Here is a 114,956-nt window from a genome sequence, read left to right as displayed (position 1 = left end):
TGCAGTCCAGCGCGTACGCCAGCCCGCCGGCGACGAACACCCCGCCACGGGCGATGCTCAGCACGATGTCGGGCTCGTAGCCGTCGTCGGCGATGGTCTGGGCGAGCTCGCGGATGGCGGAGCCGAACTTCTCGTAGGTCAGGTTCTCCCGTACATCACTCATTGCTCACACCTGCGTCCGATGGAAGTTCTGGAAGGACCGCGAGGCGGTCGGTCCCCGCTGTCCCTGGTACCGCGATCCGTACTTCTCAGACCCGTACGGGTACTCCGCCGGCGAGCTGAGCCGGAACATGCACAGCTGCCCGATCTTCATGCCCGGCCAGAGCTTGATCGGCAGCGTGGCGAGGTTCGACAGCTCGAGCGTCACATGCCCGGAGAAGCCCGGGTCGATGAACCCGGCGGTCGAGTGCGTCACCAGACCGAGCCGCCCGAGGGAGCTCTTGCCCTCCAGGCGCGAGGCGAGGTCGTCGGGGAGGCTGATCACCTCGTACGTCGAGGCCAGCACGAACTCGCCCGGGTGCAGGATGAACGCCTCGTCGCCCTCCGGCTCGACCAGCCGCGTCAGGTCCGCCTGCTCGACCGCGGGGTCGATGTGCGGGTGGCGGTGGTTCTCGAACACCCGGAAGTAGCGGTCCAGCCGCACGTCGATGCTCGAGGGCTGCACCATGGAGTCGTCGTACGGGTCGATGCGAACCCGTCCGGCGTCGATCTCGGCCCGGATGTCCTTGTCTGAGAGAAGCACGCCCCGAGGATACGCAGAGCGCGCGGGCCCGCCCCAATCGGACAGCCTCCGCGCGCCCTGCCACCACGTGCTACTGCCGCTGCAGCTCGGCGGGCACGGACACCGGCACGGCCTGCCGCAGCCGCGCACACCGCGGACACCGCAGCAGCCGTCCCGGCCCGATCCGGCCGGCCCCGAGCTGCTGCATCGGGAACGAAGCGGTACTGAACACGTGCCCCTCGGCACAGCGGACGACGGTGCGCTCCATGGAGTCCATCAAGTCCCTTCCCCAACACTGCGTGGACGAGAAAGCCACATTAGGGGATCAACGAGACACCACTCCAGGCGGCACTCCGCCTCCCCACCGTATGCCCCAACTCCCCGTCCCGTGCACCTCGGTAGGCCCCCCACACAGCACAAAGACCCCGCGGCGCGATACACCGGGGGCCTGCCGATAAGGTACAGTGAGCGACGTTACGACACCGGTCCTCCGGTCCGTAATCACGCGGGTGTAGTTTAATGGTAGAACATGAGCTTCCCAAGCTCAGAGCGCGGGTTCGATTCCCGTCACCCGCTCCACGCAGAGGGCCCGGGTCATCGACCCGGGCCTTGTTCGTTGTCCAGATCTCCCGGTCCTTCACGGCGATGTGCGGCGACAACGACGGCACGGTCGTCAGGCTCGGGTCGGCCTCACCGACGGACACCTGCCGGATCAGCCACTTCTCCGTCCGCCCGGGACGCGGCGCCCGAGCCGGGCCCGAATCCCCTGACGATCAGCCACCCGGCCAGTCCCAGCTCCCAGGCGAACACCGGGAGCGCGGCGACTGCCCCCGCCACGGAGAGCTGCGCGTAGGCCCCGAACACCACGGCGACGGCCGAGGCGCAGATCAGTGGTCCCCCGACCAGCCCGAGCACGGCGATGAAGCGCGGTACGAGCCGCGCGCGGTACGCCAGGTACGCGAGCAGGAGAGTGTTCAGGCCGAGGGCGATGTTGGGTCCGAGCAGGAACGTCCAGTCGTGCACGGCCACCAGCGCGGCATCGGCGCCGTCCGCCGTCCCCGCGTCCCGCCGCAGGGTGACGAGCGCCAGGACGGCGACGACCCCGAGGGCGATGACGGCCGCCTCCAGCAGCCGCCCGAAGGCGTACCCGAGCGCGAGCCCCTCGCCGTGGCGCCGCAGGACGGGGAACAGCGCCGCCCCGGTACCGGCCACCGCCACCACCAACACCATCTCGCAGAGCGCCCCGAGCAGTGCCTGCGTGTCGGCACCCTGCGCGAGCCGGCCGTCCGCGGCGCCCAACAAGGGGCGGTACAGGATCGCCCCGGCTATCGCGGCGGCCTCGGTCAACAGGAACAGCGACCCGGCGGCCACCGCGGTTCTCCGGTCCGGACTCATCTTCTCCAGCCCCCCTCAATGATGGTGTACGTCGTACACCTGGCAGTGACCATAGGTGTACGGCGTACACTCGTCAAGGACAAGGCTGTCGAGGAGGGAAGGGGCCGAACGGAAATGACCCCGCAGGAAGCCACGCGCACGCAACGGATCCCCCTGAACAGGGACCGCGTCCTGCGCGCCGCCGTCGCGCTCGCCGACGCCACCGGCATCGACGCGCTCAGCATGCGCAGGCTCGCGCAGGAGCTGGGCGTCGTACCGATGGCCCTCTACAAGCACGTGGCCAACAAAGAGGAGTTGCTCGACGGCATGGTCGACGCCGTCGTCGGCGAGATCGACCCGCCGGCCTCGGGCCCCGACTGGCAGCGCGTGGTCCGCGGGCGGATCCTCTCGGCCCGGCGGGTCCTGCTGCGCCACCCCTGGGCGGCCCGGGTCATCGAGTCGCGGACCGGCCCCACCCCGGCCGTGCTTGCCTACCTGGACTCGATGGCCGGGAGCTTCCGGGACGGCGGCCTCTCCGCCGACCTCACGCATCACGTCATGCACGCTATGGGCAGCCGCCTCCTCGGCTTCAGCCAGGAACTGTTCGACACCTCGGGCCCCTCCGGCCCACCGGACCCCGGCCTGGCAGCGCGCTACCCGTACATCGCGGAACTGGCCGCGACGGCCGCGCACGACGGGGGCTCCACGGTCGGTGGCGGCTGCGACGACCAGTTCGAGTTCGAATTCACCCTGGACCTCCTCCTGGACGGCTTCGAAAACCTCCGCCGCCAGGGCTGGACGTCCGCGCGGAAGGCGTAGCGGGTGCGGGGACTGATCGAGCAGCGGAAGGAGTCCTCGAAGCCGACTTTCCGATCGAGTCCGGGACGGAGATCCGGAGGCGCACCCGCGCTCGCTCCGACTTCCCCATCCCCGCAGGCACCTGCTCAATGTTTCTGGCACCGTGCCCCGGTCGTGCCTTCAGAGCGGTGAACAGCGGTGAACGGGGGTATCGCCAGGCCGTCCACCAGTGCCGCTGCGGAAGACGTTTTAGCAGGTCAGGACCTAGGTGGCCAAAATGGGTGGCGGTGATTCCCAAGCTCGGAGCGCGGGTTCGATTCCCGTCACCCGCTCCACGCGGAAGGCCCAGGTCGACGACCCGGGCCTTTCTTGTGGTCCGGCCACGCCGGGGGTCGCGCACCGGGGGGCCGGGCGCGGGTCCGGTGCGGGGACACGAAGACCTCCGTGTGTGGTGGAGCCTGGACGCCTCCACCACACCGGAGGTCTTCGCCGTGCTCAGGGCCCGGCACCGTCGACAACGGTCGTGATCAGCAGACCTGGCCGGCCGGTCCCGACTGCGCCGGTACGAGGCCGGCTTCCGGCCCGGGCGATGCTCCCCGTCCACGGGAACCGGTGCGCTCGACCGCGCGCCGCCAGAGCGGGCCCAGAGCGCGGTAGAAGCGGTCCGGCAGGAAGACCGCGTCGGCGACGATCATCGCGGCGGAGAAGAGCGGCAGGCCCATGAGCACCGCGATGCCCACGTGCATGGCCAACAGCGCCGAGAGAACCGGGTACTTGAGCCTGCCGAAGAGGACGAAGGGGAAGGCGACCTGCAGCAGTACCGTCAGGTAGCAGGCGACCGCGATCAGGATGACGTGGTCGTCGGCCATCCGGGAGAGCGCGGGCCAGGGCTGGAACAGATGGAGGTTCAGGGCGTAGTGCAGGGCGGTCCCGTTGCCCCAAGTGCCGCCCTGCACCTTGTACAGGCCGGCCGAACCGTAGAGGAAGCAGACCTGGGCGGCGATGACGAACATCCCGCAGTTGTGCAGCACGGTGATCACGCACAGGCGGGCGTCCCGGAGATGGCGCCGGACCCCTCCCCCGGCCGTCGGTGCACGGTGCGCCTCCGGGCCCTCGGTCGACCGGAGCCGGGCTCTGCGGGCATCGAGGGACCATCGCCGGCCGCAGGCGGTGGCCACGAGGTAGACGGCCATGAGGAGGATGAGATTGTCCCCGCCGTCCGTCATGAAGATCGCTCGGGCGTGGAACGACGCCACCACGATGGCGAACAGCACGGACACGGCCCTGGTCCGCCAGCCCAGCATGAGCAACGCGGACGTGACGACGGCCGCCGCGTAGCAGAGCTCGAAGTACGCGCGGCTGTCGGACAGGGTGAGCACGCTGGCCCAGCCCGTCTGGTCGAAGAGCTGCCTCGCCAGCGCGGGGGTCCACGGCGAGCCGGGGCCCCAGATCTCGTCGCGGTGCGGAAACTCCCGCAGCAGGAAGACGAGGTAGAGCAAGCCGTAGCCGATGCGCAGCACTGCCGCCGCGTACAGGGAAACCGGCCGCTCGATCAGGAGACGGAAGCACGCGGCGACACGGTCGGGCGTTCGCCGCATCACGGTACTCGCGCCCGCGCGTTCGGTGTCGCACGCCGACGGCGTGGGTGCCGCCGCCGGGACCGGGGTGGGGACCGGCTCAGTCGGTGCCATAGGGGGCCGCCTTCCACCAGGGCAGGTAACGGGTGTCCACGGGTCGGGGCGCGGCCGTGGCCGGACGGTTGCGCCCAGCCGGACCGGGGGCGCCGACGGGCAGCGTGACGACCCGCAGCTGGATGGAGTCGAAGGAGCCGCCGCGCCGGTCGGCGACGCGCTCCGCCGCGATGTTGCGGAGGTACTGCTGGATCATCTCGGCCCGCTCGGAACGCGGCTGGTCGTCGCCGCCGAGCGTTTCGAGGTACGAGCTCCAGGCCCGGCGCAGCATGTTCTGCGTCGTATGGCTCGGGAACGGATTGTGCTCGATCGCGGAATTGTCCACGCCGCTCAGGTCGAACCAGCCGCTCACCTGCGAAGTGCCGTCGGGGGCGATCCGCATGGTCCTCGCTGAAATCTGCCGGTTGACCGACTCCGGATCCGGGGCGAAAAGCCGCCAGTTCTGTTCGAACACGGGATAGACCCACGCGTTGATCCGGTCGCTGTACCGCTGCGAGATGGCATTCGCAGGCGCCACATGAAGAAAGACGAGGAACACGTGAGCGATCGTTGCCGCCAGGCACAGGACGACGGCCGCGCCTGTGGCCGCTTTGAGCGAGCGGTGCGGCGGCCCTGAATCACCATGGGAAGCCGGGGGATCACCGCCGCGGCCGCTCTCGGCCGAACCGATACCGGAGGAATTCGGTTCTCTCACTTCCGTCTGCTCGACACCGCTGAGCACGGCCCCACCCGGCCTTCCCGTCCCGCTGTTCATTTCCACTTCTTCCGGTTCCGCGCGTGGCGCGCGGTGTGGCCGGTCGGCCGTCCACCGCGCGCCACGCGTCTCACATACGGGCGAGCGGCTCAGCGCCGGCCCGCCCCGGCGAACTAGCGGTTCGTGTGACCGCCGTGCTCACCGGACTTGCCGTGCCCATGGCCGCCATGGCCGCCGGGCTTGCCATCGTGGCCGTGGCCGGGCTTACCGGGCTTGCCCGGCTTCCCGTGGCCGGGCTTACCGGGCTTGCCCGGCTTTTCGTGACCGGGCTTACCGGGCTTGCCCGGCTTCCCGTGCCCCGGCTTACCAGGCTTACCGGGCTTGCCGGGCTTGCCGGGCTTGCCGGGCGGCTTGGGGCCGCCTCCGCCCGTGGTGCCGCCGTGGACGCCGCCGATCGTCGCGCCCGTGGTGCCACCCGTGGTCCCCGCGATGAGGCCGCCCGTCGTGACTCCACCGAGCACTCCGCCGACGACGCCACCGGTGCCGCCGCCCGTCGTCACGCCGCCGAGCACTCCGCCGACGCCTCCAGTGGTACCGCCGGTCGCGGTCCCGCCGTTCGTCCCTCCGGTGGTGCCGGCGATCACACCGCCCGTCGCGGTCCCGCCGTTCGTCCCGCCGTTCGTCCCGCCGGTGGTCCCACCGGTGGTGCCCGCCTCGCACTCCGGCCGGACGATCGTGTTCGTGTCCAGCGTCACCGACCCGTTACGGGCCAGGGCGCGGCCGGCGATGTCCGCCCCTGTGGTGGCACTGATCGACGTCATGGCCATGATGGTGCCCACGAAGTCGGAGTCGGTGCCGAGGGTGGCGGAGCTGCCGATCTGCCAGAACACGTTGCACGGCGAGGCGCCGTTGATGAGGTTGACGCTGCTGTTGGAAGCCGTCGTCAGACCCGACCCGACCTGGAACACCCAGATGGCGTCGGGGTCGTTCTGGGCGTCCAGGGTGAGCGTGCCGGTGAGACCGAGGGTGGACGAGGCCGTGTACACGCCCGGGACCAGCGTGAGACCGCCGGCGTCAGGCGGAAGCGCGCCGTCCGAGGCCTGTCCGGCAGCGTTGTTGTACGCCGCGACCAGGTCGCTCTTGGCCCCGGCGGCCACCGCGTCCGCGGAGTGGATCGTCCCGTTCACGATGCCGGGCGGGAAGCCGGAGATGGCCGTCCCCGGATGCACACCGACATCTCCGGTGATGACCGTGGGCCCGGTGTTGGTGACCGACTGACCGGCCAGCACCGCGAAGCTCTCGGCGGTTCCCAGAGGTACGGGCTGGGCGATCGCGGTCGCCCGTGTGGGCGTCACCGCCACGACGGCTGCGGCGATCACCAGAGTGAGCACCGCTGCCAACCAGGCCGATGTTCTGCGCCATCGGGCCGCGTCAAAGAAATTCAGCGTCATCGAGAAGCCAGCTCCTGGGGTATTGGTGACCGTTCAGCGAACACCGGATGCCCGGAATCGCCCGATTATGTCGGCTGGCATATTACGCAGACACCTTCCCCCGGTTACGATTCATCAGGGTGATTTCAGCGGGTCTCACCATATGCATCATGGAAAATATGAAGAATCGACTCGGCGGTCACTCGGAGGGCAGGGCGCGTCACCTCGATGCGGTCCCGCCTCGACGGGGTCGGTTCAATGGCGCCGTTTCGGAGTCACTCGCACGAATTCCCTGGTGATCCCGCCGGAGGCCGGCGGGGCCACGGAGCCCCTGCCGGGGATCGGCCGGTCACGCGGGAGGAACCGGCGACCGGCAGGACCCGCCGGACCGCCCACCGCCGACGAGCGCGAACAAGGTGCCGGCGGCGTGCTGTGCGGAGTGGTTCCGCCGCCGGCCCGAAGTAACGATCCGGCGGTGCGGCAGGGGTCCCGTACGCGTCCCGTACGCCGTCCCCGTACGCCGTTCCCGCGGCGGAGACCTCAGAAGATCCTCAAGCGCATTGCGCGCTCGCCGGACGCGTTGTGAAGATCATCAGAGCGTGCGGACGTACGGCCTGACCAGCCGTGCGGACACGTGCGCACCGTCCGGTCCGACCAAGCCGGGCGCAGGATCAGAACGTTGGGGGAACAACTTGAAGATCGACAAGTTCAGGACCGTGACCGCCGCCGTCGTGACGGCCGCGATGTTCAGCACGGGCCTGTCCGGGTCCGCCATGGCGGCGGACCAGGGCGACCGGCCGGTTGCCGCCGCAGCCGCAGCCGTCGCCTCCGACGCCGCGGAGGCGCAGAAGCTCGCCGAGACGCTGAAGGTCCTCGACGCCATGCCGGACAGCGTGGCCGAGCAGGGCGACGCCGCCGTGCTGGCGTACCTGGCCGAGCGGCTGCCCCAGGAGGACCGCCGCGCGGCCTTCGGGTGGACGCAGAAGCTGAAGTGCGGTGCCGCAATCACCGCCGCGATCGCCGGCGGCGCGGTTCCGGTGGCCAAGCTGCTGAAGCTGAAGGCGTTCATCAAGAAGGTCGGCTCCGTGAAGGAGGCGGCGACGCTGCTCATCCGCGTGTCCAAGGGCGAGGAGAAGATCAGCGAGCTGGGTGCCACCCTCGGCGGCCTGGCGTCCGCCGTCCTCGGCATCGACGCGATCAAGAAGCACTGCCGCTGACCTCGAAGGGAGCCCCGATGACCACGAGCAAGGCACGCATCACGGCGCTGATCACCCCCGTCGGACGGGACGCCCAGGACGAAGCCGGGGCCCTGGCCCGGGAGGGGCGTACGTCGAAGGCGGTCTCACGCCTCCGCAAGGACTCGGGGCTCGGCCTGCACCCCGCCACGGCCGCCCTCGACCTGCTGCTCGAAGGCAGGGTCCTGCCGACGTCGTACGAGCAGGCGCTGGACGCGTTGCGGGACGAGTACCCGGAGCTGGTCGGTGAGTTGACGGTCCTGCTGCACCACGACGACCGCAACGGCGCGATCAGGCTGTTGCGGGAGCGGACCGACATGGACCTGGCGGGTGGCTACCACCTCGTGGAGACGCTCACGGCCCGGCTGGGCACGGCGTGATCGCACCCGGTGGCCGTCGCGGCACCGCCGCGGCGGCCACCGGCCGTCTGGTAGGAAGCGCCCATGGATGCTGCACTCGTGGGACTCGCGGGAACAACTGTGGGCGCGGTGACGGGATTTGCCGGCGCGTGGCTCGCCCAGCGCGGACAGCTGAGGATCCAGCAGGAACAGCGGACCCACGCCGAACGGGTGCGCTGGCTGGACGACAAGAAGGGCCTGTACCGGGACCTCCTGATCACGCTGTACGGCTGGCACGACTCCCTCGCCGCCATCGGGAAGGGCGTCGATGACGGCCGGCCGGCGGATCACCGGACGGCTGCCTACAGGTGGATCGTGGAGACGTCGCTCATAGCGGATGACCAGGTCCGTACGGCGGTGAGTGACGTCCACCGCGCCCTGCTGCGCGCCGAGGCCGCCCTGGTGGACGGCGCGGGCGGCGGCTCGGGTGCGGGCGGGGGCTCGGCGGTGGGGGGTGTGCCGGTCCTCGACGGGGTGGAGGACCGGCTCGCGGACCTGGAGGACGCCCTGCGGGCCGAGTTGGCCATGCCGGGGCGGGTGGGTACGCGGTCCTCGGCGGGGCCTCGTGGACTGCGGAGGGCCTCGCGGTCACCGGCGGTGCCCGGGCCTCCCGGGGCGTGAGGCCCCCGGAGGCCACGGGGCGCGGGTCCCCCGGCGCCGGGGCGCGGGTCCTGGGCGGCGGGGCGACCAGCCGGGTGCCGGCCGGCGTCGGGAGGGCGGGTGGGCGACGGGCCGAAGGGCTACGGGCGGGCTGCGGGCTCCAGGCCGGGGCGGGTCTCGCCCGGGGCGGGGCGCGTGTCGTCCGGGCCGGGCGGCGTGGGCTTCGCGGCTGTCGCGGGCGGCTCCGGCGTGACGGGGGTCGTGGTGGGAGCCGGGGGCTCCGTGCCGTCGGCCGCCGTGCGGCCCCACGCCGTACCCGCCAGGATCAGCAGCACGCCCAGCAACCCCGTCAGGCCGGGCCGGTCGCCGGCCAGGGCGATGCCGGTGACGGCCGCCCACACCGGTTCCGTACCGAGCAGCAGGCTGACCCGGGAGGGCGAGGTACGGCGTACCGCCCACATCTGGACGAAGAACGCGAACAGCGTGCAGAACACCGACAGGTAGAGCAGCCACGCCCAGTCGCCGGCCCCGAAGCCGGCCGCGGCGGCCCACGGGGCGGCGCCCGTCCCCGGCGCGGCGCACAGCACGGCGAAGACCAGCATCGACGCGCCCAGTTGCACCGTCGTCAGCGACATGGCGTCGGCGCCGTCCACCGACCGCATCCGCGACATCGCGAGCACGTGCACCGTACGGGTGACGGCCGCGCCCAGTATCAGCAGGTCGCCCAGGGACGGCGCGCTGAAGCCCGCCCCCTGCGTCAGGAGCACCACGCCGAGCACCGAGAGCCCCGCCGCCGCGAGGAACGAGGGCGACAGGCGCGTACCGCGGAGCCGGCTCTCCGCGAGGGGGGTGAGGATCATCGTGAGGCTGATGATGAGCCCCGCGTTGGTCGCCGAGGTGTGCACGACCCCGTACGTCTCGAGGACGAAGACGGCGGCGAGGATCAGGCCGAGGACGCCCGCCCCGCGTACCTGCGCGCCGCTCATCGCACGCAGCCTGCGCCACCCGGTCGCGACCAGTACGGGCAGGACGACGGCGAACCGCAGCACCAGGACGGCCAGCACGGTCCGGCTGGTGGTGACGCCCTTGGCGGCGAGGTAGCTGGAGCCCCAGACCACGGCGACGAGCAGGACGGGCAGATCGGTCAGCCAGGCACGGCGGGCCGCGGTGACGGTCATGGGGGCTCCTCGCGGGAAAGGCCGCCGACAGGCAGCGGACGCCGCCCGGGGCGTGGTGCGGGGGCCACCGGGCGGGGGAAACGGGCATGCGCCGACCGCGTGTCCACCGGGGCGTCCGGCTCACCGGGCGCCCGGGGCTGCCGGGTCACCGGGGGCGCCGGGGTACCCGAGTCGCCCGTCGGCCGGCGGAGCCGGTTCGCCGGGGGTGGGTTCGCCGGGGCACCGGTCCGCGGGCGGCGGGTGCGCGGGGCGGCGGTCGTACCCGGCACCGGCGGCGGGCTCGGACAGCGTAATGGCCGGCGGCGCCCCGTGGGAGGCACGAAGCCGTGGCGACAAGTGGCCGAAGTTCCGGGAGGCGGTGGCGGGAGCGGGCCGGGCTCCGCTAAGTTAGGCAAGCCTAACCTAAGGAGTGAGTGATGAGCAGTCGCACCGATGCCCGTCCACCCGGGCCGTCCGGCGCGGAGCGGGTCCGCTCCGTCCTGACCGCCGCGCGGTCCCTGACGGTGACGACGGACGGGTACCGCTGCGACCTCGTCGGCGCGCACGCGCTGGACGACCGGGGCCGGCTGACGCTGCGGCTGCCGGGCGACTGCCACCTGGCCGCCGCAGTGGCCTGCGCACCCCGGGGCGACCTCGCGGCCATGCTGCAGTTCACCGACGTGGCGCCGACCGCCGTACGGGACCGGGTACGGGCACGGGTGACGCTCTCCGGGTGGCTGACCGACGCGGGCGCGGACGACGCGGTCAGCGGCGGCGCTGTCGGGGTGCGGGGCACCAAGGGCACGCGAGCCAGAGGCATCGGGGGCGACCGGGCCCGGGGTGCCGGGGGAGCGGGGGACGCCGGGGATGCGGGGGACCACGTCGGCCTGCGCCTCGACACCGTGCGGGCCACCCTCGACACGGGGGCCGGCCCCGAGGGCGTAGGGCTGGACGAGCTGGTCCTCGCCGGGGCGGATCCGCTGGCGGGCCACGAGGCGGCGCTGCTGATCCACCTGACCGACGGCCACCCCGACGCGGTGGCCCGGCTGGCCCGCCTGGTCGAGCCGCGCCACCTGCACGGCGTCCGGCGCGTGGTGCCCGTGGCCCTCGACCGGTACGGGATCACTTTGCGACTAGAACGCGCCCGCGCCCACGACGACGTACGGCTCCCGTTCGCCGTCCCGCTGCGCGACGCCGCCGAGTTCGGCGACCGCGTCCAGGCGCTGCTGGCCGCCGCGCGCGCTTGTCCCCGCCGCCGCAGCCTGCACACCCGGCCGTGACCCGGCCGCCGGCGCCACCGCCCCCCGGCCCCGATCCGGGTACGAGGCCGGGTACGGGGCCGGGTGCGGGTACGAAGCCGGGGCGCGCCTCCGGGCCCGGCGCCGGCCGCCGGGACCAGGTCGCGGCGATCATCCGCGCGGCCCCGCCGGCCGCGGCCCTCTACACGGCGCCGCCACCGCCGCCCAGCCGCACCGGCAACGACCGGTGGCCGTTGGAGATGAACGACTCGACCGGCAGCAACTCCGCTGACCCGACCGCGAGTTCCATGTGCGGGAACCGGTCGAACAGTGCCGGCAACGCGATCCGCGCCTCCATCCGGCCCAGCGGAGCGCCCAGGCAGTAGTGCACGCCGTGACCGAAGGCCAGATGCTCCTTGTCGGCCCGCGTGACGTCGAAGCGGTCGGCGTCCTTCCCGTACCGCCCGGGATCGCGGCCGGCCGCGGCGTAGGCGGCCAGGATCGCGTCGCCCTTGCGGATGACCACGTCCTCGACCGCGATGTCCTCGACGGCGTACCGCAGCGGGAGGCTGGCGACCGGGGCGTCCGACCGCAGCGTCTCCTCGATCACGTCGTCCCACGAGGCGCGTCCGGCCCTGAGGTGCGCCAGCTGCTCGGGGTGGGTGAGCAGGGCGTGGATGGCGTTGTCGATGAGGTTGACCGTCGTCTCGTGACCCCCGCCGATCATGAGCACGAGGGTGCCGGTCAACTCCTCCTCGCTGAGCCGCGAGCCGCCCTCGTCGTCGTGCGCGGCGATGAGGCCGCTGGTCATGTCGTCGCCGGGTGACCGCCGCTTCTCCGCGACGAGCTCGCCCAGGACCGTGTGGAGACGGGTGTACGTGGTCGTGACCTCGTCGGGGCCGGCGGCGGTGTGGAAGAGGCTGTCGACGATGGACCGCAGCTCGTCCCGCTTCTCCTCGGGGAGGCCGAACAGCTCGCTGATCACCTGGATGGGCAGGGGGTACGCGTACATCTCCCGCAGGTCGACGGCGTCGCCGTGCCGCCCGGCCACGGCGATCCGGTCCAGCAGATCCTCGGTGATCGCCTCGACGCGCGGACGCAGGGCGGCGGTACGGCGCGCGGTGAACGCCTTCGCGACCAGGGTGCGCAGCCGCTTGTGCTCGCCTCCGTACGCGGTGAACATGTTCTGCACCGCGACCCAGGTGAACAGGGGCCACTCCGGGGAGATCTCCCCGTTGAACCAGGCGGGCCAGTGCTGTCGCGGGTCCTTGGAGACGCGGGGATCGGTGAGCAGCCGCTTCAGCTGCTCGGGACCGGTGACCGCCCACGCCGGTACACCGCCGGGCAGTTCGACGCGAGCGAGGGGCCCTCTCTCCCGTAAGCGGGCGGCCTCTTCGTGGATGTCGCGGCCGGTCGGGTCGATCACCAGGGGTTCGTGGTCATCGGACATCAGCGCCTCCTAAACTCGCGTCGCGTGAACGGCACTTCACGCTACGCGCGGGACGACTCCGGAACGAGACCGCATCCGTTCGGCCGAGAATGAGCGAAACCGGCCAGTAACAACATCACCATATGGTGTGCTTTCCCCGCCGTGGAACACACGGTTCACCTTGGGGAGGACTCTTGAAGGTTCGCTTCGCCGCGTCGGCTGCCGTCGTCGCCACCGCCGTCGCCGGAAGCCTGCTGACCGTCGCTCCGGCCGCCCAGGCCGCCGGGGGCGTCAGCATCCACCGCGTGTACTACAACTCGCCCGGCACGGACAACCGCTCCAATACCTCGCTGAACGCCGAGTGGGTGCAGCTCTACAACTCCAGCACCGCCGCCATCTCGCTCACCAACTGGAAGCTGAAGGACCGGGCCGGCTGGACGTACACCTTCAGCGGCACCATCGGCGCCAAGGGGTACGTGACGGTCCACACCGGCCGGGGCAGCAACACCGCCGGGCACCGCTACTGGGGCCGGGCGGCGTACGTGTGGAACAACGACGGTGACACCGCGTACCTGCGCAAGGCGTCGGGCACGCTCGTCGACTCGTGCGCGTGGGGTTCGACCGGCTCGTCGAAGTACTGCTGACGGCAGCCGCACGCTCCGTCTCCGTACCGGCGGGCGCCCCGCCGGTACGGTTCCCGCGTGGCGGACATCTACGAACTCACGATCGCGCTCGACCTGCGGGACCTCTCCGACGCGGAGGCGGCCGAACTCCGCTGGCACCTGGGGCTCGGCCCGCGGCCGGAGAGGCTGACCCTGGTGCGCTCCTTCCCCTTCGTGTACGAGGACGAGGCCGGCCGGCCCGTCACGGAGGAGCAGCCGTACGCGCTGCTGGGGCACCTCGGCGGGGCGCACAAGGTGGGCGGCGCCCTCACCTCCGCGCTGGTCCGGCGCCCCTCGGGGGGTTGGGCGCTCACCTCCCGGCAGGAGATCCACCCGGACGTGTCCGACGAACTCGGTCAGCTGCTCGGCCGGCTGGCGGACCGGGCGACCGACCGCCACCGGCGCCCCGGGGGCCACGTCCACGTCGGCTCGATCCGCTTCCACGAGGAGGACCGCCCCGACCCCCTGATGGTCCGGGACGGCACGGTGGCGTGGCCCTGGCCGTCCGGCTGGGACGCGGCCGGCGCCTGACGCCCAGCGGGCCCGGGTGACTCCGGGCCATGGCCGGCGCACGTCGCCGTCAGGTCGGGAACTCGCCCAGCCAGGCGCGGTTGAGCAGCTCGCTCGGCAGGTAGTCCGACTCGACGTCGATCGGGAACCCGGCGTCGTACGCCAGGCAGGCGATGGCGAGCGGGCCCAGCGCCAGGTACCCGGCGACACTGCGCTCCCGCTTCTCGGAAGCCGTCCAGTACAGCTTGTGCATCTCCAGCGCCTCGACCAGCGCCCGGTTGAACGCCGCGTGATCCTTGCGCAGAAAGCACTGGAAGAGGTTGACCGGCTGGTAGAGGATCCGCTCCACCAACTCCATGTCCGCCACCTCGATGGCGTTGGGGTACGACGCCTCGATCGCGGCCAGCAGCTTCTCACCCAGCCCCGGACGCTCCAGCCAGTACGCCTGGAGCGCGTCGATCCACAGATAGACGAACTCGTCGTACTCGGTGCCCGAAGCGCGCAGCACGTCGAGCGGGACCTCGCACAGGGCGGTCATCCTGGCCTGCTCGCGACAGACGACGGCCAGCCAGAACGCGGTGACCCAGTTGCCGGGGTTCGCGTGCAGCCCCGCACCCAGCGCCCGCAGGGTGCGCGTCTCGTCGGCGATGCGGGACTCCACAGTGCCCTCGGACCGGGTGGCGACGGCGAACAACGCCGAGCCGACCTGCATCGCCGCGACCGCCGCCTCCCATGTCGGGAGAGCCGACGCGTTTGGATCGACCGCCAGCCGCGCCTGGAGGTGGAGCATCGCGGTGTCCAGAGCGCCGTCGAGGGCCCCGGGGGACTGTTCGAAGGACGCGATGTCCTCCAGGAGGTCCTCCCCCAAGGAGTCCGCGTAACCCTGGTCGTCAGGCCCCGGCGAGCCGTGCCAGGTCACTTTCACTGTCATCTACGCCTTCGTCGGAGCAACACCGCCATGCGCCCGACCGGTTCTCTGGACTCGGCAGGCAAACAGTGTGCTCGCACGGCCGCTCGCCGGCAGGACCACTTCATGACCTGATTTCCGCCCCGCACGGCTTACGTCGGGTATTCGCCGACCCAGGTACGCCTGAGGAGATGCTTGGGGAGATACTCCGATTCGACCTCGATCGGCATGCCGGCATCGTGCGCCATGCAGGCGATGGCCAGCGGACCGAGGGCGACCAGGCCGTCACCGCTCACGGCGCGCGCCTCGTTCGCGGTCCAGTACTCCTTGTGCCAGGTGAGAGCTTCGACGAGGGCAGCATTGAACTGCTCAACCTCCTGACGCTGGTAACGGTGGAAGAGTTCGATGGGCGGGTAAAGAATCTTCAGCATCAGCTCTTCGCTCGCCACCCGTGCCTGCGCGGGGGCGGTACCGTTCACCGCGGCGACCAGGGAGTCCCACGTCTCTTGTCGGCCGAACCAACCGTTCTGCAGGGACTCGACCCAAGGGTAGATGTACTCGTCGAACTCGGCTCCGGACGCCCGAAGGAACGAGACGGGCACGTGCGCCAGTCGATCGGCCCGCTCATTCTCCCGGCAAATCACAGCCAAGTAGTACGACGTGAGCCAGTTGGCCGCGTGCAGATAGTCCTGGGGTCCGGTGGCCGGAAGGTGTTTGACCTCCCCCATGCTCCCGATGCGGCACGGGACAGGCTCCTCCTGCGCGGTTCCCGCCGCGAAGAGTGCCGAGCCTGTCTGCATGGCTGTAACCCATGCCTCCCAGGTCGGAAACTCGGCAGCTTCGGAATCGGTCAGGCATCGCCACTTTGCTGCGGCAAGCGTGTAATCAAGTGCGTCGAAACGGTCGAACTCCGACGTTTCGATTTCCTCAAGCACGTCTTCAGCACTTTTGATCACCGGTGCCATCGCCTCGGCTGCGTCGTCCGTGCGGAAGTCATGCCGCGGGATACGCGTCACCACGTTTTCTCCCTCAACTAGATCTTGAAGTATTCGAGCGTGGCACCAGCGTAGGAGGAACCATTGGGTTTGATGGCCTTGACCATGACGTACTGCAAGTTTCCCTCACGCAGCGCGGCACGAAGGTCAGCGGCGATCTCGGCATCCCGGCCACCGCGCCTCTGCATCTCACCCAGAATCGTGCGTATGTAAAGGCGCGTGCCCTGTTTGACACGCATACCCGCGGCTCCGCCGTGATCGGTCGGGTTCGCAGGATCCGGGTCGGCCTTGCCATGGCGCCAGTCGAGATCACCCGACGGCGCCTTGGCCTCGACGATGAGGTAGGTGTCGTCCTCGAGCTTGTACACCTGGTCGAACATGTCAGCGCCGTTGGGCGTCTTCGGCAAGGGTATGGGCTCGGCGTTCTCGAACTTGGCCGGCACCACGTGCAGTTCGGCCGCCTTCTCACCGAGAGCCTCGGAAATCTTACTGTTGACCGGCAGGTCGCCCAGTCGGGCCTTGTACGCCGCCTGTGCGGACTTCAGTGCCGCCTCCGTGGCAGCGGTCGGCGCCTCGTCGTGTGCCTTCATCGCGTTGGTGAGGTCCACGTACGCCTTACGATTCGCCGCCGCGTCGTTGAGCGCGGAACGATTGGCGTCAGGCACTGAGTCCAGGCCCAGAGGCTTGCCCCCGAACTTGGTCTCGGAAGGCCCGCTCGGCAGGTCGTGCGCAGCGACCAGCTTCCCGTCGGGAAGCTTGACGAGCTGAGGCAGCTCGACCCCGTCGACCAGTTTGTCGACCCTCTTACGGCGATTCATCGAGTCGTAGTGCTCGTTGTACCACGTACGGTCGGGGTCGTTGGCCTTGCGGACATGCTCTTCCTGAATGGCCTTGCGCTCTTCAGGAGTCAGCTCACGTTCGCCACCGTTGCCATCGGTGCCGTCGCCCTGGCCCTCACGGTTCGCGGCAGTCACTGGCTGGTCGCCCGCGCCCGCCGCGGCGTCGTCCACCGCGCCCGTGCCCGGGGTGTCGGGGAGGCCGGAGCCGGGGACGCCGTTGTCGGCGCCCGAGGTGCCGGGCACGCCGTTGTCGGCGCCCGAGGCGCCCGAGCCGCCGCCCGGGGTGGCGTTGTCCGCCGTCGAGGCGCCGGGCGGGACGTCGCGGGAGCCGCCGGTGGTGGGGGTGTCCGCGTGGGTGCCACCGGGTACGTCGCGGGTGCCTCCGGTGCCCGGGGTGTTGTCCAGGTTGTTGGTGGGCAGGTGGTCGCCCGCGCCTCCGCCCGGGAGGTTGTTGCCGGCCTGGCCCGTCGGGAGGTTGTCCGCGAGGCCGCCGGGGGTGTTGTCGGCGAGGCCGCCCGGGCTGTCCGGGACGCGCACCGGGGCGTCGTCGCCGACGCGGCCCACATCACCGAGGTTGGTGTCCAGGCTGTTGCCGAGGTTGATGGCGGTGTTGTCGCCCGCGTGGACGGCCGCGCCCGCCATGGCCGGGACCTTGGCCGGGGTGTCCACACGCGGGTTGTCCGCGCCCGCGGCGGGGTTCGCGTCGGGGTTCGCACCCCGGTCCACGGTGTCCGTGGGGGCGTCCTCGATGTCGCTGACGACCTTGCCGTTCTCGTCCAGGACGTTGCCGGCGCCGTCCAGGTAGCGGGGCGGCGCACCCTCCTTGACGGGCAGGGGCATCGCGTCGGCGGGGACGGTCGGGGTGTCCTTGGGGACGGCGACCGTGCCCTCCTGGAGCGGCGTCGAGCCCGCCGGGGCCGGGGTGTCGTCCGGCAGCCTGACCACGCCGTCGCCGAGGTCGACCGCGCCGGGCGGGACCGCCGTGCCCTCGGGGAGGCGGACCGTGTTCGGGGGTACCTCGACCGCGCCGGGGGGCACGGGGGTGCCGTCGGGCAGGTGGATCGTGCCGTCGGGGCGCATCAGCGAGCCCTCCGGCAGGACGAACGTCCCCTCGGGGATGGGCGGCACATTGAGGTTGCCCATGCCCTTGAGGCCGGCCATCACGTCACCGATCTTCGTGATGCCCGCGCCCGCGCCCTTGAAGAGGTACGTCGTCGGGTCGATGGCCCGGCCGGCCTTGCCCGCGAACGAGATGGCCCGGGCCGCCGCGCCCGCCTTGCCCGCGCCGGACACCGCGCCGCCCGCGCCACCGGTGAACACGGTGGTCAGGACGTTGAAGGTGACCGCGCCCGCCGCCCGGGCCGGGTTGGAGCCCCACTGGTCCCAGGCGACCAGCGCCTTGCCGGTCTCCTTCATCGCCGTACGGGAGTCCCTGATCCAGCCGGGCAGGTCCTTGTCGTCGGCCATCCAGTACGCCCCGGCCAGCGGCGTGGCGGTGATGACCAGGCCGGTGGCCAGCAGGCCCAGGCCCTTCCACGCCTGCCCGGCCGCGTCCCAGCCCTGGAAGCCGACCAGGGTGCCGAGGCCCTTGATCGTGCCCCAGACGCCGTCGACGATGACGCCCTTGCCGAAGTCGTAGGCGTGCTCCCACACCTGCCACCACGGCGTCGACTCCTCGACCGCGTCGCCCCAGGGCAGGCTCTTGGCCTGCTTGAGGGCCTCGGCGTCGTAGCCGTACATTCCCTCGCCGTTGGAGCCGTCGTTGACCTTCAGCGCCTTGCCGCCGACCAGGGCGACGATCTTCGCGTGGGCGGAGCGCTCGGCGGCCTGGAACTGCGTCCAGACCTCGGCGATCTCGTTGCGGCGGTTGTTGTTCTCCTCGACCAGGTCGCCGTCCTCACGCCACTTGTCGTCCTCGGCGATCTTCTGCCGGAAGGTGACGGCGTCGCGGCGCAGGTCGTCCAGCTTCTGCTTCAGGGGGCGGATGTCACTGGCGTAGGTCCCGAGCGCGCCGGCGATGGTGCACATGTCGCCGCTGATGTCGAGCGCCTTGTCCTTCACCGGCTGGGTGGTGGCGAACAGCTGCTCGGCCTCGGGGGCCTTGTAGAAGGCGCTGAGACCGCCGAAGGAGCTGTGGACGTCGCCGGCGGCGGTGGCGATCCTGCCGCCGGCGCCGGACAGCGCCTTGACCTTCTCGTCGAGCAGTTCGAGGTTGCCGGTGAACACCGGGACCTCGGCCGGGTTGACCGGCTGGTTCTCGCTCACTTCTTCCCCCCGAGCTCCTTCAGCAGGTCGAGCCGCACCTGCCGTGCCGCGTCCTGGGCCTCCTTGGCCTGGGTCAGGTCGCCCTCGACGTACTCGTTGGTCGCCGTGGCCGCGCCGATGACCGCCGCCTGGATGCGCTTGGCCATGGGTTCGAAGTGCGTCTTCTGCCGGCCGGTCATGTACTCGGCCAGCGCCGCGCCCACCGGGCCCGTCGCCTTCTGCGTCAGCGGCGCGCCGGAGGCCGTCGGCCCCTGCAACGGAATGTTCGCGGCCGAACCCGGTACCGCCGTACCCGCCGCCTGGGCGGCCTGCTGCATGTCGGTGACCAGGGCGTTCAGTGCCTTCTCCAGCTCACCGGCGTGTGTGCCGACGACCTTGAGCTGACCCTGCACCCCCTGGGGCTGGATGTCCCACGCCGTCATGAAAACGCTCCCCCGTACCCGCGTCAGCCGATGTTGTCGACCGCGGCCTTCGCGCGCTGCAGCGTCGCTTGCGCCGTCGCGTCGTTCTTCTCCAGCGTCGTCTTGAGCAGCTGGATGATGTTGCGGACCTCCTGGGAGGCGGCGTTCCAGCGCAGTTCCTTGCCGTGGTACTCGTCCGCCACGCCGTCGGCCGCGAAGTCCGTCATCGCCGCCTTCACCTGGGCGTCACGCGCGGAGATCACCTGCTCCAGCCGCGCGATCACCGCCTGGATGTTCATCTGCGCCTCGGAGGAGGCACCCGTGTCGTACGAACGACGGTCGCTACCCGCAGCAGCCATCAGCAATCAACTCCCCGTGTACGGATCGGTCTAGCGGCCCGAGAAACGCGCCGCGTCGAAGTTCGCCGACGACATCTGCGTCCGCGCGTTGTCACCCTGCTCCTGGTCACCCGAGCCGAACGCCGACTCCATGCCCGACTGGCCGCCCAGGATGGCCGCCAGCGAGCCGTTCAGCGCCGCCGTGATCTCGTCCGAGCGCGACTTGAAGGAGTCGAACGCCACCTTGCCCGCGCCGTTGAACTTGCCCTCCAACGGCGCCGCAGCCTGCACCAGCTGACGGATCAACTGACCCAGATCGTTGCTCGAACCCTGCGACTGGGACATCAGGGTCGACAGGACCTGCGCCCCCATATCGAACTTCATCGGGCTACCCCCGCTGCGATGGACGATCGTATGGATCGAATGTACGACTACATGCCTATCAACTCAGGCGTCGCTGCTGCAATCAGCAATCACCGGCTCGTACCGCCTTGTGACGAACACATGACATCACTCGCCCTTCAGGTGCCGCACCAGCCGCTCGAAGTCCTGCCACCCCGACAGGTCGGACGGGTCGCCCGGCAGTGGGTAGTACAGCGCCGGCCGGGATTTCGGGCCCAGTTGGACGGGCGCGGCGGCCAACGGCGTGTTGCGGGCGCGGTCGCCGGGCATCGTGCGGACCTCCTCCGCGCCGAGCACGAAGGCCAGCGGTACGCCCGGTCCCTCGAAGCGCGGCTGTACCGCCAGGTCACGGCGCGCTTTGCGGATCTGTACGAGCATCGACAGCAAGTGGTGGCGGGTGGCCAGCACCTCGGCGGCCCTCGGCACCGCGTCCACCGGAGGCTCCTCGTCCGGCCCGTAGCCGAAGGCCAGCGTGACCTCCTCCTCCACCCCCGCCTTCGTCCGGCTCACGCGCACCGTGGCGAGACCGGGCCGCTCCGGGCTGCCGACGACCACCACCCACGTCGGTTCGGGCGCCCGCTCGAAGGCCACGTCCGTCAGCCGCCGCAGCGACCACGGCAGGTTGGCGGGCTCCGCCGTGCCCCAGCCGGCCGGTGCCTCACCGGTCAGCTCGCGCCACACCGACTCCAGGGCCCCGCCCAGCACCAGCCGGTCGTCCGCCGGGTGGACCGTGCGGAAGGTGACCGCGAGCTGCCGCTCACCGCTGTCCGTGACGCCTTCCTGGTATGACGCGGCCACCCGGGCGCGCGGGTCGTCGTCCGTCGAGTCCGGCTCCGCGACCGGGAAGAACATCCCGTCCCGCCACGCCAGAACCGCCCCGGACAGCCCGTCGTAGTACCCGTCCCGCTCGTCCTGGACCACCCAGCGCGACGGCCACGCCGACAGCGCGGACCGTACCGCCGGGGAGAGCGTGGCGCCCGCCGGGCTGACGACCTGGAGCCCCAGGCCGCCCTCGCCCGCCGCCCGGAACGCGTCCGCCAGCCAGGCCGTCATCGCGACCACGGGGCGGTCCTGGATGACGACGGCCACCTTGTCCGTGAGCACGTCCACCGCCGGCTGGGCGGCGGCCGGCGGCGCGACCGACACCCCGTCCGACGCCACCACGGCCAGCGATCGCGCCGCCTCCGGCGGCCACGCCGAACCGCCCGCCAGGGACGCCAGCCGGGCCGCGAAGGTGCCCGCCAGCCGCTCCGCCTCCGCCACCCCGGTCGTGGCACGGGCCTCCGTCCACCAGAACGGCACCGGCGGCGGCGTGGCACCGAGCAGCCGCTCCGCCTCGCCGCGGACCTGCACCAGCAGCGGTGCCTCGACGGAGACGAGCGGGCGGCCCCGCTCGTCGCAGAGCCGTACGACGGCGTCCTCGCCGGCCGTGTCCACCAGCTTGTCGGGGCCGCCGGAGAGGAGGCCCGCGAGAACGGTCCACGGGTCCGGCATGCGCTCGGTGAGGGCTATGACGTCCTTGGTCATGGGTCGTCCGGTCCTTAGGTCTCTTCGGGAAGGAGGTCTGTCTCGTGGAGGAGGGCTGCCCGGCGGAGGAGGGCTGCCGCCGAGGGCCCGTGCCGGAGGGCGCCCCGGCCCGTACCGGGGCGGGGGTGAGCCCGGGGGCGGTGGGGCCCGGCCGCCGGTCTAGTCGGGCGTGTACACCGTCTGCACCAGACGGTTCGTCTGGCCCCGCCGGATCAGCACCCCCCGGCCCGGCGGCTGCTGCGAGGCGTACACGCCGGGGAACAGCTGCCCCTCGCTGCGGTCGCCCGCCATGACGATCGCCGACGCCCCCGACTCGCGCAGGCCCTGCACCAGCGGCTCGTACATACCGCGCGAGGCGCCCGCGACCCGGCGCGTCAGCACGAAGTGCAGACCGATGTCGACGGCGGAGGGGATGTACGGCAGGAACGGCGCGAGCGGCGCCTGGCCGGCCGTCGTCAGCACGTCGTAGTCGTCGACGAGCACCACGATCCGCGGGCCGCTGCCCCAGCTGCCCGGCTCCAGGTCCTCCAGCCGGGCGCTCTCGTCGGGCAGCCGCTTCTCCAGCTCCGTGGCGATACCGGCGGCCAGTCCCCCGCACAGCTTGGCGTTGTAGGCGTACCCACCGAGGTACTCCTCCGGCACGACGCCCCGCAGGCCGCGCCGCGGGTCCATCACGGCGAGGACCAGCTCGTCCTCGCCGTACCGCTCGACCAGCCCGCCCGCGATCGTCTTCAGCAGGTTGGTCTTGCCGCACTCGCTGTCCCCCATGACCAGCAGGTGCTGGTCGTGCGCGAACAGGTCCAGCAGCACGGGCGCGAGCGCCGTCTGGTCCAGGCCGATCGGCACCCGCTTCGGCTCGGCCACCGGGCCGGGCAGCAGGTGCGGCTCCAGGACGTGCGGCAGCACCCGCACCGGCTGGGCGACCTCGCCGCTCCAGGCGGCGCGCACCTGCCGGGCGGTGCGTTCCAGGACGGTGCCCAGGTCCGTGTTGTCCGGCAGCCCGTCCGTACGCGGCAGAGCCGCCTGCGCGAACAGCTTGCCGTCCGTGAGGACACGCCCCGGCTCGTCGGGCGACAGGGTCTCGGCCAGCTTGCGGTCGACGCTGGTCTCGGAGGCGTCGTTGAGGCGCAGCTCGACCCGGGTGCCGAAGTACGACTGGGTCGCGATGCGGACGTCGTTCCAGCGCAGCATGCCGGCGACGACGTGGATGCCGTACCCGCCGCCCCGCTTGAGGATGTCGACCACGGCGTCGTCGAGGTCGTCGAAGTCGTCGCGCAGCGCGCCGAAGCCGTCGATGACCAGGACGATCTCGGCGGAGGCGAGCTGCGGCAGCCGGCCCGCCGCGTGCAGGGTGCGCAGCTGCTCCACGGAGTCGATGTTGTGCGCGCGGAACAGGTCCTCGCGCAGCGCCAGCATGTTCCGCACCTCTTCGACGGTGCGGGCGGCGCGCTCGCGGTCGGCGCGGCTCGCGACGCCGCCGACGTGCGGCAGGCCGGTCAGCGCCTGGAGGCCGCCGCCGACCAGGTCCAGGCCGTAGACGCCGACCTCACGCGGCGTGTGCGTCAGGGCGAGCGACAGGACCAGCGTGCGGAGGAGGGTGGTCTTGCCGGACTGGGGGCCGCCGATGACGGCGGCGTGGCCGCCCGCCACCGTGAGGTCCAGGTACCACTCGCCCTGCCACTGCCTGGTCGGGTCGTCGAGCAGGCCCAGCGGCACCTGGAGCGGGCCGCGCCGCGCGGAGAGCTGCATGCCGCGCGGCCCGGCCTGGAGGGGGCCGGCGACCTGGTCGAGGGCGACCGCGCCGGGCAGCGGCGGCAGCCAGATGCGGCGCACCGGGTCGGTGGGCGCGTTCTCCAGCTGCTCGACGACGACGCCCAGCTCGGTCGGACCGGTCTCCCGGCGGCGTACCGGCGCCTCCTGCGGGCCGGACTCCTCGGCCCGGCCGAGGGTGTTGTACGCCTCGTACTCCAGGGCCAGCGGTCCGGTGTCCTCGTCGGCCGCGCGCCGCACCGGGCCGCGGTAGGCGCCGGAGACGTAACTCGCCTTGAACCGCTCGTAGTGGCTGGTGTCGACCTTCAGGTAGCCGAAGCCGGGCAGCGGCGGCAGGTGGAAGGCGTCGGTGGTGTCGAGCACCGTGCGCGACTCGTCGGCGGAGAAGGTGCGCAGACCCAGCCGGTACGACAGGTAGGTGTCCAGGCCCTTGAGCCGGCCGCCCTCGATGCGCTGGCTGGACAGCAGCAGGTGTACGCCGATGGAACGGCCGATGCGGCCGATGGACAGGAACAGGTCGATGAAGTCCGGCTTGGCCGTAAGGAGTTCGCCGAACTCGTCGATGACGATGAACAGGTGCGGCAGCGGGTCGAGGTCGGGCCGCTTCCCGGCGCGCAGCGCCGCGTAGTCGCCGATGTCGGCGACGTTGCCGGCCTCCTTGAGGACCTGCTGGCGGCGCTTGACCTCGCCGGCGAGGGAGGCGTGGACGCGCTCGACCAGACCGGCCTGGTTCTCCAGGTTGGTGATGACGCCGGCGACGTGCGGCAGGTCCGCGAACGGCGCGAAGGTGGCGCCGCCCTTGTAGTCGACGAGGACCAGGGCCAGGTCCTCCGGCGGGTGGGTGGCCACCAGTGCCAGCACCAGGGTGCGCAGCAGCTCCGACTTGCCGGAGCCGGTGGCGCCGACGCACAGCCCGTGCGGGCCCATGCCCAGTTCGGAGGACTCCTTCAGGTCGAGCAGCACCGGCTCGTGGGCGTCGCTGACGCCGATCGGTACGCGCAGGAAGGCGCGCTCCCCGCGCGGCGCCCACAGTGTGGCGAGGTCCAGCCGTGCCACGTCGTCGATGCCCAGCAGGTCGGCGAAGTCGACCGGCCCGGACAGCGGCGCGTCGGCGAGCGACTCGGCCGACAGCCGCAGCGGCGCCAGCATCCGGGCCACGCCCTCGGCGAACGGCACGGACACCTCGTCCACCGTGCCGTGCGCGCCGACCGGCTCCTCCTGCCGCAGGTCCTCGATCGCCACCTGGTCGCCGTCGACGGTGATGCGCACGCCGACGTGGCCCGGCTCCTGGACGCGCCGCTCCAGCAGGTGCAGGACGGTGACGCCCATCTCGCGCAGGCCCACCGCGTCGTCGGGGCGCGGCAGGTCCACGGCGTCCTCGCCGTGCCCGTCGGTGACGACCAGCAACCGGGACGACATCGACAGGGCGTCCTTGCCGGACAGGCCGCGCCGCACCTCGGCGGCGTAGGAGGCGCGGCGGCGCAGTTCCGGGCCGAGCTGCCGGGCGAGCTGCGGCGCGGAGGGGGCGATGCGGCGGGCGGCGACCGGGCCGTCGAACTGCTCGGTGTCCAGCAGGTGCGGCATCCACTTGACCCACTCCCAGTCGGCGAGCCGGTCGCCGGGCACCGCGAGCGCCACGCCCACGTCGTCCGGGGCGTGCAGGGCGGCGGTCTGGACGAGCAGGGCGCGGGCGACGCGCAGGCAGTCCTCGCGGGGGCCGACGACGCTGATGTTGCCGACGCGGTCGAGGGGGACGGTCAGCGGGAGTTCGGTTCCGGTGCGGAAGCGGTCCATCAGCGCAGACGCCTCGTTGAGCATGAACCGGTCGGGCGGCGTGAGGACGGAGGAGCCGCCCTGGTCGGCGATCCTCAGGTCCCGTACGGGCATCTCGCCGGTGCCGACGCGGACGCGCAGGAAGTCGGCGTCGAGCCGGCGGCGTTCCCACAGGCGGGCGGGGTCGCGGACGATGTCGTACAGCGCGTGCGGCGGTGGGTTGAGCACGTCGGCCCGCTCGCGCCGCTCGCGCTCCTCGGCGGACAGCTCCTCGCGCAGGTCCTCCAGGTAGGCGAGGTACGCCTCGCGCTGGGTGCGGCGGGTGCGCTGCGCCTTGCCGCGCTGGGAGAAGACCAGGACCAGCGAGCCGATGACGGTGACCACGAGGATCAGCGCGCCGAGCGCGGCGAACTGGCTGTTGCGGACGACCGTCATCATCACGACGGACGACATGACGCCGGCCACGGGAAGCAGCGACATCGCGATGTTGCCGCCCTTGCCCTCCGGGAGGTTGGGCGGGGCCTCGATGGTGCGCGGCTCGGGGGCGGCGGGCGGCCTGGTGGTCCGGGCGGGGCGGTGTATCAGTCGGGTGCTCATCGGTCCGCTCCCCCTCAGTGGCGCTTCTGGGACAGCTGGAAGACGTCGGCGGCCAGCCGGGTGGCGGCCTGCCGGGTGGGGTGGGCCAGCAGCTCGGTGCGGATCGGGCCGCCGGCCGCCAGGTGGCGGTCGTACGGCAGGACCTGGACGCTCGCGCCGGTGACGGCGAGCTTCCGGGCGGCCTCGCCGAGGTCCAGCCCGGTATGGGGCACGAGTTCGGTCAGGACGACGACGGTGCCGGCGATGATGTGGCGGGGCAGGCCCTGCATCCACTGGAGCACCGCGTGGGTGCTGGCGATGCCCTCCAGCGTGGCGGGCGCGGTCAGGACGCGGGCCTGGGCGGCGGACAGCGCGACGCGGGCGACCTCCGCGGGGAGGGTCTCGCAGTCGACGACGGTCACCCCGAAGTAGCGGCGCAGGGCGACCATGACCCGCTCGTACGCCCGGGTGTCCAGCATCGCGCCGATACGGCCCTGACTGCCGGGCAGCAGCCAGGCGTTGTCGGGGAGCTGGACGAGGTAGCCGGTGACGTCCAGCAGCGACATCTGCGGCTCGACGATGCCGGCGACGTCGCCGGTGGTCCACCGCAGCGTCTCGGCACCCAGCCGCAGCGGCAGCGACCCGAGGGCGGGGTCCGCCTCGACCAGCAGGACGGGGTCCTGCCGGTAGTGCGCGTAGGTGAGGCCGAGCAGCGCGGTGACGGTCGACTTGCCGGCGCCGCCGCGGATGGACGTGACGGCGATCTGCCGGCCGGTCGTCACCGGCTGCTGGAGCGTCTCGGCGGTACGGGTGGTCTCGGCGACCTCCCGGGCGGCGGACGAGGAGACGGTACGGCGCACGGCGCGGACGGCCCGTGCGGCGAAGGGCTCGCCCCGGCGCGGCTTGCGCCCGGCGGCGGCGAGGTCCTTGTCGACGACGGGGCGCGAGTCGGGGGTGGCCGGCCCCTGCGGGTACGGGCTCGGGGCGGTGCCCTGGGCGGCGGGGGCGGGTGCCGGGGACGGTGCCGGGGCGGCGGACACGGCGGCCTGCCGCGCGCGGGCCGCCTCGGCCGCGCGGGCCGACGCCGCCTGGGCCCGCGGGTCGGCGGCGGCGTGCGGGTCGGCGGCGATCGGGGCGTACGCCTGCGGGCCCTGCTGCTGGGGTACGTGCCCGGCCGCCCGGGCGGCCGGTACGGGGCCGGGCGCGGCCGGCGGCACCTGTCGCCCGCTGGCGGGGGCCTGCGGGGCCGGGGCGTGCGGGCCCCGCCGGTCGGGGCCGGGCGCGGCCGGCGGCGCCGACGCGGCCTGCGCGGGGCCCGGGTGGGGGTGCGCCTGCCCGGAGGCGTGCGGCGCCGCCCCGCCGGCGGGCGCGCCGGCCTCACGGGGCGCGTGCGCACCGGGCAGGGGCACGGGCACGGGCGGCGTACCGGCCGTACCGGCGCCGGGCACACCGGGCACGGGGCTACCGGCCGCACCGGGTGCGGGCCTGCCGGCCCCCGGCGTACCGGCCGTACCGGGCACGGGCGTGACTGCCGTACCGGCGCCGGGCACACCGGGCACGGGGCTACCGGCCGCACCGGGTGCGGGCCTGCCGGCCCCCGGCGTACCCGGCGCACCGGGCACGGGGCCGGTGGCCCCGCCGGGAACCGGCTCACCGAACACGGGGGCGCCGGGGGCGGGGGGCGGCGGGACGGCCGCGGGTGCCTCCGGCACGGGGGTCGCGTCAGGCCGGGGGGCCGGGGGGTCGGCGTCCGGGGCCTGCGGGGCCTCCTGCGGCGTGGCCCTCGGGGCCCCGGCGCCCAGGTCGCGCAGGACGTCGCCCTGCCAGTTGTCTCCGTTCGGCATGTCTGCCCTTCTTCTCCCCGCCCTGCCGCAGCACCCGGAACCCGGGCCTCGGAACCCGGACCTCAGAACTTGTCGAGCAGCTGCCCGTACACGCCGAACACACCGACCGCGAGCGGGAAGAGCCCCACCATGCCGATGGATTCGACCAGATCGGCCGTCCGCCGCAGCCGCACCCGGACGTGCTCGGGCGGCTGGACCGCCAGGACCACCAGCGGCAGCACCGCCGCAGCGCACAGCAGCGTCAGCGGCCCGGCTCCCCCGGCGTGGTCCATCCACAGCACGACCAGGCGCACGACCAGCACCCCGGCCGCGGTGAAGAGCGCCACCACCTCCGCGACCAGGGGGAAGGCCCGCGCCCTGGACAGCAGCACGACGGCGACGACCGACGGCAGGACGACCGTCCACAGGCTCGGCCGGTCCGCCAGGGTGAGCAGCCACCCGCCCGCGGCGGCCGACAGCGCGGTGACGATCGTCGCGAGGACGAGGCCCCGGTGCGTGGCCGCCAGGGCGTTGCCCACCTGGTGGCGGCTGACGGAGGCACCGCCCGAACGCCGGTCGTCGAGCGCGGTGAGCCCCGACGCCATCAGGGCGAGCCGGGGCAGCAGGCCGAGCAGCACCACGGAGAAGACGGCCATGACGGCGCCGAGCCGCGCCGGTTCTCCCTGGACTGCCGCGACCGCCTCCCACACGAGGGCGAGCCCCGCGGTGGCCCCGGCGCCGATGAGCCCGCCGCGGCCGAGCGGAGAGAAGTGGCCCAGCATCGCCAGCGTCACGGTGAGCGCCCCCGCGACGGCGGCGAGCCGCGCGGCACCGGACCAGTCGTGCGCGTCGGCGGCGGTCCACGCGGTGAGGATCCCGAGCGCCCCGGAGGCGATCAGGAGCGCCGTCGCCAGGCCCCGGTTGCCCCGCCCGATCCGGGCGACCAGCGCCCCGGCCGCGAGGAGCACGACCGTCACGGCCGCGAGGGCACCCGCCAGCGCGTCGAGGGCGAACTCCCGGCGGGCCAGCACCGCGGTGACCACCGCGAAGACGACCGTCGCGACGCCCGCGCCCGCCCGCCGGGCGGCGGGCCGCCAGCGCCACGCCTGGAGGTCGAGGTCGTCGGCCACCTGGTCGGTGACGTCGTGCACCACGGGCGCGGGCGGCGCGGAGTGCGCCCTGACGAGCCGGAGGACGGCTCCGTCGGCGATCCCGGCGGACGCCAGGGTGCTGTCGTGTGGCAGCGCGGAGCCGTCGGACGTGATCAGCTGCCGGGTCATCGGCCGCGACGCGGCACGGTCGTCCAGCAACTGGAGGATGTCCGGGAGCAGTTGCCCGATCGGCGTGTCCGAGGGCAGGACGATGTCGGCCCGGCGCCGCTCGCCGACCAGGGTCACCCTGCTCAGTTGCGCCCGGGAAGTCGTTGCTGTGCTCACCACTTACGGGAACCTATCATCGCGACGTCGGGAACTTTCGGGCCATTTCGACCGGTCTCGATGTGTGCACCGCCGACGTTTCCCCCATTCCCTTTACGGGTGTTACTGCGAAGTCTTACCGGTATCCGCGGACTTCTCCGGCTTCGCCGGCTGCTCGTACCGCTGCTCCTGCTTGCGCTGCTCGGCCTTCTGCTTGGCCAGGGTGTGCTGGAGGAAGGACCACCCGACGCACCCCGCGCACAGCACGGCCGCGATGGCGATGCCCGCGAAGACCTTCCCGAGCCGCTCGTCCGCCGTGCGCCGCGCCCGCTGGGCGCCGAACAGCAGCGCGTCGCGCATCCTGCGCCGGCGTACGGCCACCGACTCCAGGAGCTGGCTGTCGTAATCCCGTGCCATGCGTCGTCCGTCCCCCTTGCTTTGCCTCCGCAACATAAGGCATGGGCGAGCGGCCAGTACACCCCAGGGCGCCGTCCCGGGAGGCCGCCGGGACGGTGCCGGGGGTACGTGCGGTGGCGCCGGTCGGCGTGCGGGCGGACGCTGGAGTGCGAGGACGACCGAACGGACCGGCTCAGAGGGCAGAACGCATGATCCAGTCAGCAGACATCCGCGAGTGGCGCGACCACGACGTCGTCGACCCCAAGGGGCACAAGATCGGCGTGCTGGAGGCCATCTACGTGGACACCGCCACCGACGAACCGGCCGTCGCCACCGTGCGGACGGGGCTGCCGACCCGGCAGCGGCTGGTGTTCGTCCCGCTGGACGAGGCGGTCGTGGGGCCGGACTACCTCAAGGTGTCGCACCCCAAGGCCGAGGTGCGCAAGGCCCCGTCCATCGGCACGGACGACGTCCTGCCGGCGGAGGGGGAGGCGGAGATCTTCCAGCACTACGGCATGCCGTACGAGCCCGGAGCCGGCGGAGAGCGGAAGCTCGCGCGCCGCTGATCCGTCCGCCCCGCCCCAGCCACCCCAGCCACCCGTGGAGGTGCCCGTCCATGGCGTTCTTCCTGTTCCTGATCATCGTCGCCATCGTCCTCGGGCTCATCGGCGTCGTCGCCGAGGGCCTGATGTACCTGCTGATCATCGGCATCGCCGTGCTCGTCCTCGATCTGCTCTTCTTCGGGTTCCGCTGGTCGCGGCGGTCCCGTGGGCGCCCGGTGCGCTAGGGCGTGCCACCCGTCCGGCCGAACGGACCGCCGGACGGTCCGCCCGGTGCCGGGGCCCGAGCGGTCCGGGGCGGTCCGGGACGTCAGGGGGCGGTGAACGGGTGGCGCGGTGCGGCCAGGACCCGCCGCGCCGGCGGGCGGGACGCCGCGCTCCCGGAGGAGGGGCCGGACCGGACCATTATTGAAAACGATTGTCATTGTGTTACGGTCGCCGCCTTCCCCCTCCCCCTCGTCCCACCGCCGCCCGGAAGGTCCTCGTGCGCCTGCCCTCCCGCCCCCTCCACGCCGCCGCCCTGGCCACCGCCGGGGCCCTGCTCACCGGATGCTTCGCCGCCACCGGTCAGGACCCCGGCGGTGACGGCGGGCGCATCCGCGTGGCGATGATGAACCCGCCGCGCTCCGGGCTCTCCCCGCTCTCCGACGACGCCTTCAAGCTGTCCCGCTGGTCCACCGCCGAGACCCTCGTCACGCTCGACGCCGACGGCGACCCGAGGCCCGCCCTCGCCACGTCCTGGCGGCAGGCCGGCCGGACGTGGACCTTCACCGTCCGCGAGGGCGTCACCTTCCACGACGGCAGCCCGCTGACCGCCGGGGCCGTCGCGCACTCCCTCACCAGGGCCGCGAACGCCTCGCCCAAGCCCCGCATCCTCGACGGCGTCGACCTCCGGGCGACCGCCTCCGGCCGCACCGTCGCCGTCACCACCGCCGCTCCCGACCCGCTCGTCCCGCAGCGCCTCAGCTCCCCCCAGCTGTCGATCCTGTCGGCCAAGGCGTACCGGGGCAGGACCGTCAGCCCGGTCGGCACCGGCACGGGCGCGTTCCGGCTCATCGAGGTCGACGGCACGTCCTCCGCCACCCTCGACCGGTACGACGGCTACTGGGGTACGAAGGCCAAGGCACCGGGCATCGACGTCACCTTCGTCCCCGACGGCACCGCCCGCGCCGCCGCGCTGCGCAGCGGGGAGGCCGACATCGTCGAGGCGATACCCGTCTCCCAGGCCGCGCTGCTCGACCCCGGGCTCATCACCGAGGTGCCGATGCCGCGCACCAACACCCTCTACCTGAACACCGCCGAGGGGCCGTTCAAGGACCCGGGGCTGCGGGCCGCCGCCCGCCGCGCCGTCGACGCGGAGGCGATCGCCGAGAGCGTCTACGAGGGGCGGGCCGACGTCGCCCGGGGCCTGCTGGGGCCGGCCCTCCCCTGGGCGGCCGCTCTGCGCTCCGAGCCGAAGCGCACCGGCCCGGAGCGCGCCGGGGCCAAGCGCGCCGGGGCGGCCGGGCCGGACGGCGCGGCCGTCACCATCGGCACGTTCACCGACCGCGCCGAGCTTCCCGAGGTCGCCCAGACCCTCCAGCAGCAGCTCCGGCGGGCGGGGTTCCGGGTGACGCTGGAGGTCCGGCAGTACGCGCACATCGAGGCCGACGCGCTGGCCGGCAGGTTCGACGCGTTCATCCTGTCCAGGGCCACCGTCCTCGACTCCGGTGACCCGGCCGCGTACCTCTACAGCGACTTCGCCTCCCGTGGCTCCTTCAACATCGCGCAGCTCGCCGACCCCGCCGTCGACAAGGCCCTGGACAAGGCCGCCGCGACGACGGCGGGTGACGCCCGCCGCCGGGCCGTGATGGCCGCGGAGGCCGCCGTCCTCGCCACCGACGCCGCGATCCCGATGGTCCACGAGCGGGTGGTCCAGGGCGACGCGGCCCGTGTGGTGGGCGCCGCGCACGACCCGCGCGAACGGCTGCTCGTCACGCCCGCCACGTACGTCAGGTGAGCGGCGCGACGGCGGAGGGCTCCGCCCGGCACGGACTGCGCCGCACCGCCGCCGGACTCCGGCGCGGTGCCGCCGACCTGACCCGCACCGTCGGATCGGTCCGCCCCGGCACCGCCGGCGCGGACCGGGCACCCCGCGGGGGGCGCGGCGGTGGGCACGGCACCCGACGGTGGGTGCCCGGCGGTGGGCGGGTGGCGCGGGCGGCCGGGACGGTCGGGGCGCTCGGCGTCGTCCTCGCGGTCGTCGGGCTGCTGCCCTGGCTGTCCGGCCGCGACCCGGCGCTCACGGTGCTGCGTGCCCGGTCGGCCGAGCAGGAGGCGACGCCCGAGGCGCTGGACGCGATCCGGGCCGATCTCGGGCTGGACGCAGGGCCGGTGACGCCGCCGGTCCGCTGGGCCGCCGGCCTCCTGCGGGGCGACCTCGGCACCTCGTGGGTGTCCGGCACCGACGTCCTGCCGTCCGTGGTCACCGGACTCCGGGTGTCCCTGGGCCTGATGGGCGCCGCCCTCACGGTGGCGCTGATCGTGGCCGTCGCCCTCGCCGCACCCGTCCTGGTGCGCGGGCGCGGCACGTCCGGGGCGTTCGCGGCGATGCTCGCCGCCGTGCCCGAGTTCCTGCTCGCCACCGTCGTGCTGATCGTCGCCGGGGTGTGGCTCGGACTGCTGCCCACCTCCGGCTGGCAGGGCCCCGCGCACCTGGTGGGGCCCGCCGTCGCGCTCGGCGTCCCGGCGGGCGGGCTGCTGGGGCGGCTCGTCGCCGACGCGCTGCCCGCCGTGCTCGGCGAGCGGTGGGTGGAGCTGTGGCGCGGGGCGGGAGTGTCCCCGGCGCGGGTCGCGCTCGCCGCGCTCCGCCGCGCGCTGCCGCCCCTGGTCCCGCAGTTCGGCATGGTCGCGGTGGGGCTCACGGGCGGTGCGGTGGCCGTGGAGACGGTGTTCGCGGTGCCCGGGATCGGGCGTACGGCGCTGGGCGCGGCGACGTCGCAGGACCTCCCGCTGCTCCAGGGCGCCGTGCTGGCGCTGCTCGCGCTGGGACTGGCGGTCGGCGCCCTCGCGGCCCTGGTCCGGCGGCGGCTGCTGGGCCCCGCGCTGCGGGACGCGGGGCTGACGCTGCCCGCCGCCCCCGCCCGGCGGGTCGCGCCCGCCGTGCCGGCCGCCCTCGCGGCCGTCCTGGCGGCCGTCATCGGGTGGGGCCTGCTGCGCGACCCGTACACCGTCGACGCCGCCGCCCGCCTCGCCGCACCGTCCCCGGCGCACCCGCTGGGCGCGGACGGCCTCGGCCGCGACGTGCTCGCCCGCCTCGGCCACGGGGCGGCCGCGACGGTCGGCACGGCGGTGGCCGTGTGCGCGCTCAGCTGGCTCGTCGCGGTGGCCCTCGGCTTCGTGCCGCGCCTGACGTCCGGCCTCTCCGACATCGCCAACGCCCTGCCCCCGGTGATCGCCGGCATCCTGGTCGCCGCCGTCCTCGGCCCCGGCACGGACGGCGCCGCGCTCGCCGTGGCCCTGATCTCCTGGCCGCCGCTCGCGGCCCACGCGGCGGCCCTCGTCCAGGAGGTAAGGGCGTCGGGCTTCCTGCTCGCCCAGAAGGCGATCGGGGCGATACCCGGCTGGATCCTGTGGCGGCACGTCCTGCCGTCCGTGGCCGGGCCGGTCGCCCGCCACGCGGCGCTGCGCCTGCCGGGCATGGCGCTCGCCCTGGCGTCGCTGGGCTTCCTGGGGCTCGGCGCCCGGCCGCCCGCCCCCGAATGGGGGCTGCTGCTGGAGGAGTCCCGCGCCTACGTCGAGCGGGCGCCGTGGGCGGCGCTGGCGCCCGCCCTCGCGCTGGCGCTGCTCGCGGGGCTCGCCGTCGCGCTCTCGGCCGCAGCCCGCCCGACCCGCACCACGAGGAGGTCCCCCCATGGCGGATGAACCACTGCTCTCCGTGCGTGACCTCACGGTCGCCTTCGGAGCCGTCGAGGTGGTGCGCGGCCTGTCCTTCGACGTGTACGGGGACGACGTCCTCGCCATCGTCGGCGAGTCCGGCGCCGGCAAGTCCCTGACGGCACGGGCCCTGCTCGGCCTGGAGCCGCGCGGGGCGACCGTCGGCGGCACCGTCCGGATGCGGACGGCCACCGGCACCACCGGCGTGCGGGAGGAAGCCGCCCGGCTGTGGGGGCGGCGGGTGGCGCTCGTCCCGCAGGACGCGCTGTCCGCGCTGTCGCCCGTGCACCCGGTCGAGGACCAACTGGCCGCCGCCGTCCGCTCGCTGCGGCGCGTGTCCCGGCGGGACGCCCGGGCCCGGGCGGCGCGTGCCCTGGAACGTGTCGGCGTTCCCGCGGCCCGGGGCCGCGCGTATCCGCACGAGCTGTCCGGCGGTATGCGGCAGCGCGCCGTGATCGCCATGGCGACGGTCGGCGAACCCGAACTCGTCGTGGCCGACGAGCCCACCACGGCCCTCGACCGCGACCTGCGGGAGCAGGTGCTGCGCGTCCTCACCGAGCGGCGGGAGGCGACGGGCGCGGCGCTCGTGCTCGTCACCCACGATCTGGAGGCGGTCCGGGAGCACGCCGGCCGGGTGCTGGTGATGTACGCGGGACGGCACGTCGAGTCGGGCCCCGCGGACCGGGTGCTGGGCCGCCCCCGCGCCCCGTACACCGCGGGGCTGCTGGCCGCGCTCACCCCCGTGGCGCGGGGTGGCCGGCTGCCCGCCGTCCCCGGGGTGCCGCCCGCCCCCGGCGCGCTGCCGCCCGGGTGCGCCTTCGCGCCGCGCTGCCCGCTCGCCGAGGAGCGCTGCCGGACGCGGAGCCCGGAGCCGCTGCGCGTGGACGCCGTCCGGTCGGTCTCCTGCCACCGCTGGGACGCCGTGCCCGCATCGGCGGCCGGCCTGTTCCCGGGGCGCGCGTGAGCGGCAGCCTGCTGGAGGTCCGCGACCTGGTCGTACGGTACGGCCCGGTGGTCGCCGTCGACCACGTCTCCTTCGACCTGAGCGCCGGCGAGACCCTGGCCCTCGTCGGCCCCTCGGGGTGCGGCAAGTCCTCGACCGCGGCCGCCGTGCTGCGACTGCGCCGGCCGGACGCCGGGGAGGTGCGGTTCGAGGGGCGCGAGCTCACCGGGCTCGACGAGCGGGCCCTGCGCCCGCTGCGCCCGGCGATGCAGCCGGTCTTCCAGGACCCGTACGGTTCGCTCAGTCCGCGCCGCACCATCCGGGACGCCGTCGCCGAACCGCTGCGCGTCCAGGGCCGCTGGGACGCGGCCACCGGCCCCGCGCGGGTCGCCGAGCTGCTCGCCCTGGTCGGTCTGGACGAGGCCGCGCACGGCGGCCGGCGGCCGCACGAGCTGTCCGGCGGCCAGTGTCAGCGCGCCGGTATCGCCCGCGCCCTGGCGTGCGAGCCCAGGCTCCTGGTCCTCGACGAGCCGGTCTCCGCGCTCGACCCGTCGGTCCGGGCCGGGATCCTCAACCTCCTCTCGGACCTCCAGGAGCGGTTCGCGCTCGGGTACCTCTTCATCTGCCACGAGCCGGCGCTGGTACGGCACTTCGCCGACCGGACCGCCGAGATGCGGGCGGGCCGGATCGAGCGCATCGGCCCGTGAGGCTCACCGGTCCGGGGCGGGGGCCGCGCGGACGGCGATCGCGCCGGCGGGGCAGAGACCGGCGGCCTCCCGGGCGGCGGTGGCCGCCGGGCCGGCCGGCGGGCGGGCGTCCAGCAGCAGGACGCGGCCGTCCCCGGCGTCCTGGTCGAACACCCCAGGAGCGGTCAGTACGCACATGCCGGAGCCGGCGCAGCGGTCGCGGTCGACGCGCAGCACGACCGCCGCCGCCTCCCGCCCGGCCGCCTTCCGCCCGGTCACCCCTCGTCCCAGGTGACCGGCAGCCGCCGCACGCCGTGGACGCTGGTGTTCCGACGCAGCCGCACCTCCTCGGGCGGCACGGCCGACCGCAGGGTCGGGAAGCGGGTGAACAGCGCCGGGAGGGCCACCCGCAGCTCGACGCGGGCCAGTTGCTGGCCCAGGCACTGGTGGGGGCCGTGGCCGAAGGCGAGGTGTCCGGTGGCCTTCCGGCGCAGGTCGAGGGTGTCGGGATCGGGGAACCGGGCCGGGTCCCGGTTGGCGGCCTCCAGCGAGAGGGTGACCGTCTCCCCCGCCCTGATCACCTGTCCGTCCAGTTCGACGTCCTCCAACGCCACCCGGGCTCCCGTGTGGGCGATGGTCAGGTAGCGCAGCAGTTCCTCCACCGCCCGGTCGGCCGACTCCGGTTCGGCGCGCAGGGCGGCGGCCTGGTCCGGGTGGCGGAGCAGGGCGAGGGTGCCGAGGCCGATCATGTTGGCTGTGGTGTCGAGCCCGGCGGCGAGGAGGAAGCTGCCGACGCCGGCGAGTTCCGCGTCGGTGAGGTCGGTGCGGGTCAGCTCGCCGAGCACGTCGTCGGTCGGGTGCTTCCGCTTGGCGAGGGCCAGTTCGTGGACGTACTCCCCGAGGCGGGTCAGCGCGGCGGTCTGCTCCTCCACGGGCGCCTCGGCGTCGAAGACGGCGGCGGCGCGGCGCGTGAACATCTCGCGGTCGGCCTCGGGGACGCCGAGCAGCTCGCAGATCATCAGGGCCGGGACGGGGTGGGCGTACGCCTCGATCAGGTCGACGACCGGTCCATGACGCTCCATGGCGTCGAGGTGGTCGGTGGTGATCCGTTCGACCCGCGCCGTCAGCTCGCGCATCCGGCGGACGGTGAACCGGCCGGCGAGCAGCCGGCGGTAGCGGGTGTGCTCGGGGGCGTCCATCCCGGTCATGTCGCCGGGCGGTGCCGGGGGCAGCGGGCCGTCCGGGCCTCCGGGGAACGGGTAGTGCATCAGCTCGTACCGCGAGCTGAAACGGGGGTCGGCCGCTATCGCGCGGACCGTGGCGTGACCGGTGGCCAGCCGGCCGACGTGCCCGTCGGGGTAGCGCATCCGCGCCAGCGGCCGCTCCTCGCGCAGACGGGCGAGTCCGGGGGGCGGGTCGAGGGGGTGGTCCTCGGCACGGTCGCGAGGTAACCGGACGGGTTCCTGGGACATGGTGATGCCTTCCTTCGCGGTGGGACGCCGGCGTGCGGGGGCGGTGGCCCGTCCGGCCGGCGTGGCGGGCGGAGCCCTCACGCCGCCATGGTGACACCAGTTTGGTGCCACTACAAGCCCTGATGGCGCCACAATGGCGCCATCCTCCTGCCGTCGAGCCACCGCGGGAGGCGCCCGGGGCGGCGGCCGTGCCTTCCGGCCGGGCCGGAGCGTTGTCCCGGTACCGCACCGCGAGGCCGGCCCGGACCAGCCGGGCCGGAGCACCGACCAACGGAAAGAAGCCCATGACCAGGACCCGCCGCCTCACCACCCGCATCGTCGCCACCACCGCCGCCACCGCGACCATCGCCCTCGGCGGCGCGGCCACCGCCCAGGCCGCCGACCCGCTGAGCGGCCTCACCGGTGCCGTGCCCGGCGGCCTCACCGGCGCCGTCCCGGGCGGCCTTCCCGGCGGGCTCCCCGGTGGCGCGTCCGGCCCCCTGGGCAGCCTGACGGCCCCGCTCGGCGGCGCCACCCAGCTCGCCTCGGCGGGCGGCCTGGCCGGCGCCACCCAGTTCGTCCAGGGGCTGCTCGGCACCCTCTCCGCGGTGCGCTAGCCGCCCCGGGCCCACGGCCCCGACGGCCACGGGGCCGCGACCGGTGACGTACCCGGTCGCGGCCCGGTCCGCGTCCCACACCCGGCGGAGCTCGGGACCCGGGCGCATGCGGGCCTCAAGAGCGCGCGGGCCTCAGTCGCCGCGCGGGGCGTACATGATGACCGCCATGCCGACCAGGCACACGAGCGCGCCGATGACGTCGAAGCGGTCCGGGCGGTAGCCGTCCGCGACCATGGCCCAGGCGAGCGACCCGGCGATGAACACCCCGCCGTACGCCGCCAGCACCCGCCCGAACGCGTCGTCGCTCTGGAGCGTGGCCACCACCCCGTACAGACCCAGCGCGGCCACCCCGGCGCCGATCCAGATCCAGCCCCTGTTCTCCCGCAGGCCCTGCCACACGAGCCAGGCACCCCCGATCTCGAACAGCGCGGCGGCGACGAACAGGGCGACGGAACGGGCGACGAGCACGACGGAGGGTCCTTCCGGGCGAGGGGGCTCCAGCATCCCGCCGGCCGGCCGGCCGCGCACACCCCGCCCCGCACCTCCGGGGCCCCACCCACCGGGACGAATCCGCCGATCCCCGGCCCCCGTACGCCTTCTCGCGCGTCCCAGGCAACGCGGTACCCCTCCACGCCCTCTTCCGGCTCGATGACCCGCCCCCCACGAAGGGACGAACGGTGGTTACGAGCACCACGAGACGAACAGCCCTGGCCCTGACCGCGATAGGCGCCGTGCTGGTGCCCGCGGCGCCGGTGTCCGCCGCGCCCGGCGCCCCGGCACCGCCCTCCGTCGACCTCCGCGCCGACGTGGACCGGGACGGCAGGGTCGACGTCACCGGCACGACGGACGCCGCGGGGGAGGACACCTGGAACACGGCCCGGGGCGCGGTCTTCCTGCCCAACATCGACGACGACACCAAGCGCTGCCCCACCGCCGGCCCCGGCGGCAAGCCCCTGACCGACGCCGCGCTCGCGGCCTGCGACGACGCCTCCGACGCCGTGATCAACGGCTCCGCCGACCTCGCCGACCTGGCCCGGGTCCGCGCCGTCCCGACGGCCGGCCTGCCCGCCACCGCCACCGGCGCGGTCAGCGTCCCGGCCGGCGGCAGGTACACCCGCGTCTTCGTCAAGCGCGCCACCGGCTGGGCCCACGTCACGGGCAAGACCCGGCTGACGGCCGCCGAGCTGCGCGGCGGCCTCGAGTTCGCGGTCGAGAGCACCGACATCGTCCGGGACAGCAAGGTCTGGGACGGCCGCGCGGTGATCCGCCTGACCGTCACCGTGCCCGGCAGGCCGGCCGTGAAGGACGACATCACCCTCCGCGTCGCCCCCCTGCTGACGCACCACCACCTCCAGAAGGCCCAGCAGGTCCTGGTCACCAAGGTGCCGGGCAAGGACGACTACGCCCGCGGGCAGCAGGCGTTCGTCAACGGTCTGGCCAAGGAGGTGAAGGCCGCCGGGATCGGCCTACCGCTCGTCACCTTCGACAAGTACGAGGACATCTGGGCGCAGGACTTCGTCGAGCCGGGGTACGTGAGCATGACCGGCCCCGGCGGACAGCGCCAGATCATCCGCGTGATGCTGCGCTCGGCGCAGCCCGACCGCGAGGCGGGCCGCGAGCTGTTCGAGCGGATGCGCGGCGACGGCGTGGGCGTCGTCCAGGTCACCGGGGTCCGCGACTCGGAGGAGTGGACCCTGAACTCGATGGGGAACCTGGAGACCATCCCCCCGTACACGCACGGCGGCCGGTCCTTCCCCGCCGGGCGGATCATCATGGGCGAGCGCAAGGACGACGGCTCCAAGCCCGCGCGGGCGATGCGGACGATGCTGGCGTCCCAGGGCCTCCAGGACCCGCTGCTGCTCGACACGTCGTGGCTGCACGTGGGTCACGTGGACGAGTTCGTGCAGTTCCTCCCGGCGCCGGGCACCCCGCGCGGCTGGCGGCTCGGCATCGCCGACCCCGAGGCCGGACTGAAGCTGCTGCGGGACGCGCAGAAGGCGGGGCACGGCGGCACCCGGATGTTCTCCGTGCCGGACTCGCCCGAGCGGTTCGCGCCGAAGGAGACCATCGCCCAGGCCCTCGCCTCCAAGTGGCTGGTGGCCGACAACACCATGGCCGCCCGGCGGATCGAGGCGAACCTGGCGGTCCTGCGGCGCGAGACGGGCGTGACGGACGCCGAGATCGTGCGCGTACCGGCGCTGTACACGCGCGGCACGGAGCCGGTGGGCGAGCGCGGGGACCGGATGCCCCGCCTGTCGCGGCTGGGCGCCGGCCAGGTACCGGACGTGGTCGCCGAACACGGCCAGCAGAAGCGGCTGGTCCGGCGCGACGGGCGGGCCGCCGGCCCCGGCGCCGTCATGACCAGCGCGTACGTCCCCGGCGCCGTCAACGGCATCCTGCTGGCCGGCGACCGGTACCTGGCCCCGCGCCAGTGGGGACCGGTCATCGGGGGCAAGGACGTCTTCAACGCCGCCGTGACCGCCGCCTACACGGGCGCCGGGATGAAGGTCTCGTACATCGACGACTGGTACACGTACCACCTGGGCATGGGCGAGGTGCACTGCGGGACGAACACCCTCCGGGACGCCTCCGCCGCGTGGTGGAAGCCGTAGGCAGCGGGGAGCATGGGTGATGTGCCCGTGCTCATCGGAACCTCGGGGTGGCAGTACAGGGACTGGCGGGACGTCCTGTACCCGGCCGGGCTGCCGCAGCGGCTGTGGCTGGAGGAGTACGCCCGCCACTTCGCGACGGTGGAGAACAACAACGCCTTCTACCGGCTGCCCACCACGGAGGTCTTCACCGCCTGGCGGGAACGGACCCCCGCGGGGTTCGTCATGGCGGTGAAGGCCAGCCGCTACCTGACGCACATCAAGCGGCTGCGCGACCCCGAGGAGCCGGTGGAGCGGCTCCTCGGCCGTGCGGAGGGCCTCGGCGACCGGCTGGGGCCCGTCCTGGTCCAGTTGCCGCCGAACCTTCGCGAGGACACCGGCCTGCTGGACGCCTGCCTGCGCCGCTTCCCCGGCACGGTCCGGGTGGCCGTCGAACCGCGCCACCCCACCTGGTGGGAGGCGGAGCGGGAGCTGCGGACGGTGCTGGAGCGGTACGGCGCCGCCCTGTGCTGGGCCGACCGGGGCTCCCGGCCGGTGACCCCGCTGTGGCGCACCGCGCCCTGGGGGTACGTCCGCCTCCACGCGGGCGCCGCCCGGCCCTGGCCCCGCTACGGGCCACGGGCCCTGGCGTCCTGGGCGGGGCGGATCGCCGGCGCCTGGCCGGACGAGGAGGACGTGTACGTGTACTTCAACAACGACCCGGGCGGGGCCGCCGTCCTGGACGCCGCCGTGTTCGCGCGTGCGGCGTCCGCGCTCGGCCGGACCGTGACGCGTACGCCGGCCCCCTGACCCCCTGGGGCGCGTCAACCACCTGTCACCCGGGGGCCGGTCACCGGGGGATGTCCAGCAGGTCCAGGGCCTCCTCCCAGGGGAAGCCGCCGGACGCGGCGCCCTCCGGGGCCCGGCCGCCGACGCGTACGCCCATCTCCCGCAGGACGTCCAGGCTCCGGCGGTAGGCGGGGTGGGCGGCCTGGGCCGCGCTCAGGCACGGCAGGACGGCGGTGGGCACGCCCGCGCCGTACGCCTCGCACAGGATGCCCAGCGCCAGGGTGTCGGAGATCCCGGCGGCCCACTTGTTGATGGTGTTGAAGGTGGCCGGGGCGACCGCGACGGCGTCCGGATCGGGCAGCGGGCGGGGTTCTCCGGGGCGGCGCCACGCGGAGCGGATCGGGTGGCCGGTCATCGCCTCGACGGCGGCCACGTCGATGAAGTTCATGGCCAGAGGCGTGGCGATCACGCCCACGTCCCACCGCCGGCGCTGCGCCGCGGTGATGAGCGCGCCGACGCCGGGCGCGACGCCGGAGGCACAGACGACGACGTACAGGAAGGGCTGGTGCGGCTGGTCGGGCACGTTCGGGCTCCGGTCGGTGTCACGGGCGGGATGCGGTCGGCGTCCTGGGGCGCGATGCGGTCGGTGTCACGGGCGGGATGCGGTCGCGCCCCGCGGTACGCCGATGGTGCCGCAGTGCGCGCGGCGGGCGGTAGGTACCCTGAGCCCGTCGCGGACTCTCCCATCACCCCTTCCGTTCGGTGCAGTTGTTGCGCCGGCGTCGGCCGGGGTGGCGGATCGATCGGAATCAGGCAGGTGCACAGGGTGCTGGTGGCGGATCGGTACCGGTTGGAATCGCCCATCGGCCGCGGCGCGATGGGCGAGGTCTGGCGCGCCACGGACGAGGTGCTGGGCCGGCCGGTGGCCATGAAGCTGCTGCTCGGGGACGACTCCGACGCGCAGACGGCGGCCCGGTTCCGGCTGGAGGGGCAGACCGCTGCCCGGCTGAGCCACCCGCACGTGGTGGCGGTGTTCGACTTCGGGGCCTGGGAAGGCCGCTTCTACCTGGTCATGGAGCTGGTGGAGGGGCGCAGCCTGGCGCAGGAGCTGGCCGCCGCCGGTTCGCTGGACGCGCCGCGCGTGGCCGCCGTCGCCGCGCAGACCGCGGCGGGGCTGGCGTCGGCGCACCGGCAGGGGATCGTGCACCGGGACATCAAGCCCGGGAACCTGATGGCGGACGCGGACGGCACGGTCAAGCTGGGGGACTTCGGGATCGCCCGGTTCGTCGACGACCCGGCCGCCGCGCTCACCCAGGCCGGGCAGATCGTCGGGACCAGCCTGTACCTGGCGCCCGAGCGGGCGCTGGGCCGGCCGGCCGGCCCGGCGTCGGACGTGTACTCGCTCGGGTGCGTGCTGTACCAACTGCTCACCGGCCGGCCGCCGTTCCACGCCGACACAGCGACGGCGATCCTGTACCAGCACATCGACACCGCGCCGGTGCCGCCGCTGCGGCTCGGGGTCGACGTGCCGCCCGCGTTCGAGAACTACCTGCTGGGCATGCTCGCCAAGCAGCCGGAGGAGCGGCCCACCGCCCAGGAGGTGGCCGACTGGTTCGCCTCGGGTGCCTGGCAGGGGCGGGCGCAGTCGCTGCCGGCCCCGGCGCCTGCCGCCGCCCGCTCCCGGCGCGCCGCGCACCCGCAGGGCGCCGGCCGCGGGCCGGCCACCGCGCACGCCCCCGCCCCGGCGCCGGCGCGGGCCGTGCCCGTGGCGGCGCCCGCGCGGCCGGGCGGGCCGCTGCCCGCGGCGGGACCCTTGCCGGGCACGGCGCCGGGGAGCGGCGCGGGAACCACGTACGCGCTGCCGCAGGTGCCGCGCCAGGGCGGCCGGGGCAGGCGTGCCCTGCCCGCCCAGCGCGGGGTGGGCGGCGCCCGGCAGTTCGTCCGGCGCCGGCCGCGGGTGGCGAGCGTCATCGCGGGGAGCGTGGCCTTCTTCGCCGCCGTCCTGGTCGGCATGGCGCTGTTCTCGCCGAAGACCACCACCGCCGAGACGCCCCAGGTGGAGATCGCGGTGACGCCCAGCGGCCCGGCCGGCGGCGCCGACCACTGATCGTCCGCCGCCCGGAGCGCCGGCCCCGCCGGTCACGGCACGTCGGTCATGGCGGGCATCCCGCCTTCCGTCCTGCTCATGTCGATGACCGAGAACGTCGCCCCCTGCGGGTCGCGCAGGCTCGCGAACCGGCCGAACGGGGTGTCCATGGGGCCCCACACCGCCGCGCCGCCCCGCTCGGTCGCCTTCTCCACGGCCGCGTCGCAGTCGCCGACTCCGAAGTACACGGTGATGTACGGCGGGACCTCCGGCGAGAAGTCGCCGGTCATCTCCATACCCGGCCCCGCACCGGGTCGTCGCCCAGAGGCTTTTGGCCGCTTCGACGTCCGCGAACATCGCGTCCGCCCAGCGCGGTGTTCCTTCGGGTTGTACCGCCATGATTTCGCCCCTTCACCGCTCGATAGGGCACGGTTCCCCATCAAGGAACTCGTCCGAATTGTCACGCTGGCGAGCGTTGCGCCGGAGCGCTCGCCGAAACGGATCGAGCCAACACCGGAAAGTCGACCGAACGTCGAGCGACCGTGCTTGACGGGGTGTCATAATGCGGGTGTAGCCCATCGTGCATCCCCCGTCGCGATGGGCTACACCCCTGACCGGACGCCTCCGGCGGGGCATGCGCGGGCAAGGGACTCCCCTCGTGGCCCCCTGCCCGCGTTTTTTCGAGTTAACAGTGACGCAGAGTGCCCGCGCAAGTCGATTCCGCAGCGGGGGCGGGATGCTCCGCTTTGTCGCTGATGCAAAGACGTCGGCGTTCTGTGTCGATTACAGTACGAGCCCGTCGACCGGACTCGAACAGCGCGCACCGTGGGGAACCGATGGACAACGGCGAAGGGCGCCCGCCCGAACCTCGGACGTTGCAGCAGAAGGTCGAGTACCTGGTGGGGAAGACCTTCCCCGGCCGGAAGGTGTCCGGGCGGGTCTTCGCCGACCTGGTGAAACAGCGCGGCGGTTCTCTCTCCCACAGCTATTTCTCCAACATCCTGGCCGGGAAGGTCACCCATCCCTCCGAAGACATTCTCAAGGCGCTGGGGCTCGGCTTCGGCGTCGACTGGCGCTTTTTCAAGGACGAATCGGAAGTCGTCGACGATGTCCTGGCAGGACTGCAATTCCTCGCCAAATGCCGCACCGGGGAAATCGGCGGGGTCGCCGCACGCGACGACGACGCGGGCGTTCCGGCGGAACTGCTGGAGCTGGCTCTCACGCTCCTGGAGGAGACCAGGCGGAGGGACCCCGGCGAGGAGCGGCCGGACGCCCGGTGAACCCGCCGCACGATGACCCAGGGCGGGCAGCGCTGGGCGGCGCTGGGGCCGGGCCAGGGGGTGCGGGGCGGCGCTGGGACCGGGGCGGGCGGTGCGGCGCTGGGACCGGGGCGGCGGCGTCCTGCCAGGTGGCCGGCGGTCACGGGGGACGCGGCCGGGGTCGGCGGCGCTCCCGAGGGCCGCGGTGCTTCAGGGGCGGCGGCGCTCCCGCCGCGCCGGTCAGCCGGCCGCCAGGAGCTCCGCCAGGAACGCGTCCAGGTCCTCCACGCGCTCCCGGCCGGCCGGGACCTCCTCGTACGTCCGCTCCAGGAAACGCCGCAGCGACGGTGCCCAGACCGTGAACACGGTGGTGTGCGCCAGTTCTATGCGCAGTTCCTCACGGGTGCCGTTCAGCACCGGCCACATCCGTACGTCCCCCTCGCCGACCGGGTGCGCCATGCCGTCCCGCAGCATGTCGCGGTCCAGGCGCCACTCCGCGTACACGAACCCGGCGTGGGTGAAGCCGACCGTGACCGCGTACGGGTCGCGCGCGTCATAGGTCAAATGGGACAGGACGGGAAGTTCCTGGCCGTCCGGCGAGAGAAGCCGCATGAAGACCTTGTCACGCAGGACCGCGTTCATGTCCGTTCCTCCAGAGGGATGGGTGACGGGAGCCCCCTTGCAGGTGCCCCGGGAAACACGAGTAATGCGGGTGACGCGACGACCCGCCGTACTCCGGTCGGCGGCACACCGCTCGGCGGCCGGTCCCACCCGTCCCTACCGTGACTGAATGATCGTCAGTTCGTTCGTGGCCACCGCCCTGCTGCTCCTCCCGTCCGCGCCGGCCGGACCCGCCGCCGCGCCGCGCCCCGTCGAGCCGGTGCCGCCGCCCGCCGCCGTGCGCGTCGACCCGGTCCTCCTGCACCGCCCCGGCACCCAGGTGCGCCTCCCGCCCGGCGTAAAGGCGCCGCCCGTGCTGTCCGCCCGGGCCTGGCTGATCGCCGACGCCGCCACCGGTGACGTGCTGGCCGCGCGGGACGCCCATCTGCGGCTGCCGCCCGCATCGACGCTGAAGACCCTGTTCGCGCTGGCCACGCTGCCCGGCCTGCCGGCGGACCGGCAGCACACGGTCAGCGAACACGAACTGCGGGGCATCGGCGACGGCAGCAGCCTCGTGGGCGTACGCGAGGAGGTCACCTACCGGGTCGCCGACCTGTGGCGCGGGGTCTTCCTCAGCTCCGGCAACGACGCCGTACGCGTCCTCGCCGGGCTGAACGGCGGCTGGGAGGCGACCGTGCGCAGGATGCAGGCCACGGCGCGGGCGCTGGGCGCCCATGACACCCAGGTGGTGTCGCCCGACGGGTACGACGCGCCCGGCCAGGTCTCGTCCGCGTACGACCTGGCGGTCTTCGGCCGCGCGGGGCTGCGGAACCCGGACTTCGCCCGGTACGCCGCCACGCCCTACGCCAAGTTCCCGGCCGGACGCTGGTCGTACGGCATCCGCAACACCAACCGGCTGCTCACCGGCGCCGACGGCGTGGCGCGCTACCCGGGGCTCCTCGGCATCAAGAACGGCTACACCAGCCACGCGGGCCACACCCTGGTCGCCGCCGCCCGCAGGGGCCCGCGCACGCTGGTCGTGTCGGTGCTGAACCCCCGGCGGGGCGGCGCGTACGCCGTGTACGAGGAGGCCCGGGACCTGCTGGACTGGGGGTTCGCCGCGGCGCCCCACGCCCGCCCGGTGGGCTCCCTGCTGCCCCCGCGCGCCGCCCTCCCGCCCCGGGCCGCCGCCGCCCCGCCGGCCGCCCCGGCGCCGCGCTCCGTGCCGCCGACCGCCGCGGTCTCGGTCGCCACCCTGCCGGTGCCTTCCCGGGGGCCGGGGCTCCTGCTGCCCCTCACCTTCGTCGGTTCGGCCTGCCTGGCGGCGGCCGTCCTGTGGTGGCTGCGCCGCCGGACGGAACGGTGACGCGCCGGCCGACCGGGTGCGGGGGGCGCGGCGGGGCCGGGATCGTGGTGGGAAACATCCAGGGCGGGTCCGGCCCCGACGGCCCCCACCGGATCCCGGCCGCTGGGACCTGATCATCGACGCCGTACGCGCCCCGGGGTGCTCACCGCCGCAGAGCCCACTTCTGTACGGACTCCAGCGGGCCGGCCGGGAAGCGGCGCAGCCACCAGGTGGAGAACACCAGCAGCACCAGCGACACCACCGCCCACAGACCCATCACCCACCACGGCCGCCAGGCCTCGCCGAGTCCGGACGCCAGGCCGAGCCCGAAGCCGTACGCGGCGAGCACGCACAGCACGTTCTGCGCGACGTAGCCCGACAGCGCCATCCGCCCCACCGACGTCAGCCCGCCCATCAGCACACCCGGGCGCCGGACCCGGTCCACGACCGCGCCGATCAGCCCGATGTACCCGACCGCCACCAGCGGCGCCGCCCCGTACCGCGCCAGCAGGACGAAGTCCGAACCACCCACCGCCACGACCGCGTTCAGCGGGACGCCCAGCCCGAGGCCCCACACCAGCATCCGCGCCCTGATCCGCCGCGCCGTCGCGTCCGTCCCGAAGGCACCCGCCCGGAACAGCCGTACGCCCAGCAGGAAGAGGAACAGCAGCAGGCAGAACGTCAGCACCGGCTCCAGGCGCAGGGCGATCGCGTTCTCCAGGCGGAAGGCGATCTGCTCCGCCCAGCTGCCGTGCGCGTACAACTCGACGACCTCCCGGGAGATACCGCCGTCCGGCGACGGGCCCGGCGCGGCACCGGACGAGGAGCCCTCCGGCGGGTCCGCCGCCAGGGCGGCCGTCAGCAGCCCGATCACCGTCAGGTGCAGCCCGGCCGCCCACCACATCACCCGCCGCCACGCCCGCTCCGAGCGGGTCAGCAGCCAGGCCGCCAGCAGCGCCGTCACGGCGTACCCCATCAGCACGTCCCAGGCGAAGACCAGCACGAAGTGCACGGTCCCCTCGGCGAACAGGAACAGCGCCCGCCACCGGTAGCGGCCCGGCCACGGCTGCCCGCGCCGGGCCGCCGAACCGTACTGGATCGCCAGCCCGACCCCGAACAGGATCGTCAGCATCGACAGGAACTTCCCGTCCGCCACCAGCCGGAACACGCTCTCGGCGACCGCCGGGAAGGTCCCGAACGACGGCTCCGGCAGGGCGCCTTGCAGCACGCCCCACTCGGAGCCCGGCCCGGTGAACACCCACACGTTCGTCATCAGCGTCCCGAGGATCGCCACGCCGCGCAGGACGTCGGGCAGGGCGAGGCGCCGCGTGTCCGTGGCCGTGTGCTCCACCGGGGTACGAAGGGTTTCGGTCATACCTCCAGCGTCCCGGCGCGTACCGCCGGAGACGTCATGACCGCAGACGAACCGGCGCTACACCGAAGGATGTAGCGCCGCGGGCCGGCCATCCGCCGTGCCGCCGGGGGGCCTTGGGCCACCGCGTCGCACCGCGCCCGTTTCGTCCCTGTTGGATGGGTACTCGTCATCCATGAGCACCCAGACAGGCAGGAACAGAGACCCGGATGTCGCCGCATGGGCGGCGCTCGACCGCCCGATCGCCATGAGGCGTGAGATCCACGGCCGGATCCGCACGCACCGGCCCGCCGTCGCCGACCGGGTGGCCGGGAACGGCACGGTGGAGGAGAACATCGTCCGGGGCGAGGACTGAACCGCACGTAGGCTCGGCGCATGATCACCGCCGCCGTCTCCCTCGCCACCGCACAGCGCTCGCTGGGCGATCCGGGTGTGCGCTACCCCCTGTACCCGCCGCTGCTGCGCGGCTGTCCCCGCACGGCGACGCCCGGGCTGGTCTTCCCGGTGGAGGTGGACTACGCCTACCAGGACGTCCCGGCGGACCTGTTCACGTCGTCCCCCCGCCGTGGCGGGCTGGAGCGGTGGGCACCGCTGCTGCCGCCGCTCGACGCCCCCGGACTGGGCGAGGGCGCGACCCCGCTCGTGCCGCTCGGGGACGGGGTGTGGATCAAGGACGAGTCGCGCAACCCCACGTGGAGCCACAAGGACCGGCTCAACCGGGTGGCGGTCGGCGCGGCCGTCCATGAGGGCGCCGAGGGGATCGCCGTCGCCTCCTCCGGCAACCACGGGGCCTCCGCCGCCGCCTACGCCGCCCGCGCCGGGCTGCGCTGCGTCGTCCTCGCCTCGGCCGGCGCGCCGCCCGCGGTGGCGTCCTTCCTCAGGGCGTACGGGGCGGATGTCGTCGCCGTCCCGGCGGAGGCGCGCTGGCCGCTGCTCGCGATGATCGCCGAGCGCCTCGGCTACCACACCGTCAGCAACCTCACCCCGACCCACACGGGCCACCCCTTCGGACCGGAGGGATACAAGACCGTCGCGTACGAGATCCACGCCGACCTCGGCGTGCCGGCCGCGGTGTTCGTCCCGGCCGGGTACGGCGAGCTGCTGTTCGGCGTCTGGAAGGGCTTCCGCGAGCTGCGCGACCTGGGCGTCACCGACCGGGTGCCGCGGGTGTTCGGGTGCGAACCGGCGGCCGGTGGGCCGCTCGCGGCGGCCGTCCGGACCGGGGCGCCGGCGGCGGTGGTGCCCACCGGCGCCACCGACGCGTACGCGATCGACTGCTCCGTCGGGGGCAACCGCGCGGTGCGGGCGGTCCTCGACAGCGGGGGCGACGCGCTCCTGGTGACGGACGCGGAGCTGCGCCGGGCCCGGGACGAACTGGCGCGGCAGGGCCTGTGGGCCGAGCTGTCGGCGGCGGCCGGGCTGGCCGGGTTCCGGCAGTGGGCCGCCCGCGAGGGCGACGCCGGCGGGCCGGTGGTGTGCGTGTCGACGTCCAGCGGCTTCAAGGACCTCGGGGTGGGGGGCGACCCCCTGGAACCGGTCGAGCCGACGTGGGAAGCCGTGACCCGGGCACTGCGCCGCCCGTAACCGGACCGGTCCCGCGGTCGCGGTCGCCCGCGGCCCGCGCCGTGGCGGGAACCCGGCCACAGCCGTGGGCGCCGCTCGCGCGGGCGCGGCCGTCAGCGCAGGTGGGCGTAGGAGCGCGGGTGGGCCGTGAGGTATTCGCGCAGGGTCATCGGGGCGTGGCCCGCCAGGCGCCGGACCGTGTCGGAGACCGTGCTCATCTCGCCGGCGGCGATCGCCTCGTAGGAGGTGACCCAGCCGGTGACCTCCCAGTGCTCCGCGCCGTACCGCGCGCGGGAGGCGTATGCCTCGGCCGGGGTCTCCGGGACGTACCGCACCGGGCGCCCGGCCGCCCGGGACAGTTCCTCCGCCGCCTCGGCGAGGGTCAGCGCCTCCTCGCCGGTCACGTCGTGAACGGCGCCGTCGTGGTCCGCGCCGCCCAGCAGGACGGCCGCCGCGACGTCCGCGACGTCCTCGTGGGCGACCGCCGCGACCCGGCCGCCGCCCGCCGGGCCGCGCAGCACGCCGTCCTCGCCGGTCATCGCCGCGAACCCGGCGAGGTACCAGCTGTCGCGCAGGAAGGTGTGGGGCACGTCCCGCGCCTCGATGTACCGCTCGGTGTGCCAGTGGTCGCGCGCGAAGGTGAACGTCGCCTGGGGCGCGGCGCCCAGGAACGACAGGTACACGATCCGTCCCACGCCCGCGGCGAGCGCCGCGTCGACCGCCGTCCGGTGGTCCTGGATGCGGTCGGGGCCCTCGTGCGCGGACACCAGGAACAGCGTGTCCGCGCCGTCCAGGGCCCGGCGCATCGCCTCCGCGTCCCCGTACGCCGCGGGCGCGGCCTTCACCGCGCCCGGCAGCTCCGGCAGCCGGTCCGGGTCACGGCCGAGCAGCCGGGTCTTCACGCCCTGCCCGGCGAGGCGGCGGGCGACACGGCCGCCGACACGGCCGCTCGCCCCGGTCACAGCGATCACGGATGACATACCGCCGAGTCTGCCTCGACCCGGTCAGGCGTACACCTCGGTGACCTCCAGCACGCGCGCGGTGATCCGCCCGTCGGGCGTGCGGTCCGGGTCGGCGAGGTAGGCGCGGTAGGCCTCCTCGGACGGGAACCGCACCAGGTGGACCTCGGAGAGCCCGTCGGCCGTCCGCAGCCGCCGCTCCAGGCGCCCGCCGTGGCGCGGGAGGAGGGCCAGCGCCTCCTCCTCGTACGCCAGCGCGTCCTCCACCGCGTCGGCCGGGTGGTCCAGCAGGACGGCCAGCAGGAAGGCCGGGGCGGCCGGGGGGCCGAGCGCCTTGTGGAAGTGGACGTCCACGTGGCCGCCGGGGATGCCCTCGGAACGGCCGGTCTCGACGTACCCGAGGCGCCGGTAGAAGGACGGTGCCTGGAACGAGAACGACGACACGATCACGCGGTCGCAGCCGCGCCGCCGCGCCTCGTCCTCCGCCGCACGCATCAGCTCGGTGCCGAGCCCGGTGCCGCGCCGGTCGTCGCGGACCCACAGCATGCCGACGCCGCACAGGCCGCCCCAGGTCCAGCCGGTGAGCCCGCCGGTGAGCTCACCGTCGTCGCCGGTGGCCCGCACCGACAGCCCCGCCTCGTCGGAGGCGCCCGTGGCGGCCCGGTTGAAGGCCGTCAGCTCCTTGTCGAGGCGCGCGGACAGTTCCTTGTCCTCGCCGCCCACCGTGAGGGTCACCGGTCCTCCAGGTCTCCCTCGGACTCCAGGAACACCTGCTTCAGCTGCTCCAGGACGCGCGCGTCGGGCTTCTCCCACATGCCGCGCGACTCGGCCTCCAGCAGCCGCTCGGCGATGCCGTGCAGCGCCCAGGGGTTGGCCTCCTGGAGGAAGGCGCGGTTCTCCGGGTCGAGGACGTACGTCTCGGTGAGCTTGTCGTACATCCAGTCGGCGACCACGCCGGTCGTGGCGTCGTACCCGAAGAGGTAGTCGACGGTGGCGGCCAGCTCGAACGCGCCCTTGTAGCCGTGGCGGCGCATGGCCTCGATCCAGCGGGGGTTGACCACGCGGGCGCGGAAGACGCGCGACGTCTCCTCGACGAGGGTGCGGGTGCGGACCGACTCGGGGCGGGTGGAGTCGCCGATGTACGCCTCGGGGGCGGTGCCCTTCAGCGCGCGGACGGTGGCGACCATGCCGCCGTGGTACTGGAAGTAGTCGTCCGAGTCGGCGATGTCGTGCTCGCGGGTGTCGGTGTTCTTGGCCGCCACCGCGATGCGCTTGTACGCGGTCTCCATCTCGTCGCGCGCCGGACGGCCCTCCAGGCCGCGCCCGTAGGCGTAACCGCCCCACACCGTGTACACCTCGGCCAGGTCGGCGTCGGTGCGCCAGTCGCGGGAGTCGATCAGCTGGAGGATGCCCGCGCCGTAGGTGCCCGGCCGGGAGCCGAAGATACGGGTGGTGGCGCGGCGTTCGTCGCCGTGCTCGGCGAGGTCGGCCTGCGCGTGGGCCCGTACGAAGTTGTCGGCGGCCGGCTCGTCGAGGGAGGCGGCCAGGCGGACGGCGTCGTCGAGGAGCCCGATGGTGTGCGGGAACGCGTCGCGGAAGAAGCCCGAGATGCGCAGCGTCACGTCGATGCGGGGGCGGCCCAGCTCGGCGAGCGGCACGGGCTCCAGGCCGGTGACGCGGCGCGAGGCGTCGTCCCAGACGGGGCGGACGCCCAGCAGGGCCAGGGCCTCGGCGACGTCGTCGCCGGCGGTGCGCATGGCACTGGTGCCCCACAGCGACAGGCCGACGGAGGTGGGCCAGTCGCCGTTGTCGTCGCGGTAGCGGGTCAGCAGCGACTCGGCGAGGGCCTGCCCGGTCTCCCAGGCGAGCCGGGACGGCACGGCCTTGGGGTCGACGGAGTAGAAGTTGCGCCCGGTCGGCAGGACGTTGACCAGGCCCCGCAGCGGTGAGCCCGAGGGGCCGGCCGGGACGAAGCCGCCGTCGAGGGCGTGGACGGCGTGGTCCAGCTCGTCGGTGGTGGCGGCCAGGCGCGGCACGACCTGGCGGGCGGCGAAGTCGAGGACGGCGGCGACGGCCTCGTCGTACCCCTCGGCGACGGTGGCGACGGCGGCCGGGTTCCAGTCGGCGGCCTCCATCGCCTCCACCAGGGCGCGGGCCTTGGCCTCCGCCTCGTCGGCGGTGGTGCGGGTGGCGGCCGACTCGTCCAGGCCGAGGGCCTCGCGCAGGCCGGGCAGGGACTGCGTACCGCCCCAGATCTGGCGGGCGCGCAGGATCGACAGGACCAGGTTGACCCGTTCGGGGCCGGTGGGGGCGCCGCCGAGGACGTGCAGGCCGTCGCGGATCTGCGCGTCCTTGACCTCGCAGAGCCAGCCGTCGACGTGGAGCAGGAAGTCGTCGAAGCCGTCGTCGTCCGGGCGGTCCTCCAGGCCCAGGTCGTGGTCGAGCTTGGCGGCCTGGATCAGCGTCCAGATCTGGGCGCGGATCGCGGGCAGCTTGGACGGGTCCATGGAGGAGATCTGCGCGTATTCGTCGAGCAGCTGCTCCAGGCGCGTGATGTCGCCGTACGACTCGGCGCGGGCCATCGGCGGCACCAGGTGGTCGACGAGCGTGGCGTGGACACGGCGCTTGGCCTGGGTGCCCTCGCCCGGGTCGTTCACCAGGAACGGGTAGATCAGCGGGATGTCGCCCAGGGCGGCGTCGGGGCCGCAGGCGGCGGACAGGCCCGCGTTCTTGCCGGGCAGCCACTCCAGGTTGCCGTGCTTGCCCAGGTGGACCATGGCGTCCGCCCCGAAGCCGCCGTCCGAGGCCGGGGTGGCGATCCAGCGGTAGGCGGCCAGGTAGTGGTGCGACGGCGGCAGGTCGGGGTCGTGGTAGATCGCGATCGGGTTCTCGCCGAAGCCGCGCGGCGGCTGGATGAGGATCAGCAGGTTGCCGCGCCGCAGGGCGGCGAGCACGATGTCGCCCTCGGGGTCGCGCGAGCGGTCCAGGAACATCTCGCCGGGCGGCGGGCCCCAGTGGCGTTCGACGTTCTCGCGCAGCTCCTCCGGCAGCGTCGCGTACCAGCGCTTGTAGTCGGCGGCCGGGATACGGACCGGGTTGCGGGCCAGCTGCTCCTCGGTGAGCCAGTCCTGGTCGTGGCCGCCGGCCTCGATCAGGGCGTAGATCAGCTCGTCGCCGTCGCCGGAAGCGAGGCCCGGGACGTCCTCGGCACCGAAGTCGTAACCCTCCTCGCGCAGCCGCCGCAGCAGCGCGACGGCTGAGGCGGGGGTGTCGAGGCCGACGGCGTTGCCGATCCGCGAGTGCTTGGTCGGGTACGCGGAGAGGACCAGCGCGAGGCGTTTGTCGGCGTTGGGGATGTGCCGCAGCCGGGCGTGGCGGACGGCGATGCCGGCGACACGGGCGGCGCGCTCGGCGTCGGCGACGTACGCGGGCAGCCCGTCGGCGTCGATCTCCTTGAAGGAGAACGGCACGGTGATGAGGCGGCCGTCGAACTCGGGGACGGCGACCTGGCTGGCGGCGTCCAGCGGGGAGAGGCCCTCGTCGTTCTCCTCCCACGCGGCGCGCGAGCCGGTCAGGCACAGCGCCTGGAGGATGGGGACGTCCAGGGCGGCCAGGGCGCCCGCGTCCCAGGTCTCCTCGTCGCCGCCCGCCTGGGCCTCGGCGGGCCTGGTGCCGCCGGCGGCCAGCACGGTGGTGACGACCGCGTCGGCCGTGCGCAGGGTCTCCAGCAGCTCCGGTTCGGGGGCGCGGAGGGACGCCACGTAGAGGGGGAGGGCCTGGCCGCCCGCGTCCTCGATGGCGTCGCACAGGGTGCCGACGAAGGCGGTGTTGCCGCTCATGTGGTGGGCGCGGTAGTAGAGCACGGCGACCACGGGGCCGGTGGTGGTGCGCGCGGTCCGCTCCAGCGGGCCCCAGGTGGGGGCGGCGGCCGGCGGCTCGAAGCCGTGGCCGGTGAGCAGGACCGTGTCGGAGAGGAACCGGGCGAGCTGCTCCAGGTTGTCCGGTCCGCCGTGGGCGAGGTAGGCGTGCGCCTCGGCCGCGATGCCGATCGGGACGGTGGAGGTCTCCATCAGCTGCGCGTCGGGGGCCTGTTCGCCGGTGAGGACGACCAGCGGCCTGCCGGTGGCGCGGAGCGCCTGGAGGCCCTCCTCCCAGGCCCGGATGCCGCCGAGGAGGCGTACGACGACGAGGTCGGCGCCGTCGAGGAGGCCGTCCAGGTCGTCGAGGGGGAGCCGGGCGGGGTTGGCGAACCGGTAGGCGACGGGGCCGCCGGCCGCGCGGGCGCTGAGCAGGTCCGTGTCGGAGTGCGACAGCAGCAGGATCGTCGCCGGCCCGGGCGCCGGAGCGGGCGTGGTCGCGGGCGTCGTCGGGTGCGTCATGGCGTGCGCAGGCCTTCCTCGGGGTGTCCGCGCCCCGGGTGGTCGTAGGACGGCGGGAGTTCCTGACTCGTCCGGTTTCCGGCCGGACTCACAGTGGCGGGACCGCGCCGGATTCTCACCGGGCTTCCTCCCTAGGGCCCTGGGACCCTGTGCCGTCTGCATAGTAGAGGCTGCGCGTATGCTCGCCGCCATGCCGCCCAGCTCACCAAATCCCCAGGACCGGGGTGAAGCGCACATACGGGACCGCGTCCGCGAGCGCGGTGACGCGTGCCCCGGCGCGCTCCGGCTGCACCGGGCCGACGACGGCTCGCTGGCCCGGCTGCGCCTCCCCACCGGTGTCCTGACGCCTCGTCAAGTGACCGTGCTGGCCGACGCGTCGGACCACCTGGGCGACGGCTACCTCTCCCTCACCTCGCGCGGCAACGTGGAGTTGAGAGGCCTCGGCGAGGGCTGCGGCCTCGGGCTGGCGGACACGCTGCGCCGGGCGGACCTGCTGCCGTCCGAACGGCACGAGCGGGTGCGGAACATGGTCGTCTCGCCGCTCGCCGGACCGGGCGTGCGGACGTGGGCCGCCCGTCTGGACGCGCTCCTGTGCGCCGAGGACTGGACGACGGAACTGTCCGGCCGCTTCCTGTTCGCCGTGGACGACGGGCGGGGCGACGTGGCCGGCCTGGCCGCCGATGTGACGTTGCTCGCAACCCCGGACGGCGATGCCCTGCTGCGCGTCGTGGACCGGACGTGGCGGGTGTCCTCCGCCGACGCGCCCCGCGCCGCGCTCGTGGCGGCGGAGGCGTTCCTCGCGGCCGCGCGGCGGGCGGGCACCGGCGCGTGGCGGGTGCGCGAGCTGCCGGCGGGGCAGGAGGTGGACGTGACGCGGTACCTGGCGCGGGCGGCGATCGCGGCCGAGCCCGGACCCGACGCCGCCCTGCCGGCCGGAGCGCCGCCCCCGCCCGGGGTGATCGGCGACGGCACGGTGTCCGTCCTGGCCCGCCTCGGCCGGGTGAGCTCCGCGCAGTTCCGCGCGCTGCTGCCGGCCGGGGAGGTGCGGGTCACCCCGTGGCGCGGTTTCGTCCTGCCCGGCTTCCCCACCCGGCCGGCGGCCGAGGAACGGCTGCGGGACCTCGACGCGGTCGGCTTCCTCACCCGTGCCGACTCCCCCTGGATCGGCGTCACCGCGTGCACCGGACGCCCCGGCTGCGCCAAGTCCCTGTCCGACGTACGGGCGGACGCGCGGCCCCGCGAGGGCACGCTGCCCGTCCACTGGTCGGGGTGCGCCCGCCGGTGCGGCCACCCGCAGGGCGCGTGGACCGACATGGTCGCGACCGGCGAGGGCGCGTACCAGATGACCGTACAAGGACCGACGACGAAATGAGCGAGAGCAGAGTGTTCGACTACGAGAAGGACGGCGCGGAGATCTACCGCCAGTCCTTTGCCACGATCCGCGCCGAGGCGGATCTCGCGGACCTGCCGGCCGACGTCAGCCAGGTCGCCGTGCGGATGATCCACGCCTGCGGCATGGTCGACCTCGTCCGCGACCTGGCGTACACGCCGGACGTCGTGGCCCGCGCCCGTGAGGCGCTGCGCGCCGGCGCGCCGATCCTGTGCGACGCGCGGATGGTCGCCAGCGGCGTCACGCGCAAGCGGCTGCCCGCGGACAACGACGTGGTCTGCACGCTCTCCGACCCGTCCGTCCCGGCGCTCGCCGCCGAGCTGGGCACCACGCGCAGCGCCGCCGCGCTGGAGCTGTGGCGCGACCGGCTGGAGGGGTCGGTCGTCGCGATCGGCAACGCCCCGACCGCGCTGTTCCGCCTCCTGGAGATGATCGAGGCGGGCGCCCCGCGTCCGGCGGCGGTGATCGGCATACCGGTCGGGTTCATCGGGGCGGCCGAGTCCAAGGACGCGCTGGCGGCCTTCCCGGGCCTGGAGCACCTGGTGGTGCGCGGGCGGCGGGGCGGCAGCGCCATGGCGGCGGCGGCGATCAACGCGATCGCCCACGAGGCGGAGATCCAGGCATGAGCGGCAAGCTGTACGGCGTGGGGCTCGGCCCCGGCGACCCGAACCTGATGACGGTCGCGGCGGTGAAGGCCATCGCGGCCGCCGACGTGATCGCGTACCACTCGGCGCGGCACGGCCGCTCGATCGCCCGTTCCATCGCGGCCGAGCACATCCGCGAGGACCACGTCGAAGAGCGCCTGATGTACCCGCTGACCGTCGAGACCACCGACCACCCGGGCGGGTACCGGGGGGCGCTGGACGACTTCTACGAGGAGGCGTCCGCCCGCCTGGCCGCGCACCTGGACGCGGGCCGCACGGTCGCCGTCCTCGCCGAGGGCGACCCGCTGTTCTACGGCTCCTACCAGCACATGCACAAGCGCCTGGCGCACCGCTACGACACCGAGGTCATCCCCGGGGTCACGTCGGTGAGCGCGTCGGCGGCGCGGCTGGGCAAGCCGCTGTGCGAGGCGGAGGAGGTCCTGACGATCATCCCCGGCACGCTGCCGGAGGAAGAGCTGACGGCCCGTCTGGCGGCCACCGACTCCGCCGTCGTCATGAAGCTGGGCCGGACGTTCCCCGCGGTGCGCCGCGCCCTGGAGCGGGCCGGCCGGCTGGACGACGCGCACTACGTGGAGCGGGCCACCATGGCCGGCGAGCGGACGGGCGCGCTGGCGGACGTCGACCCCGAGTCCGTCCCGTACTTCTCCGTGGCGGTGCTGCCGTCCCGTATCGACGCCGCTCCGGCCGCGCCCGCGCCCGGCCGGGGCGAGGTCGTGGTCGTCGGCACCGGCCCGGCGGGCCCCCTGTGGCTGACGCCCGAGACGCGCGGGGCGCTCGCCTCGGCGACCGACCTGGTGGGCTACACCACCTACCTGGACCGCGTCCCGGCGCGCCCCGGGCAGGAGCGGCACGGCTCGGACAACAAGGTCGAGTCGGAGCGGGCCGAGTTCGCCCTGGACCTGGCCCGCCGCGGGCGGCGCGTGGCGGTGGTGTCGGGCGGCGATCCCGGCGTGTTCGCCATGGCCACGGCGGTCCTGGAGGTCGCCGCCCAGGCGCCGTACGCGGACGTCCCGGTGCGCGTCCTGCCCGGCGTGACGGCAGCGAACGCCGCCGCCGCGAAGGCGGGCGCGCCGCTCGGCCACGACTACGCCACCATCTCCCTGTCGGACCGGCTCAAGCCGTGGGAGGTCATCGCGGAGCGCCTGCGCGCGGCGGCCGCCGCCGACCTGGTGCTCGCCCTCTACAACCCGGGCTCCGCCAGCCGCACCTGGCAGGTCGCCAAGGCCCGCGAACTCCTCCTGGAACACCGCGCCCCGGACACCCCGGTGGTCGTCGCCCGCGACGTGGGCGGGCCGGAGGAGTCGGTCCGTGTCCTGCCGCTGACGGACCTGGACCCGGCGGAGGTCGACATGCGCACGCTCCTGCTCATCGGCTCCTCCCAGACCCGGGCGGTCCGCCGCGGCGACGGCACCACCGTGGCCTGGACCCCGCGCAGGTACCCGGAGTCCTGAGCCCACCGGGCGCCGGCGTCACCGCGACGCCGGCCCTCGGGCGCTTCCCGCCCGCCGGGCCGACCCGTTCCTGGCCCGGGGGCCGGGCCCGGCAAGCGCGTCCGGCGAACCGGGGGCAGAGACGCCGCCCTCACCCGGTGTCACGTTACGGCCACCCATTTTTGACGGTTCCCCACGGACGCCCCGCCCTGGACGCTAAAGTTCCGCAACAGTACATGTGTGACGCACCACACACTGTTCGCCTCCGGCTGCCGAGGTGCGTCCGTAGGCAGCCGTGCGTCTGGGGGGCCGCATGCACACGATGGTCAAGGGCGCCAACATCGAGCTGTCGGCCCTCAGCGCGAACGCCGGTTCCGTGACGGTGGGGCTGAGCTGGAGCAGCAGCACGGGTGAGGGGGACGCGGATGTGTCCGTGCTCCTGCTGAACGGCACCGGAAAGGTGCGCAGCGACGCCGACTTCTACTTCTACAACAACCCGGTCGCCGACGACGGCAGCGTGCAGCTCCTCGGCAAGACGCCCACGCCGGACGGCAGCGAGGACCGGATCAGCTTCGACCTGGAGGCCGTACCGCCCGACGTGGAGCGGATCGTCGTGGCCGCCAGCCGGTACGACGGAGCGCGTTTCGGTGAGCTCGACGACCTGTGCCTGACGCTCGTCGACGGTGCGGGAGAGGGACTGGTCCGGTTCCCCGTCGATGACGCCGGTGTGGTGAGCGCCGTCATCTTCGGGGAGTTCTACCGGCGGGCCGGCGCGTGGAAGTTCCGTGCCGTGGGCCAGGGTTACCACTCCGGGCTGATCGGACTGGCGACGGACTTCGGTGTCGACATCGAGGACGACACGGCGGACGAGGGCCCGGAGGCCGGGCCGGAGCAGGAGGCGGCGAGCGCCCCGGTCCCACCGGCCGGACCGGCGCGCGTCCCGCCGCCCAGGGCAGCCGCCGCAGCCGCCACCACTGCCGCGACCGATGTGACGGCGGCGACCGCTGCGACCGGGGCGCAAGCGGCCGGCCCCGCGAAGCGCCCACGGCCGCGCGCCGCCAAGAAGAAGGTGACCCTTCCGAAGACCGTCAAGAAGTCCCTCGCCGAGAACGAGTCCTGGAGGACCGCCCGGCTCTTCCCCGTCACCGCCCTCAAGAGCGACCGGGAACGCGAGACGCGCGCCACGTCGGTCCTGCTGTCGGTGATGGCACAGGTGCCGGAGTTCGGCCGCCGCCTGACGGCCGGCTTCGGAGCACCGGCCGGGCGCATGGAGACGTTCACCGAGGTGTCGCTGCCGCACGGCGACTCCCCGAGACGTCCCGACGGCGTCATCCGCGTCGAGCGCGCCGGGAAGCTGTGGACCGCCCTCGTCGAGACGAAGACGAACGGCAACCCGCTCAAGTCCGAGCAGGTGCAGGCCTATGCCGACATCGCCGCCCGGCGCGGTTACGAGGCGGTGATCACGCTGTCCAACGATGTCGCCCTGGAGGGCAGTCCGCTGGTCGACATCAGGATCGACGGAAGGCGCAGGCACAAGGTGGCCCTCTGGCACCTGTCCTGGGCCGAAGTCGCCCATCAGGCCCAGATGCTGATCCGGCACGAAGGCGTGGGGAACGCCGCGCACGCGTGGCTCCTCCAGGAACTGCTGCACTACCTCCAGCACGACAACTCCGGGTGTCACGGCTTCCAGAACATGGGTGCGGCGTGGGTGCCGGTGCGGAACGGGATCGACGACGAGACCCTGTGCCAGGGTGACGCGCGGGCCACGGAGGTCACCGAGAGCTGGGAACGGCTGATCCGGCAGGTGTGCCTGCGCCTGGGCGGTGAACTGGGGCGGAAGGTGCTGCCCGTCCAGCGCGCCAAGCGCGGTACGGACCCCCGTACCCGCCGTGCCGAGATGGCGGACCGGCTCTGCCTGGAGGGACGGTTGCACGCCGAGCTGCGCATGGAGGACACACAGGGGATCCTCGCCATCACGGCGGATCTGCGCACGGGCAAGCTGCGGACGTCGATCGAGCTGCCATCGGCCGAACAGGGCTACCCGCTCACCAGGGCCAAACGCCTGATGCGGCAGTTGGCGGCCGCTCCGGCGGACCTGCACATCGAGACTCTGGTCGCCGGCCCGGGAGCGGGCCCGCGGGGCACTCTGGAACGGCTCCGCCCCGAACCGGCGGACATCCTGCCGAAGGACGGCGCGGAGATCGTCGGCTTCCGGCTCTCCCTCTTCAAAAGCATGGGCACGGGGCGCGGCTCCGCCGAGACCGGGTTCATCCGCAGCGTGGACGAGGCCGTCGACCGGTTCCACGCCCAGGTCGTCACCCACCTGGACCGACGCGGTGCGCACCGCGCTCAGGCCGAGGGGCCGGCGGCCGGCCTCTGACGGCGGGCTGAGCCCGCCACGGTGTCGCGCCGCGTATGAACCACGATCCCTCCGCCGGAGAACGGCAGGTGACCGTGTGACCTGTCGAGGGATGCGTGGTGGAGAGCCGTTCCGGGGAGGTGACGGTGCCCGGCGCTGCCGTTCACGTTCGCGGTGCGGGCGTTCCGGTGCGCGCGTGAGCGTCGTGTGCCGCCGGGGTGCCGAGGAGCGGACGGCGACCCACCCGGAGGAGGCCCCGGTGCGGTACGACCGCCGCGCCGTCGCCGACGGGGCACGATGCTGCGCGCGGCCGACGGCGACGTGCGGGGTTGTGGGTGCCGGGCGCCCGGCTGAGACCGGCCCTCACCCCGGATACGACCGGGCCACTGACCGACGAGCGGGCGCGTTCTGCCCGCGCGACACTGACCGGACTCGCGAGAAGCAAGGGGCAGATTTCGGATCCGCGTTGAACTCGACGGCATAACTCAGTTAACTACTTAGCTATGGACTTCACTATTATTGCCCACGCCGTGGAAGTTGATCACGGCATCAAGCGGCTCTCGATGCGTTTCATCAAAAAGTGCGCGGCGCCGGATCGCGTCAGGCTCAGCGGAGAACTGTGCGAGCGGATCAGCACCGCTCTCGACGCACTGGGGTTGATGACCCTTCCTCGCCAACTCCCCACCTCGGAAACCGAACATGTCTTCGTCATCAAGAAAGACAGTCCGTTGGGAGAGGCCGTCACCATCGCTTCCTCAGTGGCCATGATGGAAAAGATGGGAACCCCCGTCGTACCGGCTCTTTTCGAGCGATTCCCGCAGTCAAGGCGCCAGTTGACGTGAGGGCTTTCGTCTTTGATCGGACATGACCAACTTTGATCAACCAGGCATTTCTTCACATCAGCACGTCGCACGGCCTATAGAGTTCCGAAGGCGCGACGCGGTTCGCTGGCGGCGCACCGGTCCCGACACCTCGCCAGGGACTCATTTCCATCTAAGAGTCTCTGGCACAACGGAGTTCCTTACATGGCCCACGACGAACAGCGCCGCACGTCCTGCCGTGCTCGGATCACCATCCCGACCGCCCGGGAGAGCGCCTTCACCCCTCTCAACCCACCAGCCAGAACGGCATTGCCGAACAGCATCTATCTGTTGGACGACTCCGGTAACTCAGATTTGTCTCTGTTCGGGTTCATTCGAGTGCCGTGGGCTCAAGGTTGGTCGGACGCCGACGCCGCTTAGGCCACCTTCCTTGCAAAGCTCCAGGTCAACCCCCATTTCAGCTACACGCCTGGCTACCCGCTGCATGCGGTGGACCTGGTGGCCGGGCGGGGGCGGCTGCTGCATCCGGGAAGCGGGCGCGCTCCCACCGAGCAGCAGATGAACGAGGCGGCGAACATCGTGCTCCAAGGACTCGAAGCACTGGCCCAGGTGCCCGGACTCGCCGTCGGGGCCGTGTACCGCCATGGTGCTACCCGCGAGGACCTGTACGCGGACTTGGTGGAGACGGTCAACGACCAGCATGCGGCGGCAGGCAGCTCGTGCCAGTTCATCGTGGACGGCAACGGAACCGAGAAAGTGCTCAGAGCGGCCCATCACCGGCTGCCAGCCGACCGGCGGCACGTTCTCGGCGACCCGCTTCTGCTGCCCGCCCGCCGGCTGCCGCTCCTGCAGGCGGCGGACTTCGTCGCGCATGCCGCCTTCCAGTCCGTGGCCCGGCGTCCTCGCCGGGCGTTCATGTGGGACTGGTACCCGCGCGTCTTCCCTCAGGCGGGCGCGCCCAGACACCTCGCCCGGCTCCACTGAAAGGGCCGGGCCCCTGCGGTGAAGCGGGGGCCCGGGTCGGACCTGGTGCTCCGGAGGACCGGGCCAGGACCGCAACTCAACTCTCCCACACATCCACGGCTCATGACCGGAGGACGTATGTCCAGTCCCGCCCCCCAGTCCGTGACGCTCCTCTGGAAGGGCCAGAGCGTCGCGGTCTCGAGCGTCGAGCACACGCTGCCCGTACAACCTGATGCATCCGTCCGGGCGAAGGTCGTCGCAGCCGGGGTGGCGAACCCCCTCGCTTCGCTGCCCGTCGGCGCCCTGGAGGCCGTAGCGCGGGCGACGACCAATCCCGAGGGCGTCGCGGTCACGCTGCAACCCACCGCACAGGAGCCCGCCGGCCTGCTGCTGGAGGAGAACGTCGAAGGTGCCACGCTACGGACTATCACCACCCGGGTGTGGCTCAGCGAGTTGCTCCCCGGCATCCAGCCTCGTACGGGCATGGAAGTGATGGACGTCCCCGACCCTCAAGTGGTGGGCACGACCGAGGGCGGTGAACCGTGCGCCGTCGTCCGCTACCGGTACAAAGACCTGCGACACCTGAAGGACCACGTCCGCCAGACCGTGCACAGCACCCTGGTGCTCAACAGTTACGCGGTGTCCATCCTCAGCCGGAAGGTGACCCGCCCGCTCATCACCCACGCGGTGGAGTTCACCTTCGAGGACGGCACCGAGGCTTTCCACGCCCTGGTGGTCCGGGACGGCATCACCCGTCTCGCCAGTGCCTGGGCCGTTCTCGCCGGTCCTGATGCCGAGGCCGCCGACACGGCGGATCTGGTCGTGTCCTCGCTGTTCGGACAGGTTTCGGGGGCTCCCACGGGAGACGGCCGAACGCTCTCCGAACGGCTGGCGGCAGTTCGCAAGAACTGGCGAACCACCCTCGCGGCCGAGTTCCAGCAAGCCATGAAGGGACCGGAGGCGGCCGATCGCGGCGTGTACATCGCGCAGACATACGTGGTCCCCGCGCAGGTGGCGGTCGGTGCGGAGCGGCACCCCGGGCAGCTCCTGGCGCCTGAGGACGTCTTCGATGACGCCGTGCGCTCGATCCTGGCCAGCGTGCATGTCGAATTCAAAGCCTGGGACACCGCCGCCCAGAACGTCGAGGTGGCGACCCGTGCCCTCAAGCGGGTGATCCAGGTCGGCGACGCGCCGGTCGACAAGGAAGGTCTCCAGTTCGTCTACGGCCTTGCCGTGGGCCGGACCGCGCCGAGCGACATGCCCAGGGAGTACGGGGACAACCGGCTGCCGGGCACCGCCCTGTGGCGGGGCGTCCAGCTGGTCCACGCCCTGACTCGACCGGAGCTCTACGACAGGCTCAAGGACCAGGCCAAAACCATCAAGGGTGGCTCACGCATGAGCGCCAAAGGGTTCGCCGAGTTGCTGGGCCCCATCATCGACCTGCCGTGGCGCAGCGCCAAGAAGGCCGTTTCCAAGCAGGCCCGCAACGCCTGGAGCAACGGCGGTGTCCTCACCCGTGATGTGCTCGGGGAGTGGGAGCCCGTTCTCACGGACGACTTCACCACCCTGGTGGCACCGGCCCTGGCAGGCGACGTCGGTGCGCGCTGCACCCTGGCCGTGGCCGGCGGCATCGCGCTCATCGCCGACAAACTCCTGACCCGGAACGTCGGCTCCGCCCTGATGGCCCCCAAGGAGAAGGGCGGCGTGCCCTTCCGCTCCGATGTCCACCTGGTCATCGAGGACCTCGCGGGCGAGGGCAATGAACTCGGCCTGTGGACCCTGGCCCTCGCCGCCAGCCGATTCCGGGACGACGCGCTGCCGGACAACACGCAGTCCGTACGGCAGTTCGTTCGCCGGGACCGCAAGGAGGGTGACGAGCAGGCCTACGTCCACATCGGCGTCGACCTTCAGCAGGAGGACAGGATCGCCCGGGACGAGAACGGTGTGCCCGTTCCGCTGTTCGAATGGGATGTCGTCTGGGCCGCTGACCAGAAGCGGGCCCGCCGGGCTTATGACGAGTACCTCGCCCGTCAATCGCCCGCGACCCCGTTGTTCGCCGGCGTCGGCATCACGGAGGGGACCGGCGCCGAGGACACCGGCGCGACGGGGGAGTCCCCAGCCGGTGAAAGCACCCGCTCCGAGCCGAAGCCGGAAGATCCGTCCGTCAGCGGTCCCGCGGCGGCTGTGTCCACCGGCCGGCGTGCGGCCGAGTACCGGCGCACCCTGCGAGCCGGCCTGTCGAGCGCCCGCATCGGCCTGGACGGCCTCTCGGAGATCGATCGCACGGCCGGCAGCTGGCCCCCGGTCGTCGAACCCGCCGAGTTCGGTGACCTGCGTCAGTCGTTGCTGGATCTGCAAACCGACCTGGAGAACCTGCGGCGCAACATCGAGGGCGAGGACCAGGCCCTCGACGAGGACGAAGGGGAGGGGCAGGGCTGACGGGGATGAGTCCGCCGCGAGGTCACTGGGACGCCTGACCTGCGCACACGGCGCGTGTCTCCGGCCGAGGAGGGGCGCCCGGTGCCCGTCAGTGCCCCCCGGACAGGGCTGAGAGCCACGCGGCCGCCTCCTCGGGCGTCGTGGCCACCGGCACGCCGGGGGGAGCCGGCGGGCGGCGCACCACCACGACCGGCACGCCCGCCTCCCGGGCGGCGGTGAGCTTCGGCGCCGTCGCCGCGCCGCCGCTGTCCTTGGTGACCAGGACGTCGATCGCGTACCGGCGCAGCACCTCCCGTTCGCCGTCCAGGGTGAAGGGCCCCCGGTCGAGGAGGACCTCCATCCGCGGCGGGTACGGAGGCTCGGGGGCGTCCACCGAACGGAGCAGGAACCAGGCTTCCGTGACGTGCGCGAAGGAGGCGAGACCCATCCGGCCCGTCGTGAGGAAGACGCGGCGGCCCAGGGCGCGGGCCGTGTCCGCCGCCCGGGCCAGGGTGTCCACCATGTGCCAGTCGTCGCCGTCGACCGGGGCCCAGCCGGGACGCCGGAGGGCGAGCAGGGGAACATGGGCGTCGGCGGCCGCCCGGGCCGCGTGGAAACTCATCGTGTCCGCGAAAGGATGGGTGGCGTCGATGACCGCGTCCACCTGGTGCTCGCGCAGCCAGCGCGCCAGGCCCTCGGCCCCGCCGAACCCGCCGACGCGGACCTCGCCCGGCGGCAGCCTCGGGGCGGCGACCCGGCCCGCCAGCGAGGACGTGGTCCGGACCGTCCCGTGGAGGATCTCCGCGAGGCGGCGGGCCTCGGTCGTTCCACCGAGGATCAGTACGTGCATCGAGGTCCGTCCATGAGTACGAGTACGAGTGCGGGTGCGAGTGAGAACGACGGCCCGGCCGGGGGCCCCGGCGGGGGCGGCGGGCGCAGCGCCCAACTCAAGCACACCGGCCTGCGGTCCGGATGGACGACCGGGGCGTGCGCGACGGCGGCGACGACCGCCGCGTACACCGCGCTGCTGACCGGGGACTTCCCCGACCCGGTGACGATCACCCTGCCGAAGGGGCAGACCCCGGCGTTCGCGCTGGCCGCGGAGGAGCTGACGGACGCGTACGCCATGGCGGGCATCGTCAAGGACGCCGGCGACGACCCGGACGTGACCCACGGGGCCCTGGTCCGGGCGACCGTCCGGCGCCTCCCGGCCGGCGCCGGCGTGGTCTTCCGGGCGGGGGCCGGCGTCGGCACCGTCACCCGGCCCGGCCTGCCGCTGGAGGTGGGGGAGCCCGCGATCAACCCCGTGCCCCGGCAGCTGATGCGCGAGCACGTCGCGCAAGTCGCGGCGGCGCACGGCGGCACCGGGGACGTCGAGATCACCGTCTCGGTCGACCACGGCGAGGAGATCGCCCGCTCCACCTGGAACCCGCGCCTCGGGATCCTGGGCGGGCTGTCGATCCTGGGTACGACCGGGATCGTCGTACCGTACTCGTGCTCCGCCTGGATCGACTCCATCCGGCGCGGGGTGGACGTGGCGCGCGCGGCGGGCCGCACCCATGTCGCCGGGTGCACGGGCTCGACGTCGGAGCGGACGGTCACGTCGCTGTACGGGCTGCCGGAGGACGCCCTGCTGGACATGGGCGACTTCGCGGGCGCCGTCCTGAAGTACGTGCGCCGGCACCCCGTCGACCGGCTCACGATCTGCGGCGGCTTCGCGAAGCTGTCCAAGCTCGCGGCCGGGCACCTGGACCTGCACTCGGCGCGCTCCCAGGTGGACAAGGGCTTCCTCGCGGACCTGGCCCGGCGGGGCGGCGCCGACGAGGAGCTGGCCCGCCGGGTGGCGGCCGCCAACACCGGGCTGGCCGCGCTCCAGCTGTGCGCCGCGGCCGGGGTACCGCTGGGCGACCTGGTCGCCGGGACGGCCCGCGACCAGGCCCTCGACGTACTGCGCGGCGCGCCCGTCACGGTCGACGTGGTGTGCGTCGACCGCGCGGGCACGGTGGTGGGGCGCAGCGAGCCCAGGGGCCCTCAGCAGGTGTGACGGTCGCGCTCCGGCGAGTACAGATGGCTGTCGCGGAACTGGGTCGCCGCCAGGGTGCGGCCCACCAGGATGACGGCCGTGCGGGTGATGCCGGCGTCCTTGGTGGCGGCGGCGATGTCGGCGAGCGTGCCGCGCAGGATCACCTCGTCGGGGCGGCTGGCCATCGCGACGACGGCGGCCGGGCAGTCGGCGCCGTAGTGCGGAGTCAGCTCGGCGACGACCCGGTCGACGTACCGGGCCGCCAGGTGCAGCACCAGCAGGGCGCCGCTGCGGCCCAGCGTCGCCAGGTCCTCGCCCTCCGGCATGGCCGTGGCCTGCTCGGCGATCCGGGTCAGGATCACCGTCTGGCCCACGGTCGGGACGGTCAGCTCCCGCTTGAGCGCGGCGGCGGCAGCGGCGAACGCCGGGACGCCCGGCACCACTTCGTACGGGATGCCCGCCGCGTCCAGCCGCCGCATCTGCTCGGCGACCGCGCTGAACACGGACGGGTCGCCGGAGTGGAGGCGGGCGACGTCGTGGCCCTCCTCGTGGGCGCGGACCAGCTCGGCGGTGATGGCGTCCAGGTCCAGCCGGGCGGTGTCGACGAGCCGGGCGTCCGGCGGGCACTCGGCGAGCAGCTCGCGCGGGACGAGGGACCCGGCGTACAGGCACACCCGGCAGGAGGCGAGGGTGCGGGCGCCGCGCACGGTGATCAGGTCGGCGGCGCCGGGGCCCGCACCGATGAAGTAGACGGTCATTCTTCTGGCTCCTGCTTGGTTACGGACCACTGGGTGACCGGCATGGCCTGGCGCCAGCCGGTGAAGCCGCCCACCGGGACGGCGTGCGCGACCGCGAGCCGGACCAGTTCGCCGCCGTGGCGCCGGTACCGGTCGGCGAGCAGCGCCTCGGATTCGAGGGTCACGGTGTTGGCGACCAGCCGCCCGCCCGGCGCGAGGGCGTCCCAGCAGGCGTCGAGCAGCCCGGGGACGGTCAGTCCGCCGCCGATGAACACCGCGTCGGGTGCGTCCAGTCCCGCGAGCCCGGCCGGGGCGGCGGCGGTGACGACCCGAAGGGCGGGCACGCCGAGGGCGGCGGCGTTCCGGGCGATGCGGGCGGCCCGCTCGGGGGAGCGCTCCACGCTCACCGCGCGGCAGGTCCGGTGCGTACGCATCCACTCGATAGCGATCGAGCCGGAGCCGCCGCCGACGTCCCACAGCAGCTCGCCCGGCGCGGGCGCCAGCGCGGCGAGTGTCGCGGCGCGCACGTGCCGCTTGGTGAGCTGGCCGTCGTTCTCGTACGCCGCGTCCGGCAGGCCCGGCACGGCCCCCAGCCGCAGCGCCCCGGCGGAGCGCGCGCACGAGACGGCGATGACGTTCAGCGGGTCGCCGGGCGGGTGGTCCCAGTCGTCGGCGGTGCCGGTCAGGTGGTTCTCCCGGTCGGAGCCGAGCTGTTCGAGGACGGTGAGGCGGCTGGGGCCGAAGCCCCGGTCGCGCAGCAGGCCGGCGACCTCGCCGGGGGTCGCCGCGCCCGCGCTGAGCACCAGCAGCCGGCGCCCGTGGTGCAGCGCGGCGGCGAGGGAGGCAAGGGGCCGCCCGACGAGCGTGACGGTCTCGGTGTCCTCCAGCGGCCAGCCGAGGCGGGCGCAGGCGTACGAGACGGACGACGGGTGCGGCAGGACGCGCAGCCGCTCGGGGCCGGCCGTCTCGGCGAGGGCGCGCCCGATCCCGTAGAACATGGGGTCGCCGCTGGCGAGCACGGCGATCCGGTGGCCCGCGCGCGTGTGCTCGGCCAGCAGGGCGGGAACGGCGGGGCGCAGCGGCGACGGCCAGGCGACCCGCGCGCCGCCGCACTCCGCAGGCAGGAGGGCGAGCTGCCGGTCGCCGCCGAGGACGACGTCGGCGCCGCGCAGCGCCGTGCGGGAGGCGTCGGGGAGCCCGGCCCAGCCGTCCGCGCCGATGCCGACGACGGTCACGGGCGGCGGGGCGGCGGGTACGGGGGCGGGGCTGCTCACGGGCTGGAACCCTACCGGCCGGTCGCCGGGCCCTAGGGTCGGGGGCATGACCGACAGCGAACCCGGCCCCCGGCCCGGCGGCCGGCCCGGTACGGGGTCCGGCGGGCAGCCCGGTGCGGGGCCCGGCGGCCGGACAGGTGGCCAGCCCGGTGCGGGGCCCGGCGGGCACCCCGGTGCGGAGCCTGGGCAGCGATCCAGTGCGGGACCCGGCGGGCAGCCCGGTACGGGACCCGGCGGCCGGCCCGGCGGCCAGCCCGGTGCGGGGCCCGGTGGCCAGCCCGGGGCGGAGCCTGGGCGGCGATCCGGTGCGGTGCCCGGCGGGCAGCCCGGGGCGGGGCCCGGCGGGCAGCCCGGGGCGGGGCCCGGTGGCCAGCCCGGGGCGGGGTCCGGGGGGTCGCCGCTGGATCTGACGTTGCTGCGGACGTTTCTGGCCGTGCACCGCTCCGGGTCGTTCACGGCCGCCGCCCGGCTGGTGGGTCTGTCGCAGCCGACGGTCACCGCGCAGGTCCGGGCGCTGGAGCGGCGGCTGGGGCGGGAGCTGTTCACCCGCCTGCCCCGGGGGGTGGCCCCGACGGCCGTGGCGGACGGGCTGGCCGCCCGGGTCGCCGAGCCGCTGGACGCGCTGGAGGCGGTGACCGGCGGGTCACCGGCGGGTGAGGTGGAGCCCGTGCGGCTGGCGGGCCCGGCCGAGCTGCTGTGCGCACGGGTGCTGCCCGCGCTGGCGGCGCCGGTGGCCGAGCGGGGCGTGGTGCTGCGGGTGGCGACGGGACTGACCGACGAGCTGCTGGAGGGGCTGCGGGCGGGCCACCACGACCTGGTCATCGCGACGTACCGGCCGCGCGGCCGGGCGCTGGTGGCCACGCCGCTGATGGACGAGGAGTTCGTGCTGGTCGCCGCGCCGGCGTGGGTGGCCAGGATCGGCGCGGGCCGGGTCGCGGCCGAGGGCGCGCCGGCGCTGCGGGACGTGCCGCTGGTGGCGTACGCCGAGGACCTGCCGATCACCCGGCGCTACTGGCGGCACGTCTTCGGCACCCGGCTGACCGGCCGGGCGGCGGTCACGGTGCCGGACCTGCGGGGCGTGCGGGCGGCGGTGGCGGCGGGCGCGGGGATCGGCGTCCTGCCGCGCTACCTGTGCCTGGAGGAACTGGCGGCGGGGACGCTCGTGCCGCTGCTGTCCCCGGAGGACCCGCCGATCAACACGGCGTACCTGGTCCGGCGGCCGGGAGCGGTGGACCACCCGCACCTGACGGTGGTGCGCGACCTGCTGCTGCGCGAGGCGCGCGGCTGGTGAACCGGTGACGCCGGCGCCCCGGCGGCGCCCCCGGCGGCCGGTGCGTCCCCTCGGCCTCGCGGGGGACTCGGGGTGCGTACGCGGCGGCGCCGGCCGGGGGAGGCGGGCGGAATAGGCGGGGCGGGTCGCCCGTTGACCAATACGGTTTAAGATTCAACCAAAGCCGGGGCGTCCACCACCCCGGGCGAATGCGAGAGGTGAGCGCGATGCAGTTCGGGATCTTCACCGTCGGTGACGTGACGCCCGACCCGACCGACGGCCGTACGCCCGGCGAACACGAGCGGATCAAGGCCATGGTCACCCTCGCGCTCAAGGCCGAGGAGGTCGGCCTGGACGTCTTCGCGACCGGCGAGCACCACAACCCGCCGTTCGTCCCGTCCTCCCCCACCACCATGCTCGGGTACGTCGCCGCGCGCACCGAGCGCCTGGTCCTGTCCACCTCGACGACCCTGATCACCACCAACGACCCGGTGAAGATCGCCGAGGACTACGCGATGCTCCAGCACCTGGCCGACGGGCGCGTCGACCTGATGATGGGACGCGGCAACACCGGACCGGTGTACCCCTGGTTCGGGCAGGACATCCGCCAGGGCATCCCGCTCGCCGTCGAGAACTACGCCCTCCTCCACAAGCTGTGGAGGACCGAGGTGGTCGACTGGGAGGGCCGCTTCCGTACCCCTCTCCAGGGCTTCACCTCCACCCCGCGCCCGCTGGACGGCGTACCGCCGTTCGTCTGGCACGGCTCCATCCGCTCCCCCGAGATCGCCGAACAGGCCGCCTACTACGGGGACGGCTTCTTCCACAACAACATCTTCTGGCCCAAGGAGCACACCAAGAAGATGGTCGACCTCTACCGGCAGCGGTACGCGCACTACGGGCACGGCACGCCCGAGCAGGCCATCGTCGGGCTCGGCGGCCAGGTGTTCATGCGCCACAACTCCCAGGACGCCGTACGGGAGTTCCGCCCGTACTTCGACAACGCGCCCGTGTACGGGCACGGCCCGTCCCTGGAGGAGTTCACCGAGCAGACCCCGCTGACCGTCGGCTCCCCACAGCAGGTCATCGAGCGGACGCTGTCCTTCCGCGACTCCGTGGGGGACTACCAGCGCCAGCTCTTCCTGATGGACCACGCCGGTCTGCCGCTGAAGACCGTGCTGGAGCAGCTCGACATCCTCGGCGAGGAGGTCGTACCGGTCCTGCGCAAGGAGTTCGCGAGGCTGCGGCCGGCCGGTGTGCCCGAGACCGCACCGCCGCACCCCGCCACGACCCGGAAGGAGACCCCGTGAGGCTCGTCGCCGTGTCCGCCGGCCTGAGCAGCCCCTCGTCCACCCGTCTGCTGGCCGACCGGCTCACCGCGTCGGCGGCCGGGAAGCTCCCGGACGGCACCGGGGTGGAGGTCGTCGAACTGCGCGGCCTGGCGCTGGACATCGCCAAGCACCTGGTCACCGGCTTCCCGCCGCCCGCGCTGGGCGACGCGCTCGACGCGGTGGCCGACGCGGACGGCCTGATCGCGGTGACGCCCGTGTTCAACGCCTCGTACAGCGGCCTGTTCAAGTCCTTCTTCGACCTGGTCGACCCCGACGCGCTGACCGGTACGCCGGTCCTCCTCGCGGCCACCGGCGGCACCGCCCGCCACTCGCTGGTCCTGGAGCACGCGCTGCGGCCGCTGTTCGCCCACCTGCGGGCGCCGACCGTGCCCACGGCCGTGTACGCGGCGTCCGAGGACTGGGGCTCACCGGGCCGGGACGGCGGAGGGGCCACCGGCGACCTGGCCGCCCGGATCGACCGGGCGGCCGGGGAGCTGGCCGCGCTGATGGCGGCCCGTCCCGCACGGGGGACGGCCGCCCCGGGCGGGGGGACCGGCGGGAACGGCCTGCCCGACGTCGTGCCCTTCGAGCAGCAGCTGGCCCGCCTGGGCGGCTGACCGCGTGTCCGCCCGGCCGCCGGGCGGACACGACCCGGCGGCACGACGGCCCGCCGCCCCGGCGCGGCGGGTCATTCGCGCGTATAGAAGACGTAGAACGCCGCCAGGGCCGCCGACACCGCCAGCACCAGGGACACCACCGCCACCGTGAGGACGCTGTTGCCCGACAGGCTGTAGAGGAACCCGACGCTGAGACCGCAGAGGAGGCCGAACCCGGCCGCCCGCGCCTCGCGCGGCAGTGCGTGGCGGACGCGGAGGTAGGCGTACCACAGGGCTCCGAAGACGACCGCGCTCACCACGGCGAGCACGACCTGCCCGCCGGTGAAGGGGCCGTCGCCGCGCCGGACGATGACCTCGGCGTAGAGGCCGTAGAGCACGGCGCACACCGCGAGCACCGTCAGGGTGGACCGGTGCACGGGACGGGCCCGGCGTTCCCCGGTACGGCGGTGCCGTCCGGGCAGCGTGACGTGCGAGGCCATGGCGCGCTCCTTCCGCTGACCTCCCTCCAGGGCACACCCCCGACCGGCTCCCGGCAAGTGGATCAGCGAGGAGGGGGACTCCGGCGGGGAAGCCGTGAGAGGGTGTCCGCTTGGCCGCCAACCACCACCTCCCTCCGCTCCGCCGGGCCGCCGCGTGGGCCGCCGGGCTGCTGCTCCTCGCGCCCACCGTGGTCACCGGCTGCCGGCTCTTCGGCACGGACGCCGTCACGCCCGTGCCGCAGCTCCTGGCGCTGCTGCCGTGGCTCGCCGTCCCGGCCGGGCTGGCACTCCTGGCCGCCCTCCCGGCCCGCCGGCCGGCGCTGACGGTCTGGGCCGGCGCGGTCCTCGCCGTGACGCTCTGGTTCACCCAGCCGTACGGGCCGGACGGGACGCCCGCCCGGGGCCCGGTCGACGGGCGCCTGCGCGTGCTCGCGGCGAACGTCCACCTCGGCGACGCGACCGCCGGCCTGCTCGCCCTCGTCCGGCGCGAGCGCCCCGACGTGCTCTTCGTCTCCGAGTGCGACCCCGCCTGCACCCGGGCCCTCGGCGCCCACTTCCGCTACGGCACCCAGGTCGCCGCCGCCGGCTCGGCCGGGTCCGCCGTGCTCGGCACCGTGCCGCTGACCGCGCAACCCGCCCTTCCCGGCAGCACCTTGGGCATGCCGGGCGCCACGGTCCGTGTCGGCGGGCGGGACGTCACGCTCCGGCTCGCCCACCCGATGCCGCCCCTGCCCGGCGGGATCGGCCTCTGGAGGCACGAGCTGGGCCTCCTGCGCGACTTCGCCGCCGCCCATGGGGGCCGCCCGCTCGTCCTCGCCGGCGACTTCAACGCCACCCAGGACCACGCCGCCTTCCGCTCCGTCCTCGACGCCGGCGCCCTGCACGACGCCGCCCGCCTCGGCGGCGCCTCCCGTACCGGCTCCTGGCCGCGCGGCGCCACGCTGCCGCCGTACGCGCAGATCGACCACGTCCTGGTCAGCGCGGACTTCTCGGTGCGCGGCGTCCGCTTCCTCGACCTGCCCCGCAGCGACCACCGCGCGCTCCTCGTCGACCTCGACCTGCGCACCCGCCCATAGGCCCCAAGGCCGCCGCGAGCCCCGGACGCCACCCGCCCCCGGGCCGCACCGGGCCCACGGCGGCCCGCCGGCCCCACACGCCGTAAGCCCCGCCGGCCGTGAACCCCCGCCCGGCGCGCGCGCCCGGCGATCACCCCGATACATTCCGGACGTCATCCTTCCGGGTGCCGTCACCGCACCGCGCCCGCCCGACTACGATGCGCACGACCCACACGTGCCGCCCAGGCCGCGACATGCGCGGCCCCCTCACGCTCCCCGTCATATGCCGTGCCATACAAGGACATTCGCCATGCGCAGCAGCTCAAGCACAGCTTCCCGCAGGCCTCCCGGGCGGGGGCTCCAGCCCAATGTCCTCGGCACGTTCGACACGATCGTGATGGCGGTCGCGGGCAGCGCGCCCGCCTACTCGCTGGCCGCCACCACCGCCGTCCTCGTCGGAGCCGTGGGATTCGCCGCGCCCGCCGCGCTGTTGTACTGCGCGGTCCCGATGCTCGGCATCGTGCTGGCGTTCAGCCGGCTGGGCCGGATCGACGTCAACGCGGGCGCCAGCTACTCCTGGGTGGGCCGGACCCTCCACCCGGCGCTGGGTTTCCTCTCCGGCTGGGCGCTGATCGTCGCCGCGACGATCTTCATGGTGGCCGGGTCCCTGCCGGCCGGGCAGCTCACCCTGGCGCTCGTCGCGCCGGACCTGGCCGGGCACACCGCGCTCGCCACCGCCGTCGGCGCGGGCTGGTTCCTGCTGATGCTGCTGGTGGTGCTGGGCGGCGCCCGGCTCACCGTAAGGGCGCAACTGCTCATGACCGGCGTTGAGTTGCTGATCCTGCTGCTGTTCATCGCCGGCGTCGTCGTGCACCGGGGCGCCGCCACCGCGTTCGACTGGTCCTGGCTGGGGTTCGCCCACTTCGACGGGGCGTCCGGGTTCGCCTCCGGGGCGCTGATCGCCGCCTTCTACTACTGGGGCTGGGACGTCACCAGCAACCTGAGCGAGGAGACCCGCGACAGCCGCCGCACGGCCGGGTTCGCGGCGCTCGTCGGCATCGGGGTCGTGTTCCTGCTCTTCGAGGCGTTCACCATCGCCGTCAACGTCGTCCTGTCGGCCGGGCAGATCGGTGCCGCCGGCGGGGCGAACGTCCTGGCGCTGCTGGGCGACGCCGTCTGGCCGGGCGTCGGCGGCAAGCTGCTGATCGTGGCGGTGATGCTCTCCAGCGTCGCGACCCTGGAGACCACGCTGATCCAGGTCACCCGCTCGCTGTTCGCGATGGGCCGGGACCGGACGATGCCGGCCGTCCTGGGCACCGTGCACCGCCGCTGGAACACCCCGCACATGGCGATCGCCGCGGTGGGCGTGGTGGCACTGGCGCTGTTCGTTGCGGCGACGGCCCTCGGCTCGGTGGGCGACATCCTGGACAGCGCCGTCAACGCGATGGGGCTCCAGATCGCCTTCTACTACGGGCTGGCGGGCATCGCGGCCGTGGTCGCCTACCGGGGACTGCTGCTGCGGTCCGTGCGCGACTTCGTCCTGGGCGGCGCCTGGCCGCTGGCGGGCGCGGCGTTCATGTTCTGGATGTTCTTCGAGTCGCTGGGCGGCCTGACCGGTACGACGGTCGCGATCGGACTGGGCGGGCTGGGCGCCGGCGTCGTACCGATGCTCTGGTACTGGCGCAAGGGCAGTGCGTACTACCGGCCGGCGCGGCTGGACGCGGTACGCGCGATGGCGGCGGCCGGGCCCTACGACCCGGCGCGCCAGGACCACCGGGCCGAGGGGAACGAAACCCTGGCGACCGACTTCTGACAGCACGAGGGCCCGCACGCCGCGCTCAGACGGGGGGACAGGGAAATGGCCGTACGCCGCCGCAACCGCCGCTCCACACGTTTCGCGCCGGACTTCGACCCGGACTTCGGCGACCGGGCGCTGACCGACGCCCGGCACGACATCGTCATCGGCCGCTGGCAGGGCGTCCGCGACCTGCTGCGCGACACCGGTGACGACTGGTCCCGCCGTACTCACCGGCTGCGGCTGCTGGCCCACGCGGCGGCCGGCAGCACCGCCGCCGAGGCATGGCGGGCGGCGGAGCCCGACCACCCGGACGCGGCGGTGCTGCGGGCGGCGACCGAGGTGGTGCGGGTGTTCAACCAGGCCATCGCGGCCGGCCGGGGCACGGCGGTGGACCGGGGACGGCTGGACGTCGCGGTCATGGCCTGCCTGGGCGCCGCCGACGCGCGGCCGGCCGACCCCATGCCGTGGGTGTCCCTGCTGACGGTGGCGCGGCTGTACGAGGGCGGCGTGGGCCGGGCGGAGCTGCGCCGCTGGTGGGACGAGCTGCGGCGGCGCGACCCGCACAACCTGGAGGGCCATGTGCAGCTGCTGCGGTACTGGTCGGCCCGGTGGCACGGCACGCACGGCTCGATGTACGACTTCGCGCGGGACGCGGCGGGGGCGGCGCCGCCCGGTTCGCCGCTGCCGGTGCTGGTGCAGATCGCGCGGGTGGAGGAGTACCGCTACATCGCGGACGCCGCGCGCGGCCGGGGTCCGGTGCGGGGCTTCGACCAGCACTGGAAGCACGAGCTGGCGGCGACGGAGGTGCGCAGGACGTGGGAGCGGTGGGTCGGCGGCCGGTCGCCGGGACCGGCCCGGCCGGAGGAGGTCGAGCCGCTGAACTACCTCACGCACGCCGCGTGTTACGCCGGCCTGGGCGCGGTGTACGGCGAACTGTTCGGGTTGCTGGGGGCGCGGGCCTCGTGGGCGCCCTGGGCGTTCACGGGCGAGCCGGCGGAACAGTTCGCGAGGTGGCGCGGGGACGGCCGCGCCACCTCGTGAGCCCCTCGCGTCAGACGCCGATGTCGCGGCCGTCCTTGCGGTAGACGGCGACGACCGACGGGCGGACGATCCGGCCCGGGCCGTCGGGCCACTGCGACGCCGGCTTGTCGGCGGTCGCCCCGTCGACCTCGCCGGGGTGCTGTACGGCGACGAGGACGCGGCGCTGCTGGATGATCGGCCCGCAGGTCTCGGCGCCGGTCGGCACGGTCAGGAACTGCTTCAGCTCACCGCGCCGCTCGCCCTGCGTCGCTACGCCGAACAGGCCGTCGTGCGAGCCGAGCTGGTTGCCGTCCGTGGAGATCCACAGGTTGCCGTACGGGTCGAAGGCCACGTTGTCGGGGCAGGAGATGGGGCTGACCTTCTCCTTGGGGTAGCCCGCGAAGTACGTCGCCGGGTCCTCCGGGTCGCCCGCGACGAGGAACAGCCGCCAGGCGAAGCCGTCGGAGGCCGGGTCGTCCCAGTGCTCGGCGAGCTCCAGGATCTGGCCGTGCTTGTTGTTGTTGCGCGGGTTGGCCTCGTCCGCGCCGGCCTTGCCCGCCGCGCCCCGGTCCTTGTTGTTGGTGAGGGCGACGTACACCCGGCCGGTGCGCGGGGACGGCTCGACGTCCTCGGGGCGGTCCATCTTGGTGGCGCCGACCTTGTCGCCGGCGAGGCGGGTGAAGACGTACACCTCCTCGGCGGTCATACCGGGGACGTGCGAGACGTCGCCGGTGGCGAGCGGGATCCAGTGGCCGCTGCCGTCGAACTCGCCGTCGCTCGGGAGCTTGCCGGTGCCGTCGATGTCCTGCGGGCTGTCGCCGGTCAGCTTCGCCACGTACAGCGTGCCCTCGTCGAGAAGGGTGAGGTTGTGCTCGCGGGCCTTGCGGGAGGTGCCCTTCATCATCCGCTTCGACGAGACGAACTTGTAGAAGTAGTCGAAGCGCTCGTCGTCGCCCATGTAGACGACCGGACGGCCGTCGGCGGTCAGGCGCGGCTGCGCGGCCTCGTGCTTGAAGCGGCCGAGCGCGGTGCGCTTGCGGGGCGTCGAGTCGGGGTCGTACGGGTCCAGCTCGACGACCCAGCCGAAGCGGTGCGACTCGTTGGGCTCCTGCTTGACGTCGAACCGCTTGTCGAACCGCTCCCACTTGCGCTCGGTGGCACCGGAGCCGATGCCGTACCGCTTGTCGGTGGCGGACGACCCGTTGGCGAAGTACTGGTTGAAGTTCTCCTCGCCGTGGAGCGTGGTGCCCCACGGGGTGGTGCCGCCGGCGCAGTTGTTGAGCGTGCCGAGGACCGTGCGGCCGGCCGGGTCGGCGCCGGTGCGCAGCAGGGCGCCGCCGGCCGCCGGGCCGGTGAGCTGGAACTCGCTGGTCGCGGTGAGGCGGCGGTTGAGCGGGTGGCGCGTGACCGGGGTCAGCCGGCCGTCGCGGTGCTGCTCCTGGACCACGACCACGGACAGGCCGTGGGCGGCCCAGGCGACCTCGACCTGCTCGCGGGTCGGGTTCTCGGGGTCGTAGCCCTTGAACATCAGGACTTCGTCCGTGTACTCGTGGTTGGCCACGAGGACCTGGCGGCCGTGCTCGCCCCTGAGCGGCAGCAGCGACAGGAAGTCGTTGTTGTACCCGAACTGACCTGCCTGGGCCCTGGCGGTCTGCTTGTCCGGGTCGAAGGCGGGCGCGCCGCGCAGGATCGGTTCGCCCCAGCGGATCACCACGCTCTGGGCGTAGCCGTCCGGCACGGTGACCCGGTCGTCCGTGTTGGGCGCGACGGGCGTGAAGCGCAGTCCCTTGGCACCGGCGCCCCTGCCCGCCGTACGGGGCGTGGCGGCGACCGCCTCCTGGCCCGCCGCGGCCTGGGCGACGACGGCACCGCCGGCCGTGGCGGCGACGGTGACGACGGCGGCGGCGCGCATCATCGAGCGGCGCGACAGCGCGCCGGCTATGACGTCGCCGGCGTACTCGTTGTCGCTGGTGTTGGGCACCTCGTGGAAGCAGGCGTCGCCGCACCGGTAACGGCAGGTGAGGGCGGACCGGCCGCCTCCGTGCGGGTTGGTGCTCAGCAGCGGCAGCAGCTTGCGCACTTCGTCCTCCTCCGGCGCAGCCTGCGCCGACATGGTGTCGGGAATCGGTTTCGGCGGCGACGTTAGGCGGGCAGATGTGCAGGTCGGCGGCGGCGGGGTGAACGGCGGATGAATCCGGCACGTCCGGGGTGGGGTTGACGCGAATGCCCCTTGCCTTTCCACGCCGCTCGGGGCGGCTAACCTTACGTGTCCGCCCTGGCCAGGGATGATTCCTAGCAGTACGGACATACACGGCACCCCACATGCGAAAGGCCTCGCCCATGGGCATTCGGAGCTTGCTGCGCAAGGTGTTTGGACGCGACCGTGCGGAGCGCGACGAGACGGCGACCGCCGCCGTCCCGCCCCAGACGGAACGTGCGGTGCCCCGGGAGGAGCCCACGGAGGCCGCGGAGCCGTCGGCGACGGTCCCGCCCCAGTCGTCGGCGTCCTCGGCGGAGCCTTCGCAGCCGTCGGCGCCCTCGTCGGAGCCGGCCACCTCGGCGGGGTCGGTCCCCTCGCCGGCGTCCCCGTCGCCGGAGCAGACGGCGGCGGACCTGGTCGCGGCGTCGTTCGACAACCCGCCGACCCGCCGCGCCTCGGTCCCGGCGGCCCGGGAGGCCGAGCCCGGGAACGCCGACCAGAAGCCGGACATCCCGCCCCAGCCGGACGCCACCCCGGAACCCGCCGCCGACGCGGGCGACGCCCCGGAGGCGGCGAAGCCCGAGCCGGAGCCCGACCCGGAGCCGGAGGCCGCCGCCCCGGCGACCGACCCGGAGCCCGAGCCGGAGCCCGAGCCGGAGGCCGCCGCCCCGGCGACCGACCCGGAGCCCGAGCCCGAGCCGGAGCCGGAGCCGGAGGCCGCCGCCCCGGCGACCGACCCGGAGCCCGAGGCCGAGCCGGAGGCCGCCGCCACCGAGGCGACCGCCGAGGAGCCGGACCCGGCCTCCCCCGAGGCGCCGGAAGCAGCCACCACCGCCACCGAGCCGGAAGCGGGACCGGCACCCGAACCGGAGACGGAGACGGCCGCGCCCGCCGGCAAGCCCGCGTACTCGGCGGCGCGGGTCAGGAGCCGGGCGCCCCAGCTGGCCGAGGCGTACAAGGCGGCGGGTGCCGTGCTGCGCAAGCGCGGGCTCGTGGGCGCACGGGCCACCGTGTACCTGGTCCTCGACCGGTCCGGGTCCATGCGGCCGTACTACAAGGACGGCAGCGCGCAGCACCTTGCCGAGCAGGCGCTGGCGCTCGCCGCGCACCTCGACGACAGGGCCACCGTCCCGGTCGTCTTCTTCTCGACCGAGATCGACGGCACCGGCGAGGTCACCCTGGACGACGTCGAGGGCAGGATCGAGGCGCTGCACGACTCGCTCGGCCGCATGGGGCGGACGAACTACGACCGGGCCGTCCGCGAGGTGCTGGACCTGCACGGGAAGTCGGACGCGTCCGACCGCCCCGCGCTCGTGCTGTTCCAGACCGACGGCGCGCCCGAGTCCAGGACGGCCGCCACGCAGGCGCTGGCCGACGCGGCGGCGAGCCACGGGAACGTGTACTGGCAGTTCGTGGCCTTCGGCGAGGAGGACGCCAAGGCGTTCGACTACCTGCGCAAGCTGGAGGCGCCCAATGCCGGGTTCTTCCACGCGGGCCCGGCCCCGCGCGACGTCCCGCACGCCAGGTTCTACCGGGGGGTCCTCGCGGACTGGTCCGTCTAGCCGGCACCGCCCTCGGGGCCCGGTCGTCCCGCTCCGCCCGCGCCGCCACCGGCGGGCGGACGGCCGCGACCGGGCCTCCGGCGCGCCGTGACCGGCCGGCGCCGCCGCGCCGCCGCCCCCGTACCGCCTCCCCTCCCCCTCCCCCTCACCCCGCCTCCCCCGAAACGAGGGTGAGGGGAGCTTCCGGGGACGGATAGGATTTCGACCATGGCGGCCACTGGATCCGAGAAGCAGGGGGCGAAGGCGTTCTACGTCACGACCCCCATCTACTACGTCAACGACGCTCCTCACCTGGGCCACGCCTACACGACCGTCGCAGGCGACGTGCTCACCCGCTGGCACCGTCAGCGCGGCGAGAAGGTGTGGTACCTCACCGGCACGGACGAGCACGGTCAGAAGATCATGCGCACGGCCGACGCGAACGGGGTCACCCCGCAGGAGTGGTGCGACAAGCTCGTCGAGGAGGCGTGGAAGCCCCTCTGGGAGCACCTGGACATCGCGAACGACGACTTCATCCGTACGACGGAGAAGCGGCACACGGACCGTGTGCAGGAGTTCGTGCAGGACCTGTACGACAAGGGTGAGATCTACAAGGGCGGGTACGAAGGCCCGTACTGCGTGGGCTGCGAGGAGTACAAGCTCCCCGGCGACCTGATCGAGGACGAGCAGGGCACCAAGCTGTGCCCCGTCCACAAGAAGCCGGTGGAGATCCTCAAGGAGGAGAACTACTTCTTCAAGCTCAGCGAGTACGGTCCGAAGCTGCTGGAGTTCTACGAGGCGAACCCGGACTTCATCCAGCCCGAGTCGGCCCGCAACGAGGTCCTGAACTTCGTGAAGCAGGGCCTTCAGGACCTCTCCATCTCCCGGTCGACCTTCGACTGGGGCATCCCGATCCCGTGGGACGACAAGCACGTCATCTACGTGTGGGTCGACGCGCTCCTGAATTACGCGACGGCCGTCGGCTACGGCTCGAACCAGGAGAAGTTCGACGAGACGTTCCCGGCGAACGTCCACCTCGTCGGCAAGGACATCCTGCGGTTCCACGCGGTGATCTGGCCGGCGATGCTGATGGCGCAGGGCCTGCCGGTTCCCGGCAAGGTGGCGGCCAACGGCTGGCTGATGGTCGGCGGCGAGAAGATGTCGAAGTCGAACCTGACGGGCATCAAGCCGCAGGACCTCACCTCGCACTTCGGCGTGGACGCCTACCGCTGGTACTTCCTGCGGGCGATCGCCTTCGGCAGCGACGGCTCGTTCTCGTGGGAGGACTTCACCGCCCGCTACACCTCCGAGCTGGCCAACGACTACGGCAACCTCGCCTCGCGCGTCGCGGCGATGGTCGGCAAGTACTTCGGGGGCGCCCTCCCGGAGGCCACGGCCGCCGGTGACGCCGAGCAGGCGGTCCGCGACGGCCTGGCCAAGGCGGTCGCCGAGGCCGACCGGAAGATCGGCGAGGAGCTGGACTTCCAGGGCGGCATCCTGGCGATCTTCGACTTCGTGAAGCAGGTCAACGGCTACATCACGGAGCAGGAGCCCTGGAAGGTCGCGAAGGACGACAGCGACGAGGGCCGCGCCCGCCTGGCGACGATCCTCTACACCGCCGCCGAGTCGCTCCGCGCGGTCGCCGTGCTGCTGAACCCGATCATGCCGGACACCTCCCAGAAGCTCTGGGACTCCCTCGGCGCCGAGTCCGTCCTGGGCGCGCTCGCCGAGCAGACCGTCGACTCCGCCGCCACCTGGGGCCTGCTCCCCACCGGCGCCACGGTCACCAAGGGCGCGGTCCTCTTCCCGCGCCTGGAGGAGCCGAAGAAGGACTGACCCCCTCCTTCTCTCCACACCGCAGGACCCGGACCGCCGTCCTCCCCGGAGGGCGGCGGTTCCGCGTCGTACACACCCGCCGGACGGCGCGAGCGGCATTCGGCCGATCTCGGGAGCATCGTTGCACCCGAAAATTCGACCATGTGATGAGGACCGCTCCTGCCGCCGCGAGTCGAAAAGCTCAAGACGACGCGCCCTGCCCCGGCGTGGGCCGGACGTGGGCGCGTGCGCTCGGTGCGGTCAGTTGCCCGAGGCGTACGGGACGAAGCTCGACCAGGCCGTCGGGGTGAGGACGAGCCGCGGGCCGTCCAGGCACTTGGAGTCGCGGACGTGGACCGTGCCGGGGGAGGTGGCGACCTCGACGCAGGAGTCGCCCTCGCTGCTGCTGCTGTAGCTGCTCTTGAACCACGCCAGTCCGGAGCCGTTCCCGGCCGAGGTGTTGCGGATCATGTCTCTCCCAGCAGTTGCTCGATGAAGGCTCTCGACTCACGGGGAGTGAGAGCCTGAGCCCGGATGATGCCATAGCGCAACTCAAGGATATGGAGCTGCTTCCGCTCGGTCACGGGGCGGCCGTTGGCCACAGCCAGGGAGCGCCCGACCGCCGCGCCGTCCGCGAACTTCAGTACCTCGATGCCGCCCGCGATGCCCGCGTGTTCCTCCCGGTCCATCGGCATCACCTGAAGCTCGACGTGCCGCATGTGGGCCACCGCGAGCAGGTGTTCGAGCTGGGCGCGCAGCCGTGTCCGTCCGCCCAGCGGGCGCCGAAGCGTCCATTCCTCCAGGACGAACCCCATCTCGGCGCCGGGTCACGATCGAAGACGGACTTGCGGGCCATACGACCGGCCACCATCCGCTCCACCTCGTCCTGCGAGTACGCCGGCCGTCGCATGAGCAGCAGCCCGCGGGCGTACTCCGGTGTCTGCAACAGGCCATGGATGTTGAGCGGGTCGTACAGCTGGAGCTCCACCGCCTGGGCCTCCAGCTTGGCCAGTTCCCGGACCTTCTTCGGGTACCGGACCTTCGCCACGTCCTCCTTCATGGCCGACAGCAGGCCACCCGCCCTCAACACCTCGTCCGCCCTGTCCAGGAACTCGGGGCGGGGGATCCGCTTACCGCCCTCGATCTTGTAGACGAGATCCTCGCCGTACCCGACGGCCACACCGAAGTCGGCGGCGCGCATCCCCACCGCCTCCCTCCGCAGCTTCACCTGCCGCCCCACCGTGGCGATGACGGCCACGCCCCAGTCGTCGTCCGGGTCCACCTCCCATCCCGGCTCGTCCGCCTCGCTCTTGAGCCGTCGCACTCCGGTCCCACCGTCCACCGACATGCCCCGCACCTCTCCGTCCGCGCTGTCGTGCCGCGACGCCCCTACCCCTGCGGCTCGCCCGGACAGACCGGACAGCAGTGGACAAGCTCCGGACAGTCACTCTACGCAGTGGCGATGTCACTGGTCACGACCAGGCGGGGGCGGCCAGGCTCGGCGATGTGAACCAGACCGACGTCACTCAACTCCCCTCCGGCTTCGCTCGTTTCCGTGCGCTGCTGTCCCCCACGCCACGCGGAGCCCGACTCGCCCGGCTGCTTGCCGTGGAGTGGTTGCGGACCCGGCCCGAGGTGCCGTACCGCGTGGCCGAGGCCGCCGCGCAGCTCGTGGCGGAGCTCGCGGCCAACGCCGCCACGCACGGCCGCGTGGCCGGCCGGAGCTTCCGGCTCGCGCTCCTCGCCGGTGAGGGCGTCCTCCGCATCGAGGTCACGGACACCCGGGCCGACGCGCTTCCCCACCGCCGCCCGTCCTCGCTCGACGCGGAGTCCGGCCGTGGGCTGCTCCTCGTCGATGCGCTCGCCGACCGCTGGGGCACCACACCCGGCCCCGCCCCGCAGAAGACCGTGTGGGCCGAACTCGGCCTCCCGCTGCCCTGACCGGCGTACGGGAACCGCAGCTGCGGGGCTTGCGCACCCGGGCGGTGAGCCCGGGAACGGAAAAGGCCCGGAATCCGAGGATCCCGGGCCCTTCGTCGTACAGCGGCGGCGGACTACTTGTCGGCGACCGGCTTGCGGAGCGCGATGTTCAGCTCCTTGAGGCGGGCCTCGTCCAGCTCGGTCGGGGCGCCCATCATCAGGTCCTGGGCGTTGCCGTTGAGCGGGAAGGCGATCGTCTCGCGGATGTTGGGCTCGTCGGCCAGGAGCATGACGATGCGGTCGACGCCCGGGGCGATGCCGCCGTGCGGCGGGGCGCCGTACTGGAAGGCACGGAGCATGCCGGCGAACTCGGTCTCGACGGTCTCGCGGGAGTACCCGGCGATCTCGAAGGCCTTGAACATGATGTCGGGCTCGTGGTTCCGGATGGCGCCGGAGGACAGCTCGATGCCGTTGCAGACGATGTCGTACTGCCAGCCCAGGACGTCCAGCGGGTCCTGGGTCTCCAGGGCCTCCAGGCCGCCCTGCGGCATCGAGAAGGGGTTGTGCGAGAAGTCGATCCTGCCGGTCTCCTCGTCCTTCTCGTACATCGGGAAGTCGACGATCCAGGCGAACCGGAAGACGTTCTCCTCGAAGCGGCCGGCGCGCTTGGCGGCCTCGACCCGGACCGGGCCCATGATCTTGGAGACCTCGTCGAACTCGCCGGCGCCGAAGAACACGGCGTGTCCGGGCTCCAGGCCGAGGCGCTCGGTGAGGACCTTGACGTTCTCCTCGGTGAGGAACTTGGCGATCGGGCCGGTCAGCGCGTTGCCCTCGCCGACGCGGACCCAGGCCAGACCCTTGGCGCCGAGGGAGACGGCGTAGTCGCCGAGGCCGTCGAAGAACTTGCGCGGCTGGTCACCGGTGTCCGGCACGGCCAGCGCGCGGACGTGCTTGCCCGCGAATGCCTTGAACTCGGACTTCTCGAAGACGTCGGTGATGTCGACGAGCTCCAGGTCGGTGCGGAGGTCCGGCTTGTCGTTGCCGTACTTGAGCATCGACTCGCGGAACGGGATGCGCGGGAACGGGGAGGTGACGTGACGGCCGCCGCCGAACTCCTCGAACAGCTCGGTCATCAGCTTCTCGATCGGCTGGAAGACGTCCTCCTGCTCGACGAAGCTCATCTCCACGTCGAGCTGGTAGAACTCGCCCGGTGAGCGGTCGGCACGGGCGTCCTCGTCGCGGAAGCAGGGCGCGATCTGGAAGTAGCGGTCGAAGCCGGAGATCATCAGCAGCTGCTTGAACTGCTGCGGGGCCTGCGGCAGGGCGTAGAACTTGCCCGGGTTCAGGCGGGAGGGGACGACGAAGTCACGGGCGCCCTCGGGGGAGGTCGCGGTGAGGATCGGGGTCGCCATCTCGTTGAAGCCGAGGGCCACCATCTTGGAGCGGATGGCGGCGATGACCGCCGAGCGCAGCATGATGTTGCGGTGCATGCGCTCGCGGCGCAGGTCGAGGAAGCGGTACTCCAGGCGCCGCTCCTCGTTGACGCCGTCGTCCGTGTTGATGGTGAACGGCAGCGGGGCGGACGCGCCGAGGACCTCGACCTCGGAGACCTCGACCTCGATCTCGCCGGTGGGAAGCTCGGTGTTGATGTTCTCGGCACCGCGCGAGACGACCTTGCCGTCGATGCGGACGACCGACTCCTTGGTCTGCTTGTCGAGCGCCTCGTACGCGGCGGTGCCGGGACGGGCGACGAGCTGCGTGATGCCGTAGTGGTCGCGCAGATCGATGAAGAGGATGCCGCCCAGGTCGCGCCGATTGTGCAGCCAGCCGCTCAGCCGGACGTCGGTGCCGACGTCAGAGGCGCGGAGCTCGCCGCAGGTGTGGGACCTGTACCGATGCATCGTCGTTCATCCAGTCTTCGGGGTGGGGGTTTGGCTCGACGCGTCAAGGTTACCGGGCTCGCCAAGATCGCCGGGGCACAGCTCGGTGGCGGCTGATCGGTTCCTCTTCTTAGAGTGGGGCAATGCGCACCGAGGACGTCCTGGCCGCCATCGCGACGGGCCTGTGGCGCTGGGACAACGCCTCCGGGATCGTCACCCTCGACGCGGAGGCGGCCCGGCTGCTCGGGCTGCCCGCCGAGCCGGTCGAGCTGTCGGAGGCGGCCGTACGCTCCCGCTTCCACCCGGTCGACTGGAACGAGATCGACGGGATCGTGAACCTCGCCGTGCTGGAGGGCACCCTCGCCGAGGCGCGGCTGCGGATCATGGACGAGAGCGGGCGGGTGATCCGTACCGTACGCAGCCGGTCGAAGCCGTTCGTCGAGGGCACCGACTACCAGCTGGTCGGCACCCTCCAGGAGGTCGCCGAGCCGCAGCCCGGCACGGCGGCCCGTACGCCCGTGACGGGCGACTGGCGGCGGTCGCGGGAGGCGTTCCTGCTGGACGCGGGGCGGGCGCTGGCCGAGGCGCGGTCCACGGCGGAGGTGCTGCGGGTGGCTGCCTCGCTGTCGATGCCGGGCTTCTCGCCGGACGGGCTCGCGGTGTTCGGCGTCTCGGGCGACCGGCTGACGATCATCGGGCACCACGGGCACAACGCGGGTGACGACGGCCCCTTCACGGACATGCCGCTGGACACCGACTACCCGGCCGCCGAGGTGGTGCGGACCGGGCGGGCGATCTACCTGCCGACTCCGGAGGAGTACCGGGCCCGTTTCCCGGCGACCTGGCCCCTGGCGCAACGTTTCGGCAGGGAGTCGTGGGCGTTCCTGCCGCTGATCGTGGCGGGACGCACCATGGGCGCCTGGATGGCGGCGTTCACCTATCCGGTGTCGTTCACGCCGGACGAGCGGTCGGTCCTGACGACCGTGGCGCGGATGCTGGCGCAGGCCCTGGCGCGGGCGGGGGTCGCCGAGTCGGAGCGGGAGCTGTCGCTGGGTCTCCAGCGCACGATGATGCCGGTCCTGGGCCCGGCCATCCCCGGCATGGAGGTGGCCGCGCGGTACGTCCCGACCGGCGGCGGGCTCCAGGTCGGCGGCGACTGGTACGACATGATCCAGCTGCCCGGCGGGCGCATCGCGCTGGTGATCGGCGACGTGCAGGGGCACGACGTGCGGGCGGCCGGGCTGATGGGGCAGCTGCGGATCGCGCTGCGCGCCTACGCCTCGGAGGGCCACCGCCCGGACGCGGTGCTGTCCCGGGCCTCGCGCTTCCTGTACGGCATCACGGACGGGGCCGAGGGCGACCACGGGGCGGCGCGGTTCGCGACGTGCCTGTACCTGGAGGTGGACCCGGCGACGGGGACGCTCGACATCGCGCGGGCGGGGCACCCCGACCCGGCGATCCGGATGGCCGACGGCACGGTGATGCTGCGGCCGACGGCGGGCGGGCTGCCGCTGGGCATCGTCCCGGACACCGACTATCCGACGACGCGGCTCACGCTGGAGCCCGGCGAGACGCTGATGATCTGCACGGACGGGCTGCTGGAGACGGGCGGGCACGACCTGGAGACCGGCTGGGACCGGATCCGCACGCTGCTGGAGCGGCACGACACCGAGGGCGAGTCGCTGGAGGTGCTGGCCGACAACCTGGTGCAGGCCGTGCACGGGCCCGGCTCGCACCACACCACCGGTCCGCTCGCCGACCGCCGCGAGGACGACATCGCGGTGCTGCTGCTGTCACGGACCGGGGCCCCGCTGCGGACGGCCGCCGCCCGGCGTACCGCGATGACGATCGCGCAGGCGGAGCCGGAGCGGATCGCGGCGGCCCGGCAGCACCTGCGGGAGCTGCTGCACGACTGGGCGGACCCCGAGCAGGTCGACTCGGCGGTCCTGATGGTGTCCGAGATGGTCACCAACGTGCTGGTGCACACCGACGGCGACGCGCTGCTGGTGGCGGAGGCGACCGGGGACCACGGCAAGCGGCGGCTGCGGGTGGAGGTGGCGGACGCCAGCGACGAGCTGCCGCACCGGCGCCGGCCGGGTGAGATGGCGTCGTCGGGGCGCGGGCTGATCCTCATGGAGATGCTGGCGCACGAGTGGGGCGTGGACCCGCGCGGCGAGGGCAAGTCGATCTGGTTCGAGCTGCTGGAGGACCGGGACGGGGAGCCGTAGGGGGTGGCTCGAAAGTGGCGTCGTCCGCCCGGAGGACGGCGCCGGGGACGTGGGACGTCTGGCTACGTGCGTGCGATCGCACCCGCTCTAGTGGCTCACCACCGGGTGGTGCGTGAGGCGCAGCTTGGACTGGCCGTGCGGCAGTCGCTCCCAGTCGTCCATGAAGTGGGCGGCCAGGCCGTGCTTCGCGGCCAGGCGCACGAGCGTCTCCGTGCGGTAGTAGAAGTCCTCGCCCAGCACCTGGTGCTCGTGCCCCTCGGTGCGGTCGAAGGTGAAGTCGAAGAACCCTCCGGGTGCCAGCACCCGCCCGACGTTGGCCATGCACTCGGCGACGACCTCCAGCGGCGAGTGGGAGAAGACGCTGTGCGCGTGGACGACCGTGAACCAGGCGTCCGGCAGGAAGTCCAGCGTGAGGTCGTCGACAGGGGTCAGGTACGGGAGTTTGTCCTGGAGCCCGTACCGTACGACGGTCTTCTTGGCCTCGACGAGGATGTCGGGCGAGATGTCGATCCCGTAGTAGTGGCCGGGCTCCAGGTGGTCGATGAACCGCCACCCGGCGCGCAGGTTGCCGCAGCCGATCTCCAGCATGCGGTCCCCGGGCCGCAGGCCGTGGGCGACGAGGTAGTCGTACTGCATCCGCCCGATGGCGAGCCAGCGCGCGTGCGAGGGCACGCCCCCCACCGCGGCCTCCGGGCTGCGGGCGGTGTCGGAGGCCATGACGGCCCGGTAGAAGGCGACGTGATCCCCGCGGTGCCGCAGGCGCAGCCGGGCGTTCCTGGCCGCCCGCCGCAGGTGGGGGCCCACCCGCCGGGGGTGCGCGAGCGCGTACCGCAGCTTGTGGCCGAGCCGGGAGCGGTTCTTCAGCAGACGCGGGTCGGGTGGGTCCTGCACAACGGCCTCCGTGTTTCCCGGGTGGTGGTGCCGGTCGGGGGTGTCGACCGGCCGGGGTGGGTACTACGGCTGGGTGCTACGGCCCGCCGGCGGCGTACAGCTTGCGCAGTTCGCCGATGACGCCGAACGCGGCGGCCGTGAGCGGCACGGCGAGCAGCATGCCGAGGATGCCGGCGACGGACGCGCCCGCCGTGATGGCGATCATGACGACGGCCGGGTGCATCTGGACCGTACGGCTCTGGATCACCGGCTGCAGGACGTGCCCCTCGATGAGCTGTACGGCGAGGACGACGCCGACCGCCCACAGCGCGATGACGACGCCCCGGTCGGCGAGCGCCACGAGGATCGCCACCGCCCCGGAGATGAACGCGCCGAGGTACGGGATGTACGCGCCGACGAAGACCAGCGCGCCGAGCCCCACGGCGCCCGGGACGCGCAGGACCAGCAGGCCGGCCGTGATCAGGAGGGCGTCGATCAGCGCGATGAACGTGGTGCCGCGCATGAAGCCCTCCACGGCCTCGAAGGCGCGGCGGCCCATGGCCTCGACGGCGTCGGCGCCGCCCGGGGGCACGAGGGAGCGCAGCCCGCGCACCGCGCGGCCGGAGTCGCGGAGGAAGAAGAACACGAGCAGCAGGGCGAGGACGGCCATGGCGATCATCTCGCCGACGACGCTGAGCCCGCTGATGACACCGGACGCCGCCGTGCCGCCGAACGTGCCCAGGAGGTTCCTGGCGTTGCCCGCGAGGTCGTCCAGCGACGTGCCCGCGGCGCCGAAGTGCTCGGTGAGGTCGGCGGCGGCCCGCCGCAGTGAGGTGACGATCTGGTCGCCGGTGTCGATGAGGGCGGCGACCACGATGTAGCCGGCGCCCCCGACGACGGCGACGACGGCCGCGCAGGTCAGCCCCGCGGCCAGCGACCGCTGGACCTTCATGGCGACGAGCCGCCGGTACAGCGGCCCGAGGAGCGCGGTGCCGAGCAGGGCGAGCAGGACGGGTGTGACGGCGGTGCGCAGCGTCACGCACAGCCATACGCCGACCGCCGCCACACCGGTGACGAGCAGGACGACGACGCACCAGGCGGCGACGCGCCGGACGGGCTCGGGAAGCGTGTGCACCGTTCCACGGCACCACGCCCCCGGTTCCCCCGCCCGTGGACGGCCCCCGGCCGGGGGACGGCCCCCGGCCGGGGGACGGACACCGGCCCGGGGGACGGACACCGGCCCGGGGACGGGCCCGGGGCCGGGGCCGCGGGGCGGACCGGCGCCGGCCGCCGGGGCCGTCAGGCGCCCGGCGTGATGTCCGGGCCCTGGCCGTCCTGCATGCCGTGGACGGCCGGGACGCGGCCGAGCCGGCCGGCCTGGAAGTCCTCGAAGGCCTGCTTCAGCTCGGCCTCGCTGTTCATGACGAACGGCCCGTAGTGCGCCATGGGCTCCCGGATGGGCCTGCCTCCGAGGAGGATGACCTCCAGGTCCGGGGTGTGGCCGTCCTGCTTGTCGTCGGCGCGCACGGTGAGCGAGCCGCCGTCGCCGAAGACGGCCGTCTGGCCGAGGTGGACGGGCCGGCGCTCGGTGCCGACGGAACCGCGACCGGCGAGGACGTACGCGAGGCCGTTGAAGTCCTGCCGCCACGGGAGCGTGACCTCGGCGCCGGGGCGCAGGGTCGCGTGGATCATGGTGATCGGGGTGTGGGTGATGCCCGGCCCCTCGTGCCCGTCGAGCTCCCCGGCGATGACGCGCAGCAGGGCGCCGCCGTCGGGGGAGGTGAGGAGCTGGACCTGGCCGCCGCGGATGTCCTGGTAGCGGGGGTCCATCATCTTGTCCTTCGCGGGCAGGTTCACCCACAGCTGGAGCCCGTGGAAGAGGCCGCCGGACATGACGAGGTGCTCCGGCGGCGCCTCGATGTGGAGCAGCCCGGACCCGGCGGTCATCCACTGGGTGTCACCGTTGCGGATGGTGCCGCCGCCGCCGTTGCTGTCCTGGTGGACGAAGGTGCCGTCGATCAGGTACGTGGACCGCCAGCACCGGGCGGGGTACGGCGCCCGAGGGCGCGTCGACGCGCGGCAGGGTGAGCGGGTTCTCGACGGTTACGGCAGGCATGGCGGGTCCTCCTCGGGGGCGGCGTGATCCCACTTTAGTTGAAACCTGAACTTCCTGCCAGGGGAACGCCCCCTGTCGCCCCACCATTCCCCGCCGAGGCACCGGCCTGGGACGACCGGCGCGACATCGACCCGCCCGGACCAGGCACGGCCACCGACGGCACGGCGGCCCGCCCCGGGCACGGCCGGGCACGCAACCCGGGCGCCACGGCGCGGCCCGCCCCGGGCGCCCGCTCGGCACGCACCCCCGCGCGACGAAGGCGGCGGGCCGGCGCCGTCCGCGCCGACCCGCCGCCACACTCCGAGGAGCCCGGACCCGGGCCCGCGACCGCTCCGGGTCGCCCCTCAGCCGTACATCCGCCGCATGGCGAAGTCGACCATCTGCTCCACGGCCTTGGCGTCGAACACCATCCGGTGGTCGCCCTCCATGTCGAGGACGAAGCCGTACCCGGTGGGCAGCAGGTCGATCACCTCGGCGCCGGTGATCACGAAGTACTTGGACTCCTTGCCCGCGTACCGGCGCAGCTCCTTGAGCGAGGTGAACATGGGGATGACGGGCTGCTGGGTGTTGTGCAGCGCGAGGAAGCCGGGGTTGTCGCCGCGCGGGCAGTAGACCTTCGAGGTCGCGAAGATCTGCTGGAAGTCCTCGGCCGACAGCGACCCGGTGGTGAAGGCCCGCACGGCGTCGGCGAGCGAGGGCGGCGACGGCTCGGGGTACAGCGGCGGCTGCTGCGCGTACCCCTGCTGGGGCTGGGCGTACTGCTGCTGGGCACCCGGGTTCTGGTCGTAGCCGTACATGCCGGTAAGCGTACTGAGTACGAGGGGCTCCGTGGTTCCCCCGGGGGGATCGCCCGGGAGATCACCCCCGGAGATCGCCCGGCGCGTGACGCGTCACAGATTGCCCCATAGGGGTTGCTCTTATTACCGACGGGTAGCATCATCGTAGCTACTTGCTGGTACGTGTAAGAGGATTCCGCCTCCCCGAGCCTTACGGAGCCGTCGCCATGGGGCACTACAAGTCGAATCTCCGCGACATCGAGTTCAACCTCTTCGAGGTCCTCGGGCGCGACAAGGTCTACGGCACCGGTCCGTTCGAGGAGATGGACGTCGAGACCGCCAAGAGCGTCCTGGACGAGATGCGCCGTCTCGCCGAGAACGACTTCGCCGAGTCCTTCGCGGACGCCGACCGGAACCCGCCGGTCTTCGACCCGGAGACGAACACCGCGCCGATCCCCGAGTCCTTCAAGAAGTCCTACAAGGCCTTCATGGACTCCGAGTACTGGCGCCTCGGCCTGCCGGAGGAGATCGGCGGCACCACCTCGCCCCGCTCGCTCATCTGGGCGTACGCGGAGCTGATCCTCGGCTCGAACCCGGCCGTCTGGATGTACTCCTCGGGCCCGGCCTTCGCCGGCGTCCTCTTCGAGGAGGGCAACGACGTCCAGAAGCAGATCGCCCGCATCGCCGTCGAGAAGCAGTGGGGCTCGACGATGGTCCTCACCGAGCCGGACGCCGGCTCGGACGTGGGCGCCGGCCGCACCAAGGCCGTGCAGCAGGACGACGGCTCGTGGCACATCGAGGGCGTGAAGCGCTTCATCACGTCCGGTGAGCACGACATGTCGGAGAACATCCTCCACTACGTCCTCGCCCGCCCCGAGGGCCACGGCCCCGGCACCAAGGGCCTGTCCCTCTTCCTCGTGCCGAAGTTCCACTTCGACTGGGAGACCGGCGAGCTGGGCGAGCGCAACGGCGTGTACGCGACGAACGTCGAGCACAAGATGGGCCTGAAGGCGTCCAACACGTGCGAAATGACCTTCGGCGACAAGCACCCCGCCAAGGGCTGGCTGATCGGCGACAAGCACGACGGCATCCGCCAGATGTTCCGCATCATCGAGTTCGCCCGGATGATGGTCGGCACGAAGGCGATCGCCACCCTGTCGACCGGCTACCTCAACGCGCTGGAGTACGCCAAGGAGCGCGTGCAGGGCCCCGACCTGGCGAACTTCATGGACAAGACCGCGCCCAAGGTCACCATCACGCACCACCCGGACGTCCGCCGCTCGCTGATGACGCAGAAGGCGTACGCCGAGGGCATGCGCGCCCTGGTCATGTACACCGCCGCGATCCAGGACGAGATCCAGGTCAAGGAAGCGGCCGGCGAGGACGCCAAGGCGCTCATCGGACTCAACGACCTGCTCCTGCCGATCGTGAAGGGCTACGGCTCCGAGAAGTCCTACGAGCAGCTCGCCCAGTCCCTCCAGACCTTCGGTGGCTCCGGCTACCTCCAGGAGTACCCGGTCGAGCAGTACATCCGGGACGCCAAGATCGACACCCTCTACGAGGGCACGACGGCGATCCAGGGCCAGGACTACTTCTTCCGCAAGATCGTCCGCGACCAGGGCGCCTCCCTGAACGCGCTCGCCGAGGAGATCAAGAAGTTCCTGGCGGTCGGCACCGGCGGCGAGGAGCTGGCCCCGGCCCGCGACGCCCTCGCCAAGGCGGCCGTGGACCTGGAGGCGATCGTCGGCACGATGCTGACCGACCTCACCGCCACCGGCGAGGACGTCAAGAACATCTACAAGGTCGGCCTCAACACCACCCGCCTCCTGATGGCGTCCGGTGACGTGGTCGTCGGCTACCTCCTGCTGCGCGGTGCCGCCGTCGCGGCCGAGAAGCTGGAGACGGCCTCTTCCAAGGACACGGCCTTCTACCGGGGCAAGATCGAGGCCGCGAAGTTCTTCGCCGCCACCGTCCTGCCGGGCGTCTCCACCGAGCGCGCCATAGCCGAGGGCGTCGACAACTCCCTCATGGAGCTGGACGAAGCCGCGTTCTAGTCCCGGAGCGCGACCGGGCCGCACCGGCCCGGTCCGCGCCACCCGGTCCATGACGGCCCGCCCCCGCAGTCCCCGGGGGCGGGCCGTCGGCCGTCACCGGGCGGCGCACACCGAGAAGTGGCTCACCCGGCACGTGCCCGAGGGCACCGCCCCGCGCAGCTGCACCGCCGTGCCGTCCCCCGCCACGTACCACCGCTCGCCGCGCGGAACGCCCGCGACCGGACGCTCACCCGGCTCCATCGCCACCCAGCGGCCGTGCACCGTCCGGTGCCAGCGCGCCTGCGCCCCGCAGAACCGGCAGGTCGTCGACGAGCCGGTACGCGGCGGGCGCGGCGCGGGTATCGACGCCCGCAGCGACGCGGCCGTCACCGGCAGGATGTCCCCCAGGCGCACCGGGTCCCGGTCCGGGGCGCCGGTCGCCGCGGTCGTGCACGCCGCGCACAACGGCATTCCCAGCGGGACGCTCCACTCGGCCCCGGGTGTTTCGCATGCGGCACAGACGGGCGAGACGGGCGTGGTCATCGTGGTCACCAGTGCACCTCCGGTCGCGACCGGCGAGTCAGCGGACTGCTGTCCCGCTACGTCTTCCGATAGTCGCAGCCGCCACTGACAATGGGCCGTTCGCGACGGTCGCTCTCAACTGACCCGCCCGTAAAGTGAGGGCCATGAGCAGCTCACCCCCCCGCTTCGACCGCGGCCACACCGACGACCTCATGACCTTCCTGGCGGACTCCCCCACGCCGTACCACGCCGTGGCCACCGCCGGTGAACGGCTGGAGAAGGCCGGCTTCCGGAAGCTCGACGAGACAGCCGCCTGGGACGGTACGAGCGGCGGCAAGTACGTCATCCGGGGCGGCGCGATCATCGCCTGGTACGTACCGGAAGGCGCGGCGCCCCACACGCCGTTCAGGATCGTCGGCGCCCACACCGACTCGCCCAACCTCCGCGTCAAACCGCAGCCCGACATGGGCGCGCACGGCTGGCGGCAGGTCGCCGTCGAGACGTACGGCGGAACCCTGCTCAACACCTGGCTCGACCGCGACCTGGGCCTGTCCGGACGGCTGACCCTGCGGGACGGCGGCCACCGGCTGGTGAGCGTGGACCGGCCGCTGCTGCGCGTCCCGCAGCTCGCCATCCACCTGGACCGGCAGGCCAACGAGGGCCTCAAGCTGGACCGCCAGCGGCACATGCAGCCGATCTGGGGCCTCGGCGACGACGTCCGCGAGGGCGACCTCATCCGGTTCGTCGCCGAGGAGGCGGGGGTGAACGCCCGGGACGTGGCCGGCTGGGACCTGATGGTCCACGCCCTGGAGGCGCCCGCCTACCTCGGGCGCGACCGGGAGCTGCTGGCCGGACCGCGCATGGACAACCTGCTGTCGGTGCACGCGGGCGTGGCCGCCCTCGCCGCCGTACCGGCCGCCGGGGAACCGGAGTTCATCCCCGTGCTCGCCGCCTTCGACCACGAGGAGAACGGCTCCGAGTCCGACACCGGCGCCCAGGGCCCCCTCCTCGGCGGGGTGCTGGAACGGTCCGTCTACGCGCGCGGGGGCGGCTACGAGGACCGGGCGCGCGCCTTCGCCGGCACGGTCTGCCTGTCCTCGGACACCGGCCACGCGGTGCACCCCAACTACGCCGAGCGCCACGACCCCACGCACCACCCGCGCGCGGGCGGCGGTCCCATCCTCAAGGTGAACGTCAACCAGCGGTACGCGACGGACGGCAGCGGCCGCGCCGTCTTCGCGGCGGCGTGCGAGAAGGCGGGGGTGCCGTGGCAGACGTTCGTGTCCAACAACGACATGCCCTGCGGCACCACCATCGGCCCGATCACCGCCGCCCGCCACGGAATCCGGACCGTCGACATCGGCGTGGCGATCCTCTCGATGCACAGCGCCCGCGAACTGTGCGCCGCCGACGACCCTTTCCTGCTGGCCAACGCCCTGGTGGCATTTCTGAACTAGCCCGCCCCGCGTAGGTGTTGCGGCTCGGGGTACCCGCAACACCTACGCAGACGAGGAGGCGGGAATCATGGGCCTGGGTGGCTGCATCATTCTCATAGCGGTCGGGGCGATCCTCACCTTCGCGACCGACTGGGAGGCACAGGGCGTCAATCTGGACCTGGTGGGGCTGATCCTGATGGCGGTCGGCATCATCGGTGTCGCGACGTTCACCAGCATCGCCAGGCGCCGCCGGGCGGTCGTTCCGCCGGTGGCCCCGACGGTGATCGACCCCGCGGACGAACGGCGCTACTGAGCCGGTCACGGTCACCGGCGGACCACGTGCGGACGGCGGTGCCCGGCACCGGGCGATCGCTTCCGCCCGGACGACCGGACGGGCCGCGTACGGCGACGGGCCCCGGCGAGGGACGTTGTCGACGCCCCCGCCGGGACCGCCGCCGCACCCCCGGTGACGGGCAGGCGCCGCGATGACCGGCGCGCGGACCGCTTACTGCCCCCCGGAGCACCGGCACCGCCCATGAGGCGGGCCGCTCTCCGGGGCGACCGCGTACGCCCGCACGGGGTCACTCGGTGTCCATCCCCGCGAGGATCAGCGGCAGACGGGACACCCCCGACTCGGTGACCTTCACCGGCACGCCCCAGTCCTGCTGGTGGACGTGGCAGGCGGGGTACTCGTTGGCCGGGTCGTCGTCGCAGGACGCGGCCATCGCGGACACGTGCAGCACGCCCTCCGTGACGTCCGGGTTCAGCGTCAGCTCACGCGACAGGTCCGTGCCGGTGCCCTCGCCCGAGGCGAGCAGCTCCGGCGGCGTCGACGAGACCAGCAGCCGGGTGGAGGGCCCGTACCGCTCGTCCAGCTTCTGGCCGGTCGGCGCCCGGAAGACGACGTCCAGCCGCAGCGTGCCGGGGGCGATCGCGGTCGCCTCCCGCCGCGTCCGGTGAGCCACGGCGGCCACCTGGACGGCCTCCTCGGGCAGCCGCAGCCGCGTCAGCCGGTGGCGCGCCGACTCGACGACCACGATGTCGTCACCGACGAGCACCGCGTCGCTCGGCTCGCGCAGGTCGGTGGCGAGGGTGGTCACCTCACCGGCCGCCGGGTCGTAGCGGCGCAGGGCGTGGTTGTACGTGTCCGCCACGGCGACCGACCCGTCCGGCAGGGCCGTGACGCCCAGCGGGTGCTGGAGCAGCGCCTGACCGGCCTCGCCGTCCCGGTGGCCGAAGTCGAACAGCCCGGTGCCCACGGCGGTGTGGACGGCGCCCTCCGGGTCCACCCACCGCAGGGCGCTGGTCTCGGAGTCGGCGACCCACAGGCGTTCCTCGGTGGCGGCGAGCCCCGAGGGCTGGGCGAACCACGCCTCGTCGGCCGGACCGTCGACGAGCCCCTCGTTCGTCGTCCCGGCGGCCACCCGCACGGTGCCCTTCTCCAGGTCGTACGCCCACAGCTGGTGGACGCCCGCCATGGCGATCCACACCTCGCCCCGCCACCAGGCGACGTCCCACGGCGACGACAGGGCGACCTCCCGGGCGGGGCCGGCGGTGGGGGAACCCTGCCACCACTGCGCCCCCGTCCCGGCGAGCGTCCGGACCTCACCGGTTGCGAGGTCCAGGGACCGCAGGGCGTGGTTGACGGTGTCGGCCACCACGACCCGCCCGTCGGGCAGGACGCACAACCCCTGGGGCTCGTTGAACCGCGCCTCCTCCGCCTTGCCGTCGGCGAGGCCGCGCTCACCGCTCCCGTACCGCCGCACGACGGTCTCGCCGTCGGGACCCAGCTCCACCACCTGGTGCCGGGTGGTGTCGGTCACCAGCAGGTTGCCGCCGTCCAGGAGGAGCGCCTTGCCGGGGAACCGCAGGTGCGTCGCCACGGGCTCCGGCGGCACGTACGGCCCGTCCCCGCGCCGCAGGGTGCCCTTCGCCTCGTGCTCGGCCTCCAGCTCCTCGACGAGGGTCCCGATGGCCTTGGCGTGCCCCTCCCCGGCGTGCTGCGCGACGACGTACCCCTCGGGGTCGATCACGACGAGCGTCGGCCACGCCCGTACGGCGTACTGCTTCCAGGTGGCCAGCTCGGGGTCGTCGAGGACGGGGTGGTGCACCTCGTACCGCTCGACGGCGTCGACGACGGCCTGGTGCTCGGCCTCGTGGACGAACTTCGGCGAGTGGACGCCGATGATCACGACGGTGTCCCGGTGCTTCTCCTCGAGCTCGCGCAGCTCGTCCAGGACGTGCAGGCAGTTGATGCAGCAGAACGTCCAAAAATCCAAGATCAATGTGCGACCTCGGAAGTCGGCGAGCTTCAGGTCCTTCCCGCCGGTGTTGATCCAGCCACCCTTGCCGATCAGCTCGGGGGCACGGACACGGGCACGGCGGGGCGCGGGGGTGGGCGCCGGGGCAGCATCGTTCATGCTTCAAGCTTGCCATCCTGGTATGAACGTCGGATCACACGCGTAGGGCGGGGGGAGCGACGAATGGCTGTGGACGGGAACGAGGCGACTGCCGGTGAGACGGCGCGGACGGAACAGAGCTTCATGGCGCTGCCGGACCGCACCGAGGACAAGCAGGAGCCATTCGCCACGTGTTTGGAGGAGGTCGTCCAGATCCTCGGGCTTGCCGTCGCTCCCGAGCCTCAGCCAGGTGGACCCCTGACCTGGGAGCACCGCGCTCGGGCGGCGCTGCGTGAGGCTTGCCGCCAAGGCATGGACCTGTCCGAGGCAGCATTCGACGCACTCGTCAAAGCGGCCGTCCACGATCCCAACCCGAGTTTCAACCGTGGTTTCATCGAGCCTGCCCTTAACGCTTTTGGACACAGCCGCGTCCAATCCGCGCTGCTCGGGTACCTGCGGACCGGCACGGACCTTGAGCGAGCGGGCGCCGCGCGGGCCTGGTACTGGTCAGCCCTACCCCTACGGATGCCCCTCGTACGGGCCAAGAGCCCGGGATTTACCGGTCAGGCTGAGTCCGATGACGACTCGGCCGTGGTGGCCGAGTGGAATGAAGCTGCTTTGCGCGAGTTCGTGAGCAACGAGCACCTGGACGTCCGACGCTGCATCCTGCCGGGCCTGTCGCTCCGGAAGTCGTCCTACCCCCCGGAGCTGCACGCCCTGGTGGAAGCGGCGGTGGCGATGGCGCGGTCCCACCCGGACGATTACATCCGCCACCGCGTGGAACACCAAGTCGGCGATTGACACGCTCATTGGGCACGCTCGACCACCGCGACCTCCGACAACTTCCGGAGGAAGGTCATGTGACCTGTCCGACCAGTGTGCTGTATGCACATGTCGGTGCACACGTCCGCGCTCCCGGTCGGCGCTGCTGTCCACTGACAATCCGGGTTCAGGCATCGCGCCCTGGCCGTCGTCTCCGCTGAGGGGTGGCGGTGCATGACGTAGCTGACGTACCGGAGCACGGCTCTCACAGTCATGCGGCTCCCTCGGGGTGCGGGTGGATCCGAAGCGCCACGTTGCAATCGCTGGCCCTGGAGTGGTCGCCCCGGAGGCGGGCTTCCCGGCGCTGTGTAGCCAGGGCGGCACAGACCCCGCAGCCGGCCGCCGGTACGGGCTCGGAGTCTGTTCGCAGCGGCAGCTCTACCGGGGGTTGCGCATACGTGATCGGCTTCACGGTGCCGCTCCTCGTGTCGTCCGTGTAGCGACCACGCTAGGAACGCCGGAGCTGCAACTCCCGGAGCTTGCACGAGGTTGCACGGCTTTCACCTGAGTGTCCGCATGGCGCTCGCGATCAGCGCGCGGGCCTTCACTCCGTAGACGGTTATGTCGGCGAGTTCGGTGAGCCAAAATGGGCCCGAAAAACGGCGTCACACCCAGCGTGCGCGTTCCGAGCTGGAGCCGGGGTCGGGATGGTGACCACAGCGCAACTTCGCGCCGACCCTCGGGCTGCCCCAGTGACGAAGTGACGGAATGACGTTTAGTTCTATTCAATCCATAGAGACTCAGAACATCTCTTAAGGAGGTAATGGGCTTCGACCATCATTCCGTCACTTCGTCACCCGCTGACTCCTCCCCAGCACCGTCTCTCGTCGCCCAGACGATCCGGCAGCGCTCGTCGCCATCGAACCTCACGCCCACCCTGCCTCGCCGGACTTCCACTCGATCGATTGCGAGGCCAAGGCGTTCACGTCTTCCGGCCGCATCGTCGGCTTCCCAAGCTTCACGTAGCAGGCCCTCATCCAGGAGAGGAGAGATGTCCACGGAAGGGGTCGGCATCCGCAGTAGGTCCGCGCGCAGCCCATCGATCCGGGTACGAAGTCGTCCTGCGAGCCGGTTGTACCGGTCGATCGCGTCTGCGCCGGTGAACTCGCCACGGACGTACCTGGCCTCCTCCAGGTCCGCCAGACGGGCCCCCTCGTCCGCGATCTCCCCCTCGATCGCGTCCCGCTTCGCGAAAACCTCCGGGTCCTCCATCTGTACCCAGCGATCGGCGATCACGGCGAGCAGCGGGTCCTGAGGCTCCAGGGAAGGCAGGCGTGAGAGGAACGCCCGGGTCACGTAGTCGTCGATGCTCTCCACCCGAGCCGAGACGCCGGAGCATCCTCGCCCCATGCGGTGGCTGGAGCACTGGTACGACGTGCCAGCCTTACTCATCCGGGCCCCACAGAGCCCACAACGCGCTATGCCGGTGAGCAATGATTTCCCTTGCTTGTGGCCGTGCCGCTTCCCCGCCAGACGGAACGTACGCGCTTCAAGCTGGCGGAGGATGAGTTCGCGCTCCCCGACCGTGATGATCCCCTCGCCAATGCTCACGGTTTCGAGCGTCTCCGGGTCTCGGTAAGGAGAGACCCGGTTCATGTACTTGCGTGTCCCGTCCGGCTGCTCCTCGTACTCGGTCTGCGGCATGAGACCGGCCAAGGCCGGTGAGCGAAGGAGTTGCATGACGCTGGACGAGTTCCACTCGCCTCCACGGGCGGACTCCACCCCGTGCTCGTTCAGCAGCCGGGCGATGTGGACGAGGGCCTTCCCGGACAGCGCCTCGTCGGCGATCAGGCGGGCGTAGACGGCGGTCTCGGGGTCGTGGACGAGCTTCTTCGCCTCCGGGTCCACCAGCAGCCCGTAAGGCGGCTGTCCGCCGATCCACTGGCCCCGCTGGCGTAGGTACCGCTTGGCGTTGCCGACGCGCATCCCAAGGTTGCGGGACTCGTTGCGCGCCAGTTCCGCCAGCATCGCGATGGTGACCCGGGCGCTGTCGTTCTTCGTGTCGAGGCCGTCCATGACGGAGACCAGCCGTCCGCCGACCCGGCCTATGTCGTCCAGCGCCTTGCCGACCTCGCCGATGCCCTTGCGGGACAGGCGGTCGAGCTTCCAGACGATCAGAACGCCCACGACGCCGGCCGTGGCTGCTGTGATCGCCGCATCGAACCCCTTGCGGCTGACGTTCTTGTAACCGGAACGTCCACGGTCGATGTGGACCTTGCGGACGGTCAGTCCGTTGCGCTCCGCCCATGCCCGGCAGTCGGCTTCCTGGCGGTCGATCGCGGTCTTGCCCTCCCGGTCCAGGGACAGGCGCAAGTACAGGTCAGCAGAGGTGTGTTGGTGCACGTCCCCACGCTAGCGAGAAGTGCTCACATTGGTTCAGGAAATCCAGAAGTCGAGGATGAACACTCGCCCTCGCAGGTCGGCGAGGGTGAGCTCGTTGCCTCCGGTGTTGAGCCAGCCGCCCTTGCCGATCAGCTCGGGGGCACGGACACGGGCACGGCGGGGGGCGGGCGCGGGGGTGGGCGCCGGGACGGCATCGTTCATGGTTCAAGCTTGCCATCCGGGTACGAACACCGGCTCACACGCCTGCGGCCGGGTACGCATGTGTCATGAGATACCTGGTACGCGACAAGATCTTCGCCATCGGCGACGACTACTGGATCGAGGACGAGAACGGCCGGCAGGCGTTCCTCGTCGACGGCAAGGCCCTGCGGCTGCGCGACACGCTGGAACTGAAGGATCCGGCGGGGCGGGTGCTGGTCACCCTGCGGGCGAAGGTGTTGAGCCTGCGCGGGGCGATGACCGTCGAGCGGGACGGGCGGACGCTCGCCACGGTCAGCCGCAAGCGGCTGTCGCTGCTGCGCAACCACTACCAGGTGACCCTGGCGGAGGGCCCGCCGCTGGACGTGAGCGGGCGGATCCTGGACCGCGAGTTCGCCGTCGAGCGGGACGGGGAACTGCTGGCCCGCGTCTCCCGCAAGTGGCTGCGGGTCCGTGACACGTACGCCGTCGACGTCGTCCGGGAGGACGCGGCGGACACGGCACTGCTGATCGCGGTGGCGGTGTGCGTCATCCGGATGGCGGAGAAGGACTGAGCCCCCGCCGTACGGCGCCCCGCAGCCGCGGGGCCGGCCGGCGTGCCCCGGCGTGCCCCGGCGGGTCAGCGGCGCGCCAGGCCGGCGGTGCGTCAGCGGCGCGGTGGGGCGAGGCCCAGGAGGCGGTCCTTCAGGGCGGGGAAACGGTCGCGGGTGGTGGCCACGAGCGCCGGGTCGAGGTCCACCGTGAGGGTCTCCTCGCCGTCGCCCGCCTCCGCCAGGACCTCTCCCCAGGGGTCGACGACGAGGCTGTGGCCGGCCTGGGGCACGCCCGCGTGGGTGCCGCCGGTCCCGCAGGCGAGGACGTACGCCTGGTTCTCCACCGCGCGGGCGCGGGCCAGCAGGGTCCAGTGCTCGCGGCGGCGGGCGGGCCAGCCGGCCGAGACGACGAACGCGAGCGCCCCCGCGTCGACCAGGCCGCGGAACATCTCCGGGAAGCGCAGGTCGTAGCAGGTGGCGACGCCCAGCGGCAGGTCCGGGACCGGGACGGTGACGAGGGCGTCGCCGGCCGCCATCATCACGGCCTCGCCCGCGTCGAAGCCGAAGCGGTGCATCTTGCGGTAGGTGGCGGCGAGCTCGCCGGAGGGGGAGAAGACCAGCGCGGTGTTGTAGAGGGCGCCGTCGGGCGCGCGTTCCACGACGGAGCCGGCGTGCAGCCAGACGGACGCCTCGGCGGCGGCCTTCGCCATCGCCCGGTGCGTCGGCCCGTCCAGCGGCTCGGCCTCGGCCTCGAACGACTCGTAGGCGAAGGCGCCCACCGGCCACAGTTCGGGAAGGACCACCAGGTCGGCCACCCCACGCTGTTCAGCCACGAGCGAAGCGACCCGGGCCCTACGGGAATTGGGCGATTCGGCCGGATCTACTGCGATCTGGATCAGCGAGGCGCGCACACTACCACCGTCCTGGCATTCGAGCCGTCAACACGGGCCTACGATCGTCACACGAAAGCACTGCCGGGGTGCCTGCCCGCAGCGTACTGTTTCTTCCCGGGGGCCACCCCCGGACCCCCGGCAGCTGCCGCAGCATCCAGCCCGCGTACGAACCGCCCGAGGGGTCCCGTGACCGTCCATCCCAGCCTCCAGCCCTACGCCGACGCCTGGACCCACTCGATCGAAGCGATATCCGAGCTGGTGCAGCCCCTCGTCGAGGGGGAGTGGAATCGAGCCACGCCGTGTCCCGGCTGGTCGGTGCGCGACATCGTCTCGCACATCATCGGCATGGAGTGCGAGATGCTCGGCGACCCGCGCCCGATCCACTCGCTGCCGCGCGATCTCTACCACGTACGCAGTGACTTCGCGCGCTACATGGAGATGCAGGTCGATGTGCGCCGGCACCACACCGGGCCGGAGATGACCGCCGAGCTGGAGTACACGCTCATCCGCCGCGCCCGCCGGCTGCGCAACGAGAACCGCTCCCCCGACACGCTGATCCGCGCCCCCCTGGGTGCCGAGCAGTCCCTCGAACTGGCCTACCGGATGCGGGCCTTCGACGTCTGGTGCCACGAGCAGGACCTGCGCACGGCGCTCGGGGTGCCGGGCAACCTCGACTCGCCCGGCGCGTACGTCGCCCGGGACAACTTCCTTGCCGTCCTGCCGAAGGTGGTCGCCAAGGACGCGGGCGCGCCGCCGAACACGGCCGTCGTCTTCGACATCCACGGTCCGGTGGAGTTCCTGCGGACGGTCCGGGTGGACGCCGCGGGCCGGGGGACGGTCGACGGGGCGCCGTCGCTGGGCCCGGCGGTGACGATCGCGACGGACTGGGAGACGTATGTGCGCCTCGCCTGTGGGCGGGTGCGGCCGGCGGCCGTCGCCGACCGGGTCAAGGTGGAGGGCGACGAGGAGCTGGCGGCGGCGATCCTGGCCTCCTTCGCGGTCACGCCGTAGGCCCACGCGCGGCACGTCGCGGAGCCGGGCTCACGTCGCGGAGCCGGGCTCACGTCGCGGAGCCGGGCTCACGTTGCGGAGCCGGGCTCACGCGCGGCACGCGGGCCGGACCAGCGCGGGGCCGGCCCACGGGCGAGGCGGGGGCGGACGCCTACGCGGCCGGGACGTGGACGGTCTCCACCCGGCTCGCCACCAGCCGGTCCCGCTCGCGCCGGGCCGTGCGCGCCCGGAGCCGCAGGATCTGCGTGACGCCCAGGGCCTGGAGCGCGAAGACGGACGAGAAGGCGACGCGGTAGTCGTCGCCGGTGGCGTCGAGCAGCACGCCGACGGCCAGCAGCGTGGTGATGGAGGCGGTGAAGCCACCCATGTTGACGATGCCGGACGCCGTGCCCTGCCGTTCCGGCGGGTTCGCCGGACGCGCGAAGTCGAAGCCGATCATGGACGCGGGCCCGCAGGCGCCGAGGACGACGCACAGCGTCACCAGGAGCCACATCGGGGCGTGGCCGCCCGGGTGGGCGAGGGTGGCCGCCCACACGGCGGTGGTGGCCGCGACCGTGCCGAGCGCGAGCGGCACCCGCGCCCCGTGGTGCCGGGCGATGATCTGGCCGTAGGTCATGCCGAAGACCATGTTGGAGAGCACGGTCAGGGTGAGCATGTCGCCGGCCGCCCCCCGGGACAGGCCCTGCTCCTCGACGAGGAAGGGCAGCCCCCACAGCAGCAGGAACACCATCGCGGGGAACTGGGTGGTGAAGTGCACCCACATCCCGAGCCGGGTGCCGGGCTCCTGCCAGGAGCGGGCGATCTGGCGGCGGACGTACGCCGCGCCCGCGTGGCGGGCGGGCTCCGGCTCGTACCCCTCGGGGTGGTCCTTCAGGAAGAGCACGAGCAGCGCCAGGACGACCAGCCCGGCCAGCGAGCTGCCGGCGAACGTCGCCGTCCAGCCGAGCCCGTCCAGGGTCCGGGCTATCACGATCGTGGAGACGAGGTTCCCGACGACCCCGAAGAGCCCGGCGACCTGCGCGATGAGCGGCCCGCGGCGGGCGGGGAACCAGCGCGTGCCCAGCCGGAGCACGGAGATGAACGTCATCGCGTCGCCGCAGCCGAGGAGCGCGCGGGAGGCCAGGGCCATGCCGTACGAGGGGGAGAGCGCGAAGCCCAGCTGGCCGAGGGTGAAGAGGACCACGCCCAGCGTGAGGACCTTCTTGGTGCCGAGCCGGTCGACCATCAGGCCGACGGGTATCTGCATGCCGGCGTAGACGAGCAGCTGGAGGATGGAGAAGGTCGACAGGGCGGATGCGTTGACGTCGAAACGGTCGGCGGCGTCGAGTCCGGCGACGCCCAGCGACGTGCGGAAGATGACGGCGACGAGGTAGACGCACACGCCGACGCCCCACACGAGGGCGGCGCGGCGGCCGCCGGGCGGATCGGAGGGCAGGGACAGGGCGGCGGGGCTGCTCACCGGTCCTCCCCCCTGACCAGGACCTTGACGCGGCTGACGTGGCGGCGCACGCACCGGGCGGCGCCCTCGGCGTCACCGGCGCGGAGCGCGGCGAGGATCTCGGCGTGCTCGGCGACGTTCTTGGCGACGCGGTCGGGGTGGGCCTCCATCACGGCCACGCCCATGCGCAGTTGCCGGTCCCGCATCTGGTCGTAGAGGCGGGAGAGGATCTCGTTGCCCGCGCTGCGGACGATCTCGGCGTGGAAGCAGCGGTCGGTGACCGCGACGGCGGCGAGGTCGCCCTCGTCGGCCCGCCGCCGCTGCTCGTCCAGCAGCTCCTCCAGCCGCTCCAGGAGCCGCGCGGGCGCGGGGACGGCCTTGCGCACGGCGAACTCCTCGACGAGCAGCCGCGTTTCGACGACGTCGGCGATCTCCTGCGCGGAGACGGCGAGGACCAGCGCGCCCTTCTTGGGGTACAGCTTCAGCAGGCCCTCCATCTCCAGCTTGAGCAGCGCTTCCCGTACGGGAGTACGGGACACCCCGACGGCCTCGGCGAGCTCCCCTTCGGTGAGGAGCGTCCCGCCCTGGTAGCGGCGGTCGAGGACGGCTTGCTTGACGTGGGTGTAGACGCGGTCGGCGGCGGGAGGGGCGGAAGGCATGCCTACAGCATAGATACAAGAGGGGTGCATCACGGGCGGGTCGGCGGAGCGGTAGGACGGAACTCACAACCCGGGGGCACCACGAGCCCCGTGCGGACGACCCACGCCACCCGGCCGCGGTGACCCGCGTCACACGACCCGCACCACACGCGCCGTCTTTCCCACGGAACTCGGGTTTCCGTGCATCCTTCGGGCACGCTCGCGCGTCTCTTTACGGGCACCGGTTTTCCGGCCCGTCAGGTTGAGGCGTTTTCGACGTACTCGAGACTCGAACTCGGAGCGTTTTCCTTTGATATCGATGAACACGGCCGTGCGCCGCGCCACCACGGTCGCCCTCGCGGGCGGCCTGCTGCTGACCGCCTCCCCGCTCGCCGCGCCGGCCGCGGCGGCCACGCCGATCCCCTCCATCAGCGCCAAGGGCGGCTTCATGGTGGACCAGGCGACGGGCAAGGCCGTCTACGGCAAGGCGAACACCACCCGCCGTCAGATGGCCAGCACCACCAAGGTGGCCACGGCCATCGTGGTCCTCACCACTCCCGGTGTCGACCTGAACCGCAAGATCACCATCAAGCAGGAATACCGCGACTACGTCGTCAGGACGGGCGCGAGCACCGCCGACCTGAAGACCGGCGACAAGGTGACGGTCCGCCAGCTGCTGTCCGGTCTGATGCTGCCGTCCGGCTGCGACGCCGCGTACGCGCTCGCCGACGCCTACGGCACCGGCACCACCACCGCCGCCCGCACCAAGTCGTTCATCGCCAAGATGAACGCCAAGGCGTCGCAGCTCGGGATGACGAACACGAAGTTCGACTCCTTCGACGGCATCTCGACGACCGGCAACAACTACACGACCCCGCCGGACCTCGCGAAGCTCGCGCGCCACGCCTTCAGCAGCGCCGCCTTCCGCGACGTCGTCAAGGCGACCTCGTACAAGACCACCGCGACCACCAGCACCGGCGGTACGCGCACGTACACCTGGTACAACACCAACAAGCTGCTCGGCTCCTACAGCGGCGCCGTCGGCATCAAGACGGGTACCGGTACGACGGCCGGCCCGTGCCTGGTCTTCGCGGCCACCCGCGGCACCAAGACCTATGTGGGTGTCGTCCTGAACGCCCCCGACCGCTTCAACGACGCGGCGAAGCTGCTGGACTTCGGCTTCGGTTCCACCACGGCCAGGACCATGGAGCTGCGCTCCCTCCCGGCGGGTGCCCAGCGCGACTGACCGCCGCGCACACGACACGGTGAAGGGCCCGGACGCGCCGTCGCGTCCGGGCCCTTGTCCGTGTGCCCCGGGCCGTCAGGCCCAGGTGATCAGCCGCTTGGGCCGCTCCAGCACCGCTGCGATGTCCGCCAGCACCTTGGAGCCCAGCTCGCCGTCGACCAGCCGGTGGTCGAACGACAGGGCCAGGGTGGTGACCTGACGGGGCTTCACCTTGCCCTTGTGGACCCACGGCTGGAGCTTGATCGCCCCGACCGCGAGGATCGCGGACTCGCCCGGGTTGAGGATCGGCGTACCGGTGTCCACGCCGAAGACACCGACGTTGGTGATGGTCACCGTGCCGCCCTGCATGGCCGCCGGGGTCGTCTTCCCCTCACGGGCGGTGGACACCAGTTCGCCGAGTGAGGCGGCCAGTTCGGGCAGCGTCTTGTCGTGCGCGTCCTTGATGTTCGGCACGATCAGGCCGCGCGGCGTGGCGGCCGCGATGCCCAGGTTGACGTAGTGCTTGAGCACGATCTCCTGGGCGGCCTCGTCCCACGAGGCGTTGATCTCCGGGTTGCGCTTGATCGCGACGAGCAGCGCCTTCGCGACGAGCAGCAGCGGGTTCACCCGGAGCCCGGCCATGTCCTTGTCGGACTTGAGCTCCTCGACCAGCTTCATCGTCCGGGTGACGTCGACCGTGATGAACTCGGTGACGTGCGGCGCGGTGAAGGCGGACCCGATCATCGCCTGGGCGGTGGCCTTGCGGACGCCCTTGATGGGGACGCGGGTCTCGCGGCCGGTGGCCGGCCGCTCCTGCCGCGGCGTGGCCTGCGGCTGCACGGGTACGGCGGCGGGCGCGGCGACCGAGGCGGCGGCCAGGTCCACCGCCGCGTGCACGTCCTCGCGGGTGATGATCCCGTCCGGGCCGGTCGGGACCACCGTCGCGAGGTCGACCCCCAGGTCCTTGGCCAGCTTCCGCACGGGCGGCTTGGCCAGGGGCCGGTCGGTGCCGGTGACCGGCGCGGCGGGGGCGGGTGCGGGAGCCGTGCCGGCGGCGCCCGCGTGTCCGTTCAGTTCGCCCTGCACGGCGGCCTGGGCGACCGCCTGCTCCGCGGCGGCGGCGCCCTTGCGGGGGCGGCGCTTCGTGGAGGTCTCGGCCACCCCGTAGCCGACCAGCACGGGCTGGCGGCCCGCCGGCCGGGCGTCCTCGGCGACCTCGGTGGCGGCGTCCTTGGCGGCCGGTTCGGCGGCGGCCGGCTGGGCGGTCTGCGGCTGCCCGGCGGCGTCACCGCCGACGTTCACCGAGATGATCACCTCGCCGACGTCGACCGTCGTGCCCTCGGGGAAGCGCAGCTCGTGGACGACGCCGTCGTACGGGCTGGGCAGCTCGACGGCCGCCTTGGCCGTCTCGACCTCGCAGACGACCTGGCCGTCGCTGACGGTGTCACCGGGCTGGACGTACCACTTGAGGATCTCGGCCTCGGTGAGGCCCTCGCCCACGTCCGGCATCTTGAAATCGCGGATCACAGTGGGTCTCCTCAGTACGCGAGCGAGCGGTCGACGGCGTCGAGCACCCGGTCCAGGCCCGGCAGGTACTCCTCTTCCAGCCGCGCCGGCGGATACGGGGCGTGGTAGCCGCCGACCCGCAGGACCGGTGCCTCCAGGTGGTAGAAGCACCGTTCGGTGATGCGGGCGGCGATCTCGGCGCCCGAGCCGTAGAACACCGGCGCCTCGTGCACGACGACCAGCCGGCGGGTCTTCTCCACCGACGCCTGGACGGCGTCGAAGTCGATCGGGGACATCGACCGCAGGTCGAGGACCTCCACCGAGCGGCCCTCCTCGGCGGCGACCGCGGCCGCCTCCAGGCACAGCTTCACCATGGGCCCGTAGGCGGCCAGGGTCAGGTCGGTGCCCTCCCGCACGGTGCGGGCCTTGTGCAGCTCGCCGGGGATGGCCTCGGTGTCGACCTCGCCCTTGTCCCAGTAGCGCCGCTTCGGCTCGAAGAAGATCACCGGGTCGTCGCTCTGGATCGCCTGCTGGAGCATCCAGTAGGCGTCCGACGAGTTCGAGGGCGAGACCACCTTCAGGCCCGCGACGTGCGCGAACAGCGCCTCGGGCGACTCGCTGTGGTGTTCCACCGCGCCGATGCCGCCGCCGTAGGGGATGCGGACGACGACCGGCAGCTTGATCTTTCCGAGCGCCCGGGCGTGCATCTTCGCCAGCTGCGTGACGATCTGGTCGTAGGCGGGGAAGACGAACCCGTCGAACTGGATCTCCACCACCGGGCGGTAGCCGCGCAGCGCCAGGCCGATCGCGGTGCCGACGATGCCGGACTCGGCGAGCGGGGTGTCGATGACCCGCTCCTCGCCGAAGTCCTTCTGGAGCCCGTCGGTCACCCGGAACACACCGCCGAGCTTGCCGACGTCCTCGCCCATGACGAGGACCTTGGGGTCGGTCTCCAGCGCCTTGCGCAGCGACTCGTTGAGCGCCTTGGCGAGGGGGAGTTTCTGTACGGCCATGGTTACTTGTCCTCCCCGTCCGCGAAGGACGCCTGGTAGGCGGCGAACTGCGCGCGCTCCTCGTCGACGAGCGCGTGCCCGTCCGCGTACACGTGGTCGAACATCGCCATGTGCTCCGGGTCGGGCATGGCCCGGACGGCCTCGCGGACGCGCTTGCCGAGCGACTCCGACTCGGCCTCCAGCTCCTCGAACCAGGCGGCGTCCGCCAGGCGCTCCTTCTCCAGGTACGTGCGCAGCCGCAGGATCGGGTCCTTGGCCTCCCACGCCGCCCGCTCGTCGTCGAGGCGGTAGCGGGTCGGGTCGTCGGACGTGGTGTGGGCACCCATCCGGTACGTGAACGCCTCGACGAGGGTCGGGCCCTCGCCCCGGCGGGCGCGCTCCAGGGCGGAGCGGGTCACGGCCAGACAGGCCAGGACGTCGTTGCCGTCGACCCGGACGCCCGGGAAGCCGAAGCCCTGCGCGCGCTGGTAGAGCGGGACGCGGGTCTGCTTCTCGGTGGGCTCGCTGATCGCCCACTGGTTGTTCTGGCAGAAGAAGACGACCGGGGCGTTGTAGACCGCGGAGAAGGTGAACGATTCCGCGACGTCGCCCTGGCTGGAGGCACCGTCCCCGAAGTACGCGATCACGGCGGAGTCCGCGCCGTCCTTGGCGACGCCCATGGCGTAACCGGTGGCGTGCAGGGTCTGCGAGCCGATGACGATCGTGTAGAGGTGGAAATTGTTGCTGGTGGGGTCCCAGCCGCCGTGGTTGACGCCACGGAACATCCCGAGCAGGTTCGTCGGGTCGACCCCGCGGCACCAGGCGACACCGTGTTCGCGGTAGGTGGGGAATACGTAGTCGTCGTCCCGCAGAGCCCGGCCGGAGCCGATCTGCGCGGCCTCCTGGCCGAGGAGCGAGGCCCACAGGCCCAGCTCGCCCTGGCGCTGGAGGGAGGTCGCCTCGGCATCGAACCGGCGGGTCAGCACCATGTCGCGGTAGAGGCCGCGCAGCTCGTCGGGGCTGAGGTCGATGTCGTACTCCGGGTGCTGGACGCGCTCACCCTCGGGCGTCAGCAACTGTACGAGCTGGGGCTCGGCGCTCAGGGCGCCGGCTGCCTTGGTCGCGCTCGCGCTGGTGCGCTTACTGCTGCGTCGCGGCTTGCGCGCGGCAGTGCCTTCCACGGTCACGTGCGTGCTCCTCCGTCTGTCCGGCCCCCGGGGTCCGCCGGGATGGCTGGGGTTCTCCCTGCTCCGATAGAGCGCGGGAGAGCGGCTCGCCTGTCTCCGTACGTGTGCACGGGGTGGGTGCCCTCGACCGGGAACAGGCGTGACAGGTGCCCCGGCGAGCCCCCTGTCATAGGCACGTTACCCAGTGCACCGCATTACTGCGAAACCCCCTTTGACCTGCGTTTTTGCTTGGATTTCCAAGTAAATCGCAAAGGGGTGGACAAATGACTGGTCACAGCCTTGTGAGCCGCCGGAACAGGGGGCACGTTATCCCGCGCACCCCGGGCACGGGAAGAGTCAGTATGTGAGACTGAGGCCGTGCGCGAAGAAGGAAAAATCACCGTATTTCTGTTGGACGACCACGAAGTCGTCCGGCGGGGCGTCCACGAAATGCTCTCCGTCGAGGGCGACATCGAGGTCGTCGGGGAGGCCGGTACGGCGGCAGACGCCCTGGTCAGGATTCCGGCGACCCGTCCGGACGTGGCGATTCTCGACGTGCGCCTGCCCGATGGCAGCGGGGTCGAGGTGTGCCGTGAGGTCCGCGCCCTGGACGAATCCATCAAATGCCTGATGCTCACCTCCTTCGCGGACGACGAGGCGCTCTTCGACGCGATCATGGCGGGTGCCTCCGGGTACGTCCTGAAGGCGATCCGCGGCAGCGAGCTGCTGACGGCGGTACGGGACGTGGCGGCCGGCAGGTCGCTGCTGGACCCGGTGGCCACCGCGCGCGTACTGGAGCGGCTTCGGGACGGCACCGGCCCGAAGGGGGACGACCGACTGGCGGCCCTGACCGACCAGGAGCGCCGGATCCTCGATTTGATCGGGGAGGGACTGACCAACCGCGCGATCGGCGAGCGGCTGCACCTGGCCGAGAAGACGATCAAGAACTACGTCTCCAGCCTGCTGTCCAAGCTGGGCATGGAGCGGCGCTCCCAGGCGGCGGCCTACGTCGCCCGCCTCCAGGCCGAACGGCGCTGAGCCGGCCCGGGGGCGGGCGCGGGGCGGGCGCGGGGGCACGGTTCCGCGTTCGCCCCTGCGTACGCGCGCGTGCGACCCGAGTTCGCGACCGTCCACTTCCTGGACAGTTCCGGAGTATGAGGTTCCGAGGAGCGACTCCGTCACCACGCTCCGTGATCTAACATCTGGTGAGTGCCGCGCTCATCTGCAACCGCCGCCCCACCCGTGAGTGCGCTCCTGCGCCGCTACGACAACCCGGGCGAACCCCTCTCCTGCGTACCCGTCACCCAGGGCCTCCTCAACCGCGGCTACCGTCTCGCCACCACCCACGGCGCCTACTTCCTCAAACAGCACCTGGACGCCCCCACCGCCGACCGGGTCACCATCGTCCGCCAGCACCGCGCCACCCAGCGCCTGCACGCCCTCGGCGTCCCCGTGGCCCCGCCACTGCCCGACGCGGAGGGCGACACCGTCGCGGAGATCGACGGCCGCTGCTACGCCCTGCACCCGTGGGTCGAGGGCCGGCACCGGGCCGGGGCACAGCTGTCGGCGGCCGGGTCCCGGCGCCTGGGCGCGCTCCTGGGGCTGGTGCACACCTGCCTGGAGCAGGTCATGGAGCCGCACGGCGACCGCCGGCACCGCAGCGCCGACCCCGAGGAGACCTTCCGGGTCATCGACCGGCTGCTCGCCCTGGCGCGGGCCCGCCGGCCCCGGGACGCCTTCGACGAGCTCGCCGAGCACCGGCTGCTGGAGCGCCGGCGGCTGCTGGCCGACCACGCCCACCGCCGTCCGCCCCCGGCCTCTGCGGGCGGCTGGGTGCACGGGGACTTCCACCCGCTGAACCTGCTCTACCGGGGCGCGGAGCCCGCCGCGATCGTCGACTGGGACCGGCTGGGTGTGCAGCCGCGGGCGGAGGAGGCGGTCCGGGCGGCCGCGATCTTCTTCGTACAGCCGGCCGGGGGCCTGGAGCTGGAGAAGGTCCGCGCCTACGCGCGCGCGTACCGGCGGGCGGCCGGGGCGGACCCGGCGGAGCTGGCGGCGGCGGTGCACCGCGTGTGGTGGGAGCGGCTGAACGACTTCTGGATACTGCGCTGGCGCTACCAGCTGCACGACGGCAGGGCCGACCCGCAGTTCCCCGCGGCGTCGGCCCTGGCGGTGTGGTGGACACGGGAGTACGAGGCGGTCCGCGACGCCTTCGCCGGGTGACCGGCCTCAGGGGTGCGCCCCGGGGGTGCGCCCCCGGGACCGCCGCCCGCGCTCCGTGTGTCCGTGTGTCCGTGTGTCCGCGCGGCTCAGGCGCCCCCGCCGCCCGTGGTGGTCGCGCCCTGGTCGGTGCCCCCGTCCGTGGTGCCGCCCTGGTCGGTGGTGCCGCTGGTGGTGCCGCCCTGGTCGGTGCCACCGTCGGTCGTCCCGCCCTGGTCGGTACCGCCGTCCGTGGTGCCGCCCTGGTCGGTACCGCCGTCCGTGGTGCCGCCCTGGTCGGTGCCGCCGTCGGTCGTCCCGCCCTGGTCGGTACCGCCGTCCGTGGTGCCGCCCTGGTCGGTGCCCTCGGTGGTGCCGGGGGTCGACGGCATACCGCCGGTGGGCGGGGGCGGGTTGTTGGTCTGCGGCTGCGACGGGTCGGGGTTCCAGCCGCCCCAGTTGCTGCCGTTGCCGCCGTTCCCGCCGCCCGTGGACCCGCCCGGGTCCTCCGTCTTCTCGTCCGTCTTCTTGTCCGACGGCGTGGGCTTGGTGGTGTCGCCGGGCTTGGACGGCGCGGTGCTGGCCGGGGGCTTCTCCTTGCCGTCGTCCGCCGGCTTCTTGGTCTGGTCGAGCGCGTACGCCACACCCGCCACGATCGCGATGAGCGCGAGCGCCGCGAACAGCCACATCTTGCCGCGACCGCTCTTGCGGCCCTGCCCGCCGTCGTACGCGTAGGCGCCGTCGTCGGGGTTCGCCGGCGGCAGGAGCGGGCCCTGCGAGGTGTCGCCGTGCAGCGGGTGGCCCATCGCGGCGGTCGCCGCGACACCGCCCGCCGGGGTCCGGCCGCCCTCGTGCAGCTCGACCGGGCCGGTGTTCCAGGTGCCGGTGTGGCTGCCCTGCTGCTGAAGCATCTGAAGCCCGTACTGGACCAGGCCGCGCATCTCCTCGGCGCTCTGGAACCGGTCGTCCGGGTCCTTGGCGAGCGCGCGCATGGCCAGGCCGTCGAGCTCCGGCGGCGCGACGTCGGAGACCTCGGACGGCGGGACCGGGATGTCCTGGACGTGCTGGTAGACCACCGACAACGGTGTCTCACCGGTGAACGGCGGCCGGAGCGCGAGCAGCTCGTACAGCAGGCAGCCCGTGGCGTACAGGTCGGAGCGGTGGTCGACGGCCTTGCCGAGGGCCTGCTCCGGCGAGAGGTACTGCGGGGTGCCCATGACCATGCCGGTCTGGGTCATCGTCGACTGCGCGCCGTGCAGGGCGCGGGCGATGCCGAAGTCCATCACCTTGACCGCGCCGCTGTGCGTGATGATCACGTTCGCGGGCTTGATGTCCCGGTGCACGATGCCGTGCTGGTGCGAGTAGGCCAGGGCCTCCAGCACACCGGAGACGATGATCAGCGCCTGCTCCGGCGGCGGTGCCTCCGCGTTGATCAGCAGGTCGCGGATGGTACGGCCCTCGACCAGCTCCATCACGATGTACGGCACGGACTGGCCGTTCACCACGTCCTCGCCGGAGTCGTACACGGCGACGATGGCGTGGTGGTTGAGCCCCGCGACGGACTGCGCCTCGCGGGTGAAGCGGGCCTTGGAGACCGGGTCCTCGGCGAGGTCGGCACGCAGCAGCTTCACGGCCACGGTACGGCCCAGCCGTACGTCCTCCGCCGCGAACACCTCGGCCATGCCGCCCCGGCCGAGACGGTGGGTCAGCCGGTAGCGGCCGTCTCCGACGAGTCCGCCGGCGCCCCACTCGGCGGACTCCGGCGCTCCTCCGCCGCCGCCTGCCTCGGATTCGGATGCCATCAGTCCTCGCCGTCGTTTCTGTCCGCTTGCTCTGCGCGTGCGGTGTGCCGCCGTGTCTTAAGGGGTACTACGTCACGTCACGCTACAGCCTCCGCGCGCCGCCCCGGTTCGAGATTGACCGGCCATCCAACCGGTTCCCCGTACGCCTGTGCAAATCTCCCGCTGGTTCCATGGCGGTCCGGTACGGGTCCGGTAACACTTCCGAGACGCTTCCTGTGCGTACGGTCACGGAACGGGCACCCGGCTTGACGTGTCACTGCCCTCGGGCAGACTTGGCCCGTAAAAACCGGATCACCGCGATTCACCGCGGCCACCACGGACGCGCGCGCAC

The 114,956-nt window shown here is 73.1% G+C and carries 99 protein-coding genes, 1 tRNA gene, 3 pseudogenes and 1 riboswitch (1 of these 104 running past the window's edge); of the genes and pseudogenes, 49 read left to right on the top strand and 54 right to left on the bottom strand.

Annotation, left to right across the window (positions count from 1 at the left end; all coding sequences use genetic code 11):
- The 3 genes from IE109_RS07190 to IE109_RS07180 all read right to left on the bottom strand — a co-directional run.
- Positions 1–163: the 5' portion of a phosphoribosyltransferase gene (locus tag IE109_RS07190; protein WP_189549896.1), read on the bottom strand. It extends 335 nt beyond the left edge of the window; the window shows 163 of its 498 coding nt (coding positions 1–163); the start codon lies at positions 161–163; the stop codon falls past the left edge of the window.
- A gap of 3 nt (positions 164–166) precedes the next feature.
- Positions 167–742 (bottom strand): dCTP deaminase, encoded by a 576-nt coding sequence (dcd, locus tag IE109_RS07185; RefSeq protein WP_189549895.1) that lies wholly within the window; start codon positions 740–742, stop codon positions 167–169.
- Positions 743–812: 70 nt separating this feature from the next.
- Positions 813–998 carry a hypothetical protein gene (locus IE109_RS07180; RefSeq protein WP_189549894.1) on the bottom strand — a complete coding sequence of 62 codons (186 nt, stop codon included), beginning with the start codon at positions 996–998 and terminating at the stop codon, positions 813–815.
- 228 nt (positions 999–1,226) lie between these two features.
- Here IE109_RS07180 and IE109_RS07175 point away from each other — a divergent pair.
- Positions 1,227–1,300, top strand: a tRNA-Gly gene (locus IE109_RS07175).
- 111 nt (positions 1,301–1,411) lie between these two features.
- On the opposite strand, the gene IE109_RS07170 is transcribed toward IE109_RS07175, so the two are convergent.
- A complete protein-coding gene (locus tag IE109_RS07170) occupies positions 1,412–2,116 on the bottom strand; it encodes a DUF4386 domain-containing protein (protein ID WP_189549893.1) in 705 nt (234 codons plus the stop codon).
- Positions 2,117–2,230: 114 nt separating this feature from the next.
- Here IE109_RS07170 and IE109_RS07165 point away from each other — a divergent pair, with 114 nt between their 5' ends.
- Positions 2,231–2,914, top strand: coding sequence for a TetR/AcrR family transcriptional regulator (locus IE109_RS07165; protein ID WP_189549892.1), 684 nt, complete (start codon positions 2,231–2,233; stop codon positions 2,912–2,914).
- Positions 2,915–3,420: 506 nt separating this feature from the next.
- Here IE109_RS07165 and IE109_RS07160 read toward each other — a convergent pair.
- From IE109_RS07160 to IE109_RS07150, 3 genes are all read right to left on the bottom strand, one after another.
- Entirely contained in the window at positions 3,421–4,491 is a 1,071-nt protein-coding gene (locus IE109_RS07160; RefSeq protein WP_229890759.1) for an HTTM domain-containing protein, read from the bottom strand.
- A gap of 79 nt (positions 4,492–4,570) precedes the next feature.
- Positions 4,571–5,338, bottom strand: a complete 768-nt coding sequence (locus IE109_RS07155) for a DUF5819 family protein (RefSeq protein ID WP_229890654.1) — start codon at positions 5,336–5,338, stop codon at positions 4,571–4,573.
- A 113-nt stretch (positions 5,339–5,451) separates the two neighbouring features.
- Positions 5,452–6,729: an ice-binding family protein gene (locus IE109_RS07150; RefSeq protein ID WP_189549890.1), complete on the bottom strand. Its 1,278-nt coding sequence runs from the start codon at positions 6,727–6,729 to the stop codon at positions 5,452–5,454.
- 671 nt (positions 6,730–7,400) lie between these two features.
- Here IE109_RS07150 and IE109_RS07145 point away from each other — a divergent pair.
- The 3 genes from IE109_RS07145 to IE109_RS07135 all read left to right on the top strand — a co-directional run bounded on the left by IE109_RS07145 (position 7,401) and on the right by IE109_RS07135 (position 8,962).
- Positions 7,401–7,925 (top strand): hypothetical protein, encoded by a 525-nt coding sequence (locus IE109_RS07145; protein WP_189549889.1) that lies wholly within the window; start codon positions 7,401–7,403, stop codon positions 7,923–7,925.
- A gap of 17 nt (positions 7,926–7,942) precedes the next feature.
- Positions 7,943–8,323, top strand: a complete 381-nt coding sequence (locus IE109_RS07140) for a hypothetical protein (RefSeq protein ID WP_189549888.1) — start codon at positions 7,943–7,945, stop codon at positions 8,321–8,323.
- A gap of 108 nt (positions 8,324–8,431) precedes the next feature.
- Positions 8,432–8,962 (top strand): hypothetical protein, encoded by a 531-nt coding sequence (locus tag IE109_RS07135; RefSeq protein ID WP_189549887.1) that lies wholly within the window; start codon positions 8,432–8,434, stop codon positions 8,960–8,962.
- Positions 8,963–9,081: 119 nt separating this feature from the next.
- Here IE109_RS07135 and IE109_RS07130 read toward each other — a convergent pair whose 3' ends face one another.
- On the bottom strand, positions 9,082–10,119 hold the full coding sequence (locus IE109_RS07130; protein WP_189549886.1) for a DMT family transporter: 1,038 nt from the start codon (positions 10,117–10,119) through the stop codon (positions 9,082–9,084).
- 416 nt (positions 10,120–10,535) lie between these two features.
- On the opposite strand from IE109_RS07130, the gene IE109_RS07125 reads away from it, so the two are divergent.
- Positions 10,536–11,378: a DUF2470 domain-containing protein gene (locus tag IE109_RS07125; RefSeq protein WP_189549885.1), complete on the top strand. Its 843-nt coding sequence runs from the start codon at positions 10,536–10,538 to the stop codon at positions 11,376–11,378.
- A 160-nt stretch (positions 11,379–11,538) separates the two neighbouring features.
- Here IE109_RS07125 and IE109_RS07120 read toward each other — a convergent pair whose 3' ends face one another.
- Positions 11,539–12,786 (bottom strand): cytochrome P450 family protein, encoded by a 1,248-nt coding sequence (locus IE109_RS07120; RefSeq protein WP_189549884.1) that lies wholly within the window; start codon positions 12,784–12,786, stop codon positions 11,539–11,541.
- A gap of 173 nt (positions 12,787–12,959) precedes the next feature.
- Between IE109_RS07120 and IE109_RS07115 the strand changes: the two genes are divergently transcribed.
- Both IE109_RS07115 and IE109_RS07110 read left to right on the top strand, forming a co-directional pair.
- On the top strand, positions 12,960–13,409 hold the full coding sequence (locus IE109_RS07115) for a lamin tail domain-containing protein (protein ID WP_189549883.1): 450 nt from the start codon (positions 12,960–12,962) through the stop codon (positions 13,407–13,409).
- A gap of 57 nt (positions 13,410–13,466) precedes the next feature.
- The gene (locus tag IE109_RS07110) at positions 13,467–13,958 is read left to right on the top strand and encodes a hypothetical protein (protein WP_189549882.1); all 492 of its coding nucleotides are present in this window, start codon (positions 13,467–13,469) and stop codon (positions 13,956–13,958) included.
- A gap of 49 nt (positions 13,959–14,007) precedes the next feature.
- Here IE109_RS07110 and IE109_RS07105 read toward each other — a convergent pair whose 3' ends face one another.
- The 11 genes from IE109_RS07105 to IE109_RS07055 all read right to left on the bottom strand — a co-directional run bounded on the left by IE109_RS07105 (position 14,008) and on the right by IE109_RS07055 (position 29,385).
- Positions 14,008–14,868: an immunity 49 family protein gene (locus IE109_RS07105; protein WP_189549881.1), complete on the bottom strand. Its 861-nt coding sequence runs from the start codon at positions 14,866–14,868 to the stop codon at positions 14,008–14,010.
- A gap of 128 nt (positions 14,869–14,996) precedes the next feature.
- On the bottom strand, positions 14,997–15,863 hold the full coding sequence (locus IE109_RS07100) for an immunity 49 family protein (RefSeq protein ID WP_229890652.1): 867 nt from the start codon (positions 15,861–15,863) through the stop codon (positions 14,997–14,999).
- A 14-nt stretch (positions 15,864–15,877) separates the two neighbouring features.
- Positions 15,878–18,943 carry a hypothetical protein gene (locus IE109_RS07095; RefSeq protein WP_189549880.1) on the bottom strand — a complete coding sequence of 1,022 codons (3,066 nt, stop codon included), beginning with the start codon at positions 18,941–18,943 and terminating at the stop codon, positions 15,878–15,880.
- A complete protein-coding gene (locus tag IE109_RS07090) occupies positions 18,940–19,365 on the bottom strand; it encodes a DUF6507 family protein (protein WP_189549879.1) in 426 nt (141 codons plus the stop codon). The genes IE109_RS07095 and IE109_RS07090 overlap by 4 nt, the downstream gene beginning before the upstream one ends.
- Before the next feature lie 23 nt (positions 19,366–19,388).
- Positions 19,389–19,703: a pore-forming ESAT-6 family protein gene (locus tag IE109_RS07085; RefSeq protein WP_189549878.1), complete on the bottom strand. Its 315-nt coding sequence runs from the start codon at positions 19,701–19,703 to the stop codon at positions 19,389–19,391.
- 30 nt (positions 19,704–19,733) lie between these two features.
- Positions 19,734–20,066: a hypothetical protein gene (locus tag IE109_RS07080; RefSeq protein WP_189549877.1), complete on the bottom strand. Its 333-nt coding sequence runs from the start codon at positions 20,064–20,066 to the stop codon at positions 19,734–19,736.
- Positions 20,067–20,192: 126 nt separating this feature from the next.
- A complete protein-coding gene (locus tag IE109_RS07075) occupies positions 20,193–21,611 on the bottom strand; it encodes a DUF6177 family protein (RefSeq protein WP_189549876.1) in 1,419 nt (472 codons plus the stop codon).
- Between the two features lie 159 nt (positions 21,612–21,770).
- Complete coding sequence (gene eccCa / locus IE109_RS07070) at positions 21,771–25,751, bottom strand: type VII secretion protein EccCa (protein WP_189549875.1); 3,981 nt, start codon at positions 25,749–25,751, stop codon at positions 21,771–21,773.
- Positions 25,752–25,765: 14 nt separating this feature from the next.
- Positions 25,766–27,574 (bottom strand): MinD/ParA family ATP-binding protein, encoded by a 1,809-nt coding sequence (locus IE109_RS07065; protein WP_189549874.1) that lies wholly within the window; start codon positions 27,572–27,574, stop codon positions 25,766–25,768.
- Positions 27,575–27,636: 62 nt separating this feature from the next.
- A complete protein-coding gene (gene eccD / locus IE109_RS07060; protein ID WP_189549873.1) occupies positions 27,637–28,992 on the bottom strand; it encodes a type VII secretion integral membrane protein EccD in 1,356 nt (451 codons plus the stop codon).
- Between the two features lie 99 nt (positions 28,993–29,091).
- Positions 29,092–29,385 carry a hypothetical protein gene (locus IE109_RS07055; RefSeq protein ID WP_189549872.1) on the bottom strand — a complete coding sequence of 98 codons (294 nt, stop codon included), beginning with the start codon at positions 29,383–29,385 and terminating at the stop codon, positions 29,092–29,094.
- A gap of 188 nt (positions 29,386–29,573) precedes the next feature.
- On the opposite strand from IE109_RS07055, the gene IE109_RS07050 reads away from it, so the two are divergent.
- The 6 genes from IE109_RS07050 to IE109_RS07025 all read left to right on the top strand — a co-directional run bounded on the left by IE109_RS07050 (position 29,574) and on the right by IE109_RS07025 (position 35,489).
- Positions 29,574–29,930: a PRC-barrel domain-containing protein gene (locus IE109_RS07050; RefSeq protein ID WP_189549871.1), complete on the top strand. Its 357-nt coding sequence runs from the start codon at positions 29,574–29,576 to the stop codon at positions 29,928–29,930.
- Positions 29,931–29,980: 50 nt separating this feature from the next.
- Complete coding sequence (locus IE109_RS07045) at positions 29,981–30,151, top strand: hypothetical protein (protein WP_189549870.1); 171 nt, start codon at positions 29,981–29,983, stop codon at positions 30,149–30,151.
- A 257-nt stretch (positions 30,152–30,408) separates the two neighbouring features.
- A complete protein-coding gene (locus IE109_RS07040; RefSeq protein WP_189549869.1) occupies positions 30,409–31,923 on the top strand; it encodes an ABC transporter substrate-binding protein in 1,515 nt (504 codons plus the stop codon).
- Between the two features lie 191 nt (positions 31,924–32,114).
- Positions 32,115–33,827 carry an ABC transporter permease subunit gene (locus IE109_RS07035; RefSeq protein ID WP_189550115.1) on the top strand — a complete coding sequence of 571 codons (1,713 nt, stop codon included), beginning with the start codon at positions 32,115–32,117 and terminating at the stop codon, positions 33,825–33,827.
- Complete coding sequence (locus tag IE109_RS07030) at positions 33,817–34,803, top strand: ABC transporter ATP-binding protein (RefSeq protein WP_189549868.1); 987 nt, start codon at positions 33,817–33,819, stop codon at positions 34,801–34,803. The genes IE109_RS07035 and IE109_RS07030 overlap by 11 nt, the downstream gene beginning before the upstream one ends.
- Positions 34,800–35,489, top strand: a complete 690-nt coding sequence (locus IE109_RS07025; protein WP_189549867.1) for an ATP-binding cassette domain-containing protein — start codon at positions 34,800–34,802, stop codon at positions 35,487–35,489. The genes IE109_RS07030 and IE109_RS07025 overlap by 4 nt, the downstream gene beginning before the upstream one ends.
- Positions 35,490–35,492: 3 nt before the next feature.
- Here IE109_RS07025 and IE109_RS07020 read toward each other — a convergent pair whose 3' ends face one another.
- Positions 35,493–35,747 (bottom strand): ferredoxin, encoded by a 255-nt coding sequence (locus tag IE109_RS07020; RefSeq protein ID WP_229890650.1) that lies wholly within the window; start codon positions 35,745–35,747, stop codon positions 35,493–35,495.
- The gene (locus IE109_RS07015) at positions 35,744–36,940 is read right to left on the bottom strand and encodes a cytochrome P450 (protein WP_189549866.1); all 1,197 of its coding nucleotides are present in this window, start codon (positions 36,938–36,940) and stop codon (positions 35,744–35,746) included. The genes IE109_RS07020 and IE109_RS07015 overlap by 4 nt, the downstream gene beginning before the upstream one ends.
- Before the next feature lie 284 nt (positions 36,941–37,224).
- On the opposite strand from IE109_RS07015, the gene IE109_RS07010 reads away from it, so the two are divergent.
- A complete protein-coding gene (locus tag IE109_RS07010; RefSeq protein WP_189549865.1) occupies positions 37,225–37,536 on the top strand; it encodes a hypothetical protein in 312 nt (103 codons plus the stop codon).
- A 132-nt stretch (positions 37,537–37,668) separates the two neighbouring features.
- Here IE109_RS07010 and IE109_RS07005 read toward each other — a convergent pair whose 3' ends face one another.
- Positions 37,669–38,004, bottom strand: coding sequence for a YnfA family protein (locus IE109_RS07005; protein ID WP_189549864.1), 336 nt, complete (start codon positions 38,002–38,004; stop codon positions 37,669–37,671).
- A gap of 209 nt (positions 38,005–38,213) precedes the next feature.
- On the opposite strand from IE109_RS07005, the gene IE109_RS07000 reads away from it, so the two are divergent.
- A complete protein-coding gene (locus tag IE109_RS07000; RefSeq protein ID WP_189549863.1) occupies positions 38,214–40,148 on the top strand; it encodes a protein-arginine deiminase domain-containing protein in 1,935 nt (644 codons plus the stop codon).
- 21 nt (positions 40,149–40,169) lie between these two features.
- On the top strand, positions 40,170–40,934 hold the full coding sequence (locus tag IE109_RS06995) for a DUF72 domain-containing protein (RefSeq protein ID WP_189550113.1): 765 nt from the start codon (positions 40,170–40,172) through the stop codon (positions 40,932–40,934).
- Between the two features lie 40 nt (positions 40,935–40,974).
- Here the strand turns inward: IE109_RS06995 and IE109_RS06990 are convergent, their stop codons facing one another.
- On the bottom strand, positions 40,975–41,496 hold the full coding sequence (locus tag IE109_RS06990) for a flavoprotein (RefSeq protein WP_189549862.1): 522 nt from the start codon (positions 41,494–41,496) through the stop codon (positions 40,975–40,977).
- Between the two features lie 243 nt (positions 41,497–41,739).
- Between IE109_RS06990 and IE109_RS06985 the strand changes: the two genes are divergently transcribed.
- On the top strand, positions 41,740–43,020 hold the full coding sequence (locus IE109_RS06985; RefSeq protein ID WP_268251460.1) for a serine/threonine-protein kinase: 1,281 nt from the start codon (positions 41,740–41,742) through the stop codon (positions 43,018–43,020).
- A gap of 32 nt (positions 43,021–43,052) precedes the next feature.
- Here IE109_RS06985 and IE109_RS06980 read toward each other — a convergent pair.
- Positions 43,053–43,324 (bottom strand): annotated as a pseudogene (locus tag IE109_RS06980) (VOC family protein); the annotation flags it as partial.
- 511 nt (positions 43,325–43,835) lie between these two features.
- On the opposite strand from IE109_RS06980, the gene IE109_RS06975 reads away from it, so the two are divergent.
- The gene (locus IE109_RS06975; RefSeq protein WP_189549860.1) at positions 43,836–44,279 is read left to right on the top strand and encodes a hypothetical protein; all 444 of its coding nucleotides are present in this window, start codon (positions 43,836–43,838) and stop codon (positions 44,277–44,279) included.
- Between the two features lie 219 nt (positions 44,280–44,498).
- On the opposite strand, the gene IE109_RS06970 is transcribed toward IE109_RS06975, so the two are convergent.
- The gene (locus tag IE109_RS06970) at positions 44,499–44,900 is read right to left on the bottom strand and encodes an SsgA family sporulation/cell division regulator (protein ID WP_189549859.1); all 402 of its coding nucleotides are present in this window, start codon (positions 44,898–44,900) and stop codon (positions 44,499–44,501) included.
- Between the two features lie 148 nt (positions 44,901–45,048).
- Between IE109_RS06970 and IE109_RS06965 the strand changes: the two genes are divergently transcribed.
- On the top strand, positions 45,049–46,224 hold the full coding sequence (locus IE109_RS06965) for a D-alanyl-D-alanine carboxypeptidase family protein (protein WP_189549858.1): 1,176 nt from the start codon (positions 45,049–45,051) through the stop codon (positions 46,222–46,224).
- Positions 46,225–46,366: 142 nt separating this feature from the next.
- On the opposite strand, the gene IE109_RS06960 is transcribed toward IE109_RS06965, so the two are convergent.
- A complete protein-coding gene (locus IE109_RS06960) occupies positions 46,367–47,578 on the bottom strand; it encodes a DUF418 domain-containing protein (RefSeq protein ID WP_189549857.1) in 1,212 nt (403 codons plus the stop codon).
- 172 nt (positions 47,579–47,750) lie between these two features.
- Between IE109_RS06960 and IE109_RS06955 the strand changes: the two genes are divergently transcribed.
- Entirely contained in the window at positions 47,751–47,930 is a 180-nt protein-coding gene (locus IE109_RS06955) for a hypothetical protein (protein WP_189549856.1), read from the top strand.
- 20 nt (positions 47,931–47,950) lie between these two features.
- On the top strand, positions 47,951–49,159 hold the full coding sequence (locus IE109_RS06950; protein WP_189549855.1) for a threonine synthase: 1,209 nt from the start codon (positions 47,951–47,953) through the stop codon (positions 49,157–49,159).
- A 92-nt stretch (positions 49,160–49,251) separates the two neighbouring features.
- Here the strand turns inward: IE109_RS06950 and IE109_RS06945 are convergent, their stop codons facing one another.
- The 3 genes from IE109_RS06945 to cobN are packed head-to-tail and all read right to left on the bottom strand — an operon-like array spanning position 49,252 to position 54,476.
- On the bottom strand, positions 49,252–50,118 hold the full coding sequence (locus tag IE109_RS06945; protein ID WP_189549854.1) for an SDR family oxidoreductase: 867 nt from the start codon (positions 50,116–50,118) through the stop codon (positions 49,252–49,254).
- Positions 50,119–50,142: 24 nt separating this feature from the next.
- Positions 50,143–50,832 (bottom strand): GNAT family N-acetyltransferase, encoded by a 690-nt coding sequence (locus IE109_RS06940; protein ID WP_229890648.1) that lies wholly within the window; start codon positions 50,830–50,832, stop codon positions 50,143–50,145.
- The gene (cobN, locus tag IE109_RS06935; protein ID WP_189549853.1) at positions 50,829–54,476 is read right to left on the bottom strand and encodes a cobaltochelatase subunit CobN; all 3,648 of its coding nucleotides are present in this window, start codon (positions 54,474–54,476) and stop codon (positions 50,829–50,831) included. Before cobN ends, IE109_RS06940 begins: the two co-directional genes overlap by 4 nt.
- A gap of 36 nt (positions 54,477–54,512) precedes the next feature.
- Positions 54,513–54,643, bottom strand: a riboswitch (cobalamin riboswitch).
- Positions 54,644–54,666: 23 nt separating this feature from the next.
- Between cobN and IE109_RS06930 the strand changes: the two genes are divergently transcribed.
- From IE109_RS06930 to IE109_RS06900, 7 genes are all read left to right on the top strand, one after another.
- Entirely contained in the window at positions 54,667–55,848 is a 1,182-nt protein-coding gene (locus tag IE109_RS06930) for a ferredoxin-like domain-containing protein (protein ID WP_308431337.1), read from the top strand.
- A complete protein-coding gene (locus IE109_RS06925) occupies positions 55,845–56,492 on the top strand; it encodes a precorrin-8X methylmutase (protein WP_189549851.1) in 648 nt (215 codons plus the stop codon). Before IE109_RS06930 ends, IE109_RS06925 begins: the two co-directional genes overlap by 4 nt.
- Positions 56,489–57,982 (top strand): precorrin-2 C(20)-methyltransferase, encoded by a 1,494-nt coding sequence (locus tag IE109_RS06920; protein WP_189549850.1) that lies wholly within the window; start codon positions 56,489–56,491, stop codon positions 57,980–57,982. The genes IE109_RS06925 and IE109_RS06920 overlap by 4 nt, the downstream gene beginning before the upstream one ends.
- A 292-nt stretch (positions 57,983–58,274) precedes the next feature.
- Complete coding sequence (locus IE109_RS06915) at positions 58,275–60,341, top strand: TerD family protein (protein WP_189549849.1); 2,067 nt, start codon at positions 58,275–58,277, stop codon at positions 60,339–60,341.
- Between the two features lie 482 nt (positions 60,342–60,823).
- Complete coding sequence (locus IE109_RS06910; protein WP_189549848.1) at positions 60,824–61,162, top strand: hypothetical protein; 339 nt, start codon at positions 60,824–60,826, stop codon at positions 61,160–61,162.
- A 468-nt stretch (positions 61,163–61,630) separates the two neighbouring features.
- Positions 61,631–62,125, top strand: a complete 495-nt coding sequence (locus IE109_RS06905) for a hypothetical protein (RefSeq protein WP_189549847.1) — start codon at positions 61,631–61,633, stop codon at positions 62,123–62,125.
- Positions 62,126–62,242: 117 nt separating this feature from the next.
- The gene (locus tag IE109_RS06900) at positions 62,243–64,543 is read left to right on the top strand and encodes a hypothetical protein (protein ID WP_229890646.1); all 2,301 of its coding nucleotides are present in this window, start codon (positions 62,243–62,245) and stop codon (positions 64,541–64,543) included.
- Between the two features lie 88 nt (positions 64,544–64,631).
- Here IE109_RS06900 and IE109_RS06895 read toward each other — a convergent pair whose 3' ends face one another.
- A complete protein-coding gene (locus tag IE109_RS06895) occupies positions 64,632–65,372 on the bottom strand; it encodes a cobalt-precorrin-6A reductase (RefSeq protein ID WP_189549846.1) in 741 nt (246 codons plus the stop codon).
- Positions 65,373–65,384: 12 nt separating this feature from the next.
- On the opposite strand from IE109_RS06895, the gene IE109_RS06890 reads away from it, so the two are divergent.
- Positions 65,385–66,566 (top strand): cobalt-precorrin-5B (C(1))-methyltransferase, encoded by a 1,182-nt coding sequence (locus tag IE109_RS06890; RefSeq protein WP_189549845.1) that lies wholly within the window; start codon positions 65,385–65,387, stop codon positions 66,564–66,566.
- Here the strand turns inward: IE109_RS06890 and cobM are convergent.
- Positions 66,554–67,303: a precorrin-4 C(11)-methyltransferase gene (gene cobM / locus IE109_RS06885; RefSeq protein ID WP_189549844.1), complete on the bottom strand. Its 750-nt coding sequence runs from the start codon at positions 67,301–67,303 to the stop codon at positions 66,554–66,556. The two genes, IE109_RS06890 and cobM, sit on opposite strands and share 13 nt — an antisense overlap.
- The gene (gene cbiE, locus IE109_RS06880) at positions 67,300–68,604 is read right to left on the bottom strand and encodes a precorrin-6y C5,15-methyltransferase (decarboxylating) subunit CbiE (RefSeq protein ID WP_189549843.1); all 1,305 of its coding nucleotides are present in this window, start codon (positions 68,602–68,604) and stop codon (positions 67,300–67,302) included. The genes cobM and cbiE overlap by 4 nt, the downstream gene beginning before the upstream one ends.
- 352 nt (positions 68,605–68,956) lie before the next feature.
- On the opposite strand from cbiE, the gene IE109_RS06875 reads away from it, so the two are divergent.
- The 3 genes from IE109_RS06875 (at position 68,957) to IE109_RS06865 (ending at position 71,771) form a co-directional block, all read left to right on the top strand.
- Positions 68,957–69,847 carry a LysR family transcriptional regulator gene (locus IE109_RS06875; RefSeq protein ID WP_229890756.1) on the top strand — a complete coding sequence of 297 codons (891 nt, stop codon included), beginning with the start codon at positions 68,957–68,959 and terminating at the stop codon, positions 69,845–69,847.
- A 206-nt stretch (positions 69,848–70,053) separates the two neighbouring features.
- On the top strand, positions 70,054–71,133 hold the full coding sequence (locus tag IE109_RS06870; protein ID WP_189549841.1) for an LLM class flavin-dependent oxidoreductase: 1,080 nt from the start codon (positions 70,054–70,056) through the stop codon (positions 71,131–71,133).
- Complete coding sequence (locus IE109_RS06865; protein ID WP_189549840.1) at positions 71,130–71,771, top strand: CE1759 family FMN reductase; 642 nt, start codon at positions 71,130–71,132, stop codon at positions 71,769–71,771. The genes IE109_RS06870 and IE109_RS06865 overlap by 4 nt, the downstream gene beginning before the upstream one ends.
- 71 nt (positions 71,772–71,842) lie before the next feature.
- Here the strand turns inward: IE109_RS06865 and IE109_RS06860 are convergent, their stop codons facing one another.
- Complete coding sequence (locus IE109_RS06860) at positions 71,843–72,250, bottom strand: hypothetical protein (RefSeq protein ID WP_189549839.1); 408 nt, start codon at positions 72,248–72,250, stop codon at positions 71,843–71,845.
- Between the two features lie 110 nt (positions 72,251–72,360).
- On the opposite strand from IE109_RS06860, the gene IE109_RS06855 reads away from it, so the two are divergent.
- The 3 genes from IE109_RS06855 (at position 72,361) to IE109_RS06845 (ending at position 76,144) form a co-directional block, all read left to right on the top strand.
- Positions 72,361–73,326, top strand: a complete 966-nt coding sequence (locus IE109_RS06855) for an endonuclease/exonuclease/phosphatase family protein (protein ID WP_189549838.1) — start codon at positions 72,361–72,363, stop codon at positions 73,324–73,326.
- 289 nt (positions 73,327–73,615) lie between these two features.
- Positions 73,616–75,118, top strand: a complete 1,503-nt coding sequence (locus IE109_RS06850) for an APC family permease (protein WP_189549837.1) — start codon at positions 73,616–73,618, stop codon at positions 75,116–75,118.
- A 45-nt stretch (positions 75,119–75,163) separates the two neighbouring features.
- The gene (locus tag IE109_RS06845) at positions 75,164–76,144 is read left to right on the top strand and encodes a hypothetical protein (protein WP_189549836.1); all 981 of its coding nucleotides are present in this window, start codon (positions 75,164–75,166) and stop codon (positions 76,142–76,144) included.
- A gap of 10 nt (positions 76,145–76,154) precedes the next feature.
- Here IE109_RS06845 and IE109_RS06840 read toward each other — a convergent pair whose 3' ends face one another.
- Entirely contained in the window at positions 76,155–78,203 is a 2,049-nt protein-coding gene (locus tag IE109_RS06840; RefSeq protein WP_189549835.1) for a PhoX family protein, read from the bottom strand.
- Positions 78,204–78,463: 260 nt separating this feature from the next.
- On the opposite strand from IE109_RS06840, the gene IE109_RS06835 reads away from it, so the two are divergent.
- Both IE109_RS06835 and metG read left to right on the top strand, forming a co-directional pair.
- Complete coding sequence (locus IE109_RS06835; RefSeq protein ID WP_189549834.1) at positions 78,464–79,885, top strand: VWA domain-containing protein; 1,422 nt, start codon at positions 78,464–78,466, stop codon at positions 79,883–79,885.
- Between the two features lie 207 nt (positions 79,886–80,092).
- Complete coding sequence (metG, locus tag IE109_RS06830) at positions 80,093–81,700, top strand: methionine--tRNA ligase (RefSeq protein ID WP_189549833.1); 1,608 nt, start codon at positions 80,093–80,095, stop codon at positions 81,698–81,700.
- A 240-nt stretch (positions 81,701–81,940) separates the two neighbouring features.
- Here the strand turns inward: metG and IE109_RS06825 are convergent, their stop codons facing one another.
- A complete protein-coding gene (locus tag IE109_RS06825; protein ID WP_189549832.1) occupies positions 81,941–82,150 on the bottom strand; it encodes a DUF397 domain-containing protein in 210 nt (69 codons plus the stop codon).
- Positions 82,147–83,027, bottom strand: a pseudogene (locus tag IE109_RS06820) (helix-turn-helix domain-containing protein). The gene IE109_RS06825 and the pseudogene IE109_RS06820 overlap by 4 nt, the downstream one beginning before the upstream one ends.
- Before the next feature lie 158 nt (positions 83,028–83,185).
- On the opposite strand from IE109_RS06820, the gene IE109_RS06815 reads away from it, so the two are divergent.
- Entirely contained in the window at positions 83,186–83,620 is a 435-nt protein-coding gene (locus tag IE109_RS06815) for an ATP-binding protein (protein WP_189549831.1), read from the top strand.
- A 113-nt stretch (positions 83,621–83,733) separates the two neighbouring features.
- Here IE109_RS06815 and aspS read toward each other — a convergent pair whose 3' ends face one another.
- Positions 83,734–85,500: an aspartate--tRNA ligase gene (gene aspS, locus IE109_RS06810; RefSeq protein WP_189549830.1), complete on the bottom strand. Its 1,767-nt coding sequence runs from the start codon at positions 85,498–85,500 to the stop codon at positions 83,734–83,736.
- Between the two features lie 122 nt (positions 85,501–85,622).
- Here aspS and IE109_RS06805 point away from each other — a divergent pair, with 122 nt between their 5' ends.
- Positions 85,623–87,707, top strand: coding sequence for an ATP-binding SpoIIE family protein phosphatase (locus tag IE109_RS06805; protein ID WP_189549829.1), 2,085 nt, complete (start codon positions 85,623–85,625; stop codon positions 87,705–87,707).
- Positions 87,708–87,794: 87 nt separating this feature from the next.
- Here IE109_RS06805 and IE109_RS06800 read toward each other — a convergent pair whose 3' ends face one another.
- The 4 genes and pseudogenes from IE109_RS06800 to IE109_RS06785 form a co-directional block, all read right to left on the bottom strand.
- Positions 87,795–88,598 carry a class I SAM-dependent methyltransferase gene (locus IE109_RS06800; protein ID WP_189549828.1) on the bottom strand — a complete coding sequence of 268 codons (804 nt, stop codon included), beginning with the start codon at positions 88,596–88,598 and terminating at the stop codon, positions 87,795–87,797.
- A 76-nt stretch (positions 88,599–88,674) separates the two neighbouring features.
- The gene (locus IE109_RS06795) at positions 88,675–89,712 is read right to left on the bottom strand and encodes an AI-2E family transporter (RefSeq protein WP_189549827.1); all 1,038 of its coding nucleotides are present in this window, start codon (positions 89,710–89,712) and stop codon (positions 88,675–88,677) included.
- 164 nt (positions 89,713–89,876) lie between these two features.
- Positions 89,877–90,693, bottom strand: a pseudogene (locus IE109_RS06790) (pirin family protein).
- Positions 90,694–91,037: 344 nt separating this feature from the next.
- Positions 91,038–91,490, bottom strand: a complete 453-nt coding sequence (locus tag IE109_RS06785; protein ID WP_189549826.1) for an SseB family protein — start codon at positions 91,488–91,490, stop codon at positions 91,038–91,040.
- 206 nt (positions 91,491–91,696) lie between these two features.
- On the opposite strand from IE109_RS06785, the gene IE109_RS06780 reads away from it, so the two are divergent.
- Positions 91,697–93,523, top strand: a complete 1,827-nt coding sequence (locus tag IE109_RS06780; RefSeq protein WP_189549825.1) for an acyl-CoA dehydrogenase — start codon at positions 91,697–91,699, stop codon at positions 93,521–93,523.
- A gap of 93 nt (positions 93,524–93,616) precedes the next feature.
- Here the strand turns inward: IE109_RS06780 and IE109_RS06775 are convergent, their stop codons facing one another.
- Entirely contained in the window at positions 93,617–94,045 is a 429-nt protein-coding gene (locus IE109_RS06775) for a DUF6083 domain-containing protein (RefSeq protein ID WP_229890754.1), read from the bottom strand.
- A 143-nt stretch (positions 94,046–94,188) separates the two neighbouring features.
- Between IE109_RS06775 and IE109_RS06770 the strand changes: the two genes are divergently transcribed.
- Both IE109_RS06770 and IE109_RS06765 read left to right on the top strand, forming a co-directional pair.
- Positions 94,189–95,481, top strand: a complete 1,293-nt coding sequence (locus IE109_RS06770; protein ID WP_189549824.1) for a M18 family aminopeptidase — start codon at positions 94,189–94,191, stop codon at positions 95,479–95,481.
- Positions 95,482–95,548: 67 nt separating this feature from the next.
- Complete coding sequence (locus tag IE109_RS06765) at positions 95,549–95,773, top strand: DUF6458 family protein (RefSeq protein WP_189549823.1); 225 nt, start codon at positions 95,549–95,551, stop codon at positions 95,771–95,773.
- 268 nt (positions 95,774–96,041) lie between these two features.
- Here IE109_RS06765 and IE109_RS06760 read toward each other — a convergent pair whose 3' ends face one another.
- Positions 96,042–97,880, bottom strand: a complete 1,839-nt coding sequence (locus tag IE109_RS06760; protein ID WP_189549822.1) for an NHL domain-containing thioredoxin family protein — start codon at positions 97,878–97,880, stop codon at positions 96,042–96,044.
- Positions 97,881–97,943: 63 nt separating this feature from the next.
- Between IE109_RS06760 and IE109_RS06755 the strand changes: the two genes are divergently transcribed.
- A complete protein-coding gene (locus tag IE109_RS06755) occupies positions 97,944–98,660 on the top strand; it encodes a hypothetical protein (RefSeq protein WP_229890644.1) in 717 nt (238 codons plus the stop codon).
- A gap of 5 nt (positions 98,661–98,665) precedes the next feature.
- On the opposite strand, the gene IE109_RS34195 is transcribed toward IE109_RS06755, so the two are convergent.
- The 3 genes from IE109_RS34195 to IE109_RS06745 all read right to left on the bottom strand — a co-directional run bounded on the left by IE109_RS34195 (position 98,666) and on the right by IE109_RS06745 (position 101,225).
- Positions 98,666–98,896 (bottom strand): DUF7848 domain-containing protein, encoded by a 231-nt coding sequence (locus IE109_RS34195; RefSeq protein WP_444545554.1) that lies wholly within the window; start codon positions 98,894–98,896, stop codon positions 98,666–98,668.
- A 562-nt stretch (positions 98,897–99,458) separates the two neighbouring features.
- On the bottom strand, positions 99,459–101,024 hold the full coding sequence (locus IE109_RS06750; RefSeq protein ID WP_189549821.1) for a recombinase family protein: 1,566 nt from the start codon (positions 101,022–101,024) through the stop codon (positions 99,459–99,461).
- 33 nt (positions 101,025–101,057) lie between these two features.
- Positions 101,058–101,225 carry a thioredoxin domain-containing protein gene (locus IE109_RS06745; protein ID WP_189550148.1) on the bottom strand — a complete coding sequence of 56 codons (168 nt, stop codon included), beginning with the start codon at positions 101,223–101,225 and terminating at the stop codon, positions 101,058–101,060.
- A 65-nt stretch (positions 101,226–101,290) separates the two neighbouring features.
- Between IE109_RS06745 and IE109_RS06740 the strand changes: the two genes are divergently transcribed.
- On the top strand, positions 101,291–101,776 hold the full coding sequence (locus IE109_RS06740; RefSeq protein WP_189549820.1) for an LURP-one-related/scramblase family protein: 486 nt from the start codon (positions 101,291–101,293) through the stop codon (positions 101,774–101,776).
- A 92-nt stretch (positions 101,777–101,868) separates the two neighbouring features.
- Here the strand turns inward: IE109_RS06740 and IE109_RS06735 are convergent, their stop codons facing one another.
- Complete coding sequence (locus IE109_RS06735) at positions 101,869–102,666, bottom strand: carbon-nitrogen family hydrolase (protein WP_189549819.1); 798 nt, start codon at positions 102,664–102,666, stop codon at positions 101,869–101,871.
- Between the two features lie 168 nt (positions 102,667–102,834).
- On the opposite strand from IE109_RS06735, the gene IE109_RS06730 reads away from it, so the two are divergent.
- Positions 102,835–103,659 (top strand): maleylpyruvate isomerase family mycothiol-dependent enzyme, encoded by an 825-nt coding sequence (locus tag IE109_RS06730; protein ID WP_189549818.1) that lies wholly within the window; start codon positions 102,835–102,837, stop codon positions 103,657–103,659.
- A 151-nt stretch (positions 103,660–103,810) separates the two neighbouring features.
- On the opposite strand, the gene IE109_RS06725 is transcribed toward IE109_RS06730, so the two are convergent.
- Both IE109_RS06725 and IE109_RS06720 read right to left on the bottom strand, forming a co-directional pair.
- Entirely contained in the window at positions 103,811–105,118 is a 1,308-nt protein-coding gene (locus tag IE109_RS06725) for an MFS transporter (RefSeq protein ID WP_189549817.1), read from the bottom strand.
- A complete protein-coding gene (locus IE109_RS06720; protein ID WP_189549816.1) occupies positions 105,115–105,756 on the bottom strand; it encodes a GntR family transcriptional regulator in 642 nt (213 codons plus the stop codon). Before IE109_RS06720 ends, IE109_RS06725 begins: the two co-directional genes overlap by 4 nt.
- A gap of 298 nt (positions 105,757–106,054) precedes the next feature.
- Here IE109_RS06720 and IE109_RS06715 point away from each other — a divergent pair, with 298 nt between their 5' ends.
- The gene (locus IE109_RS06715; RefSeq protein WP_189549815.1) at positions 106,055–106,981 is read left to right on the top strand and encodes a D-alanyl-D-alanine carboxypeptidase family protein; all 927 of its coding nucleotides are present in this window, start codon (positions 106,055–106,057) and stop codon (positions 106,979–106,981) included.
- A gap of 75 nt (positions 106,982–107,056) precedes the next feature.
- On the opposite strand, the gene IE109_RS06710 is transcribed toward IE109_RS06715, so the two are convergent.
- The 3 genes from IE109_RS06710 to pdhA are packed head-to-tail and all read right to left on the bottom strand — an operon-like array spanning position 107,057 to position 110,645.
- On the bottom strand, positions 107,057–108,469 hold the full coding sequence (locus IE109_RS06710) for a dihydrolipoamide acetyltransferase family protein (protein WP_189550107.1): 1,413 nt from the start codon (positions 108,467–108,469) through the stop codon (positions 107,057–107,059).
- 29 nt (positions 108,470–108,498) lie between these two features.
- Positions 108,499–109,479: an alpha-ketoacid dehydrogenase subunit beta gene (locus IE109_RS06705; protein ID WP_189549814.1), complete on the bottom strand. Its 981-nt coding sequence runs from the start codon at positions 109,477–109,479 to the stop codon at positions 108,499–108,501.
- Positions 109,480–109,481: 2 nt separating this feature from the next.
- Positions 109,482–110,645, bottom strand: a complete 1,164-nt coding sequence (gene pdhA, locus IE109_RS06700) for a pyruvate dehydrogenase (acetyl-transferring) E1 component subunit alpha (protein ID WP_189549813.1) — start codon at positions 110,643–110,645, stop codon at positions 109,482–109,484.
- Between the two features lie 357 nt (positions 110,646–111,002).
- Here pdhA and IE109_RS06695 point away from each other — a divergent pair, with 357 nt between their 5' ends.
- Both IE109_RS06695 and IE109_RS06690 read left to right on the top strand, forming a co-directional pair.
- Entirely contained in the window at positions 111,003–111,662 is a 660-nt protein-coding gene (locus IE109_RS06695) for a response regulator (protein WP_189549812.1), read from the top strand.
- 171 nt (positions 111,663–111,833) lie between these two features.
- The gene (locus IE109_RS06690) at positions 111,834–112,847 is read left to right on the top strand and encodes a phosphotransferase (RefSeq protein WP_189549811.1); all 1,014 of its coding nucleotides are present in this window, start codon (positions 111,834–111,836) and stop codon (positions 112,845–112,847) included.
- 86 nt (positions 112,848–112,933) lie between these two features.
- Here IE109_RS06690 and IE109_RS06685 read toward each other — a convergent pair whose 3' ends face one another.
- Positions 112,934–114,625 (bottom strand): protein kinase domain-containing protein, encoded by a 1,692-nt coding sequence (locus IE109_RS06685; protein WP_189549810.1) that lies wholly within the window; start codon positions 114,623–114,625, stop codon positions 112,934–112,936.
- Positions 114,626–114,956: the final 331 nt, after the last annotated feature.

This window comes from Streptomyces lavendofoliae (assembly GCF_014649735.1).
GTDB classification, from domain to species: Bacteria; Actinomycetota; Actinomycetes; order Streptomycetales; family Streptomycetaceae; genus Streptomyces; species Streptomyces lavendofoliae.
This window is presented reverse-complemented; position numbering and strand designations above follow the sequence as displayed.

Coding starts and splice junctions, on each gene's coding strand:
- IE109_RS06910 (WP_189549848.1), top strand. CDS start 60,824: ATGGACTTCACTATTATTGCCCACGCCGTGGAAGTTGATCACGGCATC.
- IE109_RS06835 (WP_189549834.1), top strand. CDS start 78,464: ATGGGCATTCGGAGCTTGCTGCGCAAGGTGTTTGGACGCGACCGTGCG.
- IE109_RS06755 (WP_229890644.1), top strand. CDS start 97,944: ATGGCTGTGGACGGGAACGAGGCGACTGCCGGTGAGACGGCGCGGACG.
- IE109_RS07155 (WP_229890654.1), bottom strand. CDS start 5,338: ATGAACAGCGGGACGGGAAGGCCGGGTGGGGCCGTGCTCAGCGGTGTC.
- IE109_RS06845 (WP_189549836.1), top strand. CDS start 75,164: ATGGCCGTACGCCGCCGCAACCGCCGCTCCACACGTTTCGCGCCGGAC.
- IE109_RS06780 (WP_189549825.1), top strand. CDS start 91,697: ATGGGGCACTACAAGTCGAATCTCCGCGACATCGAGTTCAACCTCTTC.
- IE109_RS07075 (WP_189549876.1), bottom strand. CDS start 21,611: ATGACCAAGGACGTCATAGCCCTCACCGAGCGCATGCCGGACCCGTGG.
- IE109_RS34195 (WP_444545554.1), bottom strand. CDS start 98,896: ATGACTGTGAGAGCCGTGCTCCGGTACGTCAGCTACGTCATGCACCGC.
- IE109_RS06760 (WP_189549822.1), bottom strand. CDS start 97,880: ATGAACGATGCTGCCCCGGCGCCCACCCCCGCGCCCCGCCGTGCCCGT.
- IE109_RS06890 (WP_189549845.1), top strand. CDS start 65,385: ATGAGTACGAGTACGAGTGCGGGTGCGAGTGAGAACGACGGCCCGGCC.
- IE109_RS06745 (WP_189550148.1), bottom strand. CDS start 101,225: ATGAACGATGCCGTCCCGGCGCCCACCCCCGCGCCCGCCCCCCGCCGT.
- IE109_RS06945 (WP_189549854.1), bottom strand. CDS start 50,118: ATGTCATCCGTGATCGCTGTGACCGGGGCGAGCGGCCGTGTCGGCGGC.
- IE109_RS07030 (WP_189549868.1), top strand. CDS start 33,817: ATGGCGGATGAACCACTGCTCTCCGTGCGTGACCTCACGGTCGCCTTC.
- IE109_RS06765 (WP_189549823.1), top strand. CDS start 95,549: ATGGGCCTGGGTGGCTGCATCATTCTCATAGCGGTCGGGGCGATCCTC.
- IE109_RS07085 (WP_189549878.1), bottom strand. CDS start 19,703: ATGGCTGCTGCGGGTAGCGACCGTCGTTCGTACGACACGGGTGCCTCC.
- IE109_RS07045 (WP_189549870.1), top strand. CDS start 29,981: ATGGCGTTCTTCCTGTTCCTGATCATCGTCGCCATCGTCCTCGGGCTC.
- IE109_RS07130 (WP_189549886.1), bottom strand. CDS start 10,119: ATGACCGTCACCGCGGCCCGCCGTGCCTGGCTGACCGATCTGCCCGTC.
- IE109_RS07010 (WP_189549865.1), top strand. CDS start 37,225: ATGACCAGGACCCGCCGCCTCACCACCCGCATCGTCGCCACCACCGCC.
- IE109_RS06870 (WP_189549841.1), top strand. CDS start 70,054: ATGCAGTTCGGGATCTTCACCGTCGGTGACGTGACGCCCGACCCGACC.
- eccCa (WP_189549875.1), bottom strand. CDS start 25,751: ATGAGCACCCGACTGATACACCGCCCCGCCCGGACCACCAGGCCGCCC.
- IE109_RS07125 (WP_189549885.1), top strand. CDS start 10,536: ATGAGCAGTCGCACCGATGCCCGTCCACCCGGGCCGTCCGGCGCGGAG.
- metG (WP_189549833.1), top strand. CDS start 80,093: ATGGCGGCCACTGGATCCGAGAAGCAGGGGGCGAAGGCGTTCTACGTC.
- IE109_RS06805 (WP_189549829.1), top strand. CDS start 85,623: ATGCGCACCGAGGACGTCCTGGCCGCCATCGCGACGGGCCTGTGGCGC.
- IE109_RS07105 (WP_189549881.1), bottom strand. CDS start 14,868: ATGACAGTGAAAGTGACCTGGCACGGCTCGCCGGGGCCTGACGACCAG.
- IE109_RS07050 (WP_189549871.1), top strand. CDS start 29,574: ATGATCCAGTCAGCAGACATCCGCGAGTGGCGCGACCACGACGTCGTC.
- IE109_RS07090 (WP_189549879.1), bottom strand. CDS start 19,365: ATGACGGCGTGGGACATCCAGCCCCAGGGGGTGCAGGGTCAGCTCAAG.
- IE109_RS06860 (WP_189549839.1), bottom strand. CDS start 72,250: ATGGCCTCGCACGTCACGCTGCCCGGACGGCACCGCCGTACCGGGGAA.
- IE109_RS06715 (WP_189549815.1), top strand. CDS start 106,055: ATGAACACGGCCGTGCGCCGCGCCACCACGGTCGCCCTCGCGGGCGGC.
- cobM (WP_189549844.1), bottom strand. CDS start 67,303: ATGACCGTCTACTTCATCGGTGCGGGCCCCGGCGCCGCCGACCTGATC.
- IE109_RS07165 (WP_189549892.1), top strand. CDS start 2,231: ATGACCCCGCAGGAAGCCACGCGCACGCAACGGATCCCCCTGAACAGG.
- IE109_RS07055 (WP_189549872.1), bottom strand. CDS start 29,385: ATGGCACGGGATTACGACAGCCAGCTCCTGGAGTCGGTGGCCGTACGC.
- IE109_RS06955 (WP_189549856.1), top strand. CDS start 47,751: ATGAGCACCCAGACAGGCAGGAACAGAGACCCGGATGTCGCCGCATGG.
- IE109_RS06895 (WP_189549846.1), bottom strand. CDS start 65,372: ATGCACGTACTGATCCTCGGTGGAACGACCGAGGCCCGCCGCCTCGCG.
- IE109_RS06970 (WP_189549859.1), bottom strand. CDS start 44,900: ATGAACGCGGTCCTGCGTGACAAGGTCTTCATGCGGCTTCTCTCGCCG.
- IE109_RS06930 (WP_308431337.1), top strand. CDS start 54,667: ATGCCGCCCAGCTCACCAAATCCCCAGGACCGGGGTGAAGCGCACATA.
- IE109_RS06785 (WP_189549826.1), bottom strand. CDS start 91,490: ATGTACGGCTACGACCAGAACCCGGGTGCCCAGCAGCAGTACGCCCAG.
- IE109_RS06960 (WP_189549857.1), bottom strand. CDS start 47,578: ATGACCGAAACCCTTCGTACCCCGGTGGAGCACACGGCCACGGACACG.
- IE109_RS06975 (WP_189549860.1), top strand. CDS start 43,836: ATGGACAACGGCGAAGGGCGCCCGCCCGAACCTCGGACGTTGCAGCAG.
- IE109_RS06850 (WP_189549837.1), top strand. CDS start 73,616: ATGCGCAGCAGCTCAAGCACAGCTTCCCGCAGGCCTCCCGGGCGGGGG.
- IE109_RS06685 (WP_189549810.1), bottom strand. CDS start 114,625: ATGGCATCCGAATCCGAGGCAGGCGGCGGCGGAGGAGCGCCGGAGTCC.
- IE109_RS06825 (WP_189549832.1), bottom strand. CDS start 82,150: ATGATCCGCAACACCTCGGCCGGGAACGGCTCCGGACTGGCGTGGTTC.
- IE109_RS06900 (WP_229890646.1), top strand. CDS start 62,243: ATGTCCAGTCCCGCCCCCCAGTCCGTGACGCTCCTCTGGAAGGGCCAG.
- cbiE (WP_189549843.1), bottom strand. CDS start 68,604: ATGCCCCCGACCCTAGGGCCCGGCGACCGGCCGGTAGGGTTCCAGCCC.
- IE109_RS06770 (WP_189549824.1), top strand. CDS start 94,189: ATGAGCAGCTCACCCCCCCGCTTCGACCGCGGCCACACCGACGACCTC.
- IE109_RS07140 (WP_189549888.1), top strand. CDS start 7,943: ATGACCACGAGCAAGGCACGCATCACGGCGCTGATCACCCCCGTCGGA.
- IE109_RS06965 (WP_189549858.1), top strand. CDS start 45,049: ATGATCGTCAGTTCGTTCGTGGCCACCGCCCTGCTGCTCCTCCCGTCC.
- IE109_RS07170 (WP_189549893.1), bottom strand. CDS start 2,116: ATGAGTCCGGACCGGAGAACCGCGGTGGCCGCCGGGTCGCTGTTCCTG.
- aspS (WP_189549830.1), bottom strand. CDS start 85,500: ATGCATCGGTACAGGTCCCACACCTGCGGCGAGCTCCGCGCCTCTGAC.
- IE109_RS06710 (WP_189550107.1), bottom strand. CDS start 108,469: ATGCCGGACGTGGGCGAGGGCCTCACCGAGGCCGAGATCCTCAAGTGG.
- IE109_RS06920 (WP_189549850.1), top strand. CDS start 56,489: ATGAGCGGCAAGCTGTACGGCGTGGGGCTCGGCCCCGGCGACCCGAAC.
- IE109_RS07180 (WP_189549894.1), bottom strand. CDS start 998: ATGGACTCCATGGAGCGCACCGTCGTCCGCTGTGCCGAGGGGCACGTG.
- IE109_RS06740 (WP_189549820.1), top strand. CDS start 101,291: ATGAGATACCTGGTACGCGACAAGATCTTCGCCATCGGCGACGACTAC.
- IE109_RS06950 (WP_189549855.1), top strand. CDS start 47,951: ATGATCACCGCCGCCGTCTCCCTCGCCACCGCACAGCGCTCGCTGGGC.
- IE109_RS06720 (WP_189549816.1), bottom strand. CDS start 105,756: ATGCCTTCCGCCCCTCCCGCCGCCGACCGCGTCTACACCCACGTCAAG.
- IE109_RS06925 (WP_189549851.1), top strand. CDS start 55,845: ATGAGCGAGAGCAGAGTGTTCGACTACGAGAAGGACGGCGCGGAGATC.
- IE109_RS07160 (WP_229890759.1), bottom strand. CDS start 4,491: ATGCGGCGAACGCCCGACCGTGTCGCCGCGTGCTTCCGTCTCCTGATC.
- IE109_RS06705 (WP_189549814.1), bottom strand. CDS start 109,479: ATGGCCGTACAGAAACTCCCCCTCGCCAAGGCGCTCAACGAGTCGCTG.
- IE109_RS07065 (WP_189549874.1), bottom strand. CDS start 27,574: ATGCCGAACGGAGACAACTGGCAGGGCGACGTCCTGCGCGACCTGGGC.
- IE109_RS06915 (WP_189549849.1), top strand. CDS start 58,275: ATGCACACGATGGTCAAGGGCGCCAACATCGAGCTGTCGGCCCTCAGC.
- IE109_RS07015 (WP_189549866.1), bottom strand. CDS start 36,940: ATGTCCCAGGAACCCGTCCGGTTACCTCGCGACCGTGCCGAGGACCAC.
- IE109_RS07120 (WP_189549884.1), bottom strand. CDS start 12,786: ATGTCCGATGACCACGAACCCCTGGTGATCGACCCGACCGGCCGCGAC.
- IE109_RS07150 (WP_189549890.1), bottom strand. CDS start 6,729: ATGACGCTGAATTTCTTTGACGCGGCCCGATGGCGCAGAACATCGGCC.
- cobN (WP_189549853.1), bottom strand. CDS start 54,476: ATGACGCACCCGACGACGCCCGCGACCACGCCCGCTCCGGCGCCCGGG.
- IE109_RS06775 (WP_229890754.1), bottom strand. CDS start 94,045: ATGACCACGCCCGTCTCGCCCGTCTGTGCCGCATGCGAAACACCCGGG.
- IE109_RS07080 (WP_189549877.1), bottom strand. CDS start 20,066: ATGAAGTTCGATATGGGGGCGCAGGTCCTGTCGACCCTGATGTCCCAG.